Below are 115,343 nucleotides of genomic sequence, written 5' to 3'. Positions count from 1 at the left end.
GGATTGGTCCGGGTGAGCGTCTCGATCCAGTCGTCGCCGACTCCGAGCACCCGCAGCATCTCGGCGAAAACCGTTGGCACGAATGCGAATCCGTTCCCGCCGTGGCGCGTCCACATCTGCTTCAGGAAGACGTCGTGGCTGAGCAGCACCCGGTGGCCGTGGCCGGCCTCGACGAGCCCCGCGACGGCCGCCGCGCTCGCCCGGCTCGCCGGGGCCTCACCCTCCTTCGGGAACGTGATGTCCATGCCGATCATGTCGAACTCCAGCCAGACCCCGCGGTCGGCGATGCCGGCCTGGTAGGCGGTGTCCGCCGCCGACGGGTCCATGTGCGACAGCACCACCCGGCCGGGGTCGACGCCGATCTCGTCGAGCACGATGTCGAGCACCTCGTGCCCGCGGCGCTGCCAGCCGGGCAGGTGGATCATGAGCGCCACCTCGGGATGTTCGCGCTGGGCGAGCGCGGCAGCCCGCAACGAGGCCGACTCCGCCGGGGTGAAGTCCGGGGAAACACCGATCTCGCCGATGATCCCCGGCCGGGCCCGGTGCTCGCCGACGCCGCGGGCGAGCTCGTCGCCGATGCTCGCGGCCTGCGCCTCGACCGAGTTCGCCGTGATGCGCTCGCCCTCGAACTTCTCCAGGTAGGCGCCGCAGCCCATGACGATGTTCAGGCCGGTGCGGCGGGCCGCCTCCACCAGCTTGTCGGGGTCGCGGCCGATGGCCGCGCTGCACGTGGCGTCGACGATGGTCCGGCCGCCGACCGCCTGGAAGGCCGCGACTTCGTCGACCACGCCGTCGACCGGTTTGGCGGCCAGGTTGTCCGCGCAGCAGTACGGGTCCTGCCGGAGCGCCCACGCCGCCGATGCGTCGACGGCGCGATCGGCCAGGAACTCGGTGAACCGGTAGCTCGGCGGGTCGAGCACCCCGGACAGGTCGTTGAAGAGGTGCTCGTGCGGCAGGACGAGCCCCAGCTCGACCGCGGGCACCGGACCCGTGACGGTCTGCACGAACCCGCCGGTCACCGCGCGGCTCCCGGTTCGCCGGCCTGGCGGGAGGGGATCATCCCGATCCCGGCGGCGACCAGCGCGAGCACGGTGCCGATCACGGTGACGAGGTGGATGGGGTGGCCGACCGCGGGCACGACGAGGTCGAGCAGCAGCGAACCGACGAGCTGCCCGGCCACCGAACCCAGCCCGAGCAGGAGCAGGCCGAGGCCGCGCACCAGCAGCGCCATGAATCCGATCGACAGCAGGCCCAGCACCCCGCCGGTGTACATCCACCAGGTCGGCGGCAGCGAGAAGTGCGCCGTCCCGATCGCCAGCCGGACCAGCAGGCCCGCCAGCAGGACGACGAAGCCGACCAGGAAGTTGAACGTGATCGACACCAGCATCGAGCCGCTCTCCCGCGCCACCGCCGCGTTGCCCGCCGGCTGCCACCCGGCGAGCAGCCCGGCGGCGAACGGCAGGACGGCGAGCGCGATCGCGTGCGGCACGTGGAAGTTCGGCGAGATCGTGACCGCGGTGGCGGCGACGGCCAGCGCGGCGCCGAGCCCGCGGGCGACCGAGATCGGCTGCTTGACCGTCGCGGTGACGCCGATCCGGTCGCAGATGACCCCGGAGATGATCAGGCCCGCGATCAGGGTGATCTGGAAGACCGCCACCCCGAGCACCCCGACCGAGACGCCCTCGGAGAGCACCACCGCGCCGCCGCAGAGACCGGCGAGGTAGTTCCACCAGCCGATGCGACGGCTGCGGATCAGGCGCGGGATGCCCAGCGCCTGCCGGCGCGTGCCGGGCCGCGCGAACACGATGACGAGCATCAGCACCAAGCCGCTGCCGAACGAGATCACGGCCGCGCTGTTGCCGTCGCCGACGGTCTCGCCGAGCGCGCCGTTGACCGCTGACTGCAGCGGGCTGAGCATGCCGGCCAGCACCGTGGCGATGACGAGGGCGGTCGTGGTGACGCCGCGGGCCGCCCGGCCGGACGTCGCCGGCGGGGCCACCGGAGGAGCGGGTGTATTGGTCATGGCGGTGCGCACTCCCTAGTTGTCCGTGGTGCACCGGATGAGGTGAGACGGGGGCAAGGCTTGGACGTCGTTGTCGCGCCGAGGCACACCGCGGGTGACGTGGGCAGCCCGGCGGGGCGCGGACCGGGCTACCGGTCGCCGGCCAACCAGGTGACCGCCTGGTGGAACAGCCGACGGTACCCCTGCCACTCCATGAACTCGGTGGGTGCCCAGTGCGGCGAGATGTCCGAGGCGAAGGCGAGGGTCCGGCCGGCTCCTTCGGCGCGCACGGCCAGCAGCGGCCGGGATTCGACCGTGGCGAGCACGGCCGCGTCGGGCTTGGCGATCAGCCGCTGGTAACCGAGCAGGATCGGCCACTGCGCGTCCAGGCCCTCGGTGACCGGGTGCGCGGTTCCGGTGAGCTCGCCGGCGACGCCTTCGGGGCATTCCACCCGGTCGTCGTAGGGCAGGATCTCGACCGGCAGCACGTCCTCGATCGGCGTGCCGTGGAAGTTCGCCTTGGCCTGGAACCCCTGGAAGCTCAGGTAGCCGCCGGCCATGGCCAGCCCGCCGCCGCCCCGCACCCACTCGGCCAGCAGCTTGAGCCGGTTCGGGAAGGGGCGTCCCTGGTTGAACACCTGCGGGTGCAGCAGCAGCGAGTTCGCGCCGATGTCCGACAGGATCACCACGTCGTATTCGTCCAGTTCCGCCGTCGACGCGGGGAAGTCGGTCGCCACGGCGTGCGACGGCAGGTGCACCACCTCGTGCCCCTCGGCGCGCAACGCCGCGAGCAACACCTCGGCGCCGATCTCGAGCTGGGCCCGGTCGATGGCGTCGAAGCCCTTGACGTCGGTCGTCCGCGCGACCCAGGACTCCCCGGCCAACAGCACCCGACTCAATTCCGCCTCCTGATGAACGTTCTTTGCGCAAACTTTGCGCTCGATGTTGCGCAAACATAAGCGGGCCCGTTCGGCGCGTCAAGAGCAATCCCCCGGAGACCTGCCGATACACTGCGGTCGAGCACTCGACGAAAGGGGCGGCGATGACGTTGACGCGCGTTGCGCAACTTGCGCAAGTGTCGACTTCGACGGCGTCGCGCTACCTGCGCGGCCAGCTGAAGGTGCAGTCGGAAACCGCTGCCCGGATCGACGCCGCCGTCCGGGAACTGCACTACGAGGTGCGCCCGTCGGCATCCCCGGACGCCGCACGCGACCACGGCCCGGTCATCGCGCTGATCGTCCCGGAACTGGTCAACCCGTTCTTCGCGGCGCTGGCCGAGGAGATCGCCACGGCCGCCGCGGTCAGCGGCGCCTCGCTCGTCATCGGCGTGACCGGGCGGCAGGCGCAGCGGGAAGCCAAGGTGAGCGATTTCGTCGCCGGCGCCGAGGACATCGACGGGATGATCTACGTCGGGATGCACCGGGAGAACCCGCGACTGCTCCAGGCCATCGCCGACGGGCTGCCGGTGGTCGTGCTCGACGAGGAGATCGCCGACACCGCCGGGGTGGACACCATCGGGGTCGACAACTACGGCGGCGCCTACCAGGCGACGGCGTACCTGGCGCAGCTGGGACACCGGCGCATCGCGCACATAGCCGGACCGCGGGAGCTCTCCACCACCCGCGACCGCCTCCGCGGATACCGCGACGCGATGACGCACGCCGGCCTGGAGGTCGACGAGGACCTGATCCTGCACGGCCCCTACACCGAGCAGTTCGGCGCGAGCACCTTCCCGTACCTCACCGGCGCCGCGCAGCCGCCCACCGCCGTGTTCGTAGGCAGCGACATCGCCGCGGTCGGCGTCCTCGGCGCCGCCGAACTGCACGGCCTGCGCATCCCGGAGGACCTGTCGGTGATCGGCTGCGACGGCATCCGGGTCGGCGAATGGCTGCGCCCGAAGCTCACGACCCTGCAGCAGCCCGTCGCCGACCTGGCCCACGGGGCCCTGGAACTGGTCCACGCCCGCATCGCCGAACCGGAGACCGGCACCGTGCGGCGGACCCTCCCGCTGCAACTGGTCATCCGCGGTTCCGCGACCCCGCCCCAGCACTGACCACGGAGGACCCGTGACCGATCCGATCGCGCTCACCCAGCAGCTCGTCCGACTCGACACACGCGCGGCCGGCGAGAAGGCCGCCGCCGACCTGCTCGCCCCGATGCTGACGTCGGCCGGCTTCGAGGTCGCGGTCGACGAACCGCGCCCCGACCGCGCCAACCTGGTCGCCAGGTTCGGCACCGGCACCCCGATCACCCTCACCGGACACCTCGACACGGTGCCTGCCGACCCGGCGACGTGGTCGTTCGACCCGCACAGCGGCGAGATCCACGGCGACCGGCTGCGCGGCCGCGGCAGCAGCGACATGAAGGCCGGCGTGGCGGCGATCGCCGCAGCCGCGATGCACTGCGCCCGCACCAGCCCTGACGACCTGGCCGTGCAGCTGGTGTTCACCTTCGGCGAGGAAACCGGCTGCGAAGGCGCGGCGCTGCTCCCCGAGCTCGCACCCAGCCCCGCGCTGCTGGTCGCCGAGCCGACCGCCAACCGGATCGTGCTCGGGCACAAGGGAGTCCTGTGGCTGCGGCTGACCGCGCACGGCCGCAGCGCCCACGGATCCCGCCCGGAACTCGGCGAGAACGCCCTCGCCGCACTGGCCGAAACCGCCGTGCGCATCCACCGGCACGCGGGCTGGCCGACCAGCCCGACGCACGGCCCCGCCACGGTCAACGTCGGCGCGTTCCACTCCGGTGTGCAGCCGAACCTGGTCCCGGACCGGGCCGAGCTGGTGCTCGACATCCGCACCACGCCGGAGTTCACCGCCGCCGAAGCACGTGCCGCGATCGGCGAGCTCGCGCTGCCCGGTACGGACTTCGCCACCGAGCTGGACCTGCCCGGCGTCGCCACCGACCCCGAGAACCCGTTGGCGCGCACCATCATCGACGCTTTGCGCCCGTCGGATTCCGGCCGACGGCCCGAGTACGCCACGTACTTCACCGACGCCTCGGTGCTGGCCACTGCCCTCGGCTCGCCCGCGGTCGTCATCTACGGCCCGGGCGACCCCGATCAGGCGCACGTCACCGACGAGACGTGCTCCGTCACGGCGATCCGCGAAGCGACCGAGGCGCTGACCCGGCTGCTCACCACGTGGCGCTCAGGCCAGTAGGACTCGCTCGCGTCCGGCTCGCAGGGCACGAGAAGGCGGGCGGCCGCCCCAGTTCGGCTCAGCCACAGCGAATGATCGTCGTCCTGCCGACCAGCCCCGCGCGGTCGTCGTGCACGGCGATGACCTGACGCGGGACGCGTGACCGGCTTGACCGTCAGCCCACCGCGTCGCGTCCGCCGAGGGCCGGCCGGAGCAGAGCGGTTGGAGCACCTCGCCCATCCAGCAGCAGGGCTGTCCCCAGCTCGACCAACCGCTCGCCCAAGTCCGGCCGCGCCCCGGAAAACCTGGCGCGGACCACGCAGTGGACCATTGCGCGCACTGCGCGGATGGCCACCCCGGCTTCCAGCGGGTCCTTCCCCGACTGGGCCTTGTCCAGTACTTGAGCCCACAAATCCGCGCGTTCGCTCCGGAACCGTCGAAGCGCCGCACGTTCTTCGTCGGGAAGCTGTTCGCTTTCATTGGCCAGGATGCCGACCAGATGCCGGTGTTCGATGGTGACGGCCACGTGCGCACGCAGCAGCAGCTCCAGTGCTTCTCGTGGTTCCCTGGCGAGGGCAAGGGCCTCGTCCGCGCTCGTCCGCATCCTCTCTCCGCCCCGGTTCGCCGCGACCACCAGGATTTCGGTCTTGTTCGCGAAGTGACGGTAGACGGCGGAGCCCACGATCCCCACGGCCTCGCCGATGTCTCTCATGCTGACGGACTGGAAGCCGCGCTCGTCGAGCAGCCGGGTCGCCTCGGTCAGCAACTGCTCCCGGCGAGGTATCCGCAGCCCCTCGACGGTACCGGCGCTGATCTTCGAGCCTCCCGGCAAAGGCCCGGCATCCGGGGACTTCGCCAACTGGCATCGTGTTGTCAGGGCAGCCAGGTGGTACAGCAGCTGTTCGTGCCGCTGCCGGGACAGACGCAGCCGACGGCGGGAGCTGCTGCCGAGCACCGCCAGCGCGCCCACCGCCAACAGCTCGCAATCGGCGGGCGAGAGCTCTGGTCTGGCAGCCCGCACGAGGGAGGCCAGGTGTTTCCTCGTGCCCGCCACGCGTTGCTGGACCACGGCCCGCTCGGCGGTGCCGAGATGACGGGCCTCCCGCTCCCACGTCGCGGCCACGCCACGCCGCTCGACTCCCTTTTCCGCCAGGGACGACAGCGCTTCGTCGAGCCCGGTGGAGTTCCTGATCAGACTGTCGATGGAATCCAGGCTGCCGAGGACGGCGTGCAGCAGAAGATCCTGCTTGTTGCGGAAATGCCGGTAGACGGCGGGAGCGGTGATGCCCACGGCGTCGGCCACATCGGCGACGGACACCTTGTGGTAGCCGTGCGTCAAGAAGAGCTCGGTGGCCGCGGTGAGAACCAGCGCCTTGCGGTTGGGAGGTCTGCGCGCCGCCACGATCCTGCCACCTCACGTCCTCATCGAGAGCCATCTCCTGGGGCTTGCCTGTGCGGCATGTGCGGAGTCCACAGGGCACGGCCGGGAGCCCACGGTTGCGCGGTGCCCAGCGTTTCGGGGAGCAGGCCCGGTCAGGCGATGTCGATGACGGTGCGCAGTGCTTCGCCGGTATGCATGTAGCGGATCGCCTCGTTGATGTCGGTCAGCGGAACGTGGTGCGTGATCATCGACTCGAGGTCGATGCGGCCCGCCCGCCACAAGTCGATGATCTTCGCGTAGGTGCGGCGCACGTCATCGCCACCGTAGAAGGACGGAAGGACCTTCTTCTCGTTCATCACCAGCTCGGTCATGTTGAGGTCCGGCAGATCGGTGCGGGAGCCCGCGCCGACCAGGCAGACGGTGCCGCCGAGCCGGGTCGCGTCGTAAGCGGCGCGCAGGGTGACCGGCTTGCCCACGGCTTCGAAGGCGTAGTCGAAGCCGAAACCACCGGTCAGGCGCTGCTTGGCCGCCTCCAGGTCCTCGGGGACGATCGCCTCGGAGGCACCGAACTTCAGCGCCCACGCCCGGCGGTTCGGGGTCGGGTCCACGGCGATGATCCGCGCGGCACCCGCGACCTTGGCGCCCTGCAGGATGCTCATCCCGACGCCTCCCAGGCCGATGACGACCACCGACGAACCGGGCTGCACCTTCGCGGTGTTCAGGGCTGCGCCGATGCCGGTGGTGACGCCGCAACCGATCAAGGCCGCGATGTCGTACGGCAGGTCTTCCGGGATCGGGATCGCCGCACATCCGGCGATGACCACTTCCTCCGCGAACGTGCCGGCACCGCTCATGCCGAGGAGCGCCGCTTCGCCGTTCCGGAAGTTCGGCTCGAGGCTGCCGCGGCCACTGCGGCACAGGTGTCCGTCGCCCGCGGCGCAGGAGGGGCACTGGTCGCACGGCGGCATCCAGCAGACGATGACGCGATCGCCGGGCTTGACGTGGGTGACGCCTTCACCGACCTCGACCACCTCGCCCGCGCCCTCGTGGCCGGGGACGAAGGGAGCGGGGTGGGTGAGCACGCCGCTCATCGCGGACAAGTCGGAGTGGCACAGACCGGCCTTGTGGATCTTCACGCGGACCCGACCGGGCCCGAAGGACACGGCCTCGATGTCGGTGACGTCCAGGGTCTCGTCGCCTGTCTCGTGAAGCACTGCTGCGCGCATGGGGAAGCTCCTTCGCTATGCGGGGTTCTGGGCAGGGGGCGGCAGGTGGATGGTCTTGGTCTCCAGGTACGCGGCGAATCCCTCGGGACCGAACTCGCGGCCGATACCGGAGTTCTTGTAGCCGCCGAACGGGCCTGCGACATCGAAGCGCTGGCAGTTGACGGAGCACGTGCCGGTGCGGATCTGCCGGGCGACCTCGGTGCCGTGCGCGTCGTCGCTCGCCCACACGGTGCCGGCGAGGCCGTAGTCGGAGTCGTTGGCGATCCGGATCGCCTCGTCCTCGTCCTGGTAGCGGATGAGGCAGACGACCGGGCCGAAGATCTCCTCGCGGGCGATCCGCATGTCGTTGGTGACCTCGCCGAACAGGGTCGGCTCGACGTACCAACCGGTGGTCAGATCCTCGGGGACGCCGCCTTCGGTGAGGACCTTCGCGCCCTCCGCCTGGCCGATGCGGATGTAGTCGAGGTTGCGCTGCTGCTGGCGTTTGCTGGTCATCGGACCGATCTCGGTGGCCGGGTCGAACGGGTCGCCGACCTTCAACGCGCCGATTGCGGCGGTGAGCCGGTCGGCGATCTCGTCGTAGCGGCTCGCCGGGGCGAGGATGCGGGTCAGGGCCACGCACGCCTGGCCGCTGTTGGCGAAGGCACCGCCGATGAGGTTCGGCAGGGCGGCGTCGAGGTCGGCGTCCGCCAACAGGATCGCGGCGGACTTGCCGCCGAGCTCCAGGGTGACCCGGGTGAGGTTCTCGGCCGCAGCAGCCATGATCTGCTTGCCCGCGGGTACCGAACCGGTGAACGCGACCTTGTCGACGCCTGGGTGCGAGACCAGGTGCGCGCTGGTCGCCCGGTCGGCCGGTAGCACGCTCAGCACGCCCTCCGGCAGGCCGGCCTGCTCGCACACCTCGGCGAGCAGGTAAGCGTCCAGCAGCGTTTCCGGGGACGGCTTGACGATGACGGTGCAGCCTGCCAGCAGCGCCGGGGCGAGCTTGCCCGCGATGGTCAGCTGCGGCACGTTCCACGGCGTGATCGCGGCGACCACTCCGACAGGCTCGTGCCGCACCAGCAGCGGGCCGGTTAGCCCTTGGCGCTCCTCCTCCAGCGACAGCCGATCGGCGACCGCCAGTGCGGAGCCGAAGGCGGCGACGGCGCTGAGTGCCTGCGCGCGGACGGAAACGGTGATCGGGCAACCGTTCTGGCGAGTGACCAGTTCGGCGAGCTCCTTGTGGCGGGCGAGGAGACCGTCCTTGATGCGGGTGACGACCTCAGCGCGCGCGGCGAGTGTCATGCGCGGCCACGGGCCGTCGTCGAACGCGGCGCGGGCTGCGGCCACCGCCCGGTCCACGTCCGCAGGGGTCGCGTGAGGCACGCGCCCCACCACCTGCTCGGTATGCGGGGAGACCACCTCGATGGTCTCGGCGCCGGCAGGCTCGGTCCACTTCCCCGCGATGAAGAGCTTGTGGTGCTCCACGAACTCGGTCATGAGCTGTTTCCTTGGCTGTGCGGCGGAAAAACGGTTACGGGAGGGCGATGGCGAAATTCCGCGGGGGCTCTTCCAGCAGGCTGTGCAATGTGGACAGGACGGTGGCGTCGCCGTCGAGGACGACCGAGCCGGAGCCGGTGGCGTCAGCGAACGTGGCCCGCTTGGCCAGGATGCGGTCGAGCGTGGCGCGCTCCAGCCGGATCGTGAGCTGCGGGGCTTCCCCGCCGGGCGCGCCGCCCCTCATGGGTGTGAGGACGCCGTTGCCGACCAACACCGTCCACACCTCGCCGGTGTCGGCGAACTCCCAGCGCAGCAGCAGGCGGTGGCTCGCCGCACGCGGGCCGTCCAGGCGTACCGCCATGAGCTGGAAGATCTGTCCGGTGTCCAGCCCTGCGAGCATGTCCGCTCGCTGCTGGTGCGATCCGACGGCACCCCGCTCCTCGACGCCGCTTCGAAGTTCCTGTGCGCCCGTTAGGTAGAAGTTGCGCCAGATGCCGTTCTCCTGGGCGTATCCGAGCTTCTCGAAGGTCTTGATCTGGAACTCGCGGGCACGGGCGTGCTCGGGCGCCGCGAACAGCACGTGGTTGAGCAACTCGGCGGCCCAGCGCAGGTCGCCCTGGTCGAAGGACTCGCGGGCCTTGTCGACGACGGCATCGGCACCGCCGATCGCCGCGACGTAGCGCTTGGCCTGCTCGACCGGCGGATGCTGCCACAGATGTGCCGGGTTGCCGTCGAACCAGCCCATGTAGCGCTGGTAGACGGCCTTGACGTTGTGGCTGATGGATCCGTAGTAGCCGCGCACGCTCCAGGCCTTGCCCAGCTCGCCGGGGAATGCCTGGATCTCCTCGGCGATCTCCGGGCCGGTCAGGCCGCGGTTCATCAGTCGCACCGTCTGGTCGTGGATGTACGCGTAGGCATCGCGCTGCTCGGTGAGCATCCCCATCACCTCGGCCCGGCCCCACGTCGGCCAGTTGTGGGAGCCGATGAGGACCTCGACGTCCTCGAAGAGCCGGATCGACTCGGTGATGTACACCGCCCAGGAATGGGCGTCCCGCACCAGCGCTCCGCGCAAGGTGAGCACGTTGTGCAGGGTGTGGTTGACGTTCTCGGCGATCAGCAGGACCTTGTGGTCCGGGAAGTAGAAGTTCATCTCCGAGGGGGCCTCGGTCTCCGGCGTCAGCTGGAAGACGAACCGCACCCCGTCGAACGACATCTCCTCGCCCGTCTCGGTGACCGTCACGGTCGGCGGAATGAGGCCGACGGTGCCGGTGGAAGTGCCTTGGGCGATTCCGAACCCGACCGAGTCCTCCGGGCCGGCCGGCAGCGACTTGCCGAACTGGTAGACCGCACGACGGCGCATCGCCGGCCCGGCGAAGACGTTCTCGCTGACCGCGTGCTCCATGAAACCGTCGGGCGCGACGATCGCGACCCGCCCCGCGGCGACGTCCTCGAACGAAGTGACGCCAAGCGCTCCACCGAAGTGGTCGCCGTGGCTGTGGGTGTACACGACGGCCTTCACCTGCCGCTCGCCGCGATTGCGCCGGTAGAGCTCCAGCCCGGCGGCGGCGCACTCCGCGGAGATCAGCGGATCGACGACCACCACGCCCGTGTCGCCCTCGATGATCGTCATGTTGGAGACGTCGAAGCCGCGGATCTGGTAGATGCCGGGCACCACCTCGAACAGGCCCTGCGCGGTGTTGTGCCCGGCCTGTCGCCACAGTCCGGGGTGCACGGTCTCGGGGCACTCGTCCGCGTGCAGGAAGTTCCAGCGTTCGTTGTCCCAGACGACCCGGCCGGTGTCATCGCGGATGACGCACGGATCGAGCTTGTCGATCAGGCCGCGGGTGGCGTTGGTGCGGTCGGTGGTGTCGTCCCAGTCCGGTCCAGGTGTGCTGGTCATGGTTTCTCGCCTCGTATCGCACGGAGGAATGCACTTTCAGCGGTGGCTGGCGTGATGTCCGGTGAGCATCGCTCGACGAACACGCTCGGCTCTCGACGGCATCGGGGAGCCGATCCCCGATCAGCGGGGATTTACCGGAATTCCTCGAGACGGGCCCGCAATTGGGTCTTGAGGACCTTGCCGGTCGGTGTGAGCGGCAGGGCATCGACGATTCGCAGCTCGCGGATCCTCTGGTACGGGGCGACTTTCTCGGCGACGTGCGCCATCACCTCGTCCAGGAATTCCTGTCCGCGCTCGGCTTCGGCTGTCGCGGACGGGCGCAGCACGACGAACGCGACGGGGATCTCGCCGACGTCGTCGCGGGGACGGCCGACGACCGAGGCCTGCGCGATCGCAGGGTGGGCGCAGAGGATTTCCTCCAGGGGCTGCGGATAGACGTTGTAGCCCTTGTAGATCAGCATGTCCTTGGCCCGGCCGACCAGGAACAGGAAGCCGTGCTCGTCGAGGCGGCCCATGTCGCCGGTGCGCAGCCAGCCGTCCACGAACTGCTCGGCGGTCAACTCGGGCTCGCCCGAGTAGCCGTCCGTGATCTGGGGACCGCGGGCCCACACCTCGCCGGTCTCGCCCTGCGGCAGCACGGTGGTGCCGTCGATGTCGCGGATGTTCAGTTCGGTGTCGGAGATCGCCACTCCGACGCTGCCGAGCGGCGTTGGTACCCGGGAGCCCAGCGGCGACATCGTCAGCCCCATGGTGGCCTCGCTCAGGCCGTAGCCCTCGGTGACGCTCGCGTTCGGGAACGCCTCGCGCAGCTTGCCCAGCGCGGTGGTGTCGATCGGCGCCGCACCGGAGGTGATCAGGCGCACTGACGAAACGTCGTGCTTGCCGAGGGCGGGGCTGCGCAGCATGCCGTAGTACATGGCCGGGGACCCCGACATGTGGGTGACGCCGTACTTCTCGATGTCGGCGATGAACTGGTCGGCATCGAAGCGGCCGCCGGTGATGACGGCGGTGGCGCCGAGCAGGGTGTTGAGGTTGTGACCGACCAGGCCGAGGCCGTGGAAGAGCGGGGCGATCGCGATGTTCGAGCCCCGCCCAGGGGTGATCGCCTGCTCCGGCGGGTCATCGACCTGGGTGACGCGGATGCCGCCCTGGTCGTCCAGGCTCGGTACGCCCGCGCAGCGCCAGCAGCCGGTCTGGATGACATTGGCCACGAGGTTCCGGTGCAGGACCCGGACGGCCTTGGTCCGGCCCGTGGTGCCGCCGGTGAGTTGGAGATGCGCGACGAGCTCCGGGTCGACGGCGTAGCCTTCGAGCCGAGCGGAGGTCAGCAGGTCCGAGAGCGGCACCGAGTCCTCGAGAGGTCGCGCCTCCGCTGGGGCGGGAGACGCGGCGGTTCCCGGGATGCACACCGTGAACCGGATGTTCTCCGCTGCTGCTTCGGAGAGGACCACTGCGTTGCTTGGATGGGTGAAGACCGCCTTCGCCCGGCAGTCGGCGAGCTGGGCGCGCAGAACGACCGCGGGCTGGGCGGGGTTGATCGGGGCGACCGCGACGCCGGCGCAGAGCGCACCGTAGTAGGCGACGATGTACCACATCGAGTTCGGCATGTGCAGGGCGACCGCGTCGCCGGGCTCCAGTCCGCGATCATGCAGGGCCTTCGCGACACGCAGGGCGTTGTCGTGGAGCTCGGCGAAGGTCATCGTCTCGTCGCCGTCGAGCAGGGCGATGCGATCCGGGTAGGCACGGGCGGCACCCGCGAGCAGGGAGTCGGCGCCTGTCTTGGGGTAGTCCAGCGAAAAAGGCATGTTCTTCGGCCATGGCCGACTCATAGGGCACTCCCTTGCTCAGGAGGATGGCTGTCCCGAAGGCGTATGCGGGTTGCTGCCGCGGGGTGGTCCGGGTGCCGCGGAGCGGTGTTGTGGCGGCGGATCACCAGTAGGTCCCGGAGGGTCTTATCGCTCCAGGTGAATCTCGTAGAACTGGCAGGAACTCTTTCTCTCACATCCGAGTCTGCCTCCAGGAACTAAGTTAATATGTATTCACTTCTATGTCCAGACCCACCGGCGAAAGCATCTCCACAAGACACGGCACGCACACGGGCACCGCCCTGCCACTCGCCGACAAGCGCGCGCAACTTCCCTGTAAAATCGCCGAATATCCGGACATCGATCCGCCCTCCACGTCGCCCGCCAACGAGCAGACCGCACCATCCGGCGCGACCGAACCGAATGCGGACAGAAGCGTGAAGCCGTCACCGGTAGTGCAGACACAACGTTATTGCCGATTAACTCTGGGGCCATGGCGAGAGCCCGCAGTTCCTCCGGTGATCCGGGCACCCCGGTGCGCGACCTCGCCCGCCGTCCACACGTCGCCCCGGAACGCAGGTGCGGGGGTGCGGGACGAGGCCGGGCGCCGGATCAGCTGTGGGATGCGAGGGCGTCGACGGCGGCCGCGTCGAGGCCGATCTCGGTGAGCACTTCGCGGGTGTGGGTGCCGACGACCGGGGCCGGGTGCGGGGCTGCGGCCGGGGTACCCAGGAAGCGCGGGGCGGGGGCGGGTTGCAGCAGGCCGTTCTTGGTGTCGTAGGTGCCGCGGGCCACGTTGTGCGGGTGCGTGGCGGCTTCCGTCAAGCCGTACACCGGGGTGACGCAGGACTGCGTGCCGTCGAAGGTCGCAGCCCATTCCTCGCGGGTCCTGGCGACGAAGATCTCCGCGAGCCGCTCCCCCATCACCGGCCAGGCATCGCGGTCGTGCTGCTTCGCGAACAGCGGATCGCCGGTGAGGTCGAGCACCTCCAGCAGCGCCGCGTAGAACTGCGGCTCCACGCAGCCGACGGCCATGAAACCGCCGTCCGAGGTGCGGTAGGTGCGGTAGAAGGGCGCGGCGCCGTCGAAGAGATTGGAGGCGCGCTGATCGGTCCAGCGGCCGGTCGCGAGCAGGCCGTGGATCAGGGCGAGCTGCACCGCGGTGCCGTCGGTCATCGCGGCGTCGACCACCTGGCCCGCACCGGTTCGCTGGGCGTGGACGAGCGCGGTGGTGATGCCGAAGGCGAGCAGCATCCCGCCGCCGCCCATGTCACCGAAGAGGTTCAACGGGACGGGCGGGTTCTCGTCGGCGCCACCGAGCGCGCCGAGGGCACCGGCGACCGCTATGTAGTTGATGTCGTGACCAGGGCTCTGGGCGAGCGGGCCGTCCTGCCCCCAACCCGTCATCCGGCCGTAGACCAGCTTCGGGTTGCGGGCCAAGCAGGTCACCGGGCCCAGGCCCAGGCGCTCGGTGACGCCCGGGCGGAATCCCTCGACGAGCGCGTCGGCGGTGTCGATGATCTTCAGCAAGGCCTCGATGCTCGCCGGGTCCTTCAGATCCAGGGTGACCGAGCGGCGGCCCCGGTGCAGGATCGGATGACCGGAGGCCTGGCCGGCCCCCGCGGGACGGTCGATGCGGATGACCTCGGCGCCCTGGTCGGCCAGGAGCATCCCGGCGAAGGGGCCGGGGCCGATGCCGCCGAGTTCGACGACGCGGATACCGGCGAGCGGTCCGGTGTGGACGGTAGGTGCGTTTCTCACGGGCTCGGCTTCCTTGACGGCGTGGTCGTATCGATCGCCCCGCGGAGTCCGGGGCGGCCGGGCAGTGCGGCGGAGCTAGAGGCCCAGGTCCTTGGCGATGATGGTCTTCATGACCTCGCTGGTCCCGCCGTAGATCCGCGAGACGCGGGTGTCCGCGTACAGGCGGGCGATCGGGTACTCCAGCATGTAGCCGTAACCGCCGTGCAGCTGCAGGCACTTGTCGATGACGCGGCCTGCGACCTCGGTGCCGAACAGCTTGATCTTCGCGGCGTCGGCGGCCGTCAGCTCGCCGGCGTCGTCCAGCTCGATGCCCTTGTCGACCAGCGCCTGGAGGGCCTCGACTTCGGCGGCGCACTCGGCGAGCGCGAACTTGGTGTTCTGGAACGAGGCCACCGGCTTGCCGAAGACCTGGCGCTCCAAGGTGTACTCGCGGGCGAAGTTGATCGCGGCGGTGGCCGAGGAGACCGCGCCGACACCGATCGAGAGCCGCTCGCGCGGCAGGTTCTGCCCCAGGTAGGAGAAGCCCCGGTCCTGCTCGCCGAGCAGGTTCTCCACCGGAACCTTGACATCGGTGAAGGACAGCTCGGAGGTGTCCGAGGAACGCAGGCCGATCTTGTCCAGCTTGCGGCCGTACTCGAAGCCCTCGCTGTCGGTCGGCACCACCAGCAGGCTCAGGCCGAATCGGCGGTTCTGCTCGGTGGCCGGTGAGGTGCGGGCGGCGACCACGCACAGCTCGGAGTTGCGGGCGCCGGTGATGAAGGTCTTGGCGCCGTTGAGAACGTAGTGGGTGCCGTCCTCGGACAACTGGGCGGTGGTGCGGATGCCCGCCAGGTCCGAGCCGGTGCCCGGCTCGGTCATCGCGATGCAGAGCATCGTGTCGCCGGAGGCGATGCCGGGGAGCCAGCGCTTCTTCTGCTCGTCATCGGCGATGCGCAGCAGGTACGGCAGGACGATGCCGGTGGAGACCGAGTAGTGGCCGAAGGAGACGGCGTGCAGGGAGGTCTCCTCGTTGATGATCGCCTGGTACTTGTAGCTGGTCTCCCCCGGCCCGCCGTACTCCTCGGGGATGCCGAAGCCCATCACGCCCAGCTCGCCGAGCTTCCGGAACAGCTCGCGGTCGACCAGGTTCTCCTTCTCCCACCGCTCGAAGTGGGGAATCACCTCCTTCGCGATGAAGTCCCGGATCATCGCCCGGAACGCCTCGTGGTCGTCGTTGTAGATGGTCCGCTTCATGTGCAGGCCTCCCGCTGTGTGTGGAGTGGACGGTGGATGATGTGCCCGCTGCGGCGATCTCCCGGCGGGGCGAGGATTTCAGTGCCGGGCGCCGTCGACGGTCAGGCACTGGCCGGAGACGTAGTCGGCCTCCTGGGTGCACAGCAGGTAGACGGCGCCGGCGGCCTCGGCCGGGGTGCCCGGCCGACCCAGCGGGATCACCTTGGAGGCGTTCGCGGCAGCATTCGCGCTGATGCCGACCTTGATCTTGCGGCCGTCGATCTCGATGAAGGCGTCGTCGGCGGCGGTCGCCTCCGTCATGCGGGTCAGGATGAAACCGAATGCGACGGCGTTGACGTTGACCTTGTAGCGGCCCCACTCCTTGGCCATGGTCTTGGTCAGGCCGATGACACCGGCCTTGGCCGAGGAGTAGTTCACCTGGCCCGGGTTGCCGAACTGACCGGAGACCGAGGAGACGTTGACGACCTTGCGGTGATGATCGGCCGGGTTCGCCTTGAAGAACGGCAGGGCGGCGCGCAGGATCCGGAAGGGGGCCTTGAGGTGGACGTCCAGGATGACGTCCCACTGCTCGTCGGTCATCTTCTGGATGACGGTGTCCCAGGTGTACCCGGCGTTGTTGACGATGATGTCCAGGCCACCGAACGACTCGACGGCCGCGTTCACGAACCGCTCCGCGAAGCCCTCCTCGCTGACCGAGCCCGTGCACGCCACAGCCTGGCCCCCGGCATCGATGATGTCCGCGACGGTCTGCTCGGCGGGGTCCTTGTCGAGATCGTTGACCACGACGGCCGCTCCCTCGGCGGCGAGCTTCAGGGCGATCTCGCGGCCGATGCCGCGGCCGGAGCCGGAGACGATGGCGACCTTGGAGTCCAGAGTTCCCATGATGTGCGCAGTCCTCTCAGTTGGTGCTGACGACGGCGGAGCCCTGGAGGGTCACGGTCCCGTCGGGGAGGGAGACCGTCAGGTCGAGGTGGGCCAGGCCGTCCTCGACGCGGGTGACGGTGCCCTTGCAGGCCGGGGTGGAGTTGACCGGTGTGATCGCGGAGAACCGGACCTGGTACGAGCGGATCCGCTCCTGCGGCACCCAGTCGGTCAGCAGTCGGCCGAGATACGCCATGGAGAGCATGCCGTGCGCGAAGACGTCCTCGATGCCCACCGCACGGCAGGCGTCGATGTCGATGTGCACCGGGTTGTGGTCGCCGGACGCCCCCGCGTACAGCGCGAGCGTCGTGCGGGTGATCTTCGGGAGTTCCACCGTCGAGGTGTCGCCGGCTTTCACGCTGCCGCCTCCTTGCCGGGCAGGTTGCGCACCACGATGGTGCTGCTCATGCGGGCGATGAACGCATCGCCACGGGTCACGGTCGTGGTGCGAACGATGAACTGGAGCGCCCCGCCCTTCTTCTCGTACACGTCCGACACCTCGGTGGCGAAGGTCAGCCGGTCGCCCGCGTAAGCAAGTGCGTGGTACTCGAAGGACTGCCCGCCGTGCAGGATCGTCCGGACATCGATGCCCAGGTCCTGCAGGAAAGACGAGCGATTGGGCCGTTCCGCGTCCAGGCAGAGCAGGAACGTCGGCGGCACCGGCAGGTCGCGGTGGCCGGCGGCCTTGGCCGCCTCCAACTCGGTGTAGGTGGGGTCGGTCTGGCCGGTCGCTTTGGCGAAGAAGCGCAGCCGTCCGCGTTCGACGTCCACCGAGTGAACGGGCGCGCGGCTGCCGATGATGCTGCGGTCGATGACCATCGGGGTTCAGCTCACCTTCTCGAACAGGGTGATGACGCCCGCGGTGCCCAGGCCCAGGTTGTGCTGCAGCCCCAGGGTCGCGCCCCCGACCTGGCGGGCGCCGGCCTGGCCGCGCAGCTGCCAGGTGATCTCCGCGGTCTGCGCCAGGCCGGTCGCGCCCAGCGGGTGGCCCTTGGAGAGCAAGCCGCCGGACGGGTTGGTGACGACGCGTCCGCCGTAGGTGTTGTCGCCGCTGAGGATGAACTCCTCCGCACCGCCCTCGTCGCACAGTCCCAAACCCTCGTAGCACAGGACCTCGTTGACGGTGAAGCAGTCGTGCAGCTCGACGACCTCGATGTCGCGCGGATCGACACCGGTCCGCTCGTAGATCTCGGTGGCGGCGGCACGCGTCACGTCAGCACCGACCAGCGCGATAGCGCTCTTCTTCTCGAACAAGCCCTCGGTGTCCGAGACGAGGGTCTGGGCCTTGATCGCGACCTTCGGGGTCAGCCCGTGCTTGCGGGCGAAGTCCTCGCTGCACACGATCGCAGCGGCCGCACCACAGGTGGGCGGACAGCATTGGAGCCGGGTCAGCGGCCCGGACATGTGCGGGGACTCCAGCACTTCCTGCTCGGTGATCGGCGTGCGGAACACCGCATGGGGATTGTTGGCCGCGTGACGCCGGGCCTTCACCGAGACCTTGGCGAAGACCTCTGGCTTCATCCCGTACTTCTCCACGTACTCGACACCGGCGGCACCGAAGTACTGCGGGGTCATCGGCGCGTCGGGGTCGACCGGGAAGACCTCGCCCAGCGTCTCCTTGAAGTGCGTCAGCGGGGAAGGCCGGTCACTCCACTTGCCGCCCAGGGCACCGGGGGGCATCTGCTCGAAGCCGACGGCCAGCGCGCACTCGACCACGCCGCTCTCGACGGCCTGCCGCGCGAGCCACAGGGCCGAGGAACCGCTGGCGCAGTTGTTGTTGACGTTGAGCACCGGGATGCCGGTCATGCCCAGCTGGTAGACGACGCGTTGCCCGCAGGTCGAATCGCCGTACACGTAACCGGCGTAGACCTGCTGAACCTCGTCGTAGCCGAGGCCGGCGTCCGCCAGAACGGCTCGCACGGCCCCCGCGCCCATCTCGTCGTACGTCTTGGCGGCACTGGGCTTGGCGAACGGGACCATACCGACACCTGCCACCAGCACTCTGCGACTCACGAACCCTCCAAGAGTTGGTTACCGTCAATTCACTTTTGCCGCCTGAATCCCTGTTGTCAAGCATCGATCTGCCTGCGGTGACGGCAATCTTCATCCACGCTGGCGGATTGACCTCGATCTGCCCTGTCATCAGGGATTCACTTGAAAGGGGTGCCGACGTCGGGTGACCCCGAAAGCCGTTACGACCTACCGGCCTCCTGCCGCGCCGCCAGCTTCACCGCGTCCCGTTCGGGATCGGCCAGCGCCGCAGCCGCCAGCCCGCCCACCAGCAAGGCGATGCCCAGGACCAGGAAGCCCTGCCCGTAGCCATCGGAAGCCGTCTCGCCGGCGCCGACCAGCTTGCCGACCATCATCGGGGCGATGATTCCGCCGAGGCTGTAGACGGCGGTGACGATCCCGAACACGACGCCTCGCTGCCCGGCCGGCACCACATCTGCCAGGCCGGTGAACGCGACACCGTAACCCGCCGCGTACGTGCAGGAGGCGAGCACGATCAGAGCCATCTGCAGGGGGCCGGCGCCCAGCAGCGCGAAGGCGATCGTGGCCAGGCCGCCCACGATCACGAGGACACCTGGCAGCACACCGCGGGTGATCCGGTTGGACATGCCGCGCTTGGTCATCACGCGGGAGACGACGCCTGCCGCGACGATCGCCACAGCCGCTCCCAGGTACGGCAGGGCCACGAGCTTGCCCGTCACCTCGGCGCTGTACCCCAGGCCCTGACGCAGGTAGAGCGGCAGCCAACTGACCTTCACCGCGGTGTTGGCGTACGCGACGACGAACAGCAGGAGCAGGCCGATGACCGAGCCGGTACCGAACAGGCGCCTCAGCGGGACGCGTTCGGGCAGGACCACCGCAGGCGCCTCGCCGCCTCCCGCGTGGGCCGCCACCGGGCCTTCGCGACCGATCAACAGCCACAACGCCGCCACCACCACACCGAATGCGGCCAGCACGCCGAATGCCGCGTGCCACGAGTGGGCGGCGATGACCCAGGTGAGCAGCGGGGCGGCGATCATCGGACCGAGGCCCGCGCCCGCCAGGAGCAGCGAGCTGGGAATCGTCCGCTTGTGGGCCGGGAACCAGGAATGGGCCACGTGCATGGCCAGGGCCGTGGTGGGGCCCTCGGCGAAGCCGAGCAACACGCGGCAGGCCACGATCACGGTGAAGCCGACCTGACCCGTCATGGGGGCGAGGCTGATCGCCCACAGCGCGGCGATGCCGCCGAGCACCCAGCGGGCCTTCACCTTGCCGCCGAGCCAGCCGCCCACGACGCTCCCGATCGCGAAGAGCCAGAAGAAGCTGCTCTGGATGACGCCGAACTGCTCGGGGCTCAGTCCCACCTCGTCCATCATGTCCACGCCGGCGAGGCCCACGACGACCTTGTCCGCGTAGTTGACGAGCATCAGGAGGAAGAGCACCGCGAGGACGACCCATGCCCTGCGTCTGACGGTGACATCGCCGGAGTCGGCGCCGCTGCGCGGGACCGGACCTGCCGCGGCGCGCTGCTCAACGTTCATAGGAATCTCCCCGAATGGGTACCTGGATTGCAAAAAAGTGAAGCATCGCTAACGCACTAGAACAAGAGTCCAGAGGCTGGCACCAGACTCGATCGGAGCAGCGAGAGCCAGTTGACAGGCGGTTTCCCACGAGACCGCGCGCACTGACATCAGCCCGTTCACACCGCTAGCTGAACGTGATCGCCCGTGGTCAGCAACTCCGATCGACCACCCCGCGCCACGGTCCAAGTCGGTTCACACGACGTCGCCCGCCGCGGAAATGCCGCTAGAAAGTGATCGGTGAATAACCACGAGAATCGAGTTACCAGCGGCCGCGACCGGCCCGCTGGAGACACGCGTGCCCCCTGGCCCGGCCGCTCCACTTCACGGCCGGGGCCCTTGCCGGCCGAGGACTTCGTCGCCCTCGCCGGTGTTCTCAAGGCCGCCCCACGCGAGGCGACTCCCCCGACGAATGACGGGGACGCGGTCAGGAGCGAAGGGGGCGGAGCGTCGCTTCCTGAACGACGGATGCCGCAAGCCTGCCGTCGCGGGTCCAGAACTCCCCGTAGGACAAGCCACGTCCGTCGCCGGCGGAGGGACTGCGCTGGGCGAACAGCAGCCACTCGTCGGCCCGGAAGGGCCGGTGGAACCACATCGCGTGGTCGAGGGAGGTGATGAAGAACCGGGACGGCCCACCCCGCAGCGGGCGGGGACGGTCGCTGTCGAGGCTGGCAGTGGGAGCGAGGGTGAGGTCAGAGCAGTACGCGAGCGCGCACACGTGCAGCAGCGGGTCGTCCTGCAATCTCTCGGTGGACTTCAGCCACACCAACTGCTGGGTGAGGCCCGGTACGGGTTCGGGCTCGCCCGGGACGAATCGCATGGACATCACCCGTCGCCACTGGGCCTTCTCGTAGTCCTCGGGACTGGCTTCGGCCCACGTCGCATACGGGTCCGGCAGGTCCTCGGGCAACGGCACGACCGGCATCCGCGGATGCCGGTCCTGGCAGTCCTCGGGAAGCTTGAACGATGCGGAGAGCGTGAAGATCGCTTCACCCCCCTGGACGGCCGCAACCCTCCGGGAGAGATAGCTGCGGCCGTCCCGAAGCCGCTCGACGTGGTAGAGGATGGGCTTCCGGGTATCTCCGGCGCGCAGGAAATAACCGTGCAGGGAGTGCACATGGTGCCCGTCCGGGGTCGTACGGCCCGCCGCGGTGAGCGCCTGCGCCGCGACCTGCCCACCGAAGGCGCGCAGCGGCAAGCCCGCGTGGCACCAGCCGCGGAAGAGGTCGCGGTCCAGCTGCTCCAGGCCGAGGAAGCCGACGAGGTCGCTGCCGAGGGCGTCAGGCAGCACGGAGGCGGCCTCGGAGGCGGCGCCGCGGGCGGGGCCGGTCATCGGTGGCCCCCGGAGCGCGCGACGCGCCGCGGCATGAAGGCGGCCGCAGCCGGGCCGTCGCCACCACGTCCGCGCAGCGGTACTGGACCTTCGGCGAACACGGTCAGATGCATGGCCGGCGCTTCCCTTCGATCTTCCCGACGCGCATCAGCGCAGTCTGAAGTTAATTGTCGATAACCTTTCTGTCCAGGCATGGAAGGATGAATCCGCTATCACATCAGCAACTTCCCCGGGAGTTAGTGATCGATCACTTGCAATCTTGTGGACATCTCGGCCGTGTGACCGCTGACCGGCGGCGCCCGCGCCCGCATCGCTTCGAGGCGACCTGCGTGCACTAGGCTCAGCCGTCGGATCAGCAACAACGGGGAAGTGATCATCCCCGGTTCATTCAGGGGAGAGTAAGCGCGTGGTGGTACCCAGGCCCCCCGACCGCAGGGACCGAATCCTCGTCGCCGCCGGAGACCTGTTCCGCGAGCGCGGCTTCCACAACGTGTCCGTCGCCGATGTCGCAGCGGCCGTCGACATCACCGCCCCTGCCCTGTACCGGCACTTCCGGAACAAGCAGGAGCTGCTGTCGGAGGTCGTCAGCAGGGGTCTCGACGTCATGGATGCCACGGTGCGCGAGGCGGCGGGACTCGACCAGCTGCTGGCGACGGCCGCGGCTCAGGCCGCCGAGCAAGGCGGCCTGGCAACCCTCTGGCAGCGCGAGGCGCGCCACCTGTCCGACGAGCAACGAGACGAGCTGCGACGGCGGCTCAACGACATCGCCGCCCGCCGGGCCACCTTGATCCGGGAGGGACGGCCGGATCTCTCCAAAGAGGACTGCGAACTCCTCGCCTGGGCTCTTCTCGCAGTATCCGCCAGCATCTCCAGGCAGCGGATCCCCCTGTCCCGGCGCAGGCTCGAGCGGGTGATGCATCGGGTGCTCCACAGCGTGGCGTACTGCGATCTGGCCTCCCGCCCGGGCACGGCGCGCCCGGCCCGTCAGCCGGAGGCCCCGGACGGCTCCGCGATGGCGACCCCGTCCCGCCGCGAGCAGCTGCTGACCGAGGCGGTCAAGCTCTTCGACGAGCGCGGATTCCAGTCCGTCAGCACCGACGACATCGGCAAGGTGGTCGGCAGCACCGGCCCCAGCATCTACAAGCACTTCCCCAGCAAGACCGACCTGCTCGTCGCGGCCGTGGTCAGGGGCGGCGAACGGCGGCAGGCCGCCACGGACCAGGCCCTGGCCCGCGCCTCGACCCCTGGGGAAGCGCTGGAATTCCTGCTCCGCTCCTACATCGACTTCGCCCTGCAGAACAGCCACCTGATCGGCCTGCTGCTCAGCGAGCTCGACCAGTTGCCCGAGAAGAACCGCCGGTCCAGCCGCCAGGCCCAGCGCGATTACCTCGCCATGTGGAGCCAGATCCTCGAGAAGGTCGTGCCCGGGCTCGACCCCAGCGAGGGGAAGGTCGTCGTCAGCGCGGCGCTCTCGGTGGTCGACAACGCAGTCCGGACCGGACGGCTCACGCTCCGGCCCGATCTCGCCGACCGGCTCTGGGAGATCGGGATCGTGGTGCTGCTGAACGGGGAATAACCCCTTCTCGACGCGACCGCGGATGCGGGGTAGGTGTCATCCGGAAGGTGGTCAGCGCCGCCGTTGGTAGTCGGTGTTGTGCCCGACGTGGCTGACCAGCTGCTGCGCGGTGCTGTTCGCCCGGCCGCGGCAACCCCTTGATCTTGTGGCTGATTCCCCGAGAATCGAAACACATGGACTCCCCGAACAGCGACCCCGACATCGGTGACCGCAGCCGGCGGCGGAACATCCGGCTGGCGCTGAAGCCGCGACAGCTCACCGCCGACACGAAACGCAGCATGGGCGCCACGTTGTCAGCCGTGGCGATGCTGGTGGCGGCAGCTCTGATCGATCCGGCCGAGTGGTTCCGCAACGGCCAGCCCCTGTACAAAGCCGCTGCGATCGGGGGCGCGATCGTGTTCGTCGCGTTGGGATCGGTCGCCGTGCAGAGCCTCGCGAGGGAAGCGGGCCGCCGCGCCAGGGTTCGGCTCAGCGCAAGCCATGCCGGGGCGATCCGATTGGTCATCTCCCTGGCCGGTTATGCCCTCGTCGCGGTCCTGACGCTGGGAGAGCTGGGCGTGCGCGTGGACCAACTCCTCCTCGGCGGCGCCGTCACCGGAGTGATCATCGGCATCGCGGCGCAGCAGTCGCTCGGCAACGTGTTCGCCGGCCTGATGCTCGCCACCGCGCGCCCTTTCAACCTCGGCGACCACCTGATCGTTCACTCGGGGACCCTCGGTGGGCCCTTGGAAGGCCGCGTAGCCGAAGTGGGCCTCGTCTACCTGACGTTGGAAAGCGACGACGGCATGATCAAGCTGCCCAACACCGCCGTCCTCAACTCCGCCATCGCGCCCAACAACGGGATCCATGCGCCGCAAACCGACCGGCCGAACGCCTCCACCGACACCGAACGAGGCGCAAGCAGACCTAAACCGTGTCAGTGCGGGGAGTCGTCGTGATCGGCGAGGGGCACGAGGTGCGACGTGGCCGTCGACCGATCGATGGGACCACGCTGCTGAGCAGGGACATGCCCGACGCGCTGGCGATGCTCGCGGTGTCCGATCGGCACACTGCTAGCTCATGCGGCGCAGGACGAGGTCATGAGCTGCCCTCAGGATCCGGCGACCAGTACCGCTGCCCGTCTCCTCCGCTCCGGGGAGCGGGCGAGCCCCAGGGCGGGGAGCGCTACCCGCGAACTGCATCGCCCGGTACGGCCAGTTCTGCTCGGTGTTCCACTGGCTGACGACCAGGTGCAGGTCGTCCAGCGTCGAGCCGGGCACGATGTAACCGCCGTAGAGCTGCGCGACATGCCCGCTGCCGTGGTTCTCGCCGTGCCACGAGCAGCCCTGCAGCGCAGTACTGCGGACCGCTTCGTACAGATTCGACGTCGGCCCGTCGAGGTTCATCACGTCGATGCGGTAGTTGCCGGCATCGAAGAACGACAACAACCAACGATCGTCGACCCGGCGCAGGCACAGTTCACCGTAGGCACCGGTGAGCGCGATGGTCGGCGGATTTCCCCAGGCCCAGACGCCATCGCGGAAACCCCAGCCCTCCCACGCACGGGGATCGGTGAGGCGGTCGGCCGGGACGCGTTGCAGGACCAGGCCCTTGTCCCGCTGGAACCCGGTCGAGAAGGCGTAGACGCAGCCGTCGTCGCCCAATTCCCAGGTCAGCATCTGGAACAGACCGCCGTGGTGGTCACCGGGCCACCACGCACCGGTGTGCGCCCAGGACTCACCGTTGTCGGTCGAGCGGTGCACCTCGGTCCAGTGGACGTTGCCGAGCCCCGCGCACACCATCACGTGCAGGTACATCTCGTCGCCGATGGTGATGACGTCGGTCGGGATCACGGTGCCCACGCGCCGCCCGTGGACCATCGAGTCGTGGTGGTACGGCAGCGCCTGCTCGGCGTACGGGTGAGCGCCGGTCGAACCGGTCCACCTGATCCCCGACGTGGCGGTCCGCGGGTCACCGAACAGCACGACCGGCGACCGCCAGCCGGGCCCGCCCACCCCTGCCCGCTCGAACGTGTCGCCGAACACCGACACCAGCCGCCCGTCCGGCGCGATGGCGGTGACCCCGAGATCGGTACCCCCGATCCCGAAACCATCCGTGAGCCCCGGCCCGGTCAGATCCTTCACCTTGCGCACCAGCGCTCGCACCTCATCCCGCAGTCCGTCGGCCGATCCGTGCGCACCACCGCCACACCGCGGCAGCCGCACCCACCCCCGACTGTAGGCGCCGCACCGCGAGGGGTGCGACGGCCGCCGCAGCGTGCTTGACGGCCGGATTCGGCGCGCGGCACGCACGGGTCGACCATGACCCGAACCAGGAACGAAACCAGTGCGGTCTTTGCAAACTCAAATTGCGCCCGCCCCCGTCCGGCGTGGGAGCCGGGTGACTCGGAAAGGGACCGCGTTCTGCTTACGCCGGAGTAGTTCGATCAGGGGCGCCATGACGGTGAGAGGCCAAGGCCAGCGAAGCCTTGTAGTGCCCGCTCGTCGGCACGCCGCAGGTGTCGCACTCGACCGGATCGCCGAGCGTGCCGGGTCGACGGTCTCGGCTCATCTTCCGCGCAGCTCGAGTGCGACCGCGCCGAGCACCAAGGCACCCCCGACGAACGCACCGGCCCAAAGCGACTCGCCGAACACGGTCGCGCCGATCGCGGCGCCGACAAGCGGCGTGACGTAGGCGTAGGTACTGACCAGCGGCGCCGGCGCGCTCTCCAATAGGCGCGTGTAGAGCACGAAACCGACGAGCGAGTCGAAGGCGAGCAGAAACACCGCCGACCCAGCCGAGGCCCAGCTGACGTCCGACCACCGAATCGGGGCGAATTCACCGAGCGACAACGCAACCAGCAGCAACACGGTCCCACCGGCGAGCAACTGAACCGTGCTGGCGACAACTCGATCGACCGTCCCGGCGACGTTCGCCATCAACAGGCTCCCCGCAGCCCACAGGATCGGCGCGACGCAGAACGCCGCGACCGCCCACGGCGCCCCGCCGATCGCACTGCCCGGCGCCGTCAGAACCACGACCACGATGCCACCGAACCCCGCCACGAGGCGCACCCACGACGCGACCGGTACACGGGTTCCGATCAACCCGCTCAGGAGTACCACCCACAGCGGGATCGCCGCAGCCAGTATCGCCCCGAGACTGGCGGTCACCGCGGTCAGCGCGACCGTGGCGAGCCCTTGCCCGCCCACCAGCAGCAGCACGCCGGCAACCGCCAGGTGCCGCACTTGCACCCGCGTAGGCCGGGGACGCCCACGCGCGACACCAGCGAGCACGACCCCGCCGAGCAAGAAGATCAGCGCCGCCCCACCGAGCGGCGGCACGCTGTCGACCATCAGCTTCATCGCCGGAATCGCCGAGCCCCAGCACGCATAGAGCGCGAGCAGCAGGAGCACAGTGCGATCAGGAGGCGCCACACCCGTCCGCCCACCACCCTGGCGCCGCACAATTCTGCCGATGATCACCACGAAGCTCCCCACGACCTGCCAGTCCACATCATCCGTCGGTCTGGACGCCCCCATCACCTAATCGACCGAACAGGTGATCGCGGTCCCTTCGGCACTCGGCAGGCGTTCCGACCGACACGCGCTCGTCCAGTCACTTGCACCGGAGCCCTTTCCACCCTGACAGATCACGTAGGCCATGCCTGGCTTCTTCGCCTGGCGCAGGGCCGTCCGGAGTTTCGGTGCCCGGAGCGCGAGGAGCCGAAGGACCTCATGCCTGCTGATGGATTCGGCGGTTCTGTAACGATTGCCGGAATTCAGTAGGCGGGGTTCGGCGACGTTCCTACTGTTCATTCGTGACATTGCCACCTATTCAAGAGCAAGGCGGACAGTCCCAGGACGGGCTTCCCGAGCCGGAATCATCCGGCCAGGACGGGCAGTCGCACGTCGAGGGCAGCGAGTCGCCGCAACCGCAGACCGGCTTCCCGCACGCGCAGCACGGTCACCCGCAAGCGCCGTACGGGAATCCGTTCGCGGCTCCACCGGTGCCCGCACAAGAACGGACCGAACCTCGTCGGCCGCGAACGATCGAGATGGCGTTCTGGATCGCAATGGTCGTACCGCTGCTGGTCAGCACGCTGGACACCGTCTTCGTCCTCCTGACGAATGAGGTGATCACCGCGGGTCTCAACGACGCCTTGGAGCAGTACGGTGTAGAACCGGTGCCAGCCCAGGACACGGACTGGATTTACACCGCGGTCATGTACGCCGTTCTGGTCGCGCTGTGGATCGCATTCGGATTCCAGTTGCGGGCGGGCCGAAACTGGGCTCGGGTGACCCTCATCGTGCTCGCTGCGGTCTGGCTGTGCTTCGAACTGATGGGTGGCCTCCTGGCACCCGTCGTCTACGTGGCGCTCGGGATGCCGTGGGATCTCGGACTTCCCATCGGGATGGTCGTCTTCGCCTGGCTCGTCCGCGCACTGGCTCTGACCGGCACCATCACGTTCATCGTCCTGGTCTGCCGCAGGCCCTCGACGCAGTACTTCCAGGAAACCCGCTACTTCCAGACGGCCCAGTGGCGCGCCCAAGCGGCCCCCTGGCGGTGACGTCGATCGCGCGGCAGGCCTTCCCGAACACCCATCGACCCCACCAAGCCGCGACCAATGGGCACCCCTCGACGACCCGAACGCCGACGAGCCGTGGCAGGACTCGTCAACGAGAATACCGCCAAGCAGCCCGGCGACTCTGCGGACGCGCGTTCCGCGCGGCCGCATCATTTCGGCACCGCGGGCCCCGGAGCGACGTTCGCTCCTTCCGGGATCGGGAAGTTCACCCCCGTCAGGGGAGTGACGTGCGAACTCTGGATCTTCCACTTCCCGTCTTCGACCAGGTACCGGTCGCGATATTCCAGTGACGCCTGCTCGACGACGCCGTCGGCGAGGTTGACCCTCATGAACCAGAAGGTCCAGCTGCCGACCGCGGTGTTCGCGTCGATCAGTTCGATGTCCGGGTGCATGCCGTGATGGATGTCGTTGAAGAGCCAGCGGTCGCCGTCGCGGCGCAAGGCCAGCTCGCTGTACAGCTCGACGAGCCTTTCGCGGTCGTCGAAGCCGCCCAGGCCGGGGCCGTAGTCGATATCGGCGCCCTCGCGCACGAAGCATTCCCGGAAGGCATCGGGATCCTTGCTGTCGCATGCTCGCCAGTACCGGTACTTCAGGCGTTCGATCTCCTGGATCGCCTCCAGGCGCGCGACCCTGCGAGCGAGGTCACGCACATCCACATCGCCGTCATCGAACACTTCCGCCTCCTCGTACGCCAGACTCGCCAACAGCCATCCCGCGTTCGGCGGTTCAGTACGTCAACAGCGGGGGCCAGAACCATCGGGCGACGAACGTCGATGCGCTCTCCTCAATCCACAATGGAGTCGCTGAACTCGACCGGGGAGCCGAGGAATTCCCGGTGCGACGCCGGGGAGGTGCCGTCGACGTCGACCACGCCCAGTTCCTCGCCGACCTCGGCTCCGACCAGCACTCGCCCGGTCCACCGCATCCGGTCGGGGTGCCCGGCGAGCGCGGCGATGACCCGTCCGGTGAACTCCGGCGACTCGGCCATCGCGGTCAGCTCGCCGTAGCGCTCGGGGTCCGAGTTCAGCACCGCCTCGGTCCGCTCGGTGCGCAGCAGTCCCATCCAGATCGATATGGCCGCCACGTCGAACGGTTCGAGGTCCACCGCCATGTCGTGCGCCATCTTGTCCACACCTGACTTCACCGCACCGTAGGCAGGCCCGTGCATGTAGCAGGTGGCGCCGAAGGACGAGGTGTTGACCAGCAGGCCGCCACCAGTGCTGACGAGCAGCGGCGCACCGTAGTAGCTGGACACGTAACTGGAACGCAGCCCGACCTCGAACATCTCCTGCAACGCCAGCGGCTTGGACCAGAACGGCCCCTTGGTCGCGAGCTGGTCCGGCACGATGAACGCGTTGTTCACCAGGATGTCCAGCCGGCCGTGGTCGGCGCGCACCCGCTCGAACAGTGCCGCGACCTGGTCGTCATCACGGTGATCGCAGACAACGGGAACTCCGGTGCCGCCCCTGCGGTCGATCTCCTCGGCGGTGGCGAAGACCGTGCCCGGCAGCGACGCCGCACCCTCCCGCCGGGTCCGGCCGGTGACGTAGACCGTGGCACCGGTTTGACCGAGCGCGAGCGCGATTCCCTTGCCCGCGCCCCGGCTCGCGCCGGTGACCACCGCGACCCGGTCGCCGCTCACAGCTCGCCCGCCATGCCGAGTGGCCCACCGCACGGGACGACCGCGAGACCGTCGACATCCGAGCGGGGAATCGCTTTCGCCGACGACATCGGCTTGCGGTGCCTGGCCCGTCCCCTGATCCCGGTGATCGTTGCCGGACGAAGGCTGCTCGGCACCTCCCGCTCGGACGTTCGTTCATCGGCCATGTACCCGCTCCCGGTCCCTGACGCACGAGTCGACTGCGACAACGAAAAACCAAACGCTTGCTTGAGCGTATCGAAGGCGACCGGCAAGTCAAGCCCCGGCAGCGGACCCCGCCGGGCACGCCGCGCCCCGCGCGCGGCCGGACGGGTTCAGCGGGCGCGCGATGCCCTGGCGTGGGGGGTGTCCGTCGTAGAACGTTTCAAACTCGTGCCAGGCGGACACCCGCACGATCAACTTGTCAGTTCGACCATTGCGCCTGTTTCCAGCCACGACGGACACGGCAGGAGATGCGGCCCGCGGAACGGGGTTACACAGGTAATATCTCAATTCGATAACATGTCTGGTCTGTTCGTGGCCAGCGGATGAAGGCTTGCCCGCAGCCATTCCCCCTGATGGTCGCCCGTCAATAGCGGCCCGCGCTGTGAACAGACTCCTACGCGCAGCGGCGAGCATCTGCCTCGCGTCGCTGTTGGCGGTCTTCGGTCTGGGTGCCGCACCGGCCGGTGCCCATGTTTCTCCACAACACGGTGAACTCATCGTCGCCGGCCACGGCGACACCACCAGCGGTCGGCTGATCGTGCACCGCGACATCGTCTCGGCGCAGGACGCCGGCGGGTGGGCGCAAAGCCTGCTGGCCGACCCCTGTGCGATGACCGGTTCGGGTGTGCCAGGCGACAGCGGCGGCGTCCCCGAAGGCGTTGTCGTCGAGCTGGCCTGGAACTGTCCCGTCGAGCAGCTCGATCTGGCTCCGTTGCTGGAGAATGCCGGGTTGTCGCAGGTCGTCGTGGAGTTCAACGGCACGACCGCGAACGCGACACCGGAGCTGCCGGTCGTGGATGCGGCGGGCGCTCACGAGCCGCCGCAGTTCCCGCTGCTCGCCGTGCTGCTCGCCGCCGGGTTGCTGCTCGCTGCCGTCGGGATCCGCCAGTACGGACCGCGGCTCCGCGACATGGCGACGCGCACCCGCCGTCCCTTGCGCGTGGCGGTCGCGAGCGTGCTGGCCGCCGCGTCGCTGACACCCGCGGTCGCTTCGGCGGCTCCAGCGAATCCGGCGACCTTGCCCGTTCAGGGCACGGTGTTCGCCGACGCCAACGGAAATGGCGCGCGGGACCCCGGTGAAGCTCCGCTGCCGGGCGTGTCGGTGACCGATGGTGCGGCGTGGGCCACGAGCGGCCCCGACGGTTCCTACCGCATCGACATCGACCCGGCGCGGCGCGAGACCGATCTCGTCAGCGTCGTCTCCCCCAATGGCCACACCCCAGCACTACGCGCCGATTTCGTGCCGCAGTTCTTCCGCGAAGTGCGGCCCGACGCACACACCGGCATCGATTTCGCACTCGTACCTGACGCGAACGCGGCCAACCCCACCGAGAAGTGGCTGATGGTCTCCGACACCGAGGTAGGCAACCGAACCGACCAGGAAGCCACCACCGCGCTACCGCGGTGGACCGGCCAGGTCAACGCGATGTCCGAAGTGGACGATGCGACGATGACGATCACCACCGGTGATCTCACGGTCACCGACTATGCCGCGGAACCCCGCCGGCAGGGCGGCTACGACCTGCTGCGCAAGGGCCTGACCGACGGCGCATTGGGCCACCCGTTCTACCCCGTCATCGGCAACCACGATTTCGGTGGCACGGCAGCCTCGGTGGGCTACGGCGGCAGTGTCGAGTACTGGCGCCGCAACGTGGGCCCGGAGTGGTACAGCTTCGACCGCAACGGCCGCCACATCGTCGTGCTGGAGGACAACTACGACGCGAGCGGATTGGCACCGCAACTGGAGTGGCTCCGCGAGGACCTCGAGCGGCACGCCGTCGGCAAGCAGGTCTTCGTCTTCGCCCACCGGTCACTGCTCACCCGCTGGGGCCCCGGAGCGGGGATGCAGCCGATCGTCGACGAGCTGGCCCGCTATGACGTCCGGATGTTCGCGGCCGGGCACAACCAGCAGGCCGAGTTCCGCCGGGGCGCCTTCGATCGCTCTGTCGAGGTCAACAACCAGGGCACCTACGGGATCGACGGCGCCCGCCCGGACTACAAGATCCTCGATTTCAGCGAGATCACCGACAACCCGGCCACGAAGGCCAGCGAGGACACCGGTAACGTCACCGGCACGCACCGGCAGTTCGACGTGAACGATGACACCGCACTCGTCAGCCCTGCGCAGGGCAGCGTCCACCCGACTGGCCGTGACATCCCCGTCGAGCTCTACGCCGAGGACAACGGCCGCACGCCGGCCACCGCGTCGCTGACCATCCGCGACGATCGCGGCAAGACCGTCCGCGACGAACACGACCTGAAGTTCGGCACCAAGATCGGCAAGCAGGGCATCGTGAACTGCTACACCGCACCCGGCGGCACAGCTGAACCGTGTCCGGCGGCCAGGATCTCGTGGACGCGGGTGAGCCACCGCGTCGGGGAGCTCAAGCCCGGCACCTACACCGCCGAGATGACCGCGGTCGACACCACCGGCAAAACCTGGCCAGCGGCGAAAACCACGTTCCAGGTCGTGCCGGAGAAGGACGTGCGGAAGGCCGAGACCGGCCAGGCTTGGATTCGGCAAGGCGGCGACGAACGCGGTCGGTCCGCCAGCGCCGACGACCCGGGCACCCAGCTCGACCTGCGCTGGGCGGCCAACACCGGCGAGCAGTTCCACCTCAACGGTGCCGCCATCGTCGACGGCAAGGCGATCGTCGCATCGCAAGCCTTCGACTCGCCGTACAACATGGTGCTCGCCTACGACCTGAAGCACGGGCGGGAAGTGTGGCGGACCTATGTGGACGGTGACGCCGAGTCGTTCCCGACCGTCCACGGCGGCCGGGTGTACCTGACGACCGGCGTGGGCCGGGTCTACGCGCTGGACGCGAACGACGGCAAGGTCGTCTGGGAAACGATCGACGCCGAGGAGCAGCACGGCGACACCGTCCGCCGCTACGGCCGCGCGGGCAGCCCGGTGAGCGTGTTCGACCTGCCCGCCGAAAACCGCTCGGTGGCCGTCTACCACGAGTGGGACGGCGTGGTCTGCCGCGACGCGGGGAACGGCCAACGTCTCCCCGGCGGTTTCGCCGCCCCCGGCGGCTGGGGTGAGTTCCACAGCACCGCAGTGCGCCAACCCGGTTCGGACACCGCCTACCTGCACTCCGGGTCCAGCCAGTCGCTGATCGCGATGGACCTGCGCAGCTGCACCCGCACGGCGGAGGTGAACACCGAAGGCGACATCTTCAGCCACTCCTCGCCGGCCTTCACCGACCCGGCCCAGGGCGATCCCCAGCTGGTAACGGCGACGCAGTCCGGGGTGCGCGGGCACGACCCGGCGGCGAACCTGGCGGTGACCTGGCACGCGAAGGCCGCTCCGCGCAACGGCGCCTGCGAGCCCGGTCCCCCGCCGGTGACCAGCCCGGCCGTGTGGGGCGATATCACTTACGTGGCGAGCATCGACGGCGTGATCCGGGCCTACGACACGCGCGCTGCCGATCCCACCAAGCCATTGTGGGAGACACCGGTCGGTTACCTGCCCGGGGAGAACCCGCTGGAGGACGAGTGGCGCGTCGGCTACGGGTGCACCACCGCGCCCGCCGGTTCGCCGGCCATGCACGCACTGGCCACCGAAACCGCGGTTTACGCGGGCACCTGGGACGGACGCCTGCTCGTCCTGGATCGCGCCACCGGCAAGCTGCTGGCCGAGCACAACCTCGGTGGTGGTGTCGCGTCGGCGCTGTCGGTCAGTGGTGACTGGCTGTACGCCCTGACCGACGACGGCACGATCCACGCCTTCGCAGCACGCCGCACCCCGTAACAACACCCCCGGCCTCACGAGCCGCGCCTGCCGCGGCTCGTGAGGCCCTCCCCCATGCCAACCGACTCTTCGCACCAGGAGCTGGACCGTGCCATCTCGCAACGCGCCGTGGAAGCCGCTCCACGCCGCCGCCTCCGGCCTGCTCGCCGTGGCAGCACTGCTGGGCTTCGCGAGCCATGCCGCCGCGCACCCGCTGGGGACACCAGCGGTGGCCAAAGTCGAAGCGCGCGGCGCCGTCGTCGAGCTCACCTGGTCGGCCGCCGCCGACGATCTCATCGCGCTCGGCCACAAGACCGGGGTCCTGCCGCCCTCGGACGTCGCGGCCGACGACGCGGCGGAGGCCCTGCGGCTGTCCGGATCGACCACCGTGGCCGCTTACCTGAGTTCGCACATCGGCGTCAACCAGAACGGTGTCGCGTGCCGGGAGGACGCAGTGGACACCGGAACCATCGCGCAGCACGGCGCCCTGCTGCGTTACGCGTGCCCGGAAACCGTTGGCGCGGTGGAAATTACCATCACCGCCTTGACCGACATCGACCCCGCTTATCGCACGATGTCGGTGACCGAAAAGGGAAATGGCGGGATCCACACCGCATCCGAGCCGAGCCGGACGATCGCCCTCGCCGGCACCCCGGCTTCCGCGCACGCCGACCGAACCGAGCCGTCGATCTGGACCACCGATCTGGCCCAGTTGCTGGACAACGGTGTCTTCCTCCCACTGGCCACGCTCATCGCAGCAATCGTGGGCGCTTTCCACGCCTTCGCCCCCGGACACGGGAAAGCCCTTGCGGCCGGCTACCTCGTCGGCGGGCACGGCCGGACCCGTGATGCCCTGGTGCTGGCGGTCGTCGTCGCCCTCATGCACACCGTGTCGGTGACAGCACTCGGCATCGGCTGGTGGATCGCCGCCGAACACGTTCCGGACATAGCCGCCATGACGCAGTGGCTGCACCTGATCGGCGCGATCGTCGTCATCGGAGTAGGAGTGGCACTCCTTCGGCGCCACCTGAGCACCCGACACCACGGCCACGGGCACGGGCACGGGCACGGGCACGGTCTCCCGGCCGAATCGCTGCTGACCTGGCGGGGAATCGTGCTGCTCGGCACATCAGGCGGACTGCTGCCCTCGCCTTCGGCATTCCTCGTCCTCCTCAGCGGCCTGCTCGCCGGCCGAGCCGGTGCCGCAATGCTCATGGTTGCCGCCTTCGGCATCGGAATGGCAGCGGCACTCGCCACTGTCAGCCTGGCGGTGCTCCGCGGCCGCGACGCGCTCCTCACGCGTGCATCGACGTCTCCCCACCTGCGAGCGTGGAGCCGCCGCCTACCACTGGCAGCCGCGACGACGGTGACGATCAGCGGCGCAGCGGCAGCCGTAGTGGCCGCAGGCGGCATTCTCGCCCCCTGAGATCGACCACCCGGACCAGAGAGAACGCCGGCAAATGATCACCCCGGCGAACCGTTACCCGGAAAGCCCACTCAGCCGATCTCCGCAAGACACATTCCGCGACTGCCGGGTTTATTGCTGCTTTACAGAAGCTGAACGATTGACGACGACCGGCAGCAGTAATGTTAGGACGATCACCCATTCTTCCTTTCGCTTGCGCCACGACGATCTTCTCCAGGAACCTTTTCGGGTATGGCAGTCGATTGACCGCGACGCGCATGAGGAGGCAGCAGATTGGACCGCGTTTCGGCGGACTCCGGACACATTGCGAGAACGGCGAAAGCTCTCCGCGACGTAGCCGAAGGTATGCGCAGTTCGGGCGATCAGTTCGCGGGCAGCTTCCAGGAAAACGGATACGGGAACCTGCTCGAATCCGACGAGGCCGCAGCGCAGACCCGGGCGGTCGTGCAGGCCGTCCTCGATGGGGTGCGCGGGCAGGCGGACGCGTTGCTGAGGCACGCGGATGCGCTGGATCGGCAAGCCTCGGACTACCGGTCGGCCGAGAACCATGCCGAGCAAGCCGCCATCAGACTGGGCCTCGGTCAATGAGTTCGGAAGGCGAGCAGAACGCGGTCAACGGAGCGGGTTCATGACCTACGACGCGGCGGCGAAGACCGGCGACCCCGCCGTGCTCGGAGCGCAGGCGCAGGCCTGGAGCACGCTCGCCGCGGCCCTGCGCAGCCACGAGGCGGACCTTCAGTCCCGGCTTGCCCATTCGCAGACGGGTGGCGGCTGGACCGGCCCCGCAGCGGACGCCTTTCACAACGCGACCGACGGCCTCACCGGGCGCATCGACGCGCTGTCCACCTTCTGCGAAGAAATGGCGCAAGCGCTGGGCCAACACGCGCAGCAGCAAAAACAGATTTCGGAGATTCTCAAAGAAATCGCAATTCAGATCGCGGCGCTGCTCGCCTACATCGCCGCGGCGGCATTCTTTCCGGCGCTGATTGCGACTGCGGAAGCATACATCGCAACGCTGGTCGCGCAGTCGAACCGCATGCTCGCCCTGCTCGCCCAGATACTCGCCGCGCTCACCCGTTGGCTCGCCTCGGTGCGGGCCGCCGTCCAGCGGCTGGCGGCGGCGAGCTGGCGGGGGGAGAGCTTCAGCTTCGGCTATGGTCGCGCGCTGGTCGAGGGTTTCCGCGACTTCGCCATCGACATCGCCGCCAGTAGCACGGCGGCGGGGATCACAGGCAAGAACATCAACCCGGAGCACCTGTTCACCAACGCGGCGATCAGCTTCGGCGTCGGCGGCGTCTTCGGCGGAGTAACCGCCAGTGGGCTGAAAAGGAAGCTCGACAGCTCGGGCGAGATCGTGCGCGCGCCGGACGGGCGGCCTGATTTCGTGCCTTTCAGCGGTCAGATCGACGCCGCTGTGCAATCTCTGCGGTGGAACTCGCCGGGTCGGCAGGAGGCCACAACGCCGCCGGAACCGAACCCGCCCGTCCCGCGCCCCCATGCACACCGGGAACAGGCAGTCCGGAGGCTCGACGATGCTCGGGCCAACGCCCGCGAGCTCGGTTTGCGGGGAAACCCGCGCGAACACCGCCACCTCGTCGGCGAGGCGGACGCCGCGCACAACCGTGCCTCCGACGCCCGCGAGAAGCTCTCCGCCGCACAATCCACGCTGCAGGGCGCGGAGATCAGCGGGGCAGAAGCCCACACGGCGTTGCAAGCAGCGCGCAGCCGCGTCGACCACGCCGAACAGCGGCTGTGGCGTGCGGAAAGCCTCCTCGCCGTCTACCAGCGATCGGGAAACCAGCGCTGGCAGGACGATGCGGAGACTTTCCTCCGGGAGGCCAGAACGGAGCACCACGCCGCCACCCAACAGGTGACCGCGTTGCGCGAACAGCACGACCGAGCGGTGCAGGCACTCGACACGGCACGTGACTCGACGGGCGTGGCGCTTCGCGAGGTGGAGCAGACCGAGGACGTTGTCAACGAGCTGCGGCGGATGCTGGCCGCGTCGAACGAAGTCAGGGCGGCGGCGATCCAGTTCAACATGCATGGCACCTTCGACGACAAGCTGCGCGAGGCGTGGCGGCACAACGACTGGCGGGACTCCTTCGGCACCGCCAAGCCCTGGCAGTCGATCGTCTTTCACGAAAGCGTGCGCGACATCGCCAAGGGCGCGTCCGGCTCCGCCGCACAGTCGGCAGCCGGAATCGCGAACGGCAGCCGGGACCCGGGCACCACTGGACGTGACGTTCTCATCGGTGCGCTTGCCGGCGGCGTGCGCGGGGTTGCCGTCGGCTCCGCCGGCAACCGAGCATTTCCCGACATGGGCCTCGAAGAAGGGCTCTTTCGAATCGGTCTGAAGTCCACCGAAAGTTTCACCCGTGAACAAATCAATGGGCCGCGATGAGCCCTTTCGCCGCGCCCTGATTCTCGGTCACCGCGCCGGTGCCGGCGGGGTGGGTTCGGCGTTGCGGACCAGCGCGGCCGCCTCGCCCCGCGAGCCGACGTCGAGTTTGCGGAGCACACCGGTGACGTGGAATTTGACGGTGCTTTCCGTGACGCCGAGCTCGGCGGCGATGGCTTTGTTGCGCTTGCCCTGGGCGAGCAGGCGCAGGACTTCGTGCTCCCTGGCGTTGAGGCTGGTCAGTCGCGGCTCGCCGGAGTGCGTAGCGGGCGAGTCGAGCGGGAGAGCGATGTTGACCCGGCTGCCCCAGCCCGGGACGGCGTCCAGGTCGACAGCGGCGCCCAGCGTCCGCGCCCGGCCTTCCAGCTCTCGCGACAACGTGCTCACGTCCAGCTCTCCGGCTTCCTGATCACGCACGTCGATCAGCAGCGAGCCACCGTCGCAACGCCACGCGATGCGCAGCCGGGCCAACCTGGACTGCGCGGCGAAGGCCAACACGATCGTCCTCGTCATCGCGCGCGCCGCATAGGCGACCTCCCCCGGCAACGGTCGCGCGGTCTTGCCGGGCGCGGTGAACTCCAGGCACACCTCATGGTGCTTCATCAGCTGCCGGATGTTCTTGCGCAGCTTGGTGAACGCGGCCGATGCGGGTTCTTCCGACAACGACAGATCCGATTCTTGCGCGGACCGCAAGACGACCAGCGCTGCCGAGGCCGCCTCGGTCGCGGTGAGCCGGGCACGCCGGTCATCGAGCCCAGAGGAGCGCAGCGTGTTCAGAATCGACAACAAAGCGCTTTCGTGCGCGGCGACCATCTCCGTGATCGTGCGTGCCCGCTCGCTCGAGGCGGCCCGTGATTCGGCGAGGTAGTCCGGGCTGGCCTGAGCTACCTGCTGCCTGATCGAGGTCGCGACGACACCGAAGAAACCCGCCAGCCCCTCCGCTTCCGGCAATCGCTTCCCTGGCGCGCGGGGCACCAGCACGAGCAGCGTGCCAACCGGATCCAGCACCACCCACACCGCGCGTGTCACGCCGCCGATCACGGCGTTCGCCGCGACAGGGGTGCCCGGGTCGACACGGGCCTTGAGCTGGTCGAGTTCGTCGATGGTGACGCGGTTGATCATCTCGGCGTCCCCCGCGACCTTGCGTGGACGGCCCGTGCATTCCCGGGTGAAGATGACGAGGGCGCTGTGCGGCCACCGGGCGGACAGGAAACGGGAGAACCGGCCGGCGATCCCGTGCAGCGGGCCGTCGACGACCTCTCGCAAACCGCGCAGACGGTCCGGGCGCGGGGACTTCGGGTCGGCCATTCCAGCGAGTCTAGGCTGCCGGTCCGCTAGCCGGAAGTCGAGGTTTTGCCCGCCTTTCGACCAGGTCGTCCAGCGGCGTGGCGCGGTTAGGGTCGCGAACGGTATGCGCCGAAGCGCATGCCTTTCCGCCGACAGAAAAGGAAGCAAGCCCACATGCCACAGCAGGTGCGCGGGGTGATCGCCCGTTCGAAGCAGGCCCCGGTCGAGCTGACCGACATCGTGATCCCCGACCCCGGTCCCGGCGAGGTCGTGGTCGACATCGCGGCGTGCGGCGTGTGCCACACGGACCTGACCTACCGCGAGGGCGGCATCAACGACGAGTTCCCGTTCCTGCTCGGGCACGAGGCCGCGGGCACCGTCGAGATGGTCGGTGAAGGTGTCGAATCCGTGCAGCCGGGTGACTTCGTGATCCTGAACTGGCGGGCGGTCTGCGGCCAGTGCCGTGCCTGCAAACGCGGGCGACCGCAGTACTGCTTCGACACCTGCAACGCCGAACAGCCGATGACGCTGACCGACGGCACCGAGCTCACCCCGGCGCTCGGGATCGGCGCGTTCGCCGACAAGACGCTCGTGCACGCCGGGCAATGCACCAAGGTCGATCCCGCCGCCGATCCGGCCGTCGCAGGGCTGCTCGGCTGCGGGGTCATGGCCGGGCTGGGCGCGGCGGTCAACACCGGCATGGTCGGCCGTGGCGATTCGGTCGCGGTCATCGGCTGCGGCGGTGTCGGCGACGCCGCCATCGCCGGTGCCCGTTTGGCCGGCGCGGGCACGATCATCGCGGTCGACCGGGACGAGAGGAAACTCGGCTGGGCCCGCGAACTGGGCGCCACCCACGTGATCAACGCCTCCGACATCGACGCGGTCGAAGCGATCGCGGAACTGACCGGCGGGTTCGGCGCCGACGTCGTGATCGACGCGGTGGGCCGTCCCGAGACCTGGAAGCAGGCCTTCTACGCACGTGATCTCGCCGGCACCGTCGTGCTCGTCGGCGTGCCCACGCCGGACATGCGGCTGGAGATGCCGTTGCTGGACTTCTTCGCCCGCGGCGGCGCCCTGAAGTCGTCGTGGTACGGCGACTGCCTGCCCGAGCGCGACTTCCCGATGCTGATCGATCTGTACCTGCAGGGCAGGCTGCCGCTGGAGAAGTTCGTGACCGAACGCATCAGCCTCGACGAGGTCGAGAAAGCCTTCCACACCATGCACTCCGGCGAAGTCCTGCGCTCGGTGGTGATCCTGTGAACCTGCGGATCGACCACGTCGTCACCACCGGCGTCTTCGAACTCGACGGCGGGACCTGGGAGGTGGACAACAACGTCTGGCTCGTCGGCGACGACACCGACGTCGTCGTCATCGACGCGGCCCACGACGGCAAGCCGATCATCGAGGCCGTGGGCGATCGAAATGTCGTCGCCGTCGTCTGCACGCACGGGCACAACGACCACGTCACCGTCGCCCCGCAGTTGGGCGAGCAGCTCCACGCTCCGGTCCTGCTGCACCCCGGCGACCGCGAACTGTGGGAGATGACCCACCCGGGCCAGTCGTTCCGGCAGGCGAGCGACGCGGAACGGATCGCCGTCGCGGGAACGGAGCTCGAGGTGCTCCACACGCCGGGGCATTCGCCCGGTTCGATCTGCCTGCACCTGCCCGAAGCCAAGGCCCTGTTCTCCGGGGACACCCTCTTCGCCGGCGGTCCGGGCGCCACCGGCCGCTCGTTCTCCGACTTCCCGACCATCATCGGCTCGATCCGGGAACGCGTGTTCGCCCTGCCCGAGGACACCCGCGTGCACACGGGTCACGGCGACGGCACCACCATCGGCACCGAAGCACCGCACCTGGCCGACTGGATCGCCCGCGGCTACTGACGGACCGGCCCGCCGGGCCGGCTCAATCGCCGAAGCCCCGGCCACGCAGGTAGTCCACCAGCATCGCCTGCGACCCGCGGATGTGGTCGCGCATCGCCGTGCGCGCCCGCGCGGCCCGTCCGCGGGTGATGTGCTCCAGGACGACCGCGTGCTCCTCGACGTAGAGCGCCCGCAGGGTCTCCGGCGACCGGACGGCGAGCCGCACGGTGTCCTTCGGGAAGTAGCGGTGCAGGTCCTGGATCATCCCGCCGAGCCGCTGGTTCCCCCCGGCGGCGTGGACGATGCCGTGGAAGGTGTCGTTGAACCGGCGCAGTCGCTCGCCGGCCTCGGTCTCCTCGGGGTCGTCGAGCTTCGCGACGGCGAGCGGCACGACCTCGGCCAGCGCCTCGTGCGCCCTTTCCAGCTTCGCGAGCATCTCGGGGTCGTGTGAGCGGGCCGCCAGTTCGGCGGCGAACCCTTCGAGCTCCGCCCGCACCTGGTAGACGTCGTTGAGCTCGCGCAGGGTCGGCACCTTGACCATGGCGCCCCGGTTCGGCACCAGTTCGACCAGGTTCATCGCCTGCAGCTTGCGCAGCGCCTCACGCGCCGGCGTGCGGCTGACCCCGAAACGCCCGCAGATCTCGTCCTGCTGCAGGTGCTCCCCGCGGGGGTACCGCCCGTCGAGGATCTCGCGTTCCAGGATGTGCGCGATCTGGTCGGCGTAGCTGCTCGGCGCCCGCAACGTGTCCGCGGCCTCGCTCATTTCGTCCTCACAACGGAAATCTTAGGACAACCGGGGCTGCTCCGGTTCAGCTACCTCGGCCTTGACAACCACTGCACGCTCAGATTGTATCCATGGATACACGGACATTGGATACATGAATACGGAGGGTGACATGGTCGACGTGCGCAACGTCAGGGGCGGCAGTGGCCTCGATCCGATCAGGGCCGAACTCGACGAGTTGCTCGACTCGGTCCAGGTGGCCACGGCCCAGGCGACCGAGGCCTTCTTCGCCAGCTACGACGAGGACCCCGACCCGGCCCGGCTGGCCTCGTGGCTGATCCCCCGCTGCTGGCGCGAGATCGACTACGTCTACCTCCTCAACGAGGAGATCCGGCGTTACGGGATGCAGTTCGAGCGGCGGCACATCACGTTGCTGGCCAAGCAGTCCTTCCAGGAGGCCGAGCACTACGACATGGTCGGCAAGGCGATCGAGTCCCTCGGCGGCGAGGTGCCCACGACCGTTCCCGCCGAAGCCGAGCCGTGGAGCCGGTTCCTCTGGGAATGCCTCGACCGCCACCCGCTGTCCGCGGTCGCGGCGTGGAATCTGTCGGAGACGTCGGCGTCGGGAAGCTTCGAACCGACCTTCCGCGGCGCGGAACGGCACGGCCTCGACGAGGTCACCCGGATCTACAAGCAGATCGAGAAGGACGAGAAGTTCCACGTCGGCCTGGGCCTGCAGATGATGGCGACCTACGTGCACACCGACGAAGACCGCGATGAGATCCTGCGGGCCATGCGCGGCATGCGCGACATCGCCTGGCGCACGTTCAGCCCCGAGTCCGTCGCGGCCGGCCGCGACACCTGATCGGCCGCCGGAGATGACCGCTCAGGAAATCGACGTCTGGCGCACTGTCGTGGTCGAGGCCACGGACAGCCGCGCCGATGACGTGGTGGCGCTGACCCTGCGCGACCCCGAGGGGCAGCACCTCCCGGCTTGGGAGCCGGGAGCGCACATCGACGTGGATCTCGGCCCGGGGCTGATCCGGCAGTATTCGCTGTGCGGCGATCCGCGGACCGCCGACCGGTGGCGGATCGCCGTCCTGCGGGAACCACGCGGGCGCGGTGGATCCGCCCGGGTCCACGACCACGTCCGCGTGGGCGACCGGCTCCGGGTCCGCGGGCCGCGCAACCGGTTCCCGCTCGCCGACGCCGAGAAGTACTTCCTCGTCGCCGGCGGGATCGGGATCACCCCGATCCTCGCCATGGCGACGCAGGTGGCCGCGCTCGGCCGGCCGTGGACCTTGCTCTACGGCGGGCGGACGCGATCCTCGATGGCGTTCCTCGACGAGCTGACCGCCCTTCCGGGAGGCGAGCTGATCATCGTGCCGCAGGACGAGTTCGGCCTTCCCGATCTCGACCGCTACCTGGCGGTGCCTGCGGACGGAACGGTGGTCTACTGCTGTGGCCCCGGGCCCATGCTGTCAGCGGTGGAACAGGCCTGCGGGGCGTGGCCGGCGGGGTCGCTGCACCGGGAGCGATTCTCGGCGGAGGTTCCTCAGCCGGACGCGGGTTCCGGGTCGTTCGAGGTGGTGCTCAAGCGCAGTGGCCTACGGCTGGCGGTCCCCGAGCACGAGCCGTTGCTCGACGTTCTCGAGGCCTCGGGCATCGAACTCGACAACTCGTGCCGGGCCGGGATCTGCGGCACCTGCGCCGTCGGGGTGGTCTCGGGAGAGCCGGACCACCGCGACGACGTGCTGACCGACGAGGAGCGGGAACGCGGCGAGATCATGCTGCCGTGCGTGTCCCGGTCACGGGGCCGCGTGCTGGTGCTCGACCTCTGACAGTCCTTTCCCATGCAGCGTTCAGCGCCCCACCAGGTACGGCGCTGAACGCTGCCTTCATCCGGTCACGTCCGCAGCACCCGAGAACGCCACGGCCCGTCGCATGAAAGTCCAGTCCAGGACCGATAACCGAATTTTCGACCAGCGCGGGGATATCCCCCACCTGGCCCAGGCCGGACGCGAACGGGGCAGTTCCGGCACCGCGCGCACGATGCCCGCACTGCCCCGCCCAGTCGTCAGGACCAGAAGAAGCCGGGCCCTTCGACGGTGGTGACGGTCACCCCTTCGCGCGGGTCGTACGTGCCGCCTCCCATGGTCTCGTCGTTGCTCGCGATGCGGATCTCGTACCGCTCCGTGCCGCTGATGCCGAGCGTGATGCACTGCCCGTCGGGGACGATCACAGTGGACGAGTGCGAATCCGGGAAGGCGGCGTAGGAGTCGTAGCCTCCCTTGGAGCACAAGGTGAATTCGCCCGGAGTGGCGGCGGCGGCGGTGCCGGCCGTCGCCGTGACCAGCGCCGCACCCAGGGTTGCGACCAGCACGAGACCGCGGCCGGTCCGACGCTTGGTTGACTGCTTCATTGGCGAATCCCTTCATCGGATGTCGATTGCACCATCGATTCAACCGAAAACTTCCATCGCGAAAGGGAAACCGCCGACATGCGGCGACGTTCGGGCACGTGCGGCTGCCCGATCGTCCCCAACGGCGGGGCCGAGGTGGGGCGGGTACCCGGTTGGGCTCATCGGCCAACGGCACCTATGACGTGCGAAGCCTCTCCTCCTGCAAGGAATCCCTACATGTTCGGTTCACCGTTGCGGCTCCGGACCCGGGTGAACCTAATCTTGGCCCGGCAAGAAACCGGCTAGGCCGTTCTGGCCTTGTTCGTCAGGAGAGGTGCATATGAAGATGCGGCGTTCCCTTTTCGCTGCTGGTCTGACCCTCGGCGCCGCCGTGGTCGCCATTCCGCTGACCGTCGGCGCCGCTTCCGCGTCCGGCTGGGAGACCGTCGGCGGCGGACCCGCGGTGTATTCCTCGATGGACCAGTGCAACGAGGAGGCAGCGCAGCTCAAGGCCGACGGCACCTACAAGGACGCCAGGTGCTACATCGGCGACAGGGGCTGGATCTTCCTGGAGGTGCTGCGCTGACACCCGGCGCGTATCGGGGACAGGGGCGAAGCCATTACCCCGCAACACCCCCGTCCCGAACCCGATAGTCCTGGGCCCGCGTCCCGGACACGATGCTGCCCCGGAGTGCTGACTCCGGGGCAGCATCGTGTCCGCCGTGCGCACGGGTGGTGGTGCCGGGTTCCGGTCAGTCCACTGGGGCGTAGCGCTCGTCACGCCAGGCCAGGGCGGCTCTGAGGCCCTTGGTCGCGACGAGTTCGGTGAACTCGGCTCGTTCGGGGGTGTCGGCGGAGTTGAGGACGGCGGCGATGTCGTGGTTCGCCTCCACCGCGTCGCGCAGGCCCATCGCCTCGTACGCCCGGGTGATGGCGCGCTTGGTGTATCGCAGGATGGACAGCGGGGTCAGGGCGATCTTGGCCGCGAGCTGGTCCACGGTGGCTTCGAGCTCCTCAGGCGCGACCACCCGGTTGATCAGGCCGAGCTCCAGGGCGCGCGCGGCAGCAACGACGTCGCCGGTGTAGAGCAGCTCGTTGGTGGCCTTCTGCCCGAGCAGGAACGGCATGAGCAGGGTGACCGGGCCGGAGCCGAACCGGATCTCGGGTTCGCCGAACTGGGCGTCCTCGGTGGCGACGAGCAGATCGCAGGCCATGGCCAGTTCGCAGCCGCCGGCGAGGCACCAGCCGGAGATCGCGCCGATGACGGGTTTGTTCAGGGACCAGACCTTCATCGTCAGGCCGATGTTGTTGGCCAGGCCGGCGTGCCACTGCTCCGCGGTCGAGACGCCCATCTCGACTTCCTGGGCGATGTCGTAGCCGACGCTGAAGGCGCGTTCTCCGCCGGCGAGGACCACGACCTTCACCGCGTCGTCGCGTTCTGCCGCGTCGAGTGCGTCGGTGAGCTCCCGCATCACCTCGACCGACAGCGCATTCAGCTTCTCCGGCCGGTCGATCGTCAACCACGCGACGGGACCGCGGGTTTCGCTGCGCACGAACTCCATGCTGTTCCTCCTGCACTGGTAACGGTTCTGGCTCGGTGGGACGGTGTCAGATCTGTGCGAGGACGGTGGAGACGCGCACCGCGTTGGCGAGGGTGTCGCGGATGGGCGAGCGCTGCTGGACCGCTTCGGTGAGCTCCTGCAGGCCTTCCCGGGAGGTGTTCGGGGACTCCGCGTGCACCGTCACCCGGATCTCCTGCGCACCTGGACGGACCGACTTGTCCAGCCCGAGGAAGCCCTGCAGATCGAAGTCGACCTCCATGTCCAGTCGCAGCGACGAGAGTTCGATGCCCCGGGCGGCGGCGTTGGCCGCGTAGGTCACGGCGTAGCAGCCGGCGAGGGCTTGCAGGACGTACTCCCCCGGGCTGGCCGCCGTGTCGGTGCCCAGCAGGGCGGCGGGTTCGTCGGACTCCAGCGTGTAGCGCGCGGTCCGATCCGCTACGCGGCTCCCGGCTTGGCGGACTTCACCGGTGGTAGCGGTCTGGCGGCAGCCGCCCGCCCAGCTCGATCCGAGGGTGAAGGTGACCTGGGCGAGTTCGGGCCGGTCCCGGACGGCGTCGAGGGTCGCGTTCAGGGCATCGCGGTCGACGCCGTTGATGACGTTGGCGGTCTCGGTCACGTGATTCTCCTATCGGTGCGCGAAAACTGTTTCCGTACAGTGGTCGTCAAGTTCGGGAAGTGGCCGGAATCGTGCTGGCCTGCTCAGCGGAACCGAGCGTGCGGCGGAACGTTTCGGGTGCGAGGTAGGCGCAGACTCCGGTGATCGCGCTCAACACGAAGAAGTAGGCAACGACGAGCCAGGGACGGCCATCGTTGAGCGCCAGCAGGCTCGTTGCGATCAGCGGGGCGAAACCACCGGAGATCACGGACCCGAACTGGTAGCCCAGGGAAACGCCGCTGTAGCGCACTCCGGTGGAGAACAGCTCGGTGAAGAACGCGGCCTGCGGGCCGTACATCGCGTCGTGGAAGAGGTTCACGCCGACGACCATGCCGAGCACGATGAGGAGCTCGTTGCCGGTATCGGCGATCAGGAAGAACGGCGCGATGAACAGAGCGCTCGTGACGGTGCCGAACAGGTAGAGCGGACGGCGGCCCCACTTGTCGGACAACCGAGCCCACAGCGGCACCGAGACCAAGCCGATCGCCGAGGCCACGAGGACCGACTGCAGGCCGATGTTCGAGTCCTCATCGACCGAGCGGGCGATGTAGGCGATGCCGAAGGTCGTGTAGAGGTAGTAGACGGCGTTCTGGGACAGTCGCATCCCCGCGGACAGCCACACCGCGCGGCGTTCCTTCTTGACGACGTCCACCAGCGGTCGTTCCGAGAGGGTGCTGTCCTCCTTCATCTTCGTGAAGGACTCCGGCTCGACGAGCCGCGCGCGGATGATGAAGCCGACGACGACCAGAACACCGCTCACGAGAAACGGAATGCGCCATCCCCAAGCGAGGAATTCCTGCGGACTGAGGTAAGTTCGCGCGATGGCGAACGCTCCCACCGCCAGCAGCATGCCGCCCGAAACGCCGATCTGGGTGAAGCTGCCGTAGAGGCCGCGACGATGCGGCGGTGCTGTCTCGACCGACATGAGGGCGGCACCGCCCCATTCGGCGCCGACACCGAATCCTTGGACGAGTCGTAGTGCGACGAGCAGCAGCGGGGCCGCGACGCCGATCTGGTCGTACGTGGGCAGGGCGCCGATGAGGGCTGTGCCGACCCCCATGGTGATGAGCGAGGTGACCAGCATGGCCTTGCGGCCAATGCGGTCGCCGAAGTGGCCGCCGATCAACGCGCCGAGCGGGCGCGCGAGGAATCCGACGGCATAGGTGCCGAAAGCGGCGATGAGTCCGATCGCCGGGGTGACGTCGGGGAAGAACAGCGGGCTGAACACCAGCGCCGCAGCGGTGCCGTAGAGGAAGAAGTCGTACCACTCGATGGTGGTGCCGACGAAACTGCCGATCGCGACCATGCGCACGGAGTTGGTGCGCCGCGTCATTGCTTGCGCCATGTTGAGAACACCGTTCTGGCCACGGCCGAACCGAATTGGCCGGCTTTCACCGTCGTGGTTTCAGAAAGAAGGGTCGCTGCGGGCCGCAGCCTCGCTGGTAGCCCCGAAAAGTGCGTGAAAATGCGGAAATCAGCGTTTCGAGAGACCTGTCATCACGGGGCGCGGAGACGCAGCATCCCCGCGCCCCGTGCGGTCAGGCACGTCCCAGCCCGGGCTCCTTCGCTCCCAGGAGGATGGTCACGTTGCCGAACACGTCCTCGCCCCGGCCCATGGCGGCATGCGCCGCGGGGATATCGGTGAACGGGAGGGTTCGGCCCGCACAGGGGTCGATCCGGCCGTTGCGGACGAGGTCGTTGTAGGCGTAGGCCTGCTCGTCGTTGGTGCCGTGCGAGCCCTGGAGCCGCTTCTGCCGGGTCCAGTGGTAGCGGAGGTCGACCATGGCATCGAAGCCCGTGGTCCCCGCGCAGATGACGACCATGCCACCCGGCTGGCAGAGGAAGATGCTGGTGGGAATGGTGGCGCTGCCGGGGTGCTCGAAGACCAGCGCCGGGTCCTCGCGGGATCCGGCGATCTCCCACACCTTCTTGCCGAACGCGCGGGCGCCGGCCGACCACTCCTTCTGCCCGGCCTTGTCGTCGACGAGCGGCGGCACGCCCCAATGGCCGAACTCGCGCCGGTCGATGTAGCCGATCGCCCCGCACTTCATCGCGTAGGCACCACGCTCGTCATCGGAGACGACGGCGATCGCGCGGCCTCCGGCGGCCTTGACCAGCTGGGAGGCCTGGGTGCCGAGCCCGCCGGAACCGCCCCAGACCAGCACGAGATCGCCTTCCTGCACGGTGTTCCCCGCCCAGCCGTGCAGCATTCGGTACGCGGTCGTACCCACGAGCGTGGGGGCTGCGGCCTCCTCCCAGGAGAGGTGCTCGGCCTTCGGCATGATCTGGTGGGCTTGCGCCCGGGCGAACTGCCCGAAGGCGCCGTAGTTGGTGTCGTAGCCCCAGATCTTCGCGCTCGGCGCGATCATCGGGTCCTTGCCGCTGACGATCCACGGGTCGTCGGCGGTCCAGACGCCGGGGTGGACGACCACGTGCTGGCCGATCTCCACGTCGGTGACGTCCTCCCCGACCGCGTAGACGATGCCCGCCGCGTCGGAGCCGCCGATGTGGAAGTCCTCCGGTTCACCGCGCTTCTGCCGGACGGCGACCTGGTCGACCGGGTATCCACGGGCGGCCCAGACGTTGTTGTAGTTGATCCCGGCGGCCATGACCGCGATCAGGACCTCGCCCGGACCGATGCGCGGGGTGTCGACCAGCTCGGGCTGGAAGGCCTCGGCCGGGTCGCCGTAGCGGCTCGGCCGGACGACCTGGGCGTGCATCGTGGGCGGTACGACGCCGACCGGCGGCAACTCGCCGATCGGGGTCGGCTCCGCGCCGGGAGTGACGACGCTGCGACGCTCGTCAGTGCCCATGGAATTCTCCTTGTTCCGAATGCGTGATGTCCGGGCGGGATGTCTTGTGGAACGCGCTGCGTTCCGGCTCGCCGAACCCGTGCGGCGAGTGCTGCTGATCGACGGTGGGAGCGGTTGGCGTGCTCGTCGCGAAAGCGGCCATGTCGTCGTTCTCGGCTTCGGGGTGAACGCGGCGTTGGAACATCCGCCGCTCGAAGCTCGGCCGGGAGATCCCGGCAACCGACTCGGACGTTAGAGCTGCCGCGTAACCCACGTCATGAGAAAAATCGAGGAGTTTCAGCCGCTGCTCTCTCGTTCTGTACGAGACCGCGCCTCGTCGCGCATGAGAGACTGGCCGCGCATTCCGGCGACCACCGGGGCTGCCGGAGCCGGACGAGCAGGCGGCCACGCCGTCCCGGGGGAACCTGACCATGACCGTTGAGGAGCGCAACACCCCGGACCAGGATGCCCACGCCGAGCGTCGGCGCAGCGTTCTGCAGCAGGTCCACGCGCGGCGTCACGAGCTGGCGAGCAACCTGGTCGAGGAGTACCGCATCGCCATCTCCGACTACCGGGAGCTACCGGAATCGGTGCTGATCCGCGACGTCACCGAGGCTGCGGTGCACAACATCGAGTACCTCGTCGAGACCTTCCGAACCGGGTTCGACGTGCCCGAGCACGACAACGAGTGGATCGGGCGCTCCGCGGCCCGCCGCGTCCACCAGCACGTCAGCCTGCCGTCTCTGCTGCGGACCTACCGGCTGTGGGGGAAGCACATCTGGCGCACGATCGCCGAGCTCGCCGGTGAGGACGAGATCGGCAGGCGGCTCGCCATCGAAGCCGCCGACGCGATGATGGGCCACCTCGACAGCGTCTCGTTCAGCCTCACCCAGGCCTACGTGCGGGAATCCACGACGTCCGCGATCGACGGCCAAGCCCTGCGCACCGACGTGCTGGAGACCTTGCTGACCGGTGACCCGGTCAACGAACGAGCGCGCCGGCAGAAAGCGGTGCTCGCGATGACGCTGCGCGGGCCGGTCCTGGTGGTCGTCGTGCAGGTCCCGCAGCGCGACGATCCGCTCACCGGGTTGCAGGCCGCCATCCGCGCCTCCCGCAGCCGGCTCTCGCCGCTGTGCAGCACTTTCCTCGTCGGCGCTCGTGACACCGAAGTCGTCGCCATCTGCGCTTTGGACCACGACGAGGAGGAATCGCGGATCGAAGCGGCAGGCCACGAGATCGCCGCATCCGTGCGCGACTGGACCGTGGGGCTGGGCCGGGTCACCGAGGGCATCGCCGGGGTCCAGCAGTCCTACGCCGAGGCCCGCGAGGCCGCTGATCTGGGCTTCTCCAGCCACCAGCCCGGCCGGGCCGTTCGCTTCGCCGATGTGCTGCTGGACCAGATCCTGCGCGCGACCACGCACGCCGACGCCCTGCTCGAGGAAACGGTCCGGCCGCTGGTCGACTACGACCGGCGCAAGAACGCCGACCTCCTGGCGACGCTACGCGCCTACGTCAACGCCAACTTCAACCTGACCAAGGCCGCTGCCGAGCTCACCGTCAACCCCAACACCGTCGTCTACCGGCTCCGCCGCATCCACGCGCTGACCCGCCGCGATCCGACGACCACCGACGACCTCCTCCTTCTCGCCCTCGGCCTGCGCCTGTTCGATTCAGCGCCGCCGGCCTGAGACGCGCGGTTGCAGATTCCGAGAACTGATCGCCTGGAACTTCTCGATTCGTCGCATGACGTGGATTACGCCGTCGCCTTAACGTTTCGGCACACGTTCAGCCCGCATCCCTGCCGAGCCAGATCGATCCCAGGTTCCACGAGGCTTGATCACGCACCGACCGCAGGCGCGCAGCGGCTCGCTTCCCCCAGGCAACCGCCCAGACTCGAAGGAGAGTCCAGATGGGCAACGAATCCGGTCCGTTGCAGGCCAGCAGAACCGCCGTTCCCCTGCGAATCGCTTTGAGCGGCTTGCTGATCCTGATTCCGGTGGCGTTGGGATTGGCCGTACCGCTCTACCAGCGAACCAGCCCCACGCTCATCGGCATTCCCTTCTTCTACTGGTTCCAGATGGCGATGGCAGTGCTGGCCGCCGCGGGCACGAGCACCGTGTTCCGCCTGCTGTTCACCGGCGACGACGATGGCGAGGACGGACGATGACCTTCAACGCCGTCACCTTCGCGGTCTTCCTGGCCCTCTTGGTCCTGATCACCGGGATGGGATTCGTCGCAAGCCGATGGCGGAAAGCCGCGGATGCCAACAACCTCGACGAGTGGGCCCTGGGCGGACGTACGTTCGGTCCCTTCATCACCTGGTTCCTGCTCGGCGGAGACCTCTACAGCGCCTACACCCTCATCGCCGTGCCCGCCGCGCTCTACAGCATGGGCGCTTTCGGCTTCTACGCCGTGCCGAACGCGATCGTGCTCTACGCCCTCGGCTTCCTGTTCCTGCCGAAACTGGTGTCACTGGCGCACCAGAAGGGCTACGTCACGCTCACCGACTTCGTCAACGACAGGTTCGGGTCGAAGTCGCTCGGTCTCGCGATCACGCTCACCGGTCTGCTGGCCACGCTCCCCTACCTCGCGCTGCAGCTCGTCGGGCTCGAAGTCATCTTCGGCTCGCTCGGCATCGGTGGTTCGGCGGCCGGCAACTGGCTGATGCGCGATCTCCCGCTGCTGATCGCTTTCGGCGTGCTCGCGGCGTACACCTACTCCTCCGGCCTGCGGGCTCCAGCCCTCATCGCCTTCGTCAAGGACGGCCTGACCTACCTCGTCGTGATCGTCGCGGTGATCTACATCCCGATCAGACTCGGTGGTTTCGACAACATCTTCCACAGCGCTTCGCAAGCGCTCGCAACCAAATCCACGACGCCGTCGACGGCGGATCCAGCGGTCGCGGTCAACCCGAACGTCTACATGACGCTCGCGCTCGGCTCGGGCATGGCGTTCTTCCTCTACCCGCACGCCATCACCGGTGTGTTCGCGGCCCGAGGCGCCAAGACCGTGCGCCGCAACATGTCGGTCCTACCGATCTACACGGTTCTGCTGGGCTTCGTCGGCCTGCTCGGGCTCATCGCGCTCGCCGTCGGGATCAAGCCGCAAGGCGGCAACCCGCAGTACGTCGTGCCGCAGCTGCTGTCGGAGTTCTTCCCGCCCTGGTTCGTCGGCGTCGCTTTCGCCGCGATCGCCATGAGCGCACTGGTCCCGGCGGCCATCATGGCCATCGCGGCCGGGAACCTGGTCAGCCGCAACCTCTACCGCCAGTTCGCCCGCGGACCGGTCAGCAGCCAGTCGGAAACCCTGGTCTCCAAGATCGTCTCGGTGCTGGTCAAGGTCGGCGCCCTGGTCTTCGTGCTCACCCTCGATACGAACTTCGCGCTCAACTTCCAGCTCCTCGGCGGCATTTGGATCCTGCAGACGCTTCCGACCGTGTTGTTCGGGTTGTTCACCGAGCGCTTCGCCGACCGGCGCGCACTGCTCGCGGGTCTGCTGATCTCAGTGGTTTACGGCACCTGGGCCGCCTACGAGGTCAAGACCGGCACCGGCGCGCCGTTCGGCGGCTCGACCGCAGTCCCCTTCTTCCTGTCCAGCCCGATCTACATCGCGATCTCCGCGCTCGTGATCAACCTCGCCGTCGTCGTGGTCGGCAGCCTGCTCGCCCACCTGCGCAGGCCCGCTCGCCGCGAGGACGACACCCGAGTCACCGTGCCCTCCGCAGCTGAAGCGGTCGGCTCGCAGCACGACTGAGCCGCTCCGCACGACCAGACAGGAGCCCCATGCCACCCGGAATCCGCGTGTCCGACAAGGGCGCGATCCGCATCCTGACCATCGACAACCCCAGCAAGCGCAACGCCTTCACCGGCCCCATGACGACGACGCTGCTGCACGAACTCGACCGGGCCGACGCAGACCCCGCCGTGCGGGCGATCGTGGTGACCGGCACCAACGGATGCTTCTCCTCCGGCCACGACCTGCAGGAAGTGCTGAACAACCCGGGCACCGCAGGCGATCCCGTCGCCAATGCGGCCTTCACCCGGCCCGCAGAGATCTTCACGCCGGTCATCGGCGCGATCGACGGTCCGGCCTACGCAGCCGGATTCATCCTCGCGCTCAACTGCGACCTGCGCGTCGCCTCAGCCGGCGGGCGGTTCTGCGGCGTCGGGGCGGCCATCGGCCTCGTTCCGGTCGGCGGCCAGCTGAGCCGGCTGCTGGACCTCGTCGGCTACCCGGTGGCCTACCGCTGGCTCGCCACCGCCGCGCCGTTCAGCGCCGAAGAGGCCAGCCGGCACGGGTTCGTGACCGAGATCCACGACGGTGACGAAGCCCTCGAGGGCGCACTCGCTCTGGCCGAAGCGATCACGTCGGTCTCCCCCGCCGTCGTCGCCGCGGTCAAAGCCGGTCTCCTGCACAGCCTTCGCCACGGCAGCGATGCCGGCCGGGCGGCCGAACCCCGGTTGGCCGCCCTGGTCCAGTCGCTCCCGGACGGCGACGAAGGCGTCGGCTCCTTCCTGGAACGACGACCGCCCACCTACCCGGATCACCCCGAGGAACTCCACGACAGGATTGCCGAGGTACTCGCGTGACTGCCACCGAACTGCCCACCGACGCCGACCTGCGGCTGCGCGAAGACACGATCCGCGATCTCGCCATTCGCCACGGAATTCCGGCCAATCCGGTCACTTTCGCCGAGACTCCCGAGGCCGCTGCTGCGGTCGCGATGAGCACCGGGCGCCCGGTCGCGGTCAAGCTCGTCGCCGACGGCGTCGTCCACAAGAGCAAGGCCGGCGGAGTCCTGCTCGACGTCGCGCCTGATCGGGTTGCCGCGGCCGTTGAGACCCTGTTCGCCGAGCAGCGCGCTCGCGGCGTCGAGGTTCGCGGGGTGACAGTGGAGCCGATGGTCGACCGGGGGCTCGAAGTCGTCGTCGGGGCGCTGCACGATCCTGGATTCGGCCCCATCGTCATGGTCGGCGCCGGTGGTGTCGACGTCGAGGTCCTGGGCGACGTCGCCTTCGCGCAGGCACCCATCACCGCCGACGGAGCCGTGCGGCTCATCAACCGCACCAGGATCGGGGCGATCCTGCGCCGCAGGTTCCCCGTGCAGCACACCCAGCTCGCCGATCTGCTGGTACGCGTTGCCGGGGCTGATGGTCTCCTGCTGTCCGAACCCGTCGACCAGGTCGACCTCAATCCGATCGTCGTCGGGCCCGACTCGATCGTCGCCGTCGACGCCCGAGCCGTGGCGCGCGCCGACGGCGTCGCGGTCGACGTCGCCCTCCCGGATCCCGGCGAGAGCTACGCGCAGCTCCGACCGGCGATCTACCCCGAATCGATCGCCGTCCTCGGTGCCTCGGCCGACCCGACCAAGATGGGGCACCGCGCCGTCCGCACCGCCGTCGATCAGGGCTTCGCCGGTTCCCTCCACCCGGTCAGCCGCTCCGCGACCGAGATCCTCGGCCACCCGGCCGTGCGCTCGATCGGCGACCTGCCCGCGAACATCGACCGCGCTGTGGTGGCCCTACCAGCGGCCGCGGTCCCGCAGGCATTGCGCGACCTCGCCGACCGCGGCACCAGAACCGCGCACGTGCTGACCGCGGACACCACCGACCTCGCCGAGGCCGTGGCCGGTACCTCGATGCGCGTCCTCGGGCCCAACTGCATCGGCCACTACACGCCGCACTCGAAGCTGACGATGATCGGTCGCGACGCCTCCTCGGACGAGAAGGGCTCCATCGCGGTGATCTCCCAGTCCGGCACGTACGCCGGTGATGTGGTGCGCCGCGGAAACGAACTCGGCCTTCGGTTCAGCTTCGCCAGCTCGGTCGGCAACTGCGACGACGTCTCACCCTCCGAGCTGTTGGCGTTCTGCGAGGCCGACCCGGCCACCGAGGTCGCCGCGTTCTACCTCGAAACCGACAGCGATGCGCGGAGATTCTTCGCGCTCGCCGCCACGATGACCACCCCGGTGGTGCTGTTCAAGGGCGGGCGAAGTGCCGCAGGCGGAGCCGCTGCCGCTTCGCACACCGGCGCCCTGGCCAGTGACCCTCGGTTGCTGCAAGACGCCGCCGACGAAGCCGGCGTGGTTCTCGTCAACAGCCTCGACGAACTGCTCGACACCCTCCTCGTCGCCCAGCACGCCGGCGGTTTCACCGGCAACGGGCTCGGCCTGGTGGGCACCGGGGGCGGTGTCGCCGTCGTGGGCGCCGACACCGCCTACGAGCACGGTCTCGTCGTGCCGCACTTCACCGGGGCGACGGACCGAGCCCTGGCCCCCTACGACGCACCCGGAAGCAGCCTGAACAACCCGATCGACATCCCGACCTGGTCGATGTTCGACGACAGCGGCAGCTTCATGGGCGCGCTGGTCGAGGCCGTGGCAGCCGACCCCGCGATCGATTGCGTCTGCGCCTACACCGACATGGGCACGGTGTACGACATGAAGGCCCCGGCCGAAGCAGCGCAGATCCTCACGATGATGACCGAGGACATCGTCGCCGCTGATCGCGGGAACGTCCCCGCGGTCCTCGTGCTGCGCAGCAGCTACAGCGCGGGGCAGGACGAGCTGGTCCGGGTCCTGCGCAGCGTGGCGAGCGCGCGGGGTGTCCCGGTGCTGGAGTCGGTGGACCGGGCGATCGCCGCGTTCGGCCGGGTCCGCGCCCTCAACCTGCACCGCGAACGCAAGTCGGAGAGCTGACGCGTGAGGGTCCTGACCATCTCGCCCACCACCGGGAATCGTCATGCCGCGATGGCACTGGGTCTCATCGCCCTGGCCACGCTGCTGTCCATGAGCGTCTGGTTCTCCGCATCGTTCGTCGTTCCACAGCTGCAGCAGCTGTGGAACCTCAGGAGCGGGCAGAGCTCGCTGCTGACGATCGCGGTGCAGCTGGGTTTCGTGCTCGGGGCCCTCACCCTCGCCGCTACGGGCCTCGCCGATGCAGTGCCGGGCCGCCGGCTGATGTGCGCAGGTGCGCTCGGCGCCGCAGTGGTGAACCTGGGTCTGCTCTGGGCTCCAGGTTTCGCCGTGGCGCTGCTGCTGCGCATGCTCACCGGCGCTTTCCTCGCCGCCGTCTACCCTCCGGCGCTCAAGGAAGTGTCTTCGTGGTTCCAGCACGGCCGCGGCACCGCGCTGGGAGTCATGATCGGGGCGCTCACGCTGGGCTCCGCCGCACCACAGCTGGTCAAGGCCGCCGGTGGTCTCGACTGGCAGCTCGTGATCGTCGCGACCTCCGTCCTCACCGCGGCAGGCGGGTTGACCACCCTGCTCATCCGCGGTTCGGGGCCGTTCCCCTTCCCGAAGTCGGTGTTCAACCTCAAGTCCGCGCTGCGAGCCGGCCGGAGCCGACGAGTTCTGCTCGCCAACGTCGGCTACGCCGGCCACATGTGGGAGCTCTACGCCATGTGGGCCTGGGTCGGGACCTTCCTCGCCGGCCTCGACGGATTCGCCGGCTCACCGAACGGTGCCCAGAACGCCGCCTTCGCCGCGTTCGTCTGCATCGGGGTGGGAGCCATCGGCTGCCTTGTCGGCGGTCGCATCAGCGATCGTTTCGGCCGGGCCCGGTCTGCGCTGATCAGCCTGGTCTGCTCGGGCGGAGCCGCCGTCGTGCTCGCGTTCATCCACTCGCTGCCGTTGCCGCTGGTCGTCGCCGTGTGCGCGTTCTGGGGGTTCTGGGTGATCGCGGACTCCGCTCAGTTCTCCGCGTTGGTCACCGAGAACGCCGACCAGCGCTACGTCGGCAGCGCCGTCTCCTTCCAGCTGGCCATCGGGTACGTGACCACCGCGGCGACCATCTACCTCGTCCCCGTCCTCGCCGAGAGCGCTTCCTGGACAGCGGCTCTGCTCGTGCTCGCCCTTGGACCGGCGGCCGGAATCGGAGCCCTGCTCACCTACCTCCGCCCGGCGGCCCCCAGCAGTAAAGTCGATCGATGACCATCCGGAGGAGAAGAATGACGGACCACGCAACGATGCGCGCGTGGCAGGTCACCGAGCTGGGCGAACCGGCGCAGGTCCTGGCCGCTGCGGAGGTTCCGAAACCCGAACCCGGGCCCGGCCAGGTCCGGGTCCGGGTGACGGCCGCCGCGTGCAACTTCGCCGACGTGCTGCTGTGCCGGGGCAAGTACCAGGCGAAACCCGAGCTCCCGTTCACGCCAGGAGTGGAGCTGTGCGGCGTCGTCGACGAGGCCGGGCCTGGATCCGCACCGGAACTGCTGCACCGCCGCGTCGTCGGCCGACCGGTCCCCCCGCACGGCGGGTTCGCCGAATACGCTGTGCTGGAAGCACATTCGTCGTTCGTCGTGCCTCCGGACCTCGACGACATCACGGCCGCAGCCCTGCACCTGACCTACCTGACGCCGTGGCTCGGCCTGCACCGCCGTGCCCAGCTCCAACCGGGAGAAGTCCTGGTCGTCACCGGAGCCGCCGGCGGCGTCGGAACAGCAGCCGTGCAGCTCGGGGCAGCAGCGGGTGCGCAGGTCATCGCCATCGTGTCCGATGCGCGCAAAGCCGCGACCGTGCGCGAACTCGGCGCCACCAACGTCATCGACCGCAGCAGCACGGACGTGATCGAAGCGGTCCGCGAGATCACCGACGGGCACGGCGCCGACGTGGTCTTCGAATCCGTGGGCGGCGAGGCGTACCGGCAGGCGACGAAGTACATCGCCTTCGAGGGCCGCATCCTGCTGATCGGCTTCGCCAGCGGCACGATCCCGCAACCGCGCCTCGACCACGCCTTCGTCAAGAACTACAGCATTCTCGGCCTGCACTGGTCGCTCTACCTGGACCACCAACCCGAACTGGTCCGAGCCGCCCAGGACGACCTCTTCGAGCTGGCCCTGGCGAAACGAATCAAGCCGCTGGTCCGGACAGCTTCCGTGGACGACCTGCCGCAAGCCCTCGAGGAGCTGGCCGGCAACCGTGCCCTGGGGAAGACCGTCCTGACCAACGGATGATTCACGCTCACGCGATGGGGAGTTCCGGGGGCCTCCCAAGAATGCCGAAAGATCGAGACGGCCCCCATCGGGACGATCACTGGAGATCCACATCGGGACGCGAAACGGCCCGCTGAACTGCACTTACGTGCCGGTCAGCGGGCTTCCGCCAACGTCGGGCCGACAGGATTCGAACCTGGGCTCCATATACGTCCACATGAGACACCGACCGGCGAAAAACCGGAAATCGCAGCACAAATCGGTGCGGATCGCTGACGTTGCGCGCAGTACAACACAGTCCAGGACAGCACGATCCGCCCGATGGAAATCAACTCCTCGGCCGAATCGACCCGCACACCTGATGGTGCTGACACCGCACGGCTACCGGCCAGCCCGTGTTGACCAGCAGAGATAACGATCAAGAGAACTACCGCGAAGTTTCGCTCAGGGCCGTTCCAAATCCCGGCCAACCAGCGCGAAACGAGGAGTCAACACGTCCATTGTGGTCGGGCACGACGCCGGGAGCGCGTACTCGCGGACCACGTGAGAGCTTCGCACGCACGGAGCCAGCGCTTTGTGATATTGGATACGGTTTCCGCGGATACCTTTCACGCTGCGGTGAAAGGATTGTCGAGCCCTGTTCCGGTAGTAGAGGCTTCCTGCCGCTGACTCGACCGACGGCCGGAAAGGGGACTTCTCCGAACATGTTGCCTCCCGAGGACTTGCTCGAAAGCACTGCCCCCGACGCCGCCGCCGCGGCGCCCGGGTCACTCGATTCGTTCCCGGTCCTGGGCATCGACCACCTCCGATTCGTGGTGGGGAACGCCAAGCAGGCCGCCCACTTCTACGCGACGGCCTTCGGCATGCGCTGCGCCGCGTACCGGGGACCGGAAACCGGGTATCGCGATCGGGCCGAGTACCTCATGGTCGCCGGGCGAACCCGGTTCCTGCTCACCGGCGCGGCGCGTGCGGGCACCGAGATCGACCGCCACCTAGCGGTCCACGGCGACGGCGTCACCGACATCGCGCTGCGGGTCGCCGATGTGGACCGCGCGTACGAGAACGCAGTGCTGCGCGGCGCGACCGGGCTGGAGGCGCCGCACGACGCTGAAGGCGCCGACGGTGTGCGGCTCGCGGCGATCGGGACCTTCGGCGACGTCCGGCACACGCTCGTCGAGCGGACCGACGACGCGGTGTTCCTGCCGGGCTTCGAGGCGCGGGATTCGACCGGTGCCGTCGAGGGCGCCTTCCACGAGATCGACCACGTGGTCGGGAACGTCGAGCTCGGCCGGATGAACGAGTGGGTGGAGTTCTACCGGCGAGTGATGGGCTTCACGAACATGAAGGAGTTCGTCGGCGACGACATCGCCACCGAGTACTCGGCGCTGATGTCGAAGGTGGTCGCCGACGGGGAGCACAAGGTCAAGTTCCCCATCAACGAGCCGGCCGTCGGCGAGAAGAAGTCGCAGATCGAGGAGTTCCTGGAGTTCAACGGCGGACCCGGGGTTCAGCACATCGCGCTGGCCACCGACGACATCACCGCGGCGGTGCGCCGGATGCGCGCGGCCGGGGTGCAGTTCCTGGACACGCCGGATGCCTACTACGACACGTTGGACGAGTGGGTCGGGGAAACCCGGGTGCGGCTGGACGAACTGCGGGAGCTCAAGATCCTCGCGGACCGCGACGAGGACGGCTACCTGCTGCAGATCTTCACCGCGCCGGTGCAGGACCGGCCGACGCTGTTCTTCGAACTGATCGAACGCCACGGCTCGCAGGGATTCGGCAAGGGCAACTTCAAGGCCCTGTTCGAGGCGGTCGAGCGCGAGCAGGCCCGGCGCGGAAACCTCTGATCGGCCTCGGCGGGAGGGCCCACCCGATGACATCGAACCCACTTGAGACCGCGCCGCGTCCGCTGCTGGCGTTCGTGCGCCTGGGGCGCCCGAAGTTCCTCTTCCAGAGCATGCTGGTGGTCGCCGCCGGCGTCACGATCGCCGTTCACAGCGGCCACCAGGCGAGCCTCGGCTGGTACCTGGTGACCCTGCTGTTCGCGTGGTGCACGCACCTGATGACGCACTACTGCAACGAGTACTTCGACCTGGAAGCCGACCGCGCCAACGCCGCACCCACGTCCTGGACCGGCGGCAGCCGGATCCTGGTCGGCGGGCACCTGCGGCCCGAGGTGAGTCTCGGCGCGGCGTTCGTGCTGCTGTTCGTCGGGGTGCTGCTGCTCGCGCTGCTGCCGAGCCTGGAGACCCGGCTGGTGGCGACGGCGATCGTCGCACTGGCCTGGCTCTACACCGCTCCCCCGCTGCGGCTGAACTACCACGGCCTGGGCGAGGTCAGCTGCGCACTGGTGCTGTACGGGCTGGGACCGCTGCTGGCGTGCGTCGTGCAGGCCGGGACGATCGACACCGCCGGGCTGGGCTACGTCGGCGTGCTGTTCGTGTTCCAGTTCCTGCGGATGGCCATCATGAACCTCTCCGACATCGAAGGGGACCGGGCCACCGGCAAGCGCACCCTCGCGGTGCTGCTCGGCGCGGCCGGGCTGGTCCGGCTGTTCGCGGTCGGCCAGCTCGTCGGGTACGCGGCGATCGCGCTGCTGCTGGTCACCGGCGTGATCCCGGTGTCGGCGGGGCTGTTGATGCTGGCCACCGCTCCGGTGCCGATCTGGGTGACCCGGCAGCTGACCACGGGTGCGCTCGCCGAGCCGCGGCGGGCCAACGCGGTGACGTTCTGGGCGTCGATGCACATGCCGCTGACCTCCTCGTCGATCATCGTCGGCCTCCTCGTGGACCTGGCTGTCCACGGTGGACGGCTGTGGCAACCGTGGCTGGCGGTGGTCGGCGCGACCTTCCTGATCTTCGGCACCTGGCTGGTCCGCGCCGCGCAGACCAACCGCGCCGGCGCGCCGAGTCCAGCTGGGTGAGCCCCCACCCGAACCTGCCCAACCACGACGAGCGAGGTCGACCATGACGACGTCTCCGGTCACCGCCGATCACGACCTGATCGCGAGCGCGACCCACCGGGCACGCGGACTCACCGAACCGCTGCTGCGCAACATCGTCGAAGCACTGGGCCCGTCGCTGACCGCGATCGGGTGCTACCACTTCGGCTGGCAGACCGACGAGCCCTACACCGCGGGCAAGGCGATCCGGCCGACCATGGCGATCCTCGCCGCAGAGGCCGTCGGCGCCCCACCTTCGGCCGCGCTGCCGGCCGCGGCCGCCGCCGAGCTGGTGCACAACTTCAGCCTGATCCACGACGACATCATCGACAGCGACGAGCAGCGGCGCGGCCGGCCTTCGGTGTGGAAGGCCCACGGCGTGCCGGCGGCGATCCTGATCGGCGACGCGCTGCACGCCGCGGCGTTCGAGTTCCTGCTCGGCACCGGCCGGCCGAACGCGGCGGCGGTCGCGGAGCGGCTCGCGGTGGCGATGCGCGAGATCGTGATCGGGCAGGTGCAGGACATCGAGTTCGCCGAGCGCCCCTGGTCGGGCCCGCAGGCGGTGCTGCTCGACGAGTACCAGGCGATGGCCGAGGCGAAGACCGGCGCGTTGCTGGCCTTCGCCGCCGCGGGCGGCGCGCAACTCGCCGAGGCTCCGCCCAGCGCCGTGCGGACCTTCGACGTCCTCGGCCGCCACCTCGGCCTGGCCTTCCAATGCACCGACGACGTGCTGGGCATCTGGGGTGATCCGGCGGTCACCGGGAAGCCGGTCTTCGGAGACCTGCGCGAGGGCAAGAAGACCTTGCCGGTCATCGCCGCGCTGGCCACCGACACGCCCGCCAGAGCGCGGCTGGTGCCGCTGCTCGCCGAGGGCCTGCGCGACGACGCCGGGCTCCGGCTGGCCGCCGAGCTCGTCGAAGAGGCCGGCGGCCGGAAGTTCGCCGAGCAGGAGGCGTCGAGGCACCTCACCGGGGTCGGCGAGTGCCTGGACTCGCTGGACATGCCCGACACCGTCCGAAAGTCCTTCGAGGCACTGGCAAACACGCTGATCGGAAGGACACGGTGACCCGAGAACTGTCCACAACGGACCAGGTGGAACAGGCGATCCACGCCGCCGAACAGGTTCTGCTCGGCGCGGCGGGCGCCGGCTCCTGGCCGAATCCGCGCCGCGCTGCGGTCTCCGGTGCCGCCGGCGCGGTCCTGGCCCTGCACTTCGCCGACGCCGATCGGTCGGCGGACCTGATCGCCGGCGGCGTCGCGTGGCTGCTGCGGGTGCAGAACCCCGACGGCGGCTGGGGCACCCTCGAAGGCTTCCCCAGCGACTTCGTCGCGACCGCGATGGCCACGGCGGCGTTGCACCTGGCGGCGGGTTCGGACGGCGCGGACAGCGTCTCCCGCGCACGCGGCTGGATCGACGGCCGGGGCGGCGTGGCGGGACTCGACGACCCGATGATGGGACAGCTGTGCGGCCTGGTGCTGTCCATCGCCGGCCTGCAGGACGCGAACCGGTTGCGACGGGTTCCGGTCGAGCTGGTCCTGCTGCCCGCCGCGCTGCGCAGGCGGCTGCTGTCCTACCTGACCCCGCCGTTCCTGGCCCTGTCGTTCATGCAATCCCGGCAGCGCAAGCACAATCCGCTGGCCCGGGCCATCGACCGGCTCGCCCGACCGGTCGCGGCACGACTGCTGGAGGCGTTCGACCAGCAGGAAGGCGGGGTCGGTTCCTATGGCGGCGATCCATGGCTCACCGGCCTGGTGTGCACGGCGCTGACCCGGGCCGGCGCCGCCCCGGAGCTGGCCCGCCGTTCGGCGGAGTACCTGCGGATGACGGCGCAGCCCGGCGGTTCCTGGCACCTGGTCCACGGCGTCGAGGCCGACCGGGTGGAAGTCACCGGCATGGCCTTCAGCGTCCACGGGCTGGCGCTGGCGGGCCACTCCGCCGATCCGCGGCTGCTCCGGGCCCGCGGTTGGCTGGCCGGGTGCCAGCAGCTCGAACCGTCCGAGGTGTACGCGAGCCCGGCGGGCGCGTGGGCCTGGACCGGCCGCAAGGGCTGGCCGAACGCGCTGGAAACCGTTCTGGTGCTGCGAATCCTGGTGGCCGGCGTAGAACTCGATCCGGAGACCGAGCGGATCATGCGGCGCGGCATCGCGTGGCTGATCGCGCAGCAGGACAAGCGTGGCTCGTGGAGCACTTTCGTGCGAAACACCCTGGTGCCGCTGGACGGTCCGTGCCCGTTCATCACCGCGCTGGCGATCGAGATCCTGCACAGCGTTGGTGTCGCCACTTCGGACCCGCCGATCCGCCGCGCCCTGCGCTGGCTCGAGCGGCACCAGGCTCCCAACGGGTCGTTCGAGGCCAGGTGGCATCGCGGCGGCGTGCCCGCCACCGCCGCCGTGGTGCACGCGCTGACCGAGCTCGGCATGCGCGGGCATCCGGTCGCGACCAAGGCCCGGGACTGGCTGCTGGCCGCGCAGCTCGACGACGGTTCGTGGAGCACCGGGCGCGGTGATCAGGACGGCACCCCGGACGAGACCGGGCACGCGACCCGCGCGCTGGTGGCCTGCGGCGAGCACGAAGCGGCGCGGCGCGGCGCCGAGTGGCTGGTCGCCGCCCAGCAGCCGGACGGCCGGTGGGAGCCGGGCCAGACCTGCATCTACATCCGGGACTACGTGCACTACTCGGATCCTCTGATCGCGCAGGGGTTGGCGATCGGTGCGCTCGCGGTGTATCGGGAGGTGGGCAATGGCTGAGTCGTCCGCGACCTACGACGTCGTGGTCGCCGGGGCCGGTGTCGGCGGCCTGGCGGCCGCGCACGCGCTCGGCGCGCGGGGCTTGCGGGTGCTGTTGTTGGAGAAGCAGCGGCAGCCGGTGGCGATCGCCAAAGGCGAAGTGCTGCAACCGAGTTCGATCCGCATCCTGCGGGAATGGGGCGTGCTGCCCGAGTTGCGGGACCGCGGCGCGGTGCGGCTGGACCGGCTGGTGATCCGCGAAGCCGACGGCCGCGAGGTGATGGTCTTCGACTACGCCGCGCTCGCCGGGCAAGACCACCACCTGCTCAGCCACGACTACTCGGAAGTTCTCGGCGTGCTCGCGGACGGCCTCGCCGACGAGGTCGAGTGGCGGCGCGGTGCGCTGGTCAAGGACCTGAGCCGGGATGCGAGCGGGCGGACGGACGGGGTCGTGGTCGGCGAAGGCGACCGGATCTACGAGGTGCGCGCACCGCTGGTCGTCGCCGCCGACGGCCTGTCCTCCCGGCTGCGCAAGCTGGCCGGGATCACCACCGACCCCGTCGAATACGCCCACCGGTTGGCGTCCTTCGAACTCTCCGGCGGACCGGAGCTGCCCAGCGAGGTGTCCGCCTACCTCACCGACCGCGGCCTGCGGCTGCTCTACCCGTTGCCCGGCAACCGGATTCGGCTCTACGTGCAGGTGGGTGCGGATGAGCTGCGCGGCATCAGGAAGGACGAGCTGACGGCGTGGTGCGACGGGCTGGCGGCCGATGCGCCGTCGCTTCGGCCGCTGCTCGATTCGTTGCGGGCGAGTCTCGACACCCGGCAGTTGCTGAAGCTGTGGCGGTTCACGGCATCCAGGATGTCGATGCCCGGACTGGCCATGGTCGGCGAGTCGGCGCACGCCGTGCACCCGATGGCTGCGCAGGGCATGAACACCGCCATAGCCGACGCGCACGCCCTGGCCGGGCTGGTCGGCGACGGCCCGCTGCAGAAGTCCGCGGTGGACACGGCGTTGGCGAGCTACCAGGAGGCGCGCGCCGGTTGGGTCCGCCACATCGACCGGATGAGCCACGATGCCACCCGGATGATCACCGACACGTCGTGGGCGGGCAAGGTGATCGGCCGCCGGATGCTGCGCCACACCAGCCGGAACAGCCGCTTGCGCTACGTGGCGACCTACAACATGGCAGGGCTGGGCATCCGCCCGTTCACCGTGCTGGACCGCATGCACCAGCTCGGGCTGCCAGATCCGCGAGCGGGAAGGACCCCGGCTTGGGCGTGAACGGACGAGCAGTGGTGCTGGGCGGTGGCCTGGCGGGTGTGCTGGCGGCGTCCGTGCTCGCCCGGCACCTGGATTCGGTCGTCGTGATCGAGCGCGACCGGTACCCCGACGGTCCGGTCGTCCGCAAGGGCGTTCCGCAGGCGCAGCACGGACATCTGCTGCTGACCGGCGGGGTCCGGCGGCTGGACGCGCTGCTGCCCGGCGTCGTCGACGAGCTGCTCGGGCACGGCGCGCGCCGGCTCGGGCTGCCCCGCGACGTGGTGTCGCTGACCGCGCAGGGCTGGATGCCGCGGTTCCGCGAGATGCGCTTCGCGCTGTCCTGCAGCAGGGCCCTGCTGGACTGGGTCGTCCGCAAGCGGGTGCTCGGCGACGGCCGGATCCGGGTGGCGGAGGACACCACCGCGTTGCGGCTGTGCGGCGACGGTGCGCGGGTGACCGGGGTGCTGGTGCGGGACCGGGCGTCCGGGCAGCCGCGGCTGCTCGAAGCGGACCTCGTCGTCGACGCGACCGGGCGCGGCTCGAAGGCCCCGGAGTGGCTGCGGCTGCTGGGACTACCGGAGGTGCGCGAGGAGCTGGTCGATCCCGGACTCGCCTACGCCACCCGCCTCTACCGGGTGCCGCCTGGTGCACCCGCGGACTTCCCCAACGTCTCGATCCAGGCCGAGCCCGGCAACGGTCGTCCCGGCCGGGCCGGGGTGATCTTCCCCATCGAAGGCGACCAGTGGTTGGTGACCCTTTCCGGTACCAGGGGCGCGGAACCGCCGGTGGACGACGCCGGTTTCGAGCAGTTCGCCCGGGCGTTGCCGCACCGGGTCGTCAGCGAGCTCATCGCCGCCGCCGAACCGCTCGGCCGCGCCCGCGGTTACCGCAACAACGCCAACCGCCGTCGTCGCTTCGACCAACTCCGCCGGTGGCCGGACGGCTTCCTGGTGATCGGCGACGCGGTGGCGACGACGAACCCGACCTACGGGCACGGCATGTCGGTGGCGGCCGGCGAAGCCGTTGCCCTGCACCGGGGGCTGCACCGGCATCGGCTGCGCCCGGGGAGCTGCCGCCGGATCCAGCGCGGGATCGCCGCCGCCGCGAACGCGTCCTGGCTGATGGCGACCAGCCAGGACCGGCTCTACCCGGACGTGGTCGGCGGCGGACCCAGCCGCGCCTTGTTCGTGCAGAAACGGCTGACCGACCGCCTGCAACGGGTCGCCGCCCAGGACCCGGCCGTCTTCGACGCGCTGTTGCAGGGCCACACGCTCTCCGGCGTGCCGTCTCCGCTGGTCATCCCCCGGGTAGTCCGGGGCTTGCTCCGGGGCGGCGCCCGCCCGAACAACGGCGACCCGCCGTTCACCCCCGCCGAACGAGCCGTGTTGGCACCGCAGGACCCGCCCGAAGGAGGCAAGGCTTGACCGATCAGATGGCGTTCACCGAGGACGAAGTCGCGCAGTTCTACGACGGCCTGGAGAAGTTCCTCTCCTCCTGGCTCGGCGAGAGCATCCACTACGGCTACTGGCCCGGCGGTGCCGGTGGCTCGTTCACCGAGGCCCAGGACCGGCTGACCCACCTGCTAGGCGACCGCCTCGCGCTGCGCCCCGAGCAACGGCTGCTCGACGTCGGCTGCGGAACCGGCCGCCCCGCCACGCTGCTCGCCCAGTCCTCGGGTTGCGCGGTCACCGGGATCACCATCAGCCAACGGCAGGTCGAGACCGCCCGGGAGCGCACGGCCGGGTTCGCGGGCAAGGTCGGCTTCGAGCTCGTCAACGCGATGGAAATGCCTTATGCCGACGGCGAATTCGACGCCGCGATGGCGCTGGAATCGCTGCTGCACATGCCCGACCTGAAGCGGGCCCTGGCCGAGGTGCGGCGCGTGCTGCGACCGGGTGGCCGCTTCGTCGTCGCCGACTTCTTCGAGGTGTCGAAGGCGTCGGCGCCACCGGGTGGCATCCCGTTCAACCCGCCACCGCCGCTGGACGAGCTGACCGACCGGATCCGGACTGCGGGATTCGAGGTGACCGACGTCCTCGACATCACCGAAGCCACCCGGCCGACCTACGCGGAGCTGCTCGCCGCGGTGCGCGCGCAGCGATCCACATTGGACTCACTTCGGGACGCCCGGATCGCGGAACAGGTCCAGCGGGCCATCCCGCTGATCGTCGAACACGCCCTGGAGCACACCGGCTACGCGGTTCTCACCCTCCGCAGGAGCTGAAAGCACCGCTATGTCCCCTGCGAAGCCAAGGAATGAATCCTTTTCATCCTGGTCGATCCGCAGCCGCGACGCCGGCAGCCCCGCGCCACGGGGCCGCCGCAAGGCGGCGCAGCCGCCTTAGCCCACCATCGCAACTCGCACCGCCGCGGGTTCACGGTGCCCACCCCTCCGGGGTTCCCTCGGCGAGGACGGCCCCTCCGCCGTGTATCGGACATACATCAGGAGGGGCACCCGCAGACCAGGGAGCATCTGAGGTTCCGCCACCCGCACCGCCACCCAAAACGAGGTTGGAAAAGGCTCAATGGAAGGAAGAACCGACTTGACCGACCAGAGCACGTTCACCGCGGACGAGGTCGCGATGTTCTACGACCAGCTGGAGGAGTTCTTCTCCGCCGTGCTCGGTGAGAGCATCCACTACGGGTACTGGCCCGATGGCATCGATTCGCCATCGCTGACCGACGCCCAGGACCGGTTGACCGCGCTGCTCGGGGAGAAGCTGGCGCTCGGCCCCGAGCACCGGCTGCTCGACGTCGGCTGCGGAACCGGCCGCCCCGCCACGCTGCTCGCGGAAGCCCTCGGCTGCGACATCACCGGCATCACCATCGCCGAGCGCCAGATCGAGGCGGCCGACCAGCGCGCCGCTGCCGCCGGGGTCGCCGACCGGGTGCGCTTCCAGTTCGCCGACGCGATGGGAATGCCGTTCGCCGACGACGAGTTCGACGGTGTCCTGGCCCTGGAATCCCTGCTGCACATGCCGGACAAGAAGCGCGCCCTGTCCGAGGAGCACCGGGTGTTGCGGCCCGGCGGGCTCCTGGTCATCGCCGACTTCTTCGAGACCAAGCCGCTGCCGCCGGGCACGGTGCCGGACGCGGCGGTCGACGTGCTGCCCAACCACGTGCCACCGCCCCTGGACGAGATGACCGGCCTGGTGCGCGCGGCCGGGTTCGAGGTGACCGAGGTCCTCGACATCACCGAGCGGACCCGGCGCTCCGGCGAGGCGATCCTGGCCGCAATCGGCTCCTACCGGCCTGCGGTGGATTCGGTGCAGGGCAAGCGGATCGCCGAACAGGTCCAGCAGGCGATCCCGCTGATCGTCGAACACGCCCAGGAGCACACCGGCTACGTCGTGCTCACCGCGCGCAAGGCGGTGTCGGCATGACCGCGGCCGAGCAGCGGTTCTGCCCGTTCGACGTGGGCGAGGAGTTCCGGCGGCTCCGGGAGGACGATCCGGTCTCCCGCATCGAGCTGCCCAGCGGAACACCGGCGTGGTTCGTCGCCCGGCACGCCGATGCCCGCCACGTCCTCACCGACGAGCGGCTCAGCAGCGTCGACGCGTCCCGGCTGATGCGGCCGGGCGCGGGCGACGACCAGGTCGCGCCGCCCGGCCCCGGGGTGCTGCTGTTCTACGACCCGCCGGAGCACACCCGGCTCCGGCGCATGCTGGCAGGGAACTTCACCGTTCGGCGGATGAACCAGCTGCGGCCGATGGTGGAGTCGATCGTCGCCGGCCAGCTCGACGAGATGGCGCGAGCCGGTTCGCCGACCGACTTCGTGCGCTCGTTCGCACTACCGGTGCCTTCCCTGGTGGTCTGCGAACTGCTCGGCGTGCCGTACGCGGACCGCGCCGAGTTCCAGCGGCGCACCGCCGCGCAGGTGGACCTGGCAATGGGCGAGGAACACGCCGCCGCGTTGTGGGCCGAGTCGACCGAGTACATGGCGCGGCTCGTCGTCGACAAGCGCGCCCATCCCACCGACGACCTGCTCGGGCGGCTCGTCGCCGAGCACGGCGAAGAGCTCTCCGATACCGAGCTCGCCGGTATCGGCGTCTTCCTGCTCGGCGCTGGCTACGAAACCACGGCCAACATGCTCGGGCTGGGCACGTTGCTGCTCCTGCGCCATCCGGAACAGCTCGCCCGGCTGCGCGACGCCATGGGCGACGGGACCGCGGTCGACCGCGCGGTGGAAGAACTGCTGCGGATCCTGACGGTCGTCAACAACGCGGCGATGCGACAGGCGAAGGAAGACATCACCGTTGGTGGGCAGCTCATCCGCGCCGGCGAGTTCGTGCTCGTCTCGCTGGGCTCGGCCAACCGGGACGACGCGGTTCACGAGCGCTCCGACGAGTTCGACATCGGGCGCGCTCCCGGCGCGCACCTGGCTTTCGGCCACGGCATCCACCACTGCCTCGGCGCGCCGCTGGCGAGGCTGGAGATGCAGATCGCCTTCCCGGCGCTGCTGAAGCGGTTCCCCGCGCTGCGGTTGGACGCGCCGTTCGACGAGATCGAGTACCTGCCGCAGTCCCTGGTGCACGGCGTGCGCGCCCTGCCGGTGGCGTGGTGAAACGGGAGGCGCGATGACCGACGTCCAGCACGAGTCCCCGGCGTTCCCGATGGCCCGGCCACCGGGCTGCCCGCTGGACCCGCCCGCGGAGTACGGGCGGATGCGGGCCGAGGCCCCGGTGGCCCCGGCGATCCTGCCCGACGGCAGGCGGACCTGGTTGATCAGCCGGTACGCCGACGTGCGCGCGGTGCTGCGCGACCCGCGGGTCAGCGCCGACCTGCGGAAACCCGGCTTCCCGATCATCTCCGCGGCCGAGCGCACCCTGGTCGACGTCGGATTCCACCCCGGGTTCATCCGGACCGACCCGCCCGAGCACGGGCAGCTCCGCCGGATGGTTTCGGCGGACTTCACCATCAGGCGCGTGAAGGCGTTGCGACCGGCCATCCAACGGCTGGTCGACGAGCGCGTGGACCGCATCATCGACGGCCCGAAGCCGGTGGACCTGGTCGCGGAGCTGGCCCTGCCGGTGCCGAGCACGGTGATCTGCTGGCTGCTCGGGGTGCCCGTCGCCGACATCGGCAAGTTCAACGAGTGGACCCGAGCCGTGGTCGACGCCGACACGACCCCCGAGCAGACCCAGGAGGCCAACGCGGCGATCCTGGGCTACTTCGACGAGCTGATCGCGATCAAGCAGCGGGAACCGGCCGACGACATCGTCTCCCGGCTGGTCCGGCAGCACGAGGCCGGCAAGCTCACCCGGCCCGACGTGCTCACCACCTCGATGCTGCTGCTGGTGGCGGGGCACGAGACCACCGCCAACATGATCTCGCTCGGTGTCCTCACCCTCCTGCAGCATCCGGAGCAGGCCGCCGCGCTGCGCGAGAACGCTGGTCTCGCCTCCCGCGCGGTCGAGGAACTGCTGCGCTACCTGTCGATCTCGGAGTTCGCCACCACCCGTGTCGCCACCGAAGACCTGGAAGTGGGCGGCCGGCTCATCCGCGCCGGTGACGGGATCGTGGCCCTGACGCCGTCGGCCAACCGGGACGCGACGGCCTTCCCGGATCCGGACGCCGTGGACATCCACCGGAAGGCCAGGCAGCACGTCGCCTTCGGCTTCGGACCGCACCAGTGCGTGGGCCAATCGCTGGCCCGGGCCGAACTGCAGATCGTCTTTCCCACGCTGCTGCGGCGAATTCCAGGCCTGCGGCTCGCCGTTCCCGCCGAGGAACTCCGCTACAAGATCAACGAAGGCATCTTCGGCGTGCTGTCGCTCCCGGTGACCTGGGACTGAGCCCGCCTGGACGGATCGGCCGCTGTTCGGCAAGTGGGAGGTGATCTCGCCGGACTCCGTGCGCTGAGCACGGCCGAGCGGCGCGACAGGCACGTCGGGGCCGCGCGTCACACCGGCAACAGAACTCCTAAGACGATTCACAACTTGGCTCGGAATTGGCCCCGAGTCTCCCTGCCGCCACACGCGGAGCACAGTTTTCGCTGGACACAGCGCTAATCCCATACCGAATCGGTCAAGTTCGCACTTGAACGAACTCGGCTTGAAAAGCACACCGGAACACGTCTAGAAATGACGACACGTCATGAAAGATTGCCCGAGCAAGCGGGTAGTCCAATCGGGCAGATATCTTCACCCTTTCCTGGCGGTTCCGGAGGACCATGACCGAGCGGCATGATTCCGATGGGTTCGCGGCGTCTGATCGCGAGCTTCTGGATGCGGTGTGGTCGTTGAACGAGGCGGTCCCGTGGTCGTTCAGCTTCGCCCGTGATCAGCCGACCTGGACGGCCGGCCTGGACGTTCTGCTGGGCCTGCCCGGTGCGACCCGCGACGACCTCCGCGCCCGGCTGATCGAGCTCATCGGTCCCCTGATCGCGACCGCCCGCTCGGCCCCGGCCGGGGAGGTCCTTGAACAAGAACAGCGTTGCACCACGGCGACCGGGGAAGAGCGGCTGCTTCGTTCCCGCGCCCGCATGGTCGGGGACACCTGTACCGGTGTCCTGCTCGGAATCACCACCGACGTCACGCAGGGACACCAGGACCGGCAGGCGATGGCCGACCTGGCCGCCCGTTACCGGCTCCTCGTCGAGCGCAGTCCGGACGCGATCTGGGTTCACCAGGACCGAATGGTCGTCTATTCCAACCCCGCTGCCGTGCGCCTGCTCGCGGCCGAGTCCAGCGCGCAGATCGTCGGTCGCCCGATCACCGATTTCATCGCCGGGCACGCGATTCCAGGCATCCAGGAACGGCTCGCGGTGCTGACGACCCCGGGCACGGCCGCGATGCCGGCAGAGGTCGAGATGAAGCGTCTCGACGGCAGCACGATTCCGGTCCAGTCGGTGGCGGTGCTCATCAACTGGGAGGACCGGCCCGCGTTTCAGGTCATCCAGCGGGACGTCACGGCCCACCAGACGGCCGAGGTCGCGCTGCATCACCAGGCCGCACTGGTCCAGCACGTCAGCGATGCCATCATCGCCACCACCCGGGAAGGGGTGGTGACCAGTTGGAACCGGGCGGCAGCGGCCATCTACGGGAGGCCCGCCGAGCGGGCCCTCGGCCAGCACATTGGTGCGGTGGTCGGCGCGCCGCTGGATCCCGCGGCGCTGCTCGCCGCTGGTGGCCTCACCGAAGCGCGGCACCTGCACGCCAACGGATCCGCACTGGCCATCCGCGTCTCCGCTGCGGAGATGCCGTCCGGCTTCGTCCTGGTGTGCGCCGACGAGACCGCAAGACGGCGGGCCGAACAGGACTACGCCACCGTCGTGAACGCGCTGGACGAAGGCGTCATCGTGGCCGACGCGAAGGGACGCGTCCTGTCGGCGAACCCCGCAGCGGCGCACATCCTCGGAACCACCCGTGCGGAGCTCGTCGGCTCACCGCTCCATGCCTGGCCGCTGTTCGATGAGACCGGGGCACCGCTGCCATCGGACGCTCGCCCGTCAACGCAGACCCGCCACACCGGAGTCCCGCAGAATTCCCGAGTGCTCGGAGCCCGGCGAAGCGACGGACGCGGCGTGTGGCTCGCGCTGGCCTCGCGATCGCTCACACCGGACAACGACGCGCCGCACCCGATTGTCATCTCGTTCACCGACATCACCGAGTCCCGGGCCATCCGGGAGCGGTTGGAGCGAGAGGCCACGCACGACCCGCTGACCGGCCTGGCCAACCGCACCTTGGTGCTCCGGCACCTCGAATCCGCATTGCGATCCGCGCACCGAACGCGCCCTACCGGGGTGCTGTTCATCGACTTGGACAAGTTCAAGGTCATCAACGACTCGCTGGGTCACGGTGTCGGCGACGAGGTGCTGCGCGTCGTGGGAGAGCGCCTGCGGAAGCTGGTGCGCGAGGGCGAGGTGGTCGGCCGGCTCGGTGGTGACGAGTTCGTCGTCATCTCGCACGATGAGGACGATCGCAGGAAGCTCCGCTTGCTCGCCGAAGGGCTGCGTCGGAGCCTCACCGATCCGATCAGCGTGGAGGGCAGGAAACTCCATGTTGATGCCAGCATCGGGATCGTGCTGGCGCCACCCGGTGATCCCAGGACCGCCGCGGATGTGCTCCGCGACGCCGATGTGGCCATGTACCACGCCAAAACGCTCGGCCGCGGCCGGACCGCGTTCTTCGACGTGCAACTGCGTGAACGCGTGCAGCGCCACCTCATCCTGCAGCAAGACCTCCGCGAGGCGGCGCACAAGGACGAACTCTGGATGGCCTACCAGCCCATCATCGACCTGGGCACCGGACAGGCGGTCGCAGCGGAAGGCCTGCTGCGGTGGACGCATCCGTTGTATGGCACGGTATCGCCGGCAGAATTCATCCCGTTGGCCGAGGAAAGCGACCTCATCCACGAGATCGGCGCCCACATGCTGCGCATGGCCAGCTGTGAACTCGCCGCCCACCGCACCCGGCACCAGGTCGCTCTCCGGCTCAAGGTGAACCTCTCCGCGCGCCAACTCGAGGACCCCTACCTGCACAACGACGTGCACGAAGCCCTTGCCGAAGCCGGGCTTCCCGCCAGCGCCGTCTGCCTCGAGGTCACCGAAAGCGCCCTCATGCACGACCCGACAGCGGCGGCGCAGGTGCTCAGCGACCTGCGCCGACTGGGGGTCAGGCTGGCCATAGACGATTTCGGGACCGGCTATTCCTCACTCGCCCAGCTCCAACGACTCCCCCTGGACGCCCTCAAGATCGACCGATCGTTCATCACCGGGATCGACGAGAACCCCGACTCCGAGGCCATCGTGAACAGCATCATCGCCATGGCGCACGCGGTCAAGCTCACAGTCGTCGCAGAAGGCGTCGAAACCGCCCAGCAAATCGACCTCCTGCGGCGCCTCGGCTGCGACCAGGCACAAGGCTTCTACATCGGCAAACCCACCCCCATTGAGCAACTCCTCGACAACTGCTGGACTCCGTAGGTAAACCGGTGAACTCCGCGTTGCCGGCCTCGGTGAACGGGTGCGGCGCGGAAGTGTCAAGACGATCGGATCTCCATTGAGGTTTTTCCAACCTCGTTTTGCGCGGCGGTGCGGGTGGCGGCCCCCCTGCGGGAGTTACAGCGCCCGCCTGGACTGTGGGTGCCCCTCCTGATGTATGCCAATACACGGCGGAGGGGCCGTCCTCGCCGAGGGAACCCCGGAGGGGTGGGCACCGTGAACCCGCGGCGGTGCAAGTGCCGTAGGTGGGCTATGCGCCTACGGCGCATGCGACACCCCACCGACGTACGGCGTTGCGGCCCGCTGCTGCGGACCGACCAGGATGAAAAACGCTCATTCGCGCGCGTAGACCTCCGTACCACCGACGTAGGTGGCCCGGACTGCGATCTTCGAGATCTGGTCGTGGGGCACCTCGAGCGGGTCGTCTTCGAGCACCACGAAATCGGCGAGCTGACCGGCGACCAGTGCGCCCTTCAGCCCTTCCTCACCGGTGCTGGCCGCTGATCCAGTCGTGTAGACCGACAACGCCTCGGCCGGAGAGACCCGCTGCCCCGCACCGACGACCGATCCATCCCAGCCGGTCCGCGTGACCATGCTCTGCACCGCCAGGAGGGGTTCCACCGGACCACACGGATAGTCGGACGAACCGGCGACGGTGATGCCGGCGTCCAGGAAGGAGCGGTGGGCGAACATCCGCTCCACCCGGGCCTCGCCGTACCAATCGATCAAGCGCCCGCCGTGCTGGTGGACGTAGTTGCCGAACGGCACGGCGATCGCAGACAGAGCTCGGATCCGGCCGAGGATGTCGTCGTCCACCAGACTGCAGTGCTCGATGCGGTGCCGCAGTCCAGGTTTCGGCATTTCCCGGTGGGCGCGTTCGAGTTCGTCGAGCACGAGCCGGATTGCCCTGTCCCCATTGGCGTGGACGCAGACCCGGTTGCCATCGCCGTGCACCGCCCGGACGATGTCGGCGAGTTCCTCCCGCGTGAGCACCTGGATGCCGTGGTCGCCAGTGCCGTGGTGCGGCTCGTCGAGCAGGCACGTCCGGCCGCCGACCGCGCCATCGGCGAAGGTCTTGACACCGACGAAACGAAGCCCGGTGTCCCCGAAGCCCGAACGAAGGCCGAGCCGGTGCAAGGTGTCGTAGTGCTCCGCGGCCAGGAGGAACCCGACCCGCATCGTCAGCAGCCCCTGCTCCCGCGCCGCGGCGAAGAGGCGGATGTCGTCCGGCCCCACGAGTGCGTCGCACACCGATGTCACGCCGGCCGCGTGCCAGCGGCGCACCACGCGTCCGAGCGCCTCTACCCGGTCGTCGAACCGAGACTGCGGTACGACCGGACCTCCCGCCGCATTGACGTGACCGTAGGCGAACTCGTTCAACGCGCGTTCGTAGAGGACGCCATCGAGCCGCCCGGTCGCGTCCCGGCCGTACTCGCCACCACTCGGAGGTAGCGACTCATCGGTGATGCCGCCTGCGGCCAGCGCTGCCGAGTTGACCACACCCCAGTGACAGGCGACGTGCAGCACGATCGCCGGGACGGCGCCCGTGACCGCGTCCAGGTCCCATCGGGTGAGCCGGCGGCCCTCGGCCATCCGCGCATCGTCGTAGCCGAAGGCGCGGACCCAGCCGTCCACCGGTTCGCCCCTCGCAGCGGCTCCGATCTTCGCGGTCAGCTCCGCGAGGGACGACACCTCCGCAGGGGACACGTCGACCTGGAGCTCGCTGTCGGCGGCCATCGACAGGTGCACGTGCGCGTCGTTGAAGCCAGGGGTGACAACTGCGTCGCCCAGGTCCACGAGCCGCGCGAGAGGCAGCGACCGCCGAAGGTCGTCCGCATCGCCCACCGCAACGATTCTGTCCCCGAGCACCGCGACCGCGTCAGCGGATGGGGAGGACGGCGTGATGACCCGACGCGCGCGGAAGATGCGCGGCTCGGCTGACGAATGCATGCGATTCCTTCCAGGTTTTCGATGCTGAGGAAGCTGGGACCGCGCCTGCCGGGGTGCTCACGACTACTGGCGCGCAGGGGTTCGCCCGGGTGAACGTCGCACCGAGTCTCAGGCGAGCGCATCGCTGGCGCGAAGGTCCGAGTCGTCCGGCAGATCCGCGACGCCTTGGGACTTCGCTGTCCTGCGGCCCAGCGCGGCCACGCACACCAAGGTCAAGACGATCAGCCCGACGTGGTAGGCGACGACCAGGCCGATCCCGCCGCTGGAGAGCAGGGACTGCGCGATGAGCGGGACCGAGCCGCCGATCACCGTCGCGGAAAGCTGGTAGGCCAACGAGATTCCGGTGTACCGGATCCTGGCGGGGAACGCGTGCGTGAGGAAGCCGGCGAGGACGGCGAAGTAGGCCGGCGCGACGATGTTGATGAGGACCATGCCGAGGACGATCTTGCTCCCGTCACCCGTGCTGACGAGCAGGTAGAAGACCGGGGTGAGGAGGGCGCTCGCCGCCAGAGCCACGATCATGAACCGCGTGGCGCCGACGCGGTGCGCGATCAGCGCTGCCACCGGTTGCGCGCAGAACTGGACGACGGTGCCCACCAGCAGGGCCGACAGGATCGTCTCCCGGGTCACGCCGAGCTCGGTCGTGGTCCAAGCGATCATGAACGCGTTCAGGAAGTACGCTGCGCCGATCCCGATGGCCGATGCCCCGATTCCCAACAGGACTGCGACTGGGGCCGTCCGCAGCACTTCTGCCGCCGGTGCCTTGACGATCTCGCCGCGTCGCTTGGCCGCCAAGAACTCCGGCGACTCGGCCACGGTCAGCCTGATCACCAGGCCCACTACCAGCAGGACCGCAGACACGAGGAACGGAACGCGCCACCCCCAGGCGGCGAAGTCCTCGGCCGGCAGCCGGCTCACGCCCAGGAAGACCAGGGTCGCCAGCAGGCCACCCGCCGGCGAGCCCTGCTGGGCGAAGGCACCGAAGAGGATTCGACGGCTCGGCGGCGCGTGCTCAGCCGCGATCAGCACAGCTCCTCCCCATTCACCGCCAAGCGCCAGGCCCTGCACCAATCGGAGCAGGATGAGGAGGGCCGGGGCAGCCATCCCGATCGAGGCATAGCTGGGCACCAGACCGATGGCGGTGCTGGAGACGCCCATGAGGACCAGTGTGGTGACGAGCGTCTTCTTGCGGCCGATCCGATCGCCGAGATGACCGAAGACCACGCCTCCCAGCGGCCGGGCCAGGAAACCCGTCCAGAACGTCGCGAAGGACGCGAGCAGACCGGCTACCGGTGACGCCGTGGGAAAGAAGACCTCCCCGAAAACGAGCGCCGCGGCGGTGCCGAAGATGAAGAAGTCGTACCACTCGATCGCGGTGCCGATGAACGATCCGAGGCCCGCCCGGCGGGCTGCGCGGAGATCAGAAGAACTGGACATGCCGTCTCCTCGGCAACAGGAGCGTGGAGGCTCGGTGACCGGAACGGGATCTGATTCTGGGCGCATGTGGCATAGCCGTCTAATGCCCGTTAGCATCGCTGCCCATACCCCGGAGGCATGGTGGAGATCAGAGTTCTGCGGTACTTCCTGGCAGTGGTCGACCAAGGCTCGATCACGGCGGCCGCGCGCGATGTCCGAATCGCACAGCCCTCGATCTCCCGCCAACTGCGCAACCTCGAGCGCAGCCTGGGCGTGGAACTCTTCTCGCGCACGCCGGGGCCGCGAAAGCTCACCTTCGCCGGGGAGCGCTTCCTGCCCCTCGCCCGTGACCTGGTGGCCCGGGCCGACCGCACGCTGGGCGCGGTCAGGACCATGACCCAAGGGCATGACGTGCCGTTGACCGTCGCCGCGCCCCCGACCACGATCGCCGACTTTCTGGCGCCCTACCTCGCCGACCGAGGCGCCACCTCTTCAATTCGCGACATCCTCGAACGCGACGCGCGCAGCGTGTACGACGTCGTTGCGCGCGGAGATGCCGACCTCGGCATCGCGCCCGTCCCGCCGCCCGGATCGATGGAATCCCGCGTCGTGGGTCACGCCCCCGTGCTCGCACTGGTGCCACCAACCCACCAGCTGGGGCGAATCGGCGAAGTCGAGCTGACCGAGCTCGTCCACGAGCAACTGATCCTGATGCATCCCGTCAACGCGGGTCGCCTGGCGCTCGACGCGGCTGCCGCACGCGAGGGTTTGGTCTACAACGAGCCGCGAGTGGTCTCGACAACCGTCGTGGCCCGCGCCTTGGCGGCCTCGGGCCACGGGATCGCCGTGCTCACCGACAAAGCGATTTTCGGACTCACCCCGGTCGCCATCCGGGTAGGCGAGAACCTGCTCTCCGTGACCCTGTACGCCGGCTGGGACAGGACCCACTGGGCCGGCGCACAGGTAGCCGCGCTCGTCGACTCGGTCTCCCGGTTCCACCGAGAAGTGCTCGCACCCATCCGTCTCTTCGAGAGCGCACCGGGCGACGGCTCGGAGTAACGGCCCGAGGTCGCCGCTACCGCGAGACCTTCCCGCGGCGTGCCCGCCGCCCAGCGGACGATTCCGCGCCACCCGGTAGGCCGCAAGCACGACCTTGCGGCCTGGCCAACACCCCGCACCTCGCGGATCAGCTGCGCCCTTTGGGGCAGGCGGATCCGGTGTGGTGCTTGTGGCGCTTGTAAAAGGGGCGTGGACACAATCCACTTCGCTCAAACGGTGTCGGCGGAACAATGACACCTCGTGAGAGGTGGCTCATGGTGGTCTGCAACACGCACGCGGCCGAATGAACATGCGCCGTTTGCGACATGCGCCTGGAACCGACCCGGCGGCAGTGCTGCCGCATGAACGGAGCTTCCACAGATGAGTCAGCCACCCACCGAGGAATACCGCCGCGCGCTCAGCAGCCGGCACATCAACATGATCGCCCTGGGAGGCGCGATCGGGGTCGGGTTGTTCCTGGGTTCGGGCAAGGCCCTGCACCAGGTCGGCCCCGGCCTCATCGTGATCTACGCGCTCGCGGGCCTGATGATCTTCTTCGTGATGCGCGCGCTGGGCGAACTGCTGATGTACCGGCCGGTCAGCGGCTCCTTCGCGGAGTACGCCGGGGAATTCGTCGGACCGTGGGCCCGGTTCGCCACCGGGTGGGGGTACTGGCTGGTGTGGATCGTGACCGGCATGGCCGAGATCACCGCCGTCGGCAAGTACTTCCAGTTCTGGTTCCCTCACGTTCCACAATGGATTCCGGCGCTCGTCGCGTTGTTCGTCCTCACCGGGGTCAACCTGATCGCGGTACGGCTCTTCGGCGAGTTCGAGTTCTGGTTCGCGCTCATCAAGGTGCTGGCCATCATCGGGCTGATCGTGCTGGCCGCGGCGATCCTGGTGTTCGGCTTCAGCGATCTCGGCAGCTCGGCGGCGGTGAGCAACATCTGGTCGCACGGCGGGCTCTTCCCGAACGGCCCGACTGCCGCGCTGCTGTCGTTCCAGATCGTCATGTTCGCCTTCGTGGGCGTGGAAATGGTCGGTCAGACCGCGAGCGAGAGCACGAACCCCGAGAAGGTGCTGCCACGCGCGATCAACTCGGTCATGTGGCGGATCTTGATCTTCTACGTCGGCGCGCTCACGGCGCTGACCGTGTTGGTGCCGTGGAACCAATTCCCGGCGAACGGCAGTCCTTTCGTCCACGCCTTCAGCCTGATCGGCATCCCGGCCGCGGCCGGCGTGGTGAACTTCGTGGTGACCACCGCGGCGCTGTCGTCCTGCAACAGCGGCATCTACTCGACCGGGCGAATGCTGCGCACCCTGTCGCAGGACGGGCAGGCGCCGCGCAGGGCCGGCCGCCTCAACGCCCGCGCCGTACCATCCCGCGCCATCGCGGTCACGTTCGTCGCGATGCTGCTGGGCGTCCTGATCAACTACCTGGCCCCGGAGGAGGCCTTCACCTACATCACCAGCGCGAGCACCGTCGGCGCCATCTTCACCTGGGGCATGATCATCGTCGCCCATCTCGGGTTCCGCCGGAAGGTGGCCGCGGGTGAGATCCGGGCTGGGAAGTTCCGGATGCCCTTCGCCCCGTACTCCAACTACCTCGTGCTCGTCTTCCTCGCGCTCGTCGTAGTACTGCTGGCGTTCGACCCGGACACCCGGATCGCGCTTTACCTCACCCCGATCCTGGCCGGCGCGGTCGCGGTCGGCTACCTCGCGGTGCGCAACCGCCGACCGGTCGCCCCGACTGCCGCCCCCACCGAGCACCCCCTGTCCTGACGACCGGTGATGCTCGTGCGTGCGCTGGAACCGCCCCCAGCGCACGCACGAGCGATAGATCCCTACTTCAGGAGCAATTCCCGAGCACCCCAGCCCGAAGTAGTGCTGTTCGGCCCCGGCGACCGAGGAGAACCCACCGCCGCCGAGTAACTTGAACGATCGTGGGCGACTGATCGGGTCGCCAGACGCAATCACCATCGTCAAGATGTCATTGCCCCCGCCTCCCTCCCCCGCAGGCAAGCCGCGGCGCTTCCTACCCGGAAAGCGCCTACGCCCGCCTCTGAAGGGCAGTTGCAGGCACTGCAGGAGATGCCGAATGAGAACATCCCCGGAAGTACCGCAGAATCCGAAATTCTCGACTCCCCCGATTTCCGGAATCATCTTCAACCTCGATGATGATGTTCTCGTCAACGCCGGGAGCACCTGGGCGGAGATCTGGCATGTCTTCCTCACCCTGCGGGGACACCGTCGAAAACCCGACGATTCCGTCGCGTTCCGCGGTTCCAGGCAATGGCTGGAGCGCCTTGCCGCACTGTCCAGGGGGCTGGACCCTGACGAGGTAGCGGAATGGTGCACGGACTACGCGATCAACGCAATTGCCGCAGGAAGCCTGTGCCTGCGTGACGGCGCAACCGATCTCGTATCCTTGGCCGCAGGCCGATTCCCCGTCGCACTGGTGTCGTCCGCACCGAGACGATTCGTCGAAGCCGCGGTATCGGCGTTCGAATGGGGTCAATACTTTGCAGCAGTGGTACATGCGGATGAGATACCGGATGCCAAGCCCTGCCTCGACACGTACGCGCTCGCTGCGGCGCGACTCGGCATCGATCCACAGCAGTGCCTCGCGGTCGGGAATTCCTGCGATCGGATTCCCTTTGCCCGTGCAGCCGGCATGGACGTTCTCCCGATGTCCACGCCAGAACGCTCGTCGCCACCAGACGGCTTGGCCGCTCAACTCAGGCGGCGGCTCGCCTTCCAGCAGCAGATCGCGACCTCACCCTCCGAGACGTCGACGTCGCGGCAACCGAAAGGAGCTCGCTGAAAGACGCGGTCCGGGCGTCGAGGTCGATGCCGAAGGGATCCTCGGGGAAATGTTCCGTTACCCGCGCCGGCGGTCGCACTCCAGTCCGTTGTGGACACTGGCGTTGTCCGGACGGGCCAGTAATCCACCAGCGCCGTAAGCGGAATCCCCGTACATCGCATCCTGGTCTTCGGCGTCAGCCGGAGCAGTGGCCGGCCGGCTTCCGCCTCCACGAGTGATAGGCAAAGCGAATCACCGGTGCAGGGGTAGCACACTTCCAGTTTCCCCGACAGGTGCGGAGAATCATCGCAGCTCGCCGCTACTCGTACGGTCAGGGAGGTGGACGCACGGGTAGGTGGCGGTCGGCAGCAGGGCCCGCCTGCGATCTCGCGGAGCTGATGGCCGATCCGACATCCATTTCGACCTGGAGGGACGATGGAGAGCCAGCTGAACGGCGACCATTCCGTTGCGGCCGACGCCACAGAAGCCTGCCCACACCTTCGGCAGCTGGACCTGGCACCGCCGCCCGATCGCCCGCTCGACGACCCCGAGCACTTCAGCGAGCTTCGCCGCTGCCCGGTCGGTGAAGTCGCGCTCGGGCCCGAGCTCAAGGCCTGGATGTTCACCAAGTTCGACGACGTGAAGGACATCCTGAGCGACACCCGCTTCAGCGCCAACCCGACGACCCCGGGCTTCCCCGTCCACGGCCTGCACACGCCCGAATGTTCCGGCCCCGTCGTTGATTCCCTGCCGCTCCTGCCGAATCGAGTTGGGAGACGGTGCGGGTAGCGCCGGGGATCGTCCAGTGCTGCCGCGAAACGCCGGCAGCGGGTCCTGCCCCGCGCCCCTTGCCGGTTCCCGCCACGAGCACCCGCGCGGACCTCGGCTGCGCACCCTCCTGCCTGTGAGAGGACGTCATGAGCAAGCCAGCGACGGTGCTGGCGGTCGGTGCAGCTGCGATGCTGTTGGCCGCATGCGCGCAAGAGTCCACCGGGAACCCGGAGGATTACCCGAGCCGCAGCATCCGGCTCATCACTCCGTTTCCAGCCGGATCGTCGGCCGACAGGTTGGCCCGGCTCTACGCCAAGTGCTCCGAAACGGAGCTCGGTCAACCCGTCCTGGTGGAAAACCGCGCCGGCGGCAACGGAACGATCGGCATGAACGAAGTCATCCACGCCAAACCCGACGGCTACACGCTGGCGCATGCCACCACCAGCACCGGCGCGATCGCCCCGATGCTCACCCCGGACGCCGGGTACGACGCGACGTCACTGGTGCCGATCGGCGCCATCAGCACCACTCCGTCGGTCTTCCTGGTCACCCCGACCAGTCCGATCACCTCGCTGAAGCAGCTCTTCGGCACCGGCGATCACGTCGTGGTCGCGACCTCGGGGTCGTCGACGTCCTCGGGCCTCAACGTCAAGGGGCTCGTGGACAACTACGGGCTCGAGGCGGATCAGATCGCTTACGGCAGCCTCAGCGAAGGCCAGCGCGGACTCGCCCACGGCGACTACGACCTCTTGGTCGCCCCCGGCTCGAAGGTCATCGTGAAGGCCATCCGCTCGGGAGAACTCCGAGCGCTCGCAGTGGCCGCCGACCACCGACCGGATTCCCTCGCCGACATACCAACCCTGAGCGACCTGGGTTACGGGACGGGGCAACTCCCCGGACCGGGCATCGTTTCCTACTGGGCCGCGCCCACCCGCACCAACCCGGTGGTGCTCGACAAGCTCCGCCGGACGCTGACCACCTGCACCGGCGACGAGCAGATCCGCTCCGAGGTGGCCGACAGCGCCCCCGACCCCGGCCTCGACGGCCGGCGCGTCGCCGAGCTGCTCACCGAAACCGAGAAGACGCTCGCCGGACTGGTGCGGCGATGACGGCCGAGCAGCAAGCGCCGGAGGGTGCCGCCGAGAACCGGAGGACTTCGCGAACCAGCGCCGTTCCGGGTGTCGCGCTGCTGGCCCTCGGGGGCGCGGCGGCCATCAGCGGCATCCTGCTGGACGACCCGAGCGACGAACCAGCGGGGCCCGGCCTCTGGCCGGTGCTCGCCGGCATCGTGCTCCTGGCGGCCGCCACGGCGATCTTGTTCAAGCCTGCTCTCCGGACGGTCGATCGCGTCGACCTCGCCGAGGTTTCCCAGATCCTGAAGGGTGTTGTCCTGCTCGCCGTTTTCATCGCGCTGCTGAAGGCGACCGGGATCGTCACCGCATGCGTCGTGACCGGGCTGGTCTGGCTCCGCTTCCTCGCCAAGGAATCGTGGCTGGTTTCAGCCGTGGTGCCGACCGGTGCCGGCTTCGCGATCTACGTCGTGTTCGTTCAGTTGCTCGATGTGCCGTTGCCCGTCGACGCCTTCCTCCCGAGGTGATCGCGATCTACCAGCTCGATGGACTGCTCAACGGGTTCAGCGTCGCGCTCAGCGGCACGAATCTCCTGATGGTGCTGCTCGGCGTCGTCACCGGCATGGTGATCGGCGTCCTTCCGGGTCTGGGGCCGACAGCGACCATCGCGATGCTGTTGCCCGTCACCTACGCACTCGAACCGTCCGGCGCGATAATCCTGCTGGCCGGGATCTACTACGGCGCGATGTACGGCGGAACCATCACAGCCGTGCTCGTCCGAGTCCCGGGTGAGGTCGCCTCGATCGTCACCACCTTCGACGGCTACGAGATGGCCCGGCAGGGACGTGCCGGCGCAGCGCTCGGGACGGCGGCGATCGGGTCGTTCGTCGGCGGTGTCGTCGCCACGGTCGTGCTCGTCGTCCTCTCGGCGCCGCTGGCCGCGCTCGCGGCCGAGTTCGGGCCACCCGAACTGTTCGCGGTGGCGCTGCTTGGCCTCCTGCTGGTGCTGGCCATCGCGCGGGGTTCACTGATCAAAGCACTCGCGATGCTCGGCGCAGGGCTGCTCATCAGCACTGTGGGCCAGGATCCCGTCGACGGCGTGGCGCGGTTCACCTTCGGTTCCCTGGACCTGCTCGGGGGCCTGGAGATCGTCGCCATCGCCATGGGCATGTTCGGCATCGGCGAAGTTCTCCACAACCTCCACCACGGCGCCGATCAGAAGCCGTTGTCCGCGAAGACCGACAAGGTGTGGCCGAGCAGCCAGGACCTGCGCACCTCCGCGGGGCCCATCGCACGCGGCACCCTCATCGGCTCGGTTCTCGGCCTGGTCCCCGGCGGTGGCAGCGTGCTCTCCTCGATGACGTCCTACGCCGTGGAACGCCGTCGCGCCGACGATCCCACCCGCTTCGGCAACGGTGCGATCGAGGGAGTCGCCGGGCCTGAAACGGCGAACAACGCCGGTTCAACGGCCAGCTTCCTCCCCCTGCTCACCCTGGGCCTGCCCACCGGCAGCGTGATGGCGCTGATGTTCGGGGCCCTGTTGCTGCAAGGCATCACGCCCGGCCCCACGCTCGTCAGCGAACATCCGGACGTGTTCTGGGGGATCATGGCCTCGATGTTCATCGGCAACCTGATGCTGCTGGTGTTCAACATCCCGCTGGTCGGTGTGTTCGTGCAGTTGCTGAAGATCCGCATGAGCGTGATCGGCGCGGTGACCATCATGGTCACCATGGTCGGAGTTTATTCCCTGAACAACAGCATCTTCGACATGGTCGTGGCCGTGGTCGCCGGACTCCTCGGCTACGCCATGCGCAAGACCGGGTTCGAACCGGGCCCCCTGGTGCTGTCGGCGATCCTCGGCGGCACCCTGGAATCCAACCTGCGCGCAGCGCTGACGATGTCCGGCGGAGACCCCACGATCTTCTTGACCCGTCCGGTCTCGCTCGTCCTCTGCACGCTGTTCGTGGCCGTCCTCATCGCGGCCACGTGGCTGGCCGCCAGGAAGCGCCGAACCCGGAACCCGGCGGCCGGGGCCGCACGCGCTGGGTGAACCCAGCACAGCGGTCCGATGCGCCCGCGGCCATCGGGAACCGGGGTGAACGCGTGATTCGTTCCCGGCCAGCAGGAAGCACGACTGTATCGATCCACAATGGACAGTGGTGTTCCCGGTGGCGCCTCCGAGGCCCCGAGACATGTCTTCCGCGCCTCCTTCCCCATCGAGATCCGGTAGCAGTGCGCCCACACCCGCCGGGAACGCCCGATCGGAACCTCAATCCTCATGACTGTTGTGGAGTGCCCGGCATTCCGGGACGAGCTATCGCCCCGATAGCAGAAGGCCTGTTGCATTGGTCGCCGGCCGCAGTGACTCTGTTCACAGCTCGCCGGAGAGGCGCTCAGATGGTCAGCGACATCTACGCCTGGGCCGTCGCGGGGTCATGCGCGGCTGTGGACGGAAAGCAACGGACACCGAACCACGCACCTGCGCACGTGTGAGCACCCACTCCGGGCGCTCTGGCACGAGGAGGCAAATGCACGTGAGAACTTCGGCCACACCAGCGTCCACTGCGGACAACAAGACGGGACCGCCGCCGGCTCGGAGCAGCCGGCGTGCTTGGGTCGTGACCGCCCTGCTGCTGGTCTTCATGCTGATCAACTTCGCCGACAAGGCAGTGCTCGGGCTCGCCGCCGAGCCGATCATCCACGAACTCGGCCTCTCGCCGAGTGAATACGGGCTGCTGCAAAGCGGGTTCTACGCCCTGTTCGGGGTCTCGGCCATCGCTGTCGGATTCCTCTCGAACCGGGTCGCCACGAAGTGGATCTTGCTGGTGATGGCACTGGTATGGGCATTCGCCATGCTGCCCGTGATCTGGCCGGTCGGATTCGCGGTCCTGCTGGTGAGCCGAATCGTCCTCGGCGCAGCAGAGGGACCGGCGAACCCGATGGCGATGCACGCGGCGCACAAGTGGTTTCCCAACGAGAAGCGCAGTCTGCCCAGTGCCCTTCTCAACGTCGGCGGCGGCATTGGCGTGGCGGTGGCCGCTCCAGTGCTCACCGCGGTGATTGCCACCTTCGGATGGCGCTGGGCGTTCTTCGCGCTGTTCGCGGTCGGAATCGTGTGGGTGTTGCTCTGGCTGATGCTCGGCGAGGAGGGCACCGTCGCGGGTCCCGCCCGCGATCGGCAGACCTCGGATGGAGGTATCGACGAACCCCACGTCCCCTACCGTCGAATTCTGCTCAGCGGCACCGGGCTCGGCGCGTTCTTCAACGCCTTCGTGAGCTACTGGAGCCTGGCGCTCCTGATTTCCTGGGTTCCCCCGTACTTCCAAATCGTCCTCGGCTACAGCGCCGGCGAAACCGGTGCCCTTCTAGTGCTCCCCTGGGTGGCCAACGCTCTGTTCGTACTCGGGCAGGGCTTGCTCAGCGAGTGGCTGATGCGCCGTGGCGTGTCCAGCAGGCTCGCCCGCGGCGTGCTCGGCGGTGTCGCAGTCGTGATCGCCGGTATTGCCATGGTCCTGTTCCCGCTCACCGCAGGTGGACTTCAACTCGTACTGATGACCGTCGCCTTCAGCCTCGGCGCGATCGTTTTCGCCATCGGCAGTACCGTCAACGGCGAAATCAGCCCCACCCGCCAGCGCGGGGCGGTGCTGTCGATCTACACCGCGGCCGCCACGACGGCCGGACTGATCGCGCCGTACGTCACCGGCCGCATCATCGAAGCCGCAGCGACCCCCGCCGCTGGATACACCACCGGATTCACCATCGCGGGTGCGCTCCTGCTGCTCGGTGGACTGCTTGCCGCGCTGATCGTGCGTCCCGAGCGCGATGCGCGCCGCCTCGGGGTCGATGGTGCGCGCGAAGTCGCCGCCAGGTGATGAGGCCGCAGCCGATCTCCGGCGTCCGCGCCGCCCTCGCGACGGATTGACGCCGCGTTCTCCGCGATAGCACCGATGTGACCGTGCCCGCGACTACCGTGCGCCCTTCCGAGAACGAGCTACCCAAGCGGAAACGGCCTCGCGGCATGGCCGGCAAAGGGAGCCGGATCGGAAGAGCTTCGGGCCCCGATCCGGCTCCCGGCATGTGGAATCAGCTGTCCCAAGGCAAATGTCGTGGTGTCCCGCACTGTTGCACAGACAGGTGCAGAGAAGCTCCACTGTGGTTTCCTACCGCTTGGTGATTTCCTCGGTGAGCTGCGGGGCGACCTTGAACAGGTCACCCACGACGCCGAAGTCGGCGATCTCGAAGATCGGGGCTTCGGGGTCCTTGTTCACCGCGACGATCGTCTTCGACGTCTGCATCCCCGCCCGGTGCTGGATCGCGCCCGAGATACCCAGCGCGATGTACAGCTGCGGCGACACGGTCTTACCGGTCTGACCGACCTGGAACTGGTGCGGGTAGTAACCCGAATCCACCGCCGCACGCGAGGCACCCACCGCAGCACCCAGGGAGTCGGCGAGCTTCTCCACGACCTCGAACGACTCCGCCGAACCCACACCACGACCACCGGAGACCACAATGCTGGCCTCGGTCAGCTCCGGGCGGTCACCGGCCTCGGCCGGCTGCCGGCCGGTGATCTTCGCACCCGAGGCCGCCGGAACCTCCACCGACTCCACCGCCGCGGCACCCGCGGCCTGCTCCGGCTCGATCGCACCCGGCAGCACCGTGACGATCGGAACGCCCGTGGTGACCTTGGCCTTCGCGTCGTAGGTGCCACCGAACAGCGAATGCGACGCCACACCGTCGGCGTCGAGGTCCACGACCTCCGACAGCAGACCCGAACCGATGCGGATCGCCAACCGGCCCGCGATCTCCTTGCCGTCGATCGACGCCGGTACCAGCACCGCCGCCGGTGACACGCTGCCCACCAACGCGGCGAGCACGTCGACCTGCGGCGTCACCAGGAACTGCGCGGCCTCGGCCGATTCCGCGGCGTAGACCTTCGCCGCACCATAGGCCGCCAGCGCATCGGTGAGCTTCCCAGCGGTACCCGGCTCACCGACCACCACCGCCGACGGCTCACCCAACCGACGCGCCGCGGTCAGCAGCTCGTGCGTGACCTTCTTGACCTCGCCGTCCACGTGATCGACGAGGACCAGAACCTCAGCCATGAATCAATGCCTCCTCGAAAACCCGTGAACGACTCAGAGCAGCTTCTCGCCGGCCAGGAACTCCACGACGGCCACGCCGCCCTCGCCCTCGTCGGTGACCTTCACACCACCGGACTTCGGCGGCTTCGGCGCGGACTCCACCACCTGCGACCCCGCCGCAGCCAGACCCACCTCGCCCGCGTCGATCCCCGCATCCGCCAGCGACAACACGGCCACCGGCTTCTTCTTCGCGGCCATGATGCCCTTGAACGACGGGTACCGCGGCTCGTTGATCTTCTCCGTCACGCTGACCACCGCCGGCAACGCGGCCTCGACGTTCAGGATCCCCGCGTCGGTCTCCCGCTCGATCGACACGCTCGAACCATCGGTGACGACCTTGCGCGCGAACGTCAGCTGCGGCCAGCCCAGCACCTCGGCCACCATCGCCGGCACCGCACCCGTGCGACCATCCGTGGCCTCGTTACCCGCGATCACCAGATCAACACCCTCCACGGTGCCGATCACCTTCGCCAACGCCCGCGCGGTCGACGGCGCGTCCGTGCCGTGCAACGCCTCATCAGAGAGGTGCACCGCCTTGTCCGCACCCATCGACAACGCCTTGCGAATCGCATCCGTCGCGCGATCCGGGCCCATGCAGACGACGGTCACTTCGCCGCCCTGAGCCTCCTTGATCAACAGCGCTTCCTCCACCGCGCGCTCGTTGATCTCATCCAACACCGCATCGGCCGACTCACGATCCAACGTGTGATCCGCCGCAGACAACTTCCGCTCGGAATACGTGTCGGGCACCTGCTTCACCAACACAACGATGTTCATCACGATCTACCCACATCCGTCGAGGACCACCGCAGCCCGAAAAAGCCACTCACCGGCCCCTGCACCACAGCGGCTCTGCTTCCGGTTCTCTGGTTGCCGACCTGATCGGAGACTTCGAAGACCGTCTCGATCTCCACTGGAGCGAGTCATCCCGGCCTCCTCCCACGCTTGGCGCGCCCGCAGCGGTGCGGACAAGTCGGTTGGAGAACAGGTGTACGCGGCATCAGCCCGGCCGTGAAGTCACCATCTGCTCAAAATCGCCGCATGATCTTGAGCGATCGCACAAACCGCTTCAAACGAACGGCAAACAGTGGTTAGCCTGGGGCATGGGTATCACCGTTGGCGAGCTCCTCGAAGTCCCGCACCTGCGCCTCCGGCTGCATTCGGGCTCGGCCGGCCTGAACAACACGGTGTCCTGGACCCACACCTGCGATCTGCCCGAGCCATGGGAATGGATCACCGGCGGCGAAATGCTGATGACCAACGGAATGTCCTTTCCCCGCAGAGCCGAAGACCAGGAGAAGCTGGTCGAGCGGCTGGTCGAGGCCGGTGCCAGCGCCCTCGCCATCGGCGAACGCATGTACTGCCCGCCGCTGCACCCGCAGCTGGAACAAGCCAGCGACCGGCTGCGGCTCCCGGTGCTCTGGATCCGCTACCCGCTGCCGTTCGTGGCGATCTCCCGCGCGGTCGCCGAAGCAACCCTGCTGGAACAGTCGCAGCGTCTCATCAAGACGCAACGGATCTACGACGCCATAAGGCGCACGACAGCGCGAGGCTCCGACCAGACCGACTTCCTCGACGCGCTCAAGCACGAACTCGGCTGCGAAGTCCACCTCCTCCACCGGGAATCCGGCGAGCCGTGGTACCCCGATGTGGGCCCGCCCGACCCCGACGCCGCAAGGGCCGTGCGCCATAGAGACACCGTCACGCGCTACCTCACGGGAGGCGCGTTCGGCATTCCGCTCCCGGACGGCCGCGAAGTCCTGCTGGTCGAGGTACCCACTCAGGAGCACGCCACGCTGATGGTCATCAGGGATCGGAGCGCAGCGCTCGACGGGGTCCTCCTGCAACACGCGGCGACGGTCGCCGCGCTGGAACTGTCCCAAACACAGCTGGCACTGGAACAACAACGCCGGTTCGGTGCCGAGCTGCTCAACCAACTCCTCGACGGCCGCATCGATCCGCAGGTCGGCCACCAGCAGCTCCTCGACCTGCGCCTCGAACCCGCTCAAACCGTCGTCATCACCGCGCAGAGCAACGACGAAAAACGGCTCCAGGAACTGCCCACCGCCCTGTGGCGTCACGGCATCCCGCACATCTGCCGACACCGCTCCGGACGAACCCACGTCCTCGCCAAGGACGACGACGACCTCGACCTCGTTCTGACGAGAACCCTGGGAGAAACGGCGCGCATCGGCATCAGCCGTCAGGTCAGCGCCGTCACGCGGCTACCGGAGGCCGCCCGGGAGTCGAACTGGTCCCTGGGAATCGCAGACCGCACCGGTACCGCCATCGTTCGCTACGGCACTGCCGCACCGTGGATCGGCCTGTCCAACATCGCCGACGCCCAGTCCCTGGTCGATCGCGTTCTGCGCCCCATGCTCACGTACGAGGAAGACCACGGAACCAACCTGCTGGAAACCCTCAACGCCTACCTCGCCAACCAACGCTCGTGGCAGCGCACCAGCAGGGCACTTCACGTTCACCGGCAAACCGTCCTCTACCGCATCCGCAAGATCGAAGAACTCACCCACCGCGACCTCAGCGAAACAAGCGACATCGCCGAACTGTGGCTGGCACTGCGCGCGCTCGAACTCATCTCCTGGTGAGTCCCCGCTGATGCCGGTGATCCGTGCTGCCCGGCGGTTGAGTGCTGGTGGTGGTCGTTCGCGACGCCTAGGTTGTGTTTCAGGTAGCGGGTGAGTCCTGGGCGGATAGTTCTTCGGCCAGTTCCATACAGCGCAGGCGGGCTGGGGAGAAGTCGTAGGGCATCTTGCCGATGGCTTCGAACACGCTCATGGAGTCGGCCTCCCGCCTGCCAGAGCCGAGGTCGGCCTCGTCCTCGCCGTCATCGGCGGTAGCAGGGTGCAAAGTGTCCCAGGCGTCGAAGAGGGCATCGTCGTCCTTACCCAGGCCGGACTCCTCGATGACGGCCTGCAGGGCGCTTTCGAAGGCGTGCCGCTCGACGGCCACTTGAGCCACCCGTGGATCATCGACGGCGACGCTGTCATCGAGTGCCTCCTCGGCGTCATCGATGCGGTCGGATTCCTCCCGCAGAGCGGGATGCGTGGCCAGGACGATGAAGCGGGTGGACTGGACGGCCGCGCCGAGCGGGCCGAAGATCCGCTCAGTGACCAGCAGACTGTCCAGGTCCGCCTGACGCAGGGAGCCCTCGGGCAGGCTCCTGAGGCGTTCGGTGACGAAGTCGGAGAGCAGGCCCATCCGGCTGCCTTCGGTGCGCATCCGCTGCACGGCGGTCCGTTGCCGCCGCAATTCCGCCTCCTGCTCGGCGAGGGTTTCCTCCAACCGCTCCAGGATGCCCGCGATATCTTCTCCGCTGTCCGCACCGGCGGAAGCCGTGCCGGTGATAAAGGCGTCACGGATGTCGTCCAGGGCGATCCCGGCGTCGGCCATCTTGCGAATCCACAGCAAGCGGATCATGTCCTCGTACCCGTAGCGGCGGCGGTCATCGCCGCCCCGCTCAGGCTCGGGGAGCAGGCCGATCTCGTGGTAATGGCGAATCGCCCGTGGCGTGCTGCCGGCGAAGGCCGCCGCGTCACCGATCTTGACCTGGCGGGGTGGCATGAAAGACGAATGCACGAGCAGGGACCTTTCCTCAAGGGATCGGGACGTAGGTCCACGGGACCACATGCCGCTACGGAAGGTGCAACCCCATGCACACCGCTCCGCGCCAATGCCAGGAAATGCGCCCTTCCTCCGCAATGACGCATCAGCCCTCGCCTGCAACAACGTCAGCAGCCGGGCCCACACGACCTAGACCGGTCGGGCGGGAGCGGCGGCCGACGAGTCGGGCCTGCGCACCTCGGTCTTGCTCATGAGCGTGATGAGGTCGAAGGCAACCGTCGCGGCCGCCACGCACGTGATCTCGGCGTGGTCGTACGCTGGAGCCGTCTCGACCACATCCGCTCCAACCAGGTTGAGACCGTCGAGGCGGCGAAGCAGGTGCAGCAGTTCACGGCTGGAGAGTCCGCCCATCTCCGGCGTCCCCGTGCCCGGTGCGAACGCCGGGTCGAGCACGTCGATGTCGATCGAGAGGTAGACCGGGGCGTCCCCCACCCGCCGCCGCACCGCATCGACGGCTCCGTCGATGCCGAGCGTGTCGAGGTCCCCGGCCCGGATGACCCGGAATCCGAACGATGCGTCGTCGACGAGGTCGAGCTGGTCGTAGATGGGCCCGCGGATGCCGACGTGGATCGACTTCTCCTCGGCGAGCAGACCCTCCTCGAATGCGCGGCGGAACACCGTCCCGTGGGTGATCGGGGCCTTGAAGTAGGTGTCCCAGGTGTCCAGGTGCGCGTCGAAGTGGACGAGCGCGATCGGGCCGTACTTGTCCCGCGCGGCGCGCAGCATCGGCAGTGCGACGGTGTGGTCACCACCGATGGTCACCAGGCGCCGGTCCCGAGCCCCGACGACCTCGCGGGCGAACCCCTCGATCTGCTTGACCGCCTCGTCGATGGAGTACGGCGTGCACGGGACGTCGCCGGCGTCGACGACCTGGACCCGCTCCAGTGGCGCGGCGTCGAGCTCGACGTGGAACCTCGGCCGCAGGTGCCGCGACGCCTGCCGGACCCCCATCGGCCCGAACCGGGCGCCCGGCCGGTAGGAAGTGCCTCCGTCGAAGGGGACGCCCAGAACGGCGATGTCGTAGTCGGGCACGGCGTCGATGGCCGGGATCCGTGCGAAGGTCCCGGGCCCGGCGAAACGCGGGACCACGGTGGCTTCCAGGGCACCGATCGGCTGGTGGTCACTCATCGTCAGGTGGCTCCGATCAGGGAGGTGGGTGGATTGACAGAAGACGCCGGACGAACCGTCGCCGAGGTCGATCGGGCTACTCGGCCGCGCTCACGACGGCCTCGCCGGCACTCGCCTTGCGCCGGGCCAGCACCGTGACGGTGACGTAGTACAGCGGCGAGACGATGAGCAGACCGGCGATGAAGGAGATATCGGTGTCGCCGAGAAGCCCGGCGATCGGCCCGGTGTACGCCGTACCGATGACCATGAAGGGCAACTGGACCGCGACCCCGATCAGATAACAGATCACCGCCGGCCAGTTCACCAGCCCGTAGCGACCGCCGTCGCGCCGGAAGAAGTCCTCGACCGCGTAGTCGCCGTGCCGGACCAGGTAGAAGTCGACGAGGTTGACCGCCGTCCACGGGATCAGGGAGCCGAGCAGCAACGTCAGGAAGTTGTTGTAAGTCGCCACGAAGCCATCGCCCGCGGTGAGCGCCACCCCTAGCGCCACCACGACGAGCCCAGTGGCGATCAAAGCCCGCTCGCGGCTGCGGGCGGTGAAGCGCGGCGCGAACGTCTGCACGATCGTGATCGTGCACAGGGTGCCGCAGTAGAGGTTCATCGCGTTCGTGGCCGCGACGCCGATGCTGAACACGGCGACGACCAGCACGCTGATCCCCGCGGTGGCCTCGGTCAGGGCGACGACGGGGTCCAGGTCCGGCAGGAGCAACCCAATGCCTGCGCCGAGGAACATCGGCAGGATCGAACCGAGGCTGGTGCCCCAGTAGCTCATCCAGAACGCCGGCTTCGCTCCGGTCCGCGCCGGCATGTAGCGGGAGTAGTCCGAGACGTACGGCGCGTAGGCGAGTTGCCAGACGGCCGAGGCCGACACAACGCTCATGAACCCGGCCAGGCTGGCGCCGCTGGTGTGGAAGAAGGTGGCTGGGATCGGGTGGACCACGAACGCCCAGACGAACGCCAGCAGCAGGACCGCGCCCGAGACGTAGGTCATGATCCGCGCGTAGGCGTGGATCACCGCGTATCCCCAGATGGTGGCCGCGAGGCTGGCGACGGCGATCAGGACGATGCCGCCGCGCTGCCCCAGGTGTGGAATGACGGACGCGAGGGACGCACCTCCGAAGACCAGGATCGAGATGAAGAACCCGAGGTACATGCACACCACGATCAGCACGATCAGCACGGAGCCCCAGGAACCGAACTGGCCCTTGGTCTGCACCATCTGAGGTACGCCGAGACGCGGGCCCTGCGCCGAGTGCAGTGCCATGAAGACCGCACCGAGCAGATTGCCGACGACGATCGCCAGGGCCGCGGACCAGGCCGGCTGGCCGAAGACCGTGGTGGCCAGAGCACCCGTGACGATGGACAGGATCATGATGTTGGTGCCGAACCAGATCGTGAACATGTCCCGGTTCGTGCCGTGTCGCTGGTCCAGCGGGATGGGCTGGATGGTGGCCGACTCGATGTTCGCAGCGGGCTCCTGCCGCCCTGTCGACTGCTCGCTCATACTGCTCCTCCGCCCCGCTAGCGGGTCCGGTTGACCATCACGTGCTTGGTGCGCGAGTAGTCGTCGAGCGCGTACGCCGACAGGTCACGCCCGTAACCGGAGGACTTGAAGCCGCCCCATGGCATCTCGGTGGCGAAGGCGAGATGGTCATTGACCCAGACCGTGCCGAAGTCCAGCCGACCGGGCAGGTCGGCGGCCAGCCGCGCATTCTCGGTCCAGACCGACGCCGACAGCCCGTACCTCGTGCCGTTGGCCGCCGTGACCGCGGCGTCCTCGTGGGTGAACGTCTCGACCGTCACGACCGGGCCGAAGATCTCCTCGCGGGTGCACTCCGCACCGTCGGGGATGTTCACCAGGACGGTCGGGAGGACGAAGAAACCGTCGCCGTCCGGCGCCTTGCCGCCGGTCGCGGCTCGCACGCCTTCGGCGTACGCCCGGTCCAGGAAGCCGACCACCCGGTCGCGATGCGCCTGCGTGACCAGCGGGCCCATCTCGATGTGGTCCCCCTCCGCCGGGTCGCCGACGGCCAGCGCCTCAGCCCGGGACACCAGCCGCGCGACCAGGTCGTCGTGCACCGACTCCTCGACGAGGATCCGGCATGCGGCACCGCAGTCCTGTCCGGAGTTGCCGAAGCCGGCGAACGCCACGCCGTCGGCCACCGCGTCCAGGTCGGCGTCGGCGAACACCAGGACGGGCGCCTTGCCGCCGAGCTCGAGGTGCACGCGCTTGAGCGACTCGGCGGCCGCGCGGGCCACCGCATGGCCGCTGCGGACACTGCCGGTGACTGACACGAGCGCGACATCGGGGTGGGTCGCAAGCGCCTCACCGACGACCGGCCCGTCGCCGGTGACCACGTTGAGCACGCCGGCGGGCAGAACGTCGGCCAGCAGCTCTGCCAGTCGCAGAGCGGTCAGCGGGGTCTGCTCGGACGGCTTCAGCACACAGGTGTTGCCTGCCGCCAGGATCGGCCCGATCTTCCAGGCGGTGGTGAGTAGCGGGTAGTTCCAGGGGGTGATGGCGGCGACGACCCCGACCGGCTCCCGCACGATCATCGAGGTGTGGCCGGCGACGTACTCACCGGCGCTGGCGCTCTGCTGAGCACGGACCGCTCCGGCCATGAACCGCAGGGTGTCGATCGTGAAGGCGACGTCCTCGCGCGCCAGCGGCATCGGCTTGCCGGCGTTGGCGGATTCCAGCCGCGCTAGCTCCTCGGCGTGCGTCTCGGCCACGGCCGCGGCCTCGAGCAGCACATCGGCGCGCTCCTTCGGCGTCTTCTGGCGCCAGTCGGCGAACGCCGTCCTGGCAGCGGCCACGGCCTGGTCGACGTCGGCCGCCGTGCCGTACCGGACTCGGGCGATGGGCTGGCCCGTCGCGGGGTTGATCACCGGATGGGTCCGGGTTCCGGTGCCCGCCCAGCGAGCGCCGTTGACGAAGTGCGGCAACGCTTCGGGCTCGGCACCGACCGGCGCCGGGGCGTCGCCGGTCAGCGGAGCCGCTTCTGTCTGGGATCGCGTCTCGGTCATCGTGGATCCTTTGTTCGTCGGGCTCAACCGGTCGGAGAACCGCGTTCCACGACGCCCACCAACATGTCGACGTATGCGTCGGTGTCGTCGTGGGCCGCGCGCGGCGGTGGGTCGTAGGCGAGGGCGGTCTTCACCTGGGGGCTCAGGAAGTAGGCACCGGCAGTGAGCACGGTGAGGGCTTGAAATTGGTCGGGGCTGCGAGTGGCGAGCTCCTCGAGTGCCGCCTCGGGCTCCTGGCCCGCGCACGAGGCCATCGCGTCGGCGAACGCTTCGGCAAGGTCCGGCCGGTAGCCCAGGGCCTGGTCGATCAACGCCTCCGGAACCCCTGCCGCGGCGGCCGACGGCATCGCCTCGGACGCCGGGATGAGTACGTCTGCGAGCGCGGCGAAGGTGCGCCGCTGTTCGGAATCGAGCATCACGGAATCCTCAGCAGGAAATGGTCTGGTCGCGCCGGTTGTCGGCGAGGTGGCGCATCGCCCGCAGCGCGACCGCCATGATGGTGGCGGTCGGGTTGACGCCCGTCGAGGTGACGAACACGCTGCCGTCGATGACGAAGAGGTTGGGTACGTCGTGGGCGCGGCCGTACTCGTCCACGACGGAGGTGGCGGGGTCGGTGCCCATGCGGGCGGTGCCGAGGAGGTGCCAGCCGCTGTCGCGGACGACCGGGATGGGGTGGACCGCGGTAGCGCCTGCGGCCAGGTGTGCCTCGATGGCCCGGTCGACGTGGAACTTGAGCATGCGCTCGGTGTTCTCGCCGATGGTGTAGCGGATCTTCGGCACCGGGATGCCGTCGGAGTCGGTGGCCGCGGGGTCGAGGACGACCTCGTTGTGCTCCTCCGGCAGGTCTTCGGTGGTGATGCCCCACTCGGTGTAGCGCCCGAAGGTGCTCCGCAGCCGGCGGTGGAAGGCCGGTCCGAACGCCTCGCGCCAGTCCTGGCCGGGCTCCCACAACGTGTGGGCCAGTGGTCCGCCGGTCGGCATCAGGTTCCACTTCGCCCCTCGGACGAAGCCCCGGTCGGTGTCGGTCTCGTAGAACTGCGTCGACTGCAATGCCTGCCCGCTAGGCCCCAGCCAGGCCTCGAGCTCCTCCTCGTAGGTTCCGTACACCGAGGCATAGGGGTGCACCATCAACCGCTTGCCCACCAGACCCGAGGAGTTCGCCAGGCCGTCGGGGAACTGCGCGGACGCCGAGTTGAGCAGCAGTCGCGGGGTGCCGATCCCGTTGGCGGCGAGCACGGTCACGCCTGCCGCCTGATGGTGCAGGGCACCGTCGCGATCGAGGTACTCGGCGCCGGTCACCAGACCACGGTTGTCGACCGTGAGCCGCCGCACCCGGGCCCCGGTCACCAGGACCGCTCCGGCGGCGATCGCCTCGCGCCAGTGGGTGAAGTCGGTGCTCGCCTTCGCTCCGGTCGGGCACCCGGACTCGCACGCGCCGTACCTCAGGCAGGCGGGCCGGTTCTTGAACTTCCGCGAGGCGATGGCGTTGGGCGCGGGCCACCAGTGCCAGCCGAGCTTGTCCATCCCCTTCGCCGCAGCGAGGCCGTACTTGCCGATCGGCAGTGGCGGCAGCGGGAACGTGTGCGCATCCGGGTACGCCGGGTCGCCTTCGAGCCCGGACGCACCGATGTGGTGTGTGACCTCGTCGTAGAACGGGCGCAGGTCCTCGTAGGTGAACGGCCAGTCGTCCGCCACCCCGTCGAGGGTCCGGACCCGGAAGTCGGAGGGCAGCGCCCGCACCCAGTGACCGGAGAACAGGATGGTGCTGCCTCCGACGCCGTTGAACATGAGCGGCTCGATCGGACTCTCGGTGACGTCGATCGGGTAGTCGCTTGCCGCTCCGCGCATGTTCGGGCTGGGGTTCCACTGCTTCAGGCGGGCCAGTTCCCATTGGGGCTTCCCCCCGGGGAAGTCATCCGGAAGGGCCCAGTCGCCCTGTTCGAGGCAGACCACGCGGAACCCGCGCGTGGCCAACTCGAGGGCCGCTACTCCGCCGGAGGCACCGGCACCCACGATGAGTACGTCTGCGTCGGGGTGGTCCTGCTGTGCGTTCACCAGTCGATCTCCCGATCAGCTCGGTTCGGTGCGGCCCAGAATGCTTGAGCGGGGCTCGGCGACGCTACTGTCCGACCGCCACAACCGAGTCCGCGCTACTTGAGCAAATGCACAACCGGAAAAGACCGTCCGTTGGGCCGGTTCCCACCGAGGCCTACCCTTGGGATGCGGCGCGCACGGCCCCGGCGAACCGGCGGACGAAGAGCTCGTCACCGTCAGCCCCGACGGTCACGCCGTACCTCCCGGATCATGATCGCGGGTCGTGGTGTTTCGGCTGTTGTACCTGGTGACGGTGACGGTCCGCTCGCGCGATCCGGCCGGCTCGGGGCCGACGCCCGTCTGCGACCAGCCGATGGCCGCCTGTTCATTGTCCTCTGTGGACATCCGAGTGCCCATGGACCAGCCCCGCCAGGCCGCAAGAGTCCACAAAGGAGCATTCCGATCGATGACACCCAGGCCGGCCGTGCCCCGCTGCTGACCCGACCTCTTGACCAATCGCCCACACCGTGGTTGAGCCCCCTGCCGATCGAGACCGGGCAGGCAAGGCGGGACGCGCATCGGATTCCGCGCTTCTCAGAAGCCCGGCGGGGTCTCCGACCAGACGCAGACCGCTGGGACATCGCCCGGGTTGCTGTACCGGTGCGGCACGGTGGAATCGAAACTGACGCAGTCGCCGGGCTGCAGCCGGTAGTGCACGCCGGCGACCCAGTAGTCCAGCTCCCCGCTCAGGAGGAGACCGACTTCTTCCCCGCTGTGGACATGCGGGTCGTCACCAGAGGACGCCCCCGGGGCCACCTCCAACATCATCATTTCGAGCTTGCCGCCGTGCTTGGGGTTGAGAAGGGTGTACGTCACCCCCTGCACTCCCGCCCGAGTGAGTTCAACGCGTTGATCGGGGCGTGTGAGCACACGGCGCTCGCGGTCGACCGCGTGGAACAGTTGGCTGAGCGTCGTGCCGAGAGCATCGACGATCGTGCGCAACGTGTTGATCGTCGGGCTGTTCACGTCCCGCTCGACATTGCTGAGATAGCTGCGGGACAAGCCCGTCTTCGCCGCCAGCTCCTCCATCGTGAAGCCCCGCTCCAAGCGCTCGCGGCGGAGGTGCTGACCGATCCCGTCGTTGCCTGGAGGCTTGGGCGAAGCGGGCGCGTGGTCCTCGGTCGACACGGACTCCTCCTCTAGTAAACACAACGCACCATCCAGCATAGTGTTTGCAAGCGTCGTCTTAAATACTTTACGATGCGTCGCACATACACGTCATGCTTCGGTTGCGGGCCGCCTTGGTGTCAGCCCCGGGAGGACCAATGGATCACGACACGCCACCCGACGGACGTCGAACTCGGCAGCTGCCCGAGCTCCGGCTCGACTTGCGCGCGCTGGAACACAATGTCCAGCTCATGGCGGCCTGGTGCCGCGATCGAGGCGTCGAGCTGTCCCCGCACGTCAAGACCACCATGACCCACCCCATCGTCGAGCGGCAGCTGGCCGCTGGGGCGTGGGGCGTCACGGTTGCCACCGTGACGCAGGCCGGCATAGCCCTGGGCTGGGGAGTACGGCGCGTGATCATCGCGAACCAGGTGATCCACCGCCCCGACCTCGCCCTCCTGCGGCAACGGCTCGACGAGACACCGGGGCTCGAGCTCTACTGCTTCGTCGACTCCATGCACGGGGTCTCCCTCGCCCGGTCGGCCATGGAAGGCGCGTCCAACCCCCTGCGCGTCCTCATCGACATCGGTGCGGACGGAGGCCGGACGGGGGTGCGGGAGCCCGCCGCGGCATATGAACTGGCCAAGGCCACCCAGGCGTCGACCGGGCTTCTCCTCGCCGGTGTCGCGGGCTACGAGGGCGCCCGGCCCAATCGCCGGGACTCCGCCACACTCACGGACGTCGACGAGCACTGCCGGAAGGCGATCGCGGTCTTCCGCAGCCTCACGCCACAGTTCGAGACCGCGCGGCCCGTCTTCAGCATGGGCGGCTCTGCCTTCCCCGACCGGGTCGTCCACGTCCTTGCGGAACTGACGGAGCGTCCAGGTGCTCTGCCGATGGTGCCCGTTCTGCGGTCGGGCTGCTACGTCACCCACGACCACGGCACGTACGAGCACGTCTCACCCCTGCCAGGGCTGATGGCGGCACTGACGGTCCGAGCGGTCGTGCTCTCCACGCCGGAACCAGGACGTGCCATCGTCGGCGCTGGGAAGCGTGAACTGCCCTACGACGCGGGCCTGCCAGTGCTCGTCGGCGCGCACGACGCACCGGGCACGCCACGACCGGCCGCCAAGGCAACCGCCGCCCACATCTACGACCACCACCTGGTCCTCACAGAGGCACGCGGTCTGCAAGTAGGCGACGAAGTGGACCTCGGGATCTCCCACCCTTGCTCGGCCTTCGACCGGTGGCCCGACATCGCCGTGGTCGACGACCAAGGCCGCACGCACGACGTGTGGCACCCGCAATTCCGCTGACCACGGTGACCGATCCGCTCCGGCCGGCTCGACCCAGCAGGATCACCGCCTGCTGCCGCCAGGACCGAGCAAGACCTTCGAGAAAGGCGCAGACAGCGAAGTCCTCGGTATCAGCACACGACTGGAAGATCATCGACCAATCCGGCTGCCCGATCAGGACGAGTCAGGCGACGCCGCGCACGCGGGTGACGAGCACGCCCGCGAGCAGGGTGGCCACCGCCGACGCGGTGAACAGCCCGGCATAGCCGCCGAGGTGGGCCAGGACGGGCGTGGCGAGCGCCGGGGCGACGACCTGGGGCAGCGAGTTCGCGATGTTCACCACCCCGAAGTCCTTGGCCCGGTCGGCGGCGGACGGCAGCACCTGCGTCAGCAGGGCCAGCGCCACCGCCCAGTAGATCCCGAAACCCAGCCCGAGCAGCGGAGCGGCGCACAGCGCCGAGGTCCACGTCGGCCACGCGGCCAGCAGCAGCGCGGCCGACGCCATCAGCGCGCACGAGGTCAGGATGTAGGGCTTGCGCCGCCCGGTGCGGTCCGACAGCACTCCCGCGACGACCCCGCCGACGGCGAGCGCGGCACCGTAGAGGCCCATCAGGACCAGCAGACCCGTCTCCGGATCTGGGTGGTGCACGGCGTCGCCGAGGAAGAACAGCAGGTAGAGCGTGCCGAAGGCATTGCCCAGGTTGATCATGAAGTGGCAGCCCCAACCCCACGCGAAGTCGGGATGCCTGCGCGGCGACACCCGAAGCCGCCGCGCTGCGGCGGCCAGTCCACCCGCGGGCTTCGTCGGCAGCATGGCGTCCGGGGTGCGCAGCACGAATGCCGCCGCCCCGAGCACGACCAGTGCTGCGCACGCGAGGTAGCCACCGGCGAGCCTGGTGATCAGCACCGTCACCACCAGCGCGCCGGCGACGGTGCCCAGCATCTGGCTGATGCCGACGAGTCCGCCGATCCGTGCCCGCTGCGCCACCGGAACCCGGTCCGGCAGCGCCGCCGCCAGACTCGCAAGCATCGCGTTGAGCCCGGCCTGCACCAGGCACCACCCGACCGTCATGGTCACCACATCGCCTGCCGCGGCGAGAACCGCGAGTCCCACCGCCCCCACGAGCGCGCCGCCGAGCGTCCACGGGTGCCGACGGCCGAACCGCGAGGTGGTGCGGTCGGAGAGCATGCCCGCCAGCGGGTTGGCCACCACCGACACTGCCGCGCCGATCCCGGTGACCGCGCCGAAGACGACCTCCTTGTCCACGCCGGCGAGCAGATCCGCCTGCCGGGGCAGCAGAACCTGGATCGGCGCGTAGAACGCCAGCCACAGCCCGAGGTTGGCCAGGAAGAGCAACGTCGTCCACCCGGCGCGGACCGGGATCCGGGGCTCGGCGAGTGCGGTCATCTCGACCGCTTGATCACGTCGCGGTACCAGGCGAACGAGTCCTTCGGGGTGCGCACGAGCGTGTCGTAGTCGACGTGCACCAGGCCGAACCGCGGGGCGTACCCCTTGGACCACTCGAAGTTGTCCAGCAACGACCAGACGAAGTAGCCGCGCACGTCCGCACCGGCGTCCACGGCCTCCCGCACGGCGGTGAGGTGAGAGGCGAGGAAGTCAATGCGGTCGGAGTCGTGGATTCCGTCAAAGCTGCAACCGTTTTCGGTGATGTGCATCGGCGGCATCTCCGGGTAGCGCTCATGGAGCAGGACCAGCAGCTCACGCAGTCCGCCCGGGACGACCGGCGATCCGTTGGTCGTCATCGGGTAACCCTCGACCGGGATCAGCTCGAAGGGCAGCGGGCCAGGGGTCCGCGGTGCGCGCACGGCCATCGGCTCGTAGTAGTTGACGCCGTAGAAGTCCAGCGGCGCGGCGATCGTCGGCAGGTCGTCGGCGAAACCGTCGGGAAGCCGGTCGTGCAGCACCTCGGGGTAGCTGCCGAGCAGGATCGGATCAGCGAACAAGCGGTTGATCAACGCGTCCGCGAACGACACGGGTTCCGGGTCTTCACCCCAGATCGGGCTGTGGTTGTTCGCGGTTCCCACCGCCCCCGCGCCCGCCGCGCGCAACGCCGTCACGGCCAGGCCGTGCGCCAGGAGCTGGTGGTGCGCGGTCGGAATCGCGTCGAGCAACAGCGCCTTGCCCGGCGCGTACTCGCCGATGCCGTAGCCGTAGATCGACATGACCATCGGCTCGTTGAGCGGGATCCACATCTTCACCCGGTCCGCGAAGCGCTCGCCGACGATCGCGGCGTACTCGGCGAACCGCTCGGCGGTCTCACGGCTGAGCCACCCGCCCCGGTCCTCCAGCGCCTGCGGGGTGTCCCAGTGGTAGATCGTGGCGACCGGATCGATGCCTGCTTCGCAGAGCGCGTCGAGCAGGCGGTCGTAGAACGCGATCCCCTCCGGGTTCGCCGGACCGCGACCGTCGGGCTGGATGCGGGGCCAGGCCAGCGAGAACCGGTAGGCGTCCACGCCCAGCGCGGACATCAGCGCGACGTCCTCGAGGTACCGGTGGTAGTGGTCGGTACTGACGTCGGCGTGCTCACCGCGCGCGATCTTGCCGGGAGTGGCGGCGAAGGTGTCCCAGATCGACCGCCCCCGGCCCCCCTCCCCGGTGGCGCCTTCGATCTGGAACGCCGCGGTGGACACCCCCCAGACGAAATCCGAGGGCAAGTGCGGGACCAGCATCTCATCACCCCAAACATGAATTTTATTCGGAATATAGTGCCGATCCGGCACTCGCGGAAGGGGTGATCCGGAGTCCTCCCGGACACCGCGAAGCGGCAGAATTCCGGTGCCCGGTTTGAAGAACGTCAGGCGAGAATTCATATACGTTCGTGTGTGATCTTCGCGGAGATCCAGTCATGATCACGCAGGCGACGCTGATCGCCGGATGTGAGTGCCGATCCGGTCGCCAAAGGGCCGCGGATGCGATGGGCGATTCGTTCCTGGCCACGCGCGCGGTGCACCGTCAACGTCACCACGCCTCGCGCGCCGGCCGCACCACCGAGCAGAACAAGCCACGATGGCGGTACTTCCACCTCCACCTGGGGATCCGATCCGGCCGATCCTCAGGTCGGCCGGCCATTGACAACAGCGGTCCGCGACCAGCAAGATCCCAGATCGTATGCGATATCGTAGCTGATGTTGGGAGCTTCCGTTGACGCGCGACCCCGCAACCATCGCCTTCCGGCCGGGCAAGGTCATCGCGGCGCACCTCAACCGCCCCTCCCGCGCAGCAGAACGAGGCCGCACTCCCACGACGACTTCCTCTTGCACCAGCAAGGGCGGCACGACGGCGTGCTTCACCAGCGGCGCCCAGGTTTAGCGCAGCACCGCACCGGACACAGCAAGGGAGCTGTTATGCCCGAACAAGAACTCACCCGGGAGCGAACCCGGCGAGAACATCGCCGGGTCGCATTGGGCACGCTGGTCGGCACCACCATCGAGTGGTACGACTTCTTCATCTACGCCAACGCCGCCGCCCTGGTGCTGACTCCCCTGTTCTTCGAGCCGTTCGTGGCCTCCTACGGAGAACTGGCCGGGCGGCTGATCTCGTTCGCCACCGTGGGCGTGAGCTTCATCTTCCGCCCGCTCGGCGCGGTGGTCGCGGGGCACTTCGGCGACAAGCTGGGACGAAAGGCCATGCTGGTCCTGACGCTCATGCTCATGGGCGCGTCCACGACGGCGATCGGCCTGGTGCCCGGCTACGCGTCGATCGGCACGTGGGCACCGATTCTGCTCATCGTGTTGCGCGTTCTGCAGGGGTTCTCCGCGGGCGGGGAGTGGGGTGGGGCCGCGCTGATGGCCGTCGAGCACGCCCCGGCGCACCAACGCGGTCGCTACGGCGGCTTCCCGCAGATCGGGGTTCCGGTCGGCATGCTGATCGCCACCGCCGTGCTCAGCATCGTCACCGCGACGACCACCGAGCAGCAGTTCCTCGACTGGGGATGGCGGATCCCGTTCCTGCTGTCCGTCGTGCTCATCGCGGTGGGCACGGTGATCCGGCTGGGAGTCGCCGAGTCGCCGGTGTTCGCCGACGCCGATGGCGAGCAACCGCGCGTCCGGCTCCCGCTCGTGCAGATGTTCCGCTTCAACGGACCGCAGGTGCTCCAGGGCGCCCTCACGTTCGCCGCGAACAACGCGGCCGGGTACATGGTGACCGGCGGCTACGTGCTCTCCTACACCACGACGGTATTGGGGATGGACCGCGCCACGATCCTCAACCTGGTCACCCTCACCAGCGCGGCCTGGGTCGTCACCACCATGTCGGGAGCGATGCTGTCCGACCGGATCGGGCGAACCGCGGTGTACAAGATCGGTTTCGCCACCCTGCTCGTCTGGGTCTTCCCCATGTTCTGGTTGATCGACACCAAGAACGTGCTGCTGATCGGACTGGCGATGTTGATCTTCAGCATCGGCATCGGGCTCTCCTACGGGCCGCAGGCGGCCATGCTCGCCGAGATGTTCCCCGCCCAGGTCCGCTACTCCGGAGCCGGGCTGTCCTACGCCTTCGGCGCCGTCCTGGGCGGCGCGTTCGCCCCGATGATCGCGACGTGGCTCCAAGCCGCGTTCGGCAGCACCGCAGCCGTGTCGGGCTATCTGTTCTGCCTCACGGTGATCGGTCTGATCGCGGCGTTCACGATCAAGGACCGCACGGGCAAGCCCCTCGGCCTGGACGCGCTCGACATCCCAGGGGCGGCCAAACTCGCCGCATCGGCCCACCGGTAACCGCTCGAGGTGGGGCGTCCCGGAAATTCCGGCGCCCCACCGTATACGATCGCAGGTGTCGCCACCCGAGGACGGAACAACGGAGATGCCGAGAACAGCCGGTACGCAGGCGCTGTCGAAGTCGGAGAAGGTCTACCAGGAACTCCACGCGCGCATCCTGTCGGGACGTTACGCGAGCGGTTACCGCCTGGTCCTCGACCAGATCGCCCGCGAATTCGGGACAAGCCCCGTACCGGTGCGCGAGGCCGTGCGGCGACTCGAGGCCGAGGGCCTGGTGACCTTCACCCGCAACGTCGGCGCCCAGGTGGCCGGCATCAACACCTCCGACTACGCCAACGCCATGCAAACGCTCGCCTACCTCGAAGGCGCGGCCACCAGCCTTGCGGCCTCGCATGTGACCCCGGAACAACTGGAGGACGCCGCGTCCTTCAACGCGGAGATGCGGCGAATGTGCGAGGGAACCCTGGACCCGGTCCGGTTCACGGAGCTCAACCACCGCTTCCACTGGGCGCTGTGCGAGAACTGCCCGAACCAGCACCTGCTCGACCTGGTGAAGCGGGAGTGGCAACGGATGTCCGGCATCAGGAGGTCCAGCTTCACCTTCGTCCCCGGCCGGACGTTGTCCTCCGTGGACGAACATGACCGGATCATCGCGCTCATCCGGGCGGGAGCCTCGCAGGAGGAGATCGAGCGCGTCTCTCGCGACCACAAGCTCCGGACGATGACCGAATACGTCACCTCCCGCCCGGAATCCTGACCATCCGGTGCCCCGGCACCCGGGTCAGCGGGATCGAGGGGCACGTCGGTGCGACCCCGGCACGTTCTCGATCCCGGGGTCGCGCGCGAAGTCGAGCAGCGCCCGGCCCCGATCGGTCAGCCGGACGGCCTCGGGCCAGACCGCTTTCACCCGGATCGGCCGCACGGCCGGCCGAATCTCCTTGACCACCAAGGGCAATCCCTCGTAGGACCGGCTGACCGCGGGCCGCTGGATCAGGATGGCATACCCCATCCCGCGGGCGACCAGCGAGCGGGTCAGTTCGAAGTCCGACGCGTGCAGGGCCACCACCGGCTCCACACCGGCGCGGTCGAACAGGGTCATCGTGTGCTGAGCCGCCGGCGGCACGTCGAGCAGGATCATCGGGTCGTCCGCCAGTTCTCGCAGCGACACCGTCGCCTGCTTCGCCAGGCGGTGCCGGGCAGGAAGGAGAACGTACGCCGGAGCCTCGTAGAGCACCACGGAGTTCAGTCCCGTCGGGAGGTCCAGGTCGTACACCACCGCTAGCTCGAGCTCGCCCGCGAGCAGCCGGGGCGGCAGTCCCGTTTGACTGCCTTCCACCACCCGGACCTGCACCTTCGGATGGTTGTCGGCGAACCACGCCAGCAGTGGCGGCACGACGGTCGGCGCGACAGTGGCGTAGCAGCCGATCACCAGGGGACCGTTGAGTTCCGCTCCCCCGCTGGCGACGTTGAGCTCCAGATCGTCGGCCTGGCGCAGCAGGTCCGCCGCACGGGAGTGCAGGTAGCTCCCGGCCGGTGTCAGCGACACTCCACGGGCCTTGCGACGCACCACGAGGTGCGTGCCGAAGACCCGTTCAAGCTCCGTGAGCGCGGAGGCCACCGCGGTCGGCGACACGTGCAGCCCGCCCGCGGCGCTCGAGATCGAGCCGGTTTCCGCGACAGCGACGAAGTACGTCAACTGCCGAAGCGTGTATTCAGCCACCGCAGCCCCTGGGATCCATTCCACATCGGCCAGTCCGGAAACCACTACTCAGTAGTGGATATATCCAACAACTTTGAAGTTTACATACGCTGAACGGCTCTGCCAGTCTTGCTTGCGATCCTCGACGAATTGGAGGCAGTCAACGATGACGCCGACGGTCGACTTGGCGCAGGCCCGCCCGATCCCGGTCGCGGACTGGGTCACCATCCCCGATCTGCACGCCGATCCCTACTCCGTTTACCAACGGATGCGCGCCGAAGCACCCGTGCACTGGGTTCCCGCGGTGAACCGGTACATGGTGACCGACTACGCCGCGTGCCACACCATCGAACAGGACCAGGCAAGGTTCTCGGCGGACGAGACCGACTCGCTGATGAAACGGGCGATGGGGCACAGCATGCTCCGCAAGGACGACCCCGCGCACGACGTCGACCGCAAGTCCTACGGCGGAGTGCTCCGGCCGAACTCGATCAAGCGGCACTGGAACGCCGTCTTCGACCGGAACTGCGCGAAATACCTGGAGCGCCTGGAGAACGCCGGTCCCGGCGCCGACCTCATCTCCGAGTTCGCCGCGCCCTACGCCGCCGAGAACCTGCGGCTCATCATGGGTTTCCGGAACGCGACGCAGGACGACATGCAGCGCTGGTCGCAAACCCTGATCGACGGGACCGGGAACTACGCCGACGACCCGGACGTGTGGGCCAAGGCCGAACAGTCGTCGCGCGAGGTCGACGACGCGATCGACGAAATGCTGCCGCACCTGCGCGAGAACCCGGACCACAGCCTGCTGTCCGGGCTGGCCCACCTGCCCATCCCCCTGGAAGCGATCCGCGCCAACCTGAAGATGACCATCGGCGGCGGCCTCAACGAGCCGCGGGACGCGCTGGGCACGACGGTGTGGGCGTTGCTGTCCAATCCGGACCAGCTCGCGCAGGTGTTGGCCGAACCGTCGCTGTGGTCCACCGCGTTCGAGGAGTGCATCCGCTGGATCGCCCCCATCGGCATGTATCCCCGGGAGTCCACTCAGGACACCGTTCTCGAAGGAGTGCTGGTGCCCAAGGGCGCCCGGCTCGGTGTGGTCGTCGGCGCCGCCAACCGGGACCCGAAGGTCTTCGACGCCCCGGAGACCTACGACATCAACCGGCCCAAGCAGCCGCACCTCGCCTTCGGCGGCGGCAACCACTTCTGCGCCGGCGCCTGGGTCGCCCGCGCCTCCGTGGTGGGTGTCGGCATGCCGCGCCTGTTCGACGCACTTCCGAACCTGCGGCTGGATCCGGACGCTCCGGCGCAAGCCGGCGGCTGGGTGTTCCGCGGCATGCTCCGGCTTCCGGTGCTGTGGGACCGCAGGTGACCGGAGCCGGTTTCGCGAACACCCGGAACGACGACCGAGGAGAATCCTCATGGCAAAGGTGAACTTCCACCACCAGGGCGGCACTGTGGACGCCATCGAGGTGGAGTCCGGAACCAGCATCATGCGGGCCGCGGTGAGCAACGGTGTCCGCGGCATCGTCGGGGAATGCGGCGGGCAGGCCATGTGCGCGACCTGCCACGTGTACGTCCACGAGCCGTTCCTCGACGGCCTGCCGGAGATCGGCGAGGACGAGGAGGAGATGCTCGAGTGCACCGCTGAACCTCGCGACGAGCAGCGCAGCCGGCTGGGCTGCCAGATCACGCTCGGCGTGGACGCGGAGCAGATCGACGTCGACGTTCCCGCCAGCCAGGTGTGACCGGTGTCCACATCAGACCGCGTCGTCATCGTCGGTGCCGGACAGGGCGGGCTCCAAGTCGCCGATTCGCTGCGTCCCGGGGGCTTCGAGGGTGCCATCACCATCGTGGGCGAGGAGGGCGACCTGCCATATCAGCGCCCGCCCCTGTCGAAGGACTACCTGCGTCCGGGCGGTGAACCCGCGCCGCTGCCGATCCGCGCTGCCGACTACTTCACCGGACTCGACGTCGATCTGCGGATCGGGGTGCGTGCCACGGCGATCGATCGGGCGAGGCGCGAGGTGGTCCTCAGCAGTGGCGTCGTCGTGCCGTATTCCCACTTGGTGCTGGCCACGGGGTCGGCCAACCGGACGCTGCGCGTCGCGGGCGGTGATCTCGACGGCATCCACCACCTGCGCACGCTGGCCGAGGCGCGCGCCGTCCGCGCGAATCTCGGACATGCGCGTTCCGCGGTCGTGGTCGGGGCGGGGTTCATCGGGCTCGAGTTCGCCGCGGTCGCCCGCAAACGCGGTCTCGACGTCACGGTGCTCGAATCGGCGGATCGACCGATGGGACGAGTGCTGTCCTCGCCGCTGTCGGACTTCGTAGCGGGTGCGCACCGGCGGGCGGGTATCGATCTGCGGGTCGGTGAAGGTGTCGTGTCGTTCCAGGGCCGCAACGGCCGGGTCGCGGCGGTGGTCAGCTCGCTCGGCAGGCGGTACCCGGCCGACCTCGTCCTGGTGGGCGTCGGCGTCACGCCACGCGCGGAACTCGCCGAGCAGGCGGGGCTCGAGGTGGACAACGGTGTGGTCGTCGACGCATCGCTGCGAACCGACGACGAGCGCGTCTACGCGATCGGTGACTGCGCCAACTTCCCCAGCCACCACCTCGGCGCGCGGAGCCGGCTGGAATCCGTGCAGAACGCCACGGACCAGGCCCGGCACGTCGCTCGCGTCATCCTCGGCCGCCCTGCCCCCTACCGGGAAGTGCCGTGGTTCTGGAGCAACCAGGGTGACCTGCGGTTGCAGATCGCCGGACTCGGACTGCCCGGCGACGAGAACGTCCTCCGCGGCGACGTCGACACCGGAAAGTTCTCGGTTTTCCGGTTCCGCGGCGGCAGGCTGGCCGCGGTCGAGTCCGCCAACCGGCCCGCCGACCACATGGCCGCACGTCGTCTGCTGGCGAAGGAGCTGCCGCTCGCGCCGGAACAGGCAGGCGATCCGGCGTTCGACATCAAGGCCTACGCCAAGCGGGAAACCGGCGTCGTCCGATCTGGACATCGCGAGGATTGAAACCGTCGCACTGCGCGGGCAGCGGTGTATCGCCACGGGAAGACCCGCGCCGAACGGCGCGGGCCGACGTCGGCACCGCAAGGTGTCGGCTCACGACCCGTTTTCACACGTTTCGTGCACGGTGACGGGCCGCTTCGCGTTGAAGATGCCCGCGAAGAACGCCGCCAACTCCTCCTTCGCGTCCAGCGGGAGCACGTTCGCGACGTAGTGGTCAGGCCGCACGACGACGAGCGCGCCGGCACGATCGATGCCACGCGCCTCGAAGATGTCGTCCTGCGGGTCGGCGGCGTACACCTTCTCGTAGTCGACGATGCCGAACGGGCCGACCTTCGGCAGGTACGCCCGCGGCACGGCGGCGAGATCGACGCCGGTGTGGTCCTGCTGGTAGATCACCTTGACGTCGAACCACGCGTCGACGTCCCCGTCCTTCGGCGTGTACGCGACCACCGGCGATTCCGGCGAGCCGCCGATCCACTCGGCGAAGTCGGTCGCCTTCGAACGCTGCCCCGCGGCCGGCCGGTCGGCGAACACGTAGATCCGCCAGCGCCCATCCGCGCGGTGGTGGTGGCCCAGGTGCACCGGGTTGGCGTCGCAGACCCGCGTGACGCCGTTCGACTTGAAGCGCTTGCCGACCGGGAATCCGGTCGCGAGGCTCTGGCGCGTGGCCGCGCCGATGATCATCGACGGCTGGTACTGCGTCATCAGCCCGGCGGGGAACTCGGCCGTCTTGACGTAGAAGTCCTCCAGCTCGGAGGGATCGTCCAGCTCTTCGGGCTTGGCGGCCATCAGGCTCGACCACTGCTTGTCGAAGTCGATCAGGTTCCGCGCGATCACCTGGCGCTCCGCGGAGTAGGTGTCGAGCAGCGCCTCGGGGGCACGTCCTTCGAGCACGTGCGCGACCTTCCAGGCGATGTTCCAGCCGTCCTGCATCGACACGTTCATGCCCTGGCCCGCCTTCGCGCTGTGGGTGTGGCAGGCGTCGCCGGTGATGAACACCCGCGGACTGCGGATGCCCACGAGCTGCTCCGGCACGTCGTCGAACTTCTCGGCCAGCCGGTGCCCCACCTCGTACACGCTGCGCCAGCAGACGTGCTTCACCGTCACCGTGTACGGATGCATGATCACGTTGGCGCGGGCCTCGACCTCTTCCTGCGTCGTGTTCCGCACCGCTCCGTCGTCGTCCTCGGAGACCTCGCCCAGGTCGACGTACATCCGGAACAGGTGGTTGCCCTCCCGCGGGATGTGCAGGATGCTGCCGCCGTCGTGCGACTGGATGGCGCACTTGGTGCGGATGTCGGGGAAATCGGTGTCGGCCAGCACGTCCATCACGCCCCACGCGTGGTTGGCCTGGTCTCCCACGAGCTCGCGGCCGATCGACTCGCGCACCTTGCTGCGCGCGCCGTCGCAGCCGATCACGTACTTGGCCCGGACCGTCCGCTCCGCGCCCTCGTCCTCACCCGCACTGCGGCGCAGGGTGACCGTGACCGGATACTCCCCTTCCTCGGCGACGTCCAGGGTGACGAATTCGTAGCCGTAGTCCGGCACCAGCCGGGCCGGAGCGTTGCGCGCCACCTCGGCGAAGTAGTCGAGCACGCGCGCCTGGTTGACGATCAGGTGGGGGAACTCGCTGATCCCGGCCGGGTCGTCGGGAGCGCGGGCGGCTCGGACGATGTTCTCCGGGTTCTCGGGGTCCGGCTTCCAGAAGGCCATCTCGGTGATCCGGTAGGCCTCTTCGATGATGCGGTTGGCGAAGCCGAACGCCTGGAACGTCTCGACGCTGCGGGCCTGGATGCCGTCGGCCTGCCCGACCTCCAGCCGGCCGGGGCGGCGATCGATGACGCGCGTGACGATGTCGGGGAACTGCGCCAGCTGAGCGGCGACGATCATTCCGGCAGGGCCACTACCCACGACGAGGACATCGACCTCGTCCGGAAGCTCCTCGGGGCGATCTACGCCGACACCCGCGGGCGGCTGGATGCGCGGATCACCGGAAACGTACCCGTGGTGGTGAAACTGCACGGTCTCTCCTCACGTCATTGTGGGTTACGCATAGCCAGTGCGCGTTGGGTTCTCGCCGAAAGTTCGCCGCTCACAACGAGTTTCCCAGTTTGAAGCCCTCCGCGACGTCGTCCTTGCGGGTGTAGGAGAACCCGTCGGCACCGATCGTCACGGCCATCTCGCCGGCCTCCGTGCGCTCCCGCACCGGCTGCGGGTTGCCGTCGAGGTCGAGGACCGGCGACGCCTCGGTGTACCAGGACGGGACGACCGGGTTGCCCCACCAGTCCCGGCGCTGGTTGTCGTGGACGTCCCAGGTCACGACCGGGTTGTCCGGGTCACCGGTGTAGTAGTCCTGGGTGTAGATCTCGACCCGGTGCCCGTCGGGGTCGCGGATGTAGAGGTAGAAGGCGTTGGAAACGCCGTGCCGTCCGGGCCCGCGCTCGATGACGTCGGACTTGCGCAACGCGCCGAGCTTGTCGCAGATGGCGAGGATGTTGTGCTTCTCGTGGGTGGCGAACGCGATGTGGTGCAATCGCGGCCCGTCGCCACCGGTGAGCGCGGTGTCGTGCACGGTCGCCTTGCGCCGCAACCACGCCGCGTAGGTGGTGCCCGCCTCGTCCTTGATGTCCTCGGTCACCCGGAAGCCGAGCTCCTCCAGGTACGCCCGCCCCTTCGGCACGTCCGGGGTCACCTGGTTGAAGTGGTCGAGGCGGACCAGCGCGCCCGGGCTGTGCAGGTCGTAGCTCCACGCCAGCCGCTCGACGTGCTCGACCTCGTAGAAGAACTCGTACGGGAAACCCAGCGGGTCGGTGACCCGGACCGCGTCACCGATGCCCTTGGCGAAACCGTCTTCGCGGCGTTCGGTGCGGCAACCGCGCGCGGCGAACCACTGCTCGGCCCGATCCACGTCCTCCGGGGTGCGGACGCGGAAGGCGAACGCCGCCGCGGCGGCGACCGGTCCCTTCCGCAGCACCAGGTTGTGGTGGATGAACTCCTCGAACGAGCGGAGGTAGATCGCCTCGTCGTCCTCCTCGGTCACCACCAGACCGAGGGTGTCCACATAGAACTCCCTGGACGCCGCCAGGTCGGTGACCACCAGGTCGAGGTAAGCGCAGCGGACGATGTCGGGCGGGGTGAGCTCTGATGCGGCAGCCGAGACACTCATCGTTGAACGTTCCTTCGCATGCGTGACGCCCTCAGGCGCCGAACTTCGGGGTGTGAACGGGCGCCAGCGAGATGTGCATGGCCTGCTGGTCGGAATAGAAGTCCAGCGACCGGTAGCCGCCCTCGTGTCCCAGGCCGGATGCCTTGACGCCGCCGAACGGCGTGCGCAGATCCCGGACGTTGTGCGAGTTCAGCCAGACCATGCCGGCGTCGATGCGCTGCCCGAAGCTGTGCGCGCGTTCGAGGTTCGAGGTCCACACGTAGGCCGCCAGCCCGTACTTGACGGCGTTGGCCAGCTCGAGTGCTTCCTCGTCGCTGTCGAACGGGGTGATCGCCACGACCGGGCCGAAGATCTCCTCCTGGAAGATCCGCGCCGTCGGGGGTACGTCCACGAACACCGTCGGCTCCACGTAGTTGCCCGACTCGAGGCCCTCCGGTCGGCCGCCGCCGGCGGCCAGCGTGGCCTCGGTCTTGCCGATTTCGATGTAGCCGGTCACCTTCTCGTAGTGCTCGGGATGCACCAGCGCGCCGACCTCGGTGGCCGGGTCGTGCGGGTTGCCCACCTTGATCTTCTTGGCCCGCTCGACATAGCGCCGGACGAACTCGTCGTAGATGGGGCGCTCCACCAGGATCCGGCTGCCGGCGGTGCAGCGTTCGCCGTTCAGCGAGAAGACACCGAACACCGTCGAGTCGATCGCGGCGTCGAGATCGGCGTCGGCGAACACCACGGCCGGGCTCTTGCCGCCGAGCTCCATCGACAGCGCCTTCAGCGTCGGCGCGGCGTTCGCGAAGATCAGCTCGCCGGTCGCCGATTCCCCGGTGAACGAGATCAGCTGGACGTCCTCGTGCTTGACCAGCGCGTCACCGGCGTCCTCGCCGATGCCGTTGACCAGGTTGAACACGCCGTCCGGCACGCCGGCCTCGCGGAAGATCTCCGGCCACAGGCTCGCCGAGAGCGGCGTGAACTCGGCCGGCTTCAACACCACGGTGCAGCCCGCGGCCAGCGCCGGCGCCAGCTTCCAGCTCTCCAGCATGAACGGCGTGTTCCACGGCGTGATCAGCCCGGCCACGCCCTTGGGCTTGCGGTTGACGTAGTTGACCTGCTTGCCGGGAACCTTGTACGTGTCGTCGGCCTGCGCCACGATCAGGTCGGCGAAGAACCGGAAGTTCTCCGCGGCCCGCCGCGCCTGCCCGAGCGCCTGGGTGATCGGCAGCCCGGAGTCGAAGGTCTCCAACTCGGCCAGCCGCTCGTCGCGGGACTCGACGATGTCGGCGATCCGGTTGAGGATCCGGTTCCGCTCCCGCGGCGGCATCCGCGACCACGGGCCCTCGTCGAAGGCCTTGCGCGCCGCCGCGACGGCGCGGTCGATGTCGGCCTGCTTGCCGGCCGCGGCCTTGAGGTAGTTCTGGTTGGACACCGGGTCCAGGACGTCGAACGTGTCACCGTCCAGGCTGTCGACGAACTCGCCGTCGATGAAGTGCTGGATCCGCTTCGGCAGGTTCTCCGGCACGTGCTGGACGGTCGTGGCGAGGGCATCAGTCATGATCATTCTCCTCCGGTGGGGGCGGGGGTGCGCGCGGCGCGCGCCGTGATGGTGTCGCTCTCGTCGACCGCCGACAGGTAGTTCGCACCTTCGGAGAGCAGCGCGCGGATCTTGTCCTCGCCCGGCTCGGTCGGCGTGATCAACGGCGGGCGGACGTGACCGGAGCTGATCAGGCCGCGCTGCTGGAGCACCCACTTGACCGGCGCCGGATTGGTCTCGACGAAGATCAGGTCCACCAGCGGGTGCAGGCCGTAGTGGATGTCCAGCGCCTCCTCGAGCCGTCCGGCGTGGAAGGCGTCGTACATCTTCTTCGTGGCCGACGGCGCGATGTTGGCGGTGGCGCTGACGAAGCCGGTGCCCCCGAGGGCGAGCAGCGGCAGGCACAGCAGCTCGATGCCGGACCAGACCAGCAGATCGCGGCCGGCCGCCTTGATCACCCGGGAGAAGTGCTCGAAGTCCTTGGTCGTCTCCTTGATCCCGACGAAGTTCGGCACGTCGCGGTGCAGCCGGGCGACCGTCTCCGGCGCGATCTCCACCGCGGTCCGGCTCGGCACGTTGTAGGCGATGATCGGCAGGTCGGGGTACTCGGCGGCGACCGTCTTGTACCAGACGTACAGCGCTTCCTGCGTGGGCCGTGCGTAGTACGGCGTGATGATCAGCGCGGCGTCGACACCGGCGTCGTACGCTGCGCCGGTGAGCTCGACGGTCTCGTTGAGCTTGGCCGAGCCGGTGCCGGGGACGACCGGGGCCCGGCCGTCGACGGTCTTGAGCACCGTGCGGATCGCCTCCCCCCGTTCCTCGATCGTCTGGGCGCTCGGCTCGCCGGTCGAGCCGCCGATGGAGATCCCATCGGAGCCCTGCTTGAGCTGCCAGTCGACGAGGTTCGCCAGCGATTGGTGGTCCACTTCGCCATCGGCGGTGAACGGGGTGACCACCGGCGCGATCGATCCGGTCAGTTCCTCGGGGCGGGTGCGCCAGGCACCCGGAGCGTTGCTCATGTCGATCCTCCTGCGGGCTATGCGTCGGTGTTCGGTTGGTCGGTGTTCCGCTCGGCCTCGTACCGCTTCCGCCAGTCGCCGGTCAGCGGGTAGAGGCCGTCGACGGCCGCGCCCTCGGCGACCCGGGCCGCGATCCACGCCTCCTCGGCCTCCTGCTCGATCGCGGCGTCGAGCACCTCGGCCAGCAGCGGAGGCGGGATGACCAGGACACCGTCGTCGTCGCCCACGATCAGGTCGCCGGGCTGCACGGTCGCGCCGCCGCAAGCGACGGTGATGTCGCCGTCCCACGGCACGTGC

The 115,343-nt window shown here is 68.8% G+C and carries 96 protein-coding genes (2 of these 96 cut by a window edge); 47 read left to right on the top strand and 49 right to left on the bottom strand.

All coding sequences use genetic code 11. The features are described from left to right. The 3 genes from AC07EQ_RS19600 to AC07EQ_RS19590 all read right to left on the bottom strand — a co-directional run. Window positions 1–1,019 carry the 5' portion of a phosphotriesterase family protein gene (locus AC07EQ_RS19600; RefSeq protein ID WP_478389348.1) on the bottom strand. The gene continues 55 nt to the left of window position 1, outside the view, so only the first 1,019 of its 1,074 coding nucleotides appear in the window; the start codon lies at window positions 1,017–1,019; its stop codon lies off the left edge, out of view. After that, window positions 1,016–2,023, bottom strand: a complete 1,008-nt coding sequence (locus tag AC07EQ_RS19595) for a DMT family transporter (RefSeq protein WP_478389347.1) — start codon at window positions 2,021–2,023, stop codon at window positions 1,016–1,018. Before AC07EQ_RS19595 ends, AC07EQ_RS19600 begins: the two co-directional genes overlap by 4 nt. Before the next feature lie 128 nt (window positions 2,024–2,151). Next, the gene (locus tag AC07EQ_RS19590) at window positions 2,152–2,892 is read right to left on the bottom strand and encodes a glutamine amidotransferase (protein ID WP_478389366.1); all 741 of its coding nucleotides are present in this window, start codon (window positions 2,890–2,892) and stop codon (window positions 2,152–2,154) included. Window positions 2,893–3,044: 152 nt separating this feature from the next. Between AC07EQ_RS19590 and AC07EQ_RS19585 the strand changes: the two genes are divergently transcribed. Both AC07EQ_RS19585 and AC07EQ_RS19580 read left to right on the top strand, forming a co-directional pair. Further along, the gene (locus AC07EQ_RS19585) at window positions 3,045–4,055 is read left to right on the top strand and encodes a LacI family DNA-binding transcriptional regulator (protein ID WP_478389346.1); all 1,011 of its coding nucleotides are present in this window, start codon (window positions 3,045–3,047) and stop codon (window positions 4,053–4,055) included. A 13-nt stretch (window positions 4,056–4,068) separates the two neighbouring features. After that, window positions 4,069–5,160 (top strand): M20 family metallopeptidase, encoded by a 1,092-nt coding sequence (locus tag AC07EQ_RS19580; RefSeq protein ID WP_478389345.1) that lies wholly within the window; start codon window positions 4,069–4,071, stop codon window positions 5,158–5,160. A gap of 154 nt (window positions 5,161–5,314) precedes the next feature. Here AC07EQ_RS19580 and AC07EQ_RS19575 read toward each other — a convergent pair whose 3' ends face one another. From AC07EQ_RS19575 to AC07EQ_RS19515, 13 genes are all read right to left on the bottom strand, one after another. After that, window positions 5,315–6,541 (bottom strand): TetR/AcrR family transcriptional regulator, encoded by a 1,227-nt coding sequence (locus AC07EQ_RS19575; protein ID WP_478389344.1) that lies wholly within the window; start codon window positions 6,539–6,541, stop codon window positions 5,315–5,317. 131 nt (window positions 6,542–6,672) lie between these two features. Beyond that, window positions 6,673–7,746 carry a zinc-binding dehydrogenase gene (locus AC07EQ_RS19570; protein WP_478389343.1) on the bottom strand — a complete coding sequence of 358 codons (1,074 nt, stop codon included), beginning with the start codon at window positions 7,744–7,746 and terminating at the stop codon, window positions 6,673–6,675. A gap of 15 nt (window positions 7,747–7,761) precedes the next feature. Then, window positions 7,762–9,225 carry an aldehyde dehydrogenase gene (locus tag AC07EQ_RS19565; protein ID WP_478389342.1) on the bottom strand — a complete coding sequence of 488 codons (1,464 nt, stop codon included), beginning with the start codon at window positions 9,223–9,225 and terminating at the stop codon, window positions 7,762–7,764. 34 nt (window positions 9,226–9,259) lie between these two features. Further along, window positions 9,260–11,125, bottom strand: a complete 1,866-nt coding sequence (locus AC07EQ_RS19560; protein WP_478389341.1) for an alkyl/aryl-sulfatase — start codon at window positions 11,123–11,125, stop codon at window positions 9,260–9,262. Window positions 11,126–11,256: 131 nt separating this feature from the next. After that, window positions 11,257–12,954: a class I adenylate-forming enzyme family protein gene (locus tag AC07EQ_RS19555; protein ID WP_478389340.1), complete on the bottom strand. Its 1,698-nt coding sequence runs from the start codon at window positions 12,952–12,954 to the stop codon at window positions 11,257–11,259. 588 nt (window positions 12,955–13,542) lie between these two features. Beyond that, on the bottom strand, window positions 13,543–14,691 hold the full coding sequence (locus AC07EQ_RS19550; protein ID WP_478389339.1) for a CaiB/BaiF CoA transferase family protein: 1,149 nt from the start codon (window positions 14,689–14,691) through the stop codon (window positions 13,543–13,545). Window positions 14,692–14,766: 75 nt separating this feature from the next. Continuing rightward, complete coding sequence (locus AC07EQ_RS19545) at window positions 14,767–15,924, bottom strand: acyl-CoA dehydrogenase family protein (RefSeq protein WP_478389338.1); 1,158 nt, start codon at window positions 15,922–15,924, stop codon at window positions 14,767–14,769. Between the two features lie 78 nt (window positions 15,925–16,002). Further along, on the bottom strand, window positions 16,003–16,806 hold the full coding sequence (locus AC07EQ_RS19540) for an SDR family NAD(P)-dependent oxidoreductase (RefSeq protein WP_478389337.1): 804 nt from the start codon (window positions 16,804–16,806) through the stop codon (window positions 16,003–16,005). Between the two features lie 16 nt (window positions 16,807–16,822). After that, window positions 16,823–17,203 (bottom strand): MaoC/PaaZ C-terminal domain-containing protein, encoded by a 381-nt coding sequence (locus AC07EQ_RS19535; protein ID WP_478389336.1) that lies wholly within the window; start codon window positions 17,201–17,203, stop codon window positions 16,823–16,825. Continuing rightward, window positions 17,200–17,664: a MaoC family dehydratase N-terminal domain-containing protein gene (locus AC07EQ_RS19530; protein WP_478389335.1), complete on the bottom strand. Its 465-nt coding sequence runs from the start codon at window positions 17,662–17,664 to the stop codon at window positions 17,200–17,202. Before AC07EQ_RS19530 ends, AC07EQ_RS19535 begins: the two co-directional genes overlap by 4 nt. A 6-nt stretch (window positions 17,665–17,670) precedes the next feature. Further along, entirely contained in the window at window positions 17,671–18,858 is a 1,188-nt protein-coding gene (locus tag AC07EQ_RS19525) for a lipid-transfer protein (RefSeq protein WP_478389334.1), read from the bottom strand. A 179-nt stretch (window positions 18,859–19,037) separates the two neighbouring features. Further along, window positions 19,038–20,375, bottom strand: coding sequence for an MFS transporter (locus AC07EQ_RS19520; protein ID WP_478389333.1), 1,338 nt, complete (start codon window positions 20,373–20,375; stop codon window positions 19,038–19,040). 466 nt (window positions 20,376–20,841) lie between these two features. Further along, window positions 20,842–21,747: an acyl-CoA thioesterase gene (locus AC07EQ_RS19515; protein ID WP_478389332.1), complete on the bottom strand. Its 906-nt coding sequence runs from the start codon at window positions 21,745–21,747 to the stop codon at window positions 20,842–20,844. A 406-nt stretch (window positions 21,748–22,153) separates the two neighbouring features. On the opposite strand from AC07EQ_RS19515, the gene AC07EQ_RS19510 reads away from it, so the two are divergent. After that, entirely contained in the window at window positions 22,154–23,323 is a 1,170-nt protein-coding gene (locus tag AC07EQ_RS19510) for a TetR/AcrR family transcriptional regulator (protein ID WP_478389331.1), read from the top strand. Between the two features lie 173 nt (window positions 23,324–23,496). Continuing rightward, complete coding sequence (locus tag AC07EQ_RS19505) at window positions 23,497–24,261, top strand: mechanosensitive ion channel family protein (RefSeq protein ID WP_478389330.1); 765 nt, start codon at window positions 23,497–23,499, stop codon at window positions 24,259–24,261. 114 nt (window positions 24,262–24,375) lie between these two features. Here AC07EQ_RS19505 and AC07EQ_RS19500 read toward each other — a convergent pair whose 3' ends face one another. Next, a complete protein-coding gene (locus AC07EQ_RS19500) occupies window positions 24,376–25,455 on the bottom strand; it encodes a DUF4185 domain-containing protein (RefSeq protein WP_478389329.1) in 1,080 nt (359 codons plus the stop codon). Window positions 25,456–25,869: 414 nt separating this feature from the next. After that, window positions 25,870–26,718 carry an EamA family transporter gene (locus AC07EQ_RS19495; RefSeq protein WP_478389328.1) on the bottom strand — a complete coding sequence of 283 codons (849 nt, stop codon included), beginning with the start codon at window positions 26,716–26,718 and terminating at the stop codon, window positions 25,870–25,872. Between the two features lie 404 nt (window positions 26,719–27,122). On the opposite strand from AC07EQ_RS19495, the gene AC07EQ_RS19490 reads away from it, so the two are divergent. Next, a complete protein-coding gene (locus AC07EQ_RS19490; protein ID WP_478389327.1) occupies window positions 27,123–27,872 on the top strand; it encodes a hypothetical protein in 750 nt (249 codons plus the stop codon). 167 nt (window positions 27,873–28,039) lie between these two features. Here AC07EQ_RS19490 and AC07EQ_RS19485 read toward each other — a convergent pair whose 3' ends face one another. From AC07EQ_RS19485 to AC07EQ_RS19475, 3 genes are all read right to left on the bottom strand, one after another. Beyond that, window positions 28,040–28,564 (bottom strand): nuclear transport factor 2 family protein, encoded by a 525-nt coding sequence (locus AC07EQ_RS19485; RefSeq protein WP_478389326.1) that lies wholly within the window; start codon window positions 28,562–28,564, stop codon window positions 28,040–28,042. 110 nt (window positions 28,565–28,674) lie between these two features. Next, on the bottom strand, window positions 28,675–29,532 hold the full coding sequence (locus tag AC07EQ_RS19480) for an SDR family NAD(P)-dependent oxidoreductase (RefSeq protein WP_478389325.1): 858 nt from the start codon (window positions 29,530–29,532) through the stop codon (window positions 28,675–28,677). After that, window positions 29,529–29,717 (bottom strand): hypothetical protein, encoded by a 189-nt coding sequence (locus AC07EQ_RS19475; protein WP_478389324.1) that lies wholly within the window; start codon window positions 29,715–29,717, stop codon window positions 29,529–29,531. The genes AC07EQ_RS19480 and AC07EQ_RS19475 overlap by 4 nt, the downstream gene beginning before the upstream one ends. 419 nt (window positions 29,718–30,136) lie before the next feature. On the opposite strand from AC07EQ_RS19475, the gene AC07EQ_RS19470 reads away from it, so the two are divergent. From AC07EQ_RS19470 to AC07EQ_RS19455, 4 genes are all read left to right on the top strand, one after another. Continuing rightward, the gene (locus tag AC07EQ_RS19470; RefSeq protein ID WP_478389323.1) at window positions 30,137–33,511 is read left to right on the top strand and encodes an outer membrane protein assembly factor BamB family protein; all 3,375 of its coding nucleotides are present in this window, start codon (window positions 30,137–30,139) and stop codon (window positions 33,509–33,511) included. A gap of 88 nt (window positions 33,512–33,599) precedes the next feature. Beyond that, entirely contained in the window at window positions 33,600–34,916 is a 1,317-nt protein-coding gene (locus AC07EQ_RS19465; RefSeq protein ID WP_478389322.1) for a hypothetical protein, read from the top strand. Between the two features lie 273 nt (window positions 34,917–35,189). Further along, window positions 35,190–35,504: a hypothetical protein gene (locus AC07EQ_RS19460; RefSeq protein ID WP_478389321.1), complete on the top strand. Its 315-nt coding sequence runs from the start codon at window positions 35,190–35,192 to the stop codon at window positions 35,502–35,504. Window positions 35,505–35,544: 40 nt separating this feature from the next. Further along, complete coding sequence (locus tag AC07EQ_RS19455) at window positions 35,545–37,320, top strand: WXG100 family type VII secretion target (protein WP_478389320.1); 1,776 nt, start codon at window positions 35,545–35,547, stop codon at window positions 37,318–37,320. A 27-nt stretch (window positions 37,321–37,347) separates the two neighbouring features. Here the strand turns inward: AC07EQ_RS19455 and AC07EQ_RS19450 are convergent, their stop codons facing one another. Then, the gene (locus AC07EQ_RS19450) at window positions 37,348–38,778 is read right to left on the bottom strand and encodes a LuxR C-terminal-related transcriptional regulator (protein ID WP_478389319.1); all 1,431 of its coding nucleotides are present in this window, start codon (window positions 38,776–38,778) and stop codon (window positions 37,348–37,350) included. On the opposite strand from AC07EQ_RS19450, the gene AC07EQ_RS19445 reads away from it, so the two are divergent. Continuing rightward, window positions 38,779–39,864, top strand: a complete 1,086-nt coding sequence (locus AC07EQ_RS19445; RefSeq protein ID WP_478389318.1) for an S-(hydroxymethyl)mycothiol dehydrogenase — start codon at window positions 38,779–38,781, stop codon at window positions 39,862–39,864. It abuts the gene before it with no gap. Beyond that, window positions 39,861–40,487: an MBL fold metallo-hydrolase gene (locus AC07EQ_RS19440; RefSeq protein ID WP_478389317.1), complete on the top strand. Its 627-nt coding sequence runs from the start codon at window positions 39,861–39,863 to the stop codon at window positions 40,485–40,487. Before AC07EQ_RS19445 ends, AC07EQ_RS19440 begins: the two co-directional genes overlap by 4 nt. A gap of 22 nt (window positions 40,488–40,509) precedes the next feature. Here AC07EQ_RS19440 and AC07EQ_RS19435 read toward each other — a convergent pair whose 3' ends face one another. Further along, the gene (locus AC07EQ_RS19435) at window positions 40,510–41,229 is read right to left on the bottom strand and encodes a GntR family transcriptional regulator (protein WP_478389316.1); all 720 of its coding nucleotides are present in this window, start codon (window positions 41,227–41,229) and stop codon (window positions 40,510–40,512) included. A gap of 115 nt (window positions 41,230–41,344) precedes the next feature. On the opposite strand from AC07EQ_RS19435, the gene AC07EQ_RS19430 reads away from it, so the two are divergent. Together AC07EQ_RS19430 and AC07EQ_RS19425 are read left to right on the top strand one after the other, a co-directional pair. After that, the gene (locus tag AC07EQ_RS19430) at window positions 41,345–42,055 is read left to right on the top strand and encodes a hypothetical protein (protein WP_478389315.1); all 711 of its coding nucleotides are present in this window, start codon (window positions 41,345–41,347) and stop codon (window positions 42,053–42,055) included. A gap of 13 nt (window positions 42,056–42,068) precedes the next feature. After that, complete coding sequence (locus AC07EQ_RS19425) at window positions 42,069–43,031, top strand: PDR/VanB family oxidoreductase (RefSeq protein ID WP_478389314.1); 963 nt, start codon at window positions 42,069–42,071, stop codon at window positions 43,029–43,031. Between the two features lie 236 nt (window positions 43,032–43,267). Here AC07EQ_RS19425 and AC07EQ_RS19420 read toward each other — a convergent pair whose 3' ends face one another. Further along, the gene (locus AC07EQ_RS19420; RefSeq protein ID WP_478389313.1) at window positions 43,268–43,612 is read right to left on the bottom strand and encodes a hypothetical protein; all 345 of its coding nucleotides are present in this window, start codon (window positions 43,610–43,612) and stop codon (window positions 43,268–43,270) included. 319 nt (window positions 43,613–43,931) lie between these two features. On the opposite strand from AC07EQ_RS19420, the gene AC07EQ_RS19415 reads away from it, so the two are divergent. Next, window positions 43,932–44,177, top strand: a complete 246-nt coding sequence (locus AC07EQ_RS19415) for a hypothetical protein (protein ID WP_478389312.1) — start codon at window positions 43,932–43,934, stop codon at window positions 44,175–44,177. A gap of 166 nt (window positions 44,178–44,343) precedes the next feature. Here AC07EQ_RS19415 and AC07EQ_RS19410 read toward each other — a convergent pair whose 3' ends face one another. The 5 genes from AC07EQ_RS19410 to AC07EQ_RS19390 all read right to left on the bottom strand — a co-directional run bounded on the left by AC07EQ_RS19410 (window position 44,344) and on the right by AC07EQ_RS19390 (window position 48,874). After that, window positions 44,344–45,153, bottom strand: coding sequence for an enoyl-CoA hydratase/isomerase family protein (locus AC07EQ_RS19410; RefSeq protein WP_478389311.1), 810 nt, complete (start codon window positions 45,151–45,153; stop codon window positions 44,344–44,346). 46 nt (window positions 45,154–45,199) lie between these two features. Further along, complete coding sequence (locus AC07EQ_RS19405) at window positions 45,200–45,769, bottom strand: OsmC family protein (RefSeq protein ID WP_478389310.1); 570 nt, start codon at window positions 45,767–45,769, stop codon at window positions 45,200–45,202. Between the two features lie 46 nt (window positions 45,770–45,815). Next, a complete protein-coding gene (locus AC07EQ_RS19400) occupies window positions 45,816–47,153 on the bottom strand; it encodes an MFS transporter (RefSeq protein WP_478389309.1) in 1,338 nt (445 codons plus the stop codon). 193 nt (window positions 47,154–47,346) lie between these two features. Next, the gene (gene ccrA, locus AC07EQ_RS19395) at window positions 47,347–48,621 is read right to left on the bottom strand and encodes a crotonyl-CoA carboxylase/reductase (RefSeq protein ID WP_478389308.1); all 1,275 of its coding nucleotides are present in this window, start codon (window positions 48,619–48,621) and stop codon (window positions 47,347–47,349) included. After that, entirely contained in the window at window positions 48,611–48,874 is a 264-nt protein-coding gene (locus AC07EQ_RS19390; RefSeq protein WP_478389307.1) for a hypothetical protein, read from the bottom strand. The genes ccrA and AC07EQ_RS19390 overlap by 11 nt, the downstream gene beginning before the upstream one ends. Before the next feature lie 157 nt (window positions 48,875–49,031). Here AC07EQ_RS19390 and AC07EQ_RS19385 point away from each other — a divergent pair, with 157 nt between their 5' ends. The 18 genes from AC07EQ_RS19385 to AC07EQ_RS19300 all read left to right on the top strand — a co-directional run bounded on the left by AC07EQ_RS19385 (window position 49,032) and on the right by AC07EQ_RS19300 (window position 73,389). After that, on the top strand, window positions 49,032–50,288 hold the full coding sequence (locus tag AC07EQ_RS19385; RefSeq protein ID WP_478389306.1) for a PucR family transcriptional regulator: 1,257 nt from the start codon (window positions 49,032–49,034) through the stop codon (window positions 50,286–50,288). Window positions 50,289–50,509: 221 nt separating this feature from the next. Continuing rightward, entirely contained in the window at window positions 50,510–50,767 is a 258-nt protein-coding gene (locus AC07EQ_RS19380; protein WP_478389305.1) for a DUF3311 domain-containing protein, read from the top strand. Continuing rightward, entirely contained in the window at window positions 50,764–52,353 is a 1,590-nt protein-coding gene (gene mctP / locus AC07EQ_RS19375) for a monocarboxylate uptake permease MctP (protein WP_478389304.1), read from the top strand. Before AC07EQ_RS19380 ends, mctP begins: the two co-directional genes overlap by 4 nt. A 29-nt stretch (window positions 52,354–52,382) precedes the next feature. Beyond that, window positions 52,383–53,189, top strand: coding sequence for an enoyl-CoA hydratase/isomerase family protein (locus AC07EQ_RS19370; RefSeq protein ID WP_478389303.1), 807 nt, complete (start codon window positions 52,383–52,385; stop codon window positions 53,187–53,189). Then, window positions 53,186–55,297: an acetate--CoA ligase family protein gene (locus AC07EQ_RS19365; protein WP_478389302.1), complete on the top strand. Its 2,112-nt coding sequence runs from the start codon at window positions 53,186–53,188 to the stop codon at window positions 55,295–55,297. The genes AC07EQ_RS19370 and AC07EQ_RS19365 overlap by 4 nt, the downstream gene beginning before the upstream one ends. Window positions 55,298–55,300: 3 nt before the next feature. Continuing rightward, window positions 55,301–56,530: an MFS transporter gene (locus tag AC07EQ_RS19360; protein ID WP_478389301.1), complete on the top strand. Its 1,230-nt coding sequence runs from the start codon at window positions 55,301–55,303 to the stop codon at window positions 56,528–56,530. Window positions 56,531–56,547: 17 nt separating this feature from the next. After that, complete coding sequence (locus tag AC07EQ_RS19355; protein ID WP_478389300.1) at window positions 56,548–57,549, top strand: NADPH:quinone oxidoreductase family protein; 1,002 nt, start codon at window positions 56,548–56,550, stop codon at window positions 57,547–57,549. A 701-nt stretch (window positions 57,550–58,250) separates the two neighbouring features. Next, window positions 58,251–59,378 carry a 4-hydroxyphenylpyruvate dioxygenase gene (gene hppD / locus AC07EQ_RS19350; protein WP_478389299.1) on the top strand — a complete coding sequence of 376 codons (1,128 nt, stop codon included), beginning with the start codon at window positions 58,251–58,253 and terminating at the stop codon, window positions 59,376–59,378. A gap of 26 nt (window positions 59,379–59,404) precedes the next feature. Next, the gene (locus tag AC07EQ_RS19345) at window positions 59,405–60,454 is read left to right on the top strand and encodes a prenyltransferase (RefSeq protein WP_478389298.1); all 1,050 of its coding nucleotides are present in this window, start codon (window positions 59,405–59,407) and stop codon (window positions 60,452–60,454) included. Window positions 60,455–60,497: 43 nt separating this feature from the next. Then, window positions 60,498–61,538 (top strand): polyprenyl synthetase family protein, encoded by a 1,041-nt coding sequence (locus AC07EQ_RS19340; RefSeq protein WP_478389297.1) that lies wholly within the window; start codon window positions 60,498–60,500, stop codon window positions 61,536–61,538. Beyond that, window positions 61,535–63,220, top strand: a complete 1,686-nt coding sequence (locus AC07EQ_RS19335) for a prenyltransferase/squalene oxidase repeat-containing protein (RefSeq protein WP_478389296.1) — start codon at window positions 61,535–61,537, stop codon at window positions 63,218–63,220. Before AC07EQ_RS19340 ends, AC07EQ_RS19335 begins: the two co-directional genes overlap by 4 nt. Next, window positions 63,213–64,484 (top strand): FAD-dependent oxidoreductase, encoded by a 1,272-nt coding sequence (locus tag AC07EQ_RS19330; protein WP_478389295.1) that lies wholly within the window; start codon window positions 63,213–63,215, stop codon window positions 64,482–64,484. Before AC07EQ_RS19335 ends, AC07EQ_RS19330 begins: the two co-directional genes overlap by 8 nt. Further along, window positions 64,481–65,887 (top strand): NAD(P)/FAD-dependent oxidoreductase, encoded by a 1,407-nt coding sequence (locus AC07EQ_RS19325; RefSeq protein ID WP_478389294.1) that lies wholly within the window; start codon window positions 64,481–64,483, stop codon window positions 65,885–65,887. The genes AC07EQ_RS19330 and AC07EQ_RS19325 overlap by 4 nt, the downstream gene beginning before the upstream one ends. Next, on the top strand, window positions 65,884–66,687 hold the full coding sequence (locus AC07EQ_RS19320; RefSeq protein ID WP_478389293.1) for an SAM-dependent methyltransferase: 804 nt from the start codon (window positions 65,884–65,886) through the stop codon (window positions 66,685–66,687). Before AC07EQ_RS19325 ends, AC07EQ_RS19320 begins: the two co-directional genes overlap by 4 nt. A gap of 319 nt (window positions 66,688–67,006) precedes the next feature. Next, window positions 67,007–67,846: an SAM-dependent methyltransferase gene (locus AC07EQ_RS19315; protein ID WP_478389292.1), complete on the top strand. Its 840-nt coding sequence runs from the start codon at window positions 67,007–67,009 to the stop codon at window positions 67,844–67,846. After that, on the top strand, window positions 67,843–69,027 hold the full coding sequence (locus AC07EQ_RS19310) for a cytochrome P450 (protein ID WP_478389291.1): 1,185 nt from the start codon (window positions 67,843–67,845) through the stop codon (window positions 69,025–69,027). Before AC07EQ_RS19315 ends, AC07EQ_RS19310 begins: the two co-directional genes overlap by 4 nt. Window positions 69,028–69,040: 13 nt before the next feature. After that, a complete protein-coding gene (locus tag AC07EQ_RS19305; protein WP_478389290.1) occupies window positions 69,041–70,258 on the top strand; it encodes a cytochrome P450 in 1,218 nt (405 codons plus the stop codon). 377 nt (window positions 70,259–70,635) lie between these two features. Then, on the top strand, window positions 70,636–73,389 hold the full coding sequence (locus AC07EQ_RS19300) for a sensor domain-containing protein (protein ID WP_478389289.1): 2,754 nt from the start codon (window positions 70,636–70,638) through the stop codon (window positions 73,387–73,389). 351 nt (window positions 73,390–73,740) lie between these two features. Here AC07EQ_RS19300 and AC07EQ_RS19295 read toward each other — a convergent pair whose 3' ends face one another. Together AC07EQ_RS19295 and AC07EQ_RS19290 are read right to left on the bottom strand one after the other, a co-directional pair. Then, window positions 73,741–75,357 (bottom strand): amidohydrolase, encoded by a 1,617-nt coding sequence (locus AC07EQ_RS19295; RefSeq protein WP_478389288.1) that lies wholly within the window; start codon window positions 75,355–75,357, stop codon window positions 73,741–73,743. 108 nt (window positions 75,358–75,465) lie between these two features. Further along, entirely contained in the window at window positions 75,466–76,794 is a 1,329-nt protein-coding gene (locus AC07EQ_RS19290; protein ID WP_478389287.1) for an MFS transporter, read from the bottom strand. A gap of 117 nt (window positions 76,795–76,911) precedes the next feature. Between AC07EQ_RS19290 and AC07EQ_RS19285 the strand changes: the two genes are divergently transcribed. The 8 genes from AC07EQ_RS19285 (at window position 76,912) to AC07EQ_RS19250 (ending at window position 86,327) form a co-directional block, all read left to right on the top strand. Next, on the top strand, window positions 76,912–77,832 hold the full coding sequence (locus AC07EQ_RS19285; protein WP_478389286.1) for a LysR family transcriptional regulator: 921 nt from the start codon (window positions 76,912–76,914) through the stop codon (window positions 77,830–77,832). Between the two features lie 360 nt (window positions 77,833–78,192). Further along, a complete protein-coding gene (locus tag AC07EQ_RS19280) occupies window positions 78,193–79,593 on the top strand; it encodes an amino acid permease (RefSeq protein ID WP_478389285.1) in 1,401 nt (466 codons plus the stop codon). Between the two features lie 316 nt (window positions 79,594–79,909). Further along, window positions 79,910–80,635 carry an HAD family hydrolase gene (locus AC07EQ_RS19275; protein WP_478389284.1) on the top strand — a complete coding sequence of 242 codons (726 nt, stop codon included), beginning with the start codon at window positions 79,910–79,912 and terminating at the stop codon, window positions 80,633–80,635. 414 nt (window positions 80,636–81,049) lie between these two features. Further along, entirely contained in the window at window positions 81,050–81,403 is a 354-nt protein-coding gene (locus tag AC07EQ_RS19270; RefSeq protein ID WP_478389283.1) for a hypothetical protein, read from the top strand. Window positions 81,404–81,531: 128 nt separating this feature from the next. Then, on the top strand, window positions 81,532–82,494 hold the full coding sequence (locus tag AC07EQ_RS19265; protein ID WP_478389282.1) for a tripartite tricarboxylate transporter substrate binding protein: 963 nt from the start codon (window positions 81,532–81,534) through the stop codon (window positions 82,492–82,494). After that, complete coding sequence (locus AC07EQ_RS19260) at window positions 82,491–82,982, top strand: tripartite tricarboxylate transporter TctB family protein (RefSeq protein ID WP_478389281.1); 492 nt, start codon at window positions 82,491–82,493, stop codon at window positions 82,980–82,982. The genes AC07EQ_RS19265 and AC07EQ_RS19260 overlap by 4 nt, the downstream gene beginning before the upstream one ends. Then, window positions 82,979–84,505 carry a tripartite tricarboxylate transporter permease gene (locus AC07EQ_RS19255; protein ID WP_478389280.1) on the top strand — a complete coding sequence of 509 codons (1,527 nt, stop codon included), beginning with the start codon at window positions 82,979–82,981 and terminating at the stop codon, window positions 84,503–84,505. The genes AC07EQ_RS19260 and AC07EQ_RS19255 overlap by 4 nt, the downstream gene beginning before the upstream one ends. A gap of 568 nt (window positions 84,506–85,073) precedes the next feature. Then, a complete protein-coding gene (locus AC07EQ_RS19250; protein WP_478389279.1) occupies window positions 85,074–86,327 on the top strand; it encodes an MFS transporter in 1,254 nt (417 codons plus the stop codon). A gap of 288 nt (window positions 86,328–86,615) precedes the next feature. On the opposite strand, the gene AC07EQ_RS19245 is transcribed toward AC07EQ_RS19250, so the two are convergent. Further along, on the bottom strand, window positions 86,616–87,560 hold the full coding sequence (locus AC07EQ_RS19245; protein ID WP_478389278.1) for an electron transfer flavoprotein subunit alpha/FixB family protein: 945 nt from the start codon (window positions 87,558–87,560) through the stop codon (window positions 86,616–86,618). 33 nt (window positions 87,561–87,593) lie between these two features. Further along, window positions 87,594–88,379, bottom strand: a complete 786-nt coding sequence (locus AC07EQ_RS19240; RefSeq protein ID WP_478389277.1) for an electron transfer flavoprotein subunit beta/FixA family protein — start codon at window positions 88,377–88,379, stop codon at window positions 87,594–87,596. A gap of 197 nt (window positions 88,380–88,576) precedes the next feature. Here AC07EQ_RS19240 and AC07EQ_RS19235 point away from each other — a divergent pair, with 197 nt between their 5' ends. Next, complete coding sequence (locus tag AC07EQ_RS19235) at window positions 88,577–90,205, top strand: PucR family transcriptional regulator (protein WP_478389276.1); 1,629 nt, start codon at window positions 88,577–88,579, stop codon at window positions 90,203–90,205. Window positions 90,206–90,284: 79 nt separating this feature from the next. On the opposite strand, the gene AC07EQ_RS19230 is transcribed toward AC07EQ_RS19235, so the two are convergent. The 8 genes from AC07EQ_RS19230 to AC07EQ_RS19195 all read right to left on the bottom strand — a co-directional run bounded on the left by AC07EQ_RS19230 (window position 90,285) and on the right by AC07EQ_RS19195 (window position 98,618). Beyond that, a complete protein-coding gene (locus tag AC07EQ_RS19230; protein ID WP_478389275.1) occupies window positions 90,285–91,196 on the bottom strand; it encodes a MerR family transcriptional regulator in 912 nt (303 codons plus the stop codon). Window positions 91,197–91,370: 174 nt separating this feature from the next. Further along, window positions 91,371–92,369 carry an agmatinase gene (gene speB / locus AC07EQ_RS19225; RefSeq protein WP_478389274.1) on the bottom strand — a complete coding sequence of 333 codons (999 nt, stop codon included), beginning with the start codon at window positions 92,367–92,369 and terminating at the stop codon, window positions 91,371–91,373. A gap of 76 nt (window positions 92,370–92,445) precedes the next feature. Then, window positions 92,446–93,873, bottom strand: a complete 1,428-nt coding sequence (locus tag AC07EQ_RS19220) for a purine-cytosine permease family protein (RefSeq protein ID WP_478389273.1) — start codon at window positions 93,871–93,873, stop codon at window positions 92,446–92,448. 17 nt (window positions 93,874–93,890) lie between these two features. Continuing rightward, on the bottom strand, window positions 93,891–95,396 hold the full coding sequence (locus tag AC07EQ_RS19215) for an aminobutyraldehyde dehydrogenase (RefSeq protein WP_478389272.1): 1,506 nt from the start codon (window positions 95,394–95,396) through the stop codon (window positions 93,891–93,893). Between the two features lie 23 nt (window positions 95,397–95,419). Then, a complete protein-coding gene (locus AC07EQ_RS19210) occupies window positions 95,420–95,812 on the bottom strand; it encodes a gluconate 2-dehydrogenase subunit 3 family protein (RefSeq protein ID WP_478389271.1) in 393 nt (130 codons plus the stop codon). Between the two features lie 10 nt (window positions 95,813–95,822). Beyond that, on the bottom strand, window positions 95,823–97,451 hold the full coding sequence (locus AC07EQ_RS19205; RefSeq protein ID WP_478389270.1) for a GMC family oxidoreductase: 1,629 nt from the start codon (window positions 97,449–97,451) through the stop codon (window positions 95,823–95,825). A gap of 228 nt (window positions 97,452–97,679) precedes the next feature. Then, window positions 97,680–97,835: a hypothetical protein gene (locus tag AC07EQ_RS19200; protein ID WP_478389269.1), complete on the bottom strand. Its 156-nt coding sequence runs from the start codon at window positions 97,833–97,835 to the stop codon at window positions 97,680–97,682. 189 nt (window positions 97,836–98,024) lie between these two features. Beyond that, on the bottom strand, window positions 98,025–98,618 hold the full coding sequence (locus tag AC07EQ_RS19195) for a cupin domain-containing protein (protein WP_478389268.1): 594 nt from the start codon (window positions 98,616–98,618) through the stop codon (window positions 98,025–98,027). 137 nt (window positions 98,619–98,755) lie between these two features. On the opposite strand from AC07EQ_RS19195, the gene AC07EQ_RS19190 reads away from it, so the two are divergent. After that, window positions 98,756–99,913 (top strand): alanine racemase, encoded by a 1,158-nt coding sequence (locus AC07EQ_RS19190; RefSeq protein ID WP_478389267.1) that lies wholly within the window; start codon window positions 98,756–98,758, stop codon window positions 99,911–99,913. Between the two features lie 163 nt (window positions 99,914–100,076). On the opposite strand, the gene AC07EQ_RS19185 is transcribed toward AC07EQ_RS19190, so the two are convergent. Continuing rightward, window positions 100,077–101,300 (bottom strand): MFS transporter, encoded by a 1,224-nt coding sequence (locus tag AC07EQ_RS19185; protein ID WP_478389266.1) that lies wholly within the window; start codon window positions 101,298–101,300, stop codon window positions 100,077–100,079. Beyond that, entirely contained in the window at window positions 101,297–102,583 is a 1,287-nt protein-coding gene (locus AC07EQ_RS19180; protein ID WP_478389265.1) for a GH1 family beta-glucosidase, read from the bottom strand. Before AC07EQ_RS19180 ends, AC07EQ_RS19185 begins: the two co-directional genes overlap by 4 nt. A gap of 675 nt (window positions 102,584–103,258) precedes the next feature. Between AC07EQ_RS19180 and AC07EQ_RS19175 the strand changes: the two genes are divergently transcribed. Beyond that, window positions 103,259–104,626, top strand: a complete 1,368-nt coding sequence (locus tag AC07EQ_RS19175) for an MFS transporter (RefSeq protein ID WP_478389264.1) — start codon at window positions 103,259–103,261, stop codon at window positions 104,624–104,626. Window positions 104,627–104,711: 85 nt separating this feature from the next. Beyond that, window positions 104,712–105,383, top strand: a complete 672-nt coding sequence (locus AC07EQ_RS19170) for a GntR family transcriptional regulator (RefSeq protein ID WP_358393393.1) — start codon at window positions 104,712–104,714, stop codon at window positions 105,381–105,383. Window positions 105,384–105,407: 24 nt separating this feature from the next. Here AC07EQ_RS19170 and AC07EQ_RS19165 read toward each other — a convergent pair whose 3' ends face one another. Further along, window positions 105,408–106,322, bottom strand: coding sequence for a LysR family transcriptional regulator (locus tag AC07EQ_RS19165; RefSeq protein ID WP_478389263.1), 915 nt, complete (start codon window positions 106,320–106,322; stop codon window positions 105,408–105,410). 169 nt (window positions 106,323–106,491) lie between these two features. On the opposite strand from AC07EQ_RS19165, the gene AC07EQ_RS19160 reads away from it, so the two are divergent. From AC07EQ_RS19160 to AC07EQ_RS19150, 3 genes are read left to right on the top strand one after another with little or no spacing between them, the layout of a single operon-like run. Then, window positions 106,492–107,697, top strand: coding sequence for a cytochrome P450 (locus AC07EQ_RS19160; protein ID WP_478389262.1), 1,206 nt, complete (start codon window positions 106,492–106,494; stop codon window positions 107,695–107,697). 49 nt (window positions 107,698–107,746) lie between these two features. Next, complete coding sequence (locus AC07EQ_RS19155; RefSeq protein WP_478389261.1) at window positions 107,747–108,073, top strand: 2Fe-2S iron-sulfur cluster-binding protein; 327 nt, start codon at window positions 107,747–107,749, stop codon at window positions 108,071–108,073. Window positions 108,074–108,076: 3 nt separating this feature from the next. Beyond that, window positions 108,077–109,342: an NAD(P)/FAD-dependent oxidoreductase gene (locus tag AC07EQ_RS19150; protein ID WP_478389260.1), complete on the top strand. Its 1,266-nt coding sequence runs from the start codon at window positions 108,077–108,079 to the stop codon at window positions 109,340–109,342. Window positions 109,343–109,432: 90 nt separating this feature from the next. Here AC07EQ_RS19150 and AC07EQ_RS19145 read toward each other — a convergent pair whose 3' ends face one another. From AC07EQ_RS19145 to AC07EQ_RS19125, 5 genes are all read right to left on the bottom strand, one after another. Then, window positions 109,433–111,361, bottom strand: coding sequence for an FAD-binding monooxygenase (locus AC07EQ_RS19145; protein ID WP_478389259.1), 1,929 nt, complete (start codon window positions 111,359–111,361; stop codon window positions 109,433–109,435). Between the two features lie 70 nt (window positions 111,362–111,431). Continuing rightward, entirely contained in the window at window positions 111,432–112,505 is a 1,074-nt protein-coding gene (hpaD, locus tag AC07EQ_RS19140; protein ID WP_478389258.1) for a 3,4-dihydroxyphenylacetate 2,3-dioxygenase, read from the bottom strand. Window positions 112,506–112,536: 31 nt separating this feature from the next. Next, window positions 112,537–114,048, bottom strand: a complete 1,512-nt coding sequence (gene hpaE, locus AC07EQ_RS19135) for a 5-carboxymethyl-2-hydroxymuconate semialdehyde dehydrogenase (protein ID WP_478389257.1) — start codon at window positions 114,046–114,048, stop codon at window positions 112,537–112,539. 2 nt (window positions 114,049–114,050) lie between these two features. Further along, window positions 114,051–115,046, bottom strand: coding sequence for a 4-hydroxy-tetrahydrodipicolinate synthase (gene dapA / locus AC07EQ_RS19130; protein WP_478389256.1), 996 nt, complete (start codon window positions 115,044–115,046; stop codon window positions 114,051–114,053). Window positions 115,047–115,063: 17 nt separating this feature from the next. Next, a protein-coding gene (locus AC07EQ_RS19125; protein WP_478389255.1) for a fumarylacetoacetate hydrolase family protein crosses the window boundary here: on the bottom strand, window positions 115,064–115,343 show its end. 1,232 nt of this gene lie beyond the right edge of the window; the window shows 280 of its 1,512 coding nt (coding positions 1,233–1,512); the start codon falls outside the window, past its right edge — the gene reads right to left on this strand; it ends in the stop codon at window positions 115,064–115,066.

This window comes from Saccharopolyspora sp. NPDC045839 (assembly GCF_056431645.1).
Note: the sequence above shows the minus strand (reverse complement) of the source record. Positions and strands in the feature narration are given on the sequence as shown.

Coding starts and splice junctions, on each gene's coding strand:
- AC07EQ_RS19475 (WP_478389324.1), bottom strand. CDS start 29,717: ATGGCCGATGAACGAACGTCCGAGCGGGAGGTGCCGAGCAGCCTTCGT.
- AC07EQ_RS19215 (WP_478389272.1), bottom strand. CDS start 95,396: ATGACCGAGACGCGATCCCAGACAGAAGCGGCTCCGCTGACCGGCGAC.
- AC07EQ_RS19385 (WP_478389306.1), top strand. CDS start 49,032: ATGACCGTTGAGGAGCGCAACACCCCGGACCAGGATGCCCACGCCGAG.
- AC07EQ_RS19310 (WP_478389291.1), top strand. CDS start 67,843: ATGACCGCGGCCGAGCAGCGGTTCTGCCCGTTCGACGTGGGCGAGGAG.
- AC07EQ_RS19415 (WP_478389312.1), top strand. CDS start 43,932: ATGAAGATGCGGCGTTCCCTTTTCGCTGCTGGTCTGACCCTCGGCGCC.
- AC07EQ_RS19445 (WP_478389318.1), top strand. CDS start 38,779: ATGCCACAGCAGGTGCGCGGGGTGATCGCCCGTTCGAAGCAGGCCCCG.
- AC07EQ_RS19275 (WP_478389284.1), top strand. CDS start 79,910: ATGAGAACATCCCCGGAAGTACCGCAGAATCCGAAATTCTCGACTCCC.
- AC07EQ_RS19305 (WP_478389290.1), top strand. CDS start 69,041: ATGACCGACGTCCAGCACGAGTCCCCGGCGTTCCCGATGGCCCGGCCA.
- AC07EQ_RS19160 (WP_478389262.1), top strand. CDS start 106,492: ATGACGCCGACGGTCGACTTGGCGCAGGCCCGCCCGATCCCGGTCGCG.
- AC07EQ_RS19280 (WP_478389285.1), top strand. CDS start 78,193: ATGAGTCAGCCACCCACCGAGGAATACCGCCGCGCGCTCAGCAGCCGG.
- AC07EQ_RS19245 (WP_478389278.1), bottom strand. CDS start 87,560: ATGGCTGAGGTTCTGGTCCTCGTCGATCACGTGGACGGCGAGGTCAAG.
- dapA (WP_478389256.1), bottom strand. CDS start 115,046: ATGAGCAACGCTCCGGGTGCCTGGCGCACCCGCCCCGAGGAACTGACC.
- speB (WP_478389274.1), bottom strand. CDS start 92,369: ATGAGTGACCACCAGCCGATCGGTGCCCTGGAAGCCACCGTGGTCCCG.
- AC07EQ_RS19555 (WP_478389340.1), bottom strand. CDS start 12,954: ATGAGTCGGCCATGGCCGAAGAACATGCCTTTTTCGCTGGACTACCCC.
- mctP (WP_478389304.1), top strand. CDS start 50,764: ATGACCTTCAACGCCGTCACCTTCGCGGTCTTCCTGGCCCTCTTGGTC.
- AC07EQ_RS19200 (WP_478389269.1), bottom strand. CDS start 97,835: ATGTCCACAGAGGACAATGAACAGGCGGCCATCGGCTGGTCGCAGACG.
- ccrA (WP_478389308.1), bottom strand. CDS start 48,621: ATGGGCACTGACGAGCGTCGCAGCGTCGTCACTCCCGGCGCGGAGCCG.
- AC07EQ_RS19210 (WP_478389271.1), bottom strand. CDS start 95,812: ATGCTCGATTCCGAACAGCGGCGCACCTTCGCCGCGCTCGCAGACGTA.
- AC07EQ_RS19220 (WP_478389273.1), bottom strand. CDS start 93,873: ATGAGCGAGCAGTCGACAGGGCGGCAGGAGCCCGCTGCGAACATCGAG.
- hpaD (WP_478389258.1), bottom strand. CDS start 112,505: ATGAGTGTCTCGGCTGCCGCATCAGAGCTCACCCCGCCCGACATCGTC.
- AC07EQ_RS19565 (WP_478389342.1), bottom strand. CDS start 9,225: ATGACCGAGTTCGTGGAGCACCACAAGCTCTTCATCGCGGGGAAGTGG.
- AC07EQ_RS19560 (WP_478389341.1), bottom strand. CDS start 11,125: ATGACCAGCACACCTGGACCGGACTGGGACGACACCACCGACCGCACC.
- AC07EQ_RS19345 (WP_478389298.1), top strand. CDS start 59,405: ATGACATCGAACCCACTTGAGACCGCGCCGCGTCCGCTGCTGGCGTTC.
- AC07EQ_RS19190 (WP_478389267.1), top strand. CDS start 98,756: ATGGATCACGACACGCCACCCGACGGACGTCGAACTCGGCAGCTGCCC.
- AC07EQ_RS19515 (WP_478389332.1), bottom strand. CDS start 21,747: ATGACCGGCCCCGCCCGCGGCGCCGCCTCCGAGGCCGCCTCCGTGCTG.
- AC07EQ_RS19185 (WP_478389266.1), bottom strand. CDS start 101,300: ATGACCGCACTCGCCGAGCCCCGGATCCCGGTCCGCGCCGGGTGGACG.
- AC07EQ_RS19290 (WP_478389287.1), bottom strand. CDS start 76,794: ATGTCCAGTTCTTCTGATCTCCGCGCAGCCCGCCGGGCGGGCCTCGGA.
- AC07EQ_RS19400 (WP_478389309.1), bottom strand. CDS start 47,153: ATGGCGCAAGCAATGACGCGGCGCACCAACTCCGTGCGCATGGTCGCG.
- AC07EQ_RS19455 (WP_478389320.1), top strand. CDS start 35,545: ATGACCTACGACGCGGCGGCGAAGACCGGCGACCCCGCCGTGCTCGGA.
- AC07EQ_RS19585 (WP_478389346.1), top strand. CDS start 3,045: ATGACGTTGACGCGCGTTGCGCAACTTGCGCAAGTGTCGACTTCGACG.
- AC07EQ_RS19520 (WP_478389333.1), bottom strand. CDS start 20,375: ATGAACGTTGAGCAGCGCGCCGCGGCAGGTCCGGTCCCGCGCAGCGGC.
- AC07EQ_RS19380 (WP_478389305.1), top strand. CDS start 50,510: ATGGGCAACGAATCCGGTCCGTTGCAGGCCAGCAGAACCGCCGTTCCC.
- AC07EQ_RS19410 (WP_478389311.1), bottom strand. CDS start 45,153: ATGGAGTTCGTGCGCAGCGAAACCCGCGGTCCCGTCGCGTGGTTGACG.
- AC07EQ_RS19295 (WP_478389288.1), bottom strand. CDS start 75,357: ATGCATTCGTCAGCCGAGCCGCGCATCTTCCGCGCGCGTCGGGTCATC.
- AC07EQ_RS19355 (WP_478389300.1), top strand. CDS start 56,548: ATGACGGACCACGCAACGATGCGCGCGTGGCAGGTCACCGAGCTGGGC.
- AC07EQ_RS19270 (WP_478389283.1), top strand. CDS start 81,050: ATGGAGAGCCAGCTGAACGGCGACCATTCCGTTGCGGCCGACGCCACA.
- AC07EQ_RS19170 (WP_358393393.1), top strand. CDS start 104,712: ATGCCGAGAACAGCCGGTACGCAGGCGCTGTCGAAGTCGGAGAAGGTC.
- AC07EQ_RS19175 (WP_478389264.1), top strand. CDS start 103,259: ATGCCCGAACAAGAACTCACCCGGGAGCGAACCCGGCGAGAACATCGC.
- AC07EQ_RS19545 (WP_478389338.1), bottom strand. CDS start 15,924: ATGAAGCGGACCATCTACAACGACGACCACGAGGCGTTCCGGGCGATG.
- AC07EQ_RS19285 (WP_478389286.1), top strand. CDS start 76,912: ATGGTGGAGATCAGAGTTCTGCGGTACTTCCTGGCAGTGGTCGACCAA.
- AC07EQ_RS19540 (WP_478389337.1), bottom strand. CDS start 16,806: ATGGGAACTCTGGACTCCAAGGTCGCCATCGTCTCCGGCTCCGGCCGC.
- AC07EQ_RS19420 (WP_478389313.1), bottom strand. CDS start 43,612: ATGAAGCAGTCAACCAAGCGTCGGACCGGCCGCGGTCTCGTGCTGGTC.
- AC07EQ_RS19430 (WP_478389315.1), top strand. CDS start 41,345: ATGAATACGGAGGGTGACATGGTCGACGTGCGCAACGTCAGGGGCGGC.
- AC07EQ_RS19265 (WP_478389282.1), top strand. CDS start 81,532: ATGAGCAAGCCAGCGACGGTGCTGGCGGTCGGTGCAGCTGCGATGCTG.
- AC07EQ_RS19370 (WP_478389303.1), top strand. CDS start 52,383: ATGCCACCCGGAATCCGCGTGTCCGACAAGGGCGCGATCCGCATCCTG.
- AC07EQ_RS19330 (WP_478389295.1), top strand. CDS start 63,213: ATGGCTGAGTCGTCCGCGACCTACGACGTCGTGGTCGCCGGGGCCGGT.
- AC07EQ_RS19155 (WP_478389261.1), top strand. CDS start 107,747: ATGGCAAAGGTGAACTTCCACCACCAGGGCGGCACTGTGGACGCCATC.
- AC07EQ_RS19505 (WP_478389330.1), top strand. CDS start 23,497: ATGGACTCCCCGAACAGCGACCCCGACATCGGTGACCGCAGCCGGCGG.
- hpaE (WP_478389257.1), bottom strand. CDS start 114,048: ATGACTGATGCCCTCGCCACGACCGTCCAGCACGTGCCGGAGAACCTG.
- AC07EQ_RS19425 (WP_478389314.1), top strand. CDS start 42,069: ATGACCGCTCAGGAAATCGACGTCTGGCGCACTGTCGTGGTCGAGGCC.
- AC07EQ_RS19340 (WP_478389297.1), top strand. CDS start 60,498: ATGACGACGTCTCCGGTCACCGCCGATCACGACCTGATCGCGAGCGCG.
- AC07EQ_RS19570 (WP_478389343.1), bottom strand. CDS start 7,746: ATGCGCGCAGCAGTGCTTCACGAGACAGGCGACGAGACCCTGGACGTC.
- AC07EQ_RS19180 (WP_478389265.1), bottom strand. CDS start 102,583: ATGCTGGTCCCGCACTTGCCCTCGGATTTCGTCTGGGGGGTGTCCACC.
- AC07EQ_RS19260 (WP_478389281.1), top strand. CDS start 82,491: ATGACGGCCGAGCAGCAAGCGCCGGAGGGTGCCGCCGAGAACCGGAGG.
- AC07EQ_RS19435 (WP_478389316.1), bottom strand. CDS start 41,229: ATGAGCGAGGCCGCGGACACGTTGCGGGCGCCGAGCAGCTACGCCGAC.
- AC07EQ_RS19300 (WP_478389289.1), top strand. CDS start 70,636: ATGACCGAGCGGCATGATTCCGATGGGTTCGCGGCGTCTGATCGCGAG.
- AC07EQ_RS19530 (WP_478389335.1), bottom strand. CDS start 17,664: ATGGTCATCGACCGCAGCATCATCGGCAGCCGCGCGCCCGTTCACTCG.
- AC07EQ_RS19595 (WP_478389347.1), bottom strand. CDS start 2,023: ATGACCAATACACCCGCTCCTCCGGTGGCCCCGCCGGCGACGTCCGGC.